General features: G+C 68.4%; 98 protein-coding genes, 1 other RNA gene and 2 pseudogenes (1 of these 101 only partly in view). 73 read left to right on the plus strand and 28 right to left on the minus strand.

Annotated features, from left to right (window positions below):
* Positions 1–278: hypothetical protein (locus AOP78_RS10175; RefSeq protein WP_152659500.1), on the minus strand; the 278-nt coding region annotated here is incomplete at its 3' end.
* A 336-nt stretch (positions 279–614) separates the two neighbouring features.
* On the opposite strand from AOP78_RS10175, the gene AOP78_RS10180 reads away from it, so the two are divergent.
* Positions 615–1025: a hypothetical protein gene (locus tag AOP78_RS10180; RefSeq protein WP_062203961.1), complete on the plus strand. Its 411-nt coding sequence runs from the start codon at positions 615–617 to the stop codon at positions 1023–1025.
* Between the two features lie 172 nt (positions 1026–1197).
* Positions 1198–1749, plus strand: coding sequence for a DUF2510 domain-containing protein (locus AOP78_RS14775; protein ID WP_201774781.1), 552 nt, complete (start codon positions 1198–1200; stop codon positions 1747–1749).
* A 17-nt stretch (positions 1750–1766) separates the two neighbouring features.
* Here AOP78_RS14775 and AOP78_RS10190 read toward each other — a convergent pair whose 3' ends face one another.
* The 3 genes from AOP78_RS10190 to AOP78_RS10200 are packed head-to-tail and all read right to left on the minus strand — an operon-like array spanning position 1767 to position 3258.
* Positions 1767–2675 carry a hypothetical protein gene (locus tag AOP78_RS10190; RefSeq protein ID WP_062203969.1) on the minus strand — a complete coding sequence of 303 codons (909 nt, stop codon included), beginning with the start codon at positions 2673–2675 and terminating at the stop codon, positions 1767–1769.
* Positions 2672–2899 (minus strand): hypothetical protein, encoded by a 228-nt coding sequence (locus tag AOP78_RS10195; RefSeq protein ID WP_062203973.1) that lies wholly within the window; start codon positions 2897–2899, stop codon positions 2672–2674. Before AOP78_RS10195 ends, AOP78_RS10190 begins: the two co-directional genes overlap by 4 nt.
* Positions 2896–3258 carry a hypothetical protein gene (locus tag AOP78_RS10200; RefSeq protein WP_062203976.1) on the minus strand — a complete coding sequence of 121 codons (363 nt, stop codon included), beginning with the start codon at positions 3256–3258 and terminating at the stop codon, positions 2896–2898. Before AOP78_RS10200 ends, AOP78_RS10195 begins: the two co-directional genes overlap by 4 nt.
* A 97-nt stretch (positions 3259–3355) precedes the next feature.
* On the opposite strand from AOP78_RS10200, the gene AOP78_RS15245 reads away from it, so the two are divergent.
* Positions 3356–3502: a hypothetical protein gene (locus tag AOP78_RS15245; protein ID WP_160297619.1), complete on the plus strand. Its 147-nt coding sequence runs from the start codon at positions 3356–3358 to the stop codon at positions 3500–3502.
* Between the two features lie 78 nt (positions 3503–3580).
* On the opposite strand, the gene AOP78_RS10205 is transcribed toward AOP78_RS15245, so the two are convergent.
* The 3 genes from AOP78_RS10205 to AOP78_RS10215 form a co-directional block, all read right to left on the minus strand.
* Complete coding sequence (locus tag AOP78_RS10205) at positions 3581–4753, minus strand: AAA family ATPase (protein ID WP_160297620.1); 1173 nt, start codon at positions 4751–4753, stop codon at positions 3581–3583.
* Between the two features lie 119 nt (positions 4754–4872).
* A complete protein-coding gene (locus AOP78_RS10210) occupies positions 4873–5145 on the minus strand; it encodes a hypothetical protein (RefSeq protein ID WP_062203982.1) in 273 nt (90 codons plus the stop codon).
* A 100-nt stretch (positions 5146–5245) separates the two neighbouring features.
* Entirely contained in the window at positions 5246–5488 is a 243-nt protein-coding gene (locus tag AOP78_RS10215) for a hypothetical protein (RefSeq protein WP_062203985.1), read from the minus strand.
* Between the two features lie 400 nt (positions 5489–5888).
* Here AOP78_RS10215 and AOP78_RS10220 point away from each other — a divergent pair, with 400 nt between their 5' ends.
* Positions 5889–6515 (plus strand): hypothetical protein, encoded by a 627-nt coding sequence (locus AOP78_RS10220; RefSeq protein WP_062203989.1) that lies wholly within the window; start codon positions 5889–5891, stop codon positions 6513–6515.
* Positions 6516–6646: 131 nt separating this feature from the next.
* Positions 6647–7756, plus strand: coding sequence for a hypothetical protein (locus AOP78_RS10225; protein WP_152659501.1), 1110 nt, complete (start codon positions 6647–6649; stop codon positions 7754–7756).
* An 11-nt stretch (positions 7757–7767) separates the two neighbouring features.
* Here AOP78_RS10225 and AOP78_RS10230 read toward each other — a convergent pair whose 3' ends face one another.
* Positions 7768–9228, minus strand: a complete 1461-nt coding sequence (locus AOP78_RS10230; RefSeq protein ID WP_062203995.1) for a recombinase family protein — start codon at positions 9226–9228, stop codon at positions 7768–7770.
* 19 nt (positions 9229–9247) lie between these two features.
* Here AOP78_RS10230 and AOP78_RS10235 point away from each other — a divergent pair.
* The 7 genes and pseudogenes from AOP78_RS10235 to AOP78_RS10265 all read left to right on the plus strand — a co-directional run.
* A pseudogene (locus tag AOP78_RS10235) lies at positions 9248–10090 on the plus strand (TadA family conjugal transfer-associated ATPase); the annotation flags it as partial.
* Positions 10090–10950 carry a type II secretion system F family protein gene (locus AOP78_RS10240; protein ID WP_062203998.1) on the plus strand — a complete coding sequence of 287 codons (861 nt, stop codon included), beginning with the start codon at positions 10090–10092 and terminating at the stop codon, positions 10948–10950. The pseudogene AOP78_RS10235 and the gene AOP78_RS10240, both read left to right, overlap by 1 nt.
* Positions 10947–11861, plus strand: a complete 915-nt coding sequence (locus AOP78_RS10245; protein ID WP_236685363.1) for a type II secretion system F family protein — start codon at positions 10947–10949, stop codon at positions 11859–11861. The genes AOP78_RS10240 and AOP78_RS10245 overlap by 4 nt, the downstream gene beginning before the upstream one ends.
* Positions 11862–11902: 41 nt before the next feature.
* Positions 11903–12085, plus strand: a complete 183-nt coding sequence (locus AOP78_RS10250; RefSeq protein ID WP_062204001.1) for a hypothetical protein — start codon at positions 11903–11905, stop codon at positions 12083–12085.
* Between the two features lie 22 nt (positions 12086–12107).
* On the plus strand, positions 12108–12461 hold the full coding sequence (locus AOP78_RS10255) for a TadE/TadG family type IV pilus assembly protein (protein ID WP_062204002.1): 354 nt from the start codon (positions 12108–12110) through the stop codon (positions 12459–12461).
* The gene (locus AOP78_RS10260; RefSeq protein ID WP_083980024.1) at positions 12454–12948 is read left to right on the plus strand and encodes a hypothetical protein; all 495 of its coding nucleotides are present in this window, start codon (positions 12454–12456) and stop codon (positions 12946–12948) included. Before AOP78_RS10255 ends, AOP78_RS10260 begins: the two co-directional genes overlap by 8 nt.
* On the plus strand, positions 12945–13430 hold the full coding sequence (locus tag AOP78_RS10265; protein WP_062204008.1) for a pilus assembly protein TadG-related protein: 486 nt from the start codon (positions 12945–12947) through the stop codon (positions 13428–13430). Before AOP78_RS10260 ends, AOP78_RS10265 begins: the two co-directional genes overlap by 4 nt.
* Positions 13431–13448: 18 nt before the next feature.
* Here AOP78_RS10265 and AOP78_RS10270 read toward each other — a convergent pair whose 3' ends face one another.
* Positions 13449–14744 (minus strand): ABC transporter substrate-binding protein, encoded by a 1296-nt coding sequence (locus AOP78_RS10270; RefSeq protein ID WP_160297621.1) that lies wholly within the window; start codon positions 14742–14744, stop codon positions 13449–13451.
* A gap of 391 nt (positions 14745–15135) precedes the next feature.
* Here AOP78_RS10270 and pflB point away from each other — a divergent pair, with 391 nt between their 5' ends.
* Positions 15136–17406 (plus strand): formate C-acetyltransferase, encoded by a 2271-nt coding sequence (gene pflB, locus AOP78_RS10275; protein ID WP_062204012.1) that lies wholly within the window; start codon positions 15136–15138, stop codon positions 17404–17406.
* Positions 17407–17506: 100 nt separating this feature from the next.
* On the plus strand, positions 17507–18328 hold the full coding sequence (gene pflA / locus AOP78_RS10280) for a pyruvate formate-lyase-activating protein (protein WP_062204015.1): 822 nt from the start codon (positions 17507–17509) through the stop codon (positions 18326–18328).
* A gap of 48 nt (positions 18329–18376) precedes the next feature.
* On the opposite strand, the gene AOP78_RS15050 is transcribed toward pflA, so the two are convergent.
* Positions 18377–18511 carry a DUF1684 domain-containing protein gene (locus tag AOP78_RS15050; protein WP_160297622.1) on the minus strand — a complete coding sequence of 45 codons (135 nt, stop codon included), beginning with the start codon at positions 18509–18511 and terminating at the stop codon, positions 18377–18379.
* Positions 18508–19128, minus strand: coding sequence for a hypothetical protein (locus tag AOP78_RS10285; protein WP_062204018.1), 621 nt, complete (start codon positions 19126–19128; stop codon positions 18508–18510). The genes AOP78_RS15050 and AOP78_RS10285 overlap by 4 nt, the downstream gene beginning before the upstream one ends.
* Before the next feature lie 121 nt (positions 19129–19249).
* On the opposite strand from AOP78_RS10285, the gene AOP78_RS10290 reads away from it, so the two are divergent.
* From AOP78_RS10290 to AOP78_RS10325, 8 genes are all read left to right on the plus strand, one after another.
* A complete protein-coding gene (locus AOP78_RS10290) occupies positions 19250–21958 on the plus strand; it encodes an ABC transporter substrate-binding protein (protein WP_062204021.1) in 2709 nt (902 codons plus the stop codon).
* 6 nt (positions 21959–21964) lie between these two features.
* The gene (locus AOP78_RS10295; RefSeq protein ID WP_236685364.1) at positions 21965–22960 is read left to right on the plus strand and encodes an ABC transporter permease; all 996 of its coding nucleotides are present in this window, start codon (positions 21965–21967) and stop codon (positions 22958–22960) included.
* Positions 22957–23805 (plus strand): ABC transporter permease, encoded by an 849-nt coding sequence (locus tag AOP78_RS10300; protein ID WP_062204024.1) that lies wholly within the window; start codon positions 22957–22959, stop codon positions 23803–23805. The genes AOP78_RS10295 and AOP78_RS10300 overlap by 4 nt, the downstream gene beginning before the upstream one ends.
* A complete protein-coding gene (locus AOP78_RS10305; RefSeq protein WP_062204026.1) occupies positions 23802–25373 on the plus strand; it encodes an ATP-binding cassette domain-containing protein in 1572 nt (523 codons plus the stop codon). Before AOP78_RS10300 ends, AOP78_RS10305 begins: the two co-directional genes overlap by 4 nt.
* A gap of 1 nt (position 25374) precedes the next feature.
* Positions 25375–26439 (plus strand): peptidase C39 family protein, encoded by a 1065-nt coding sequence (locus tag AOP78_RS10310; RefSeq protein ID WP_152659504.1) that lies wholly within the window; start codon positions 25375–25377, stop codon positions 26437–26439.
* Positions 26440–26731: 292 nt separating this feature from the next.
* Positions 26732–28114: an aspartate aminotransferase family protein gene (locus AOP78_RS10315; RefSeq protein WP_083980027.1), complete on the plus strand. Its 1383-nt coding sequence runs from the start codon at positions 26732–26734 to the stop codon at positions 28112–28114.
* On the plus strand, positions 28114–29511 hold the full coding sequence (locus AOP78_RS10320) for an NAD(P)/FAD-dependent oxidoreductase (protein ID WP_062204033.1): 1398 nt from the start codon (positions 28114–28116) through the stop codon (positions 29509–29511). The genes AOP78_RS10315 and AOP78_RS10320 overlap by 1 nt, the downstream gene beginning before the upstream one ends.
* Positions 29508–29897, plus strand: coding sequence for a cupin domain-containing protein (locus AOP78_RS10325; protein WP_236685365.1), 390 nt, complete (start codon positions 29508–29510; stop codon positions 29895–29897). The genes AOP78_RS10320 and AOP78_RS10325 overlap by 4 nt, the downstream gene beginning before the upstream one ends.
* A 199-nt stretch (positions 29898–30096) precedes the next feature.
* Here the strand turns inward: AOP78_RS10325 and AOP78_RS10330 are convergent, their stop codons facing one another.
* The gene (locus AOP78_RS10330) at positions 30097–31608 is read right to left on the minus strand and encodes a PucR family transcriptional regulator (RefSeq protein ID WP_062204036.1); all 1512 of its coding nucleotides are present in this window, start codon (positions 31606–31608) and stop codon (positions 30097–30099) included.
* Between the two features lie 91 nt (positions 31609–31699).
* On the opposite strand from AOP78_RS10330, the gene gabT reads away from it, so the two are divergent.
* The 7 genes from gabT (at position 31700) to AOP78_RS10365 (ending at position 44476) form a co-directional block, all read left to right on the plus strand.
* The gene (gene gabT, locus AOP78_RS10335) at positions 31700–33061 is read left to right on the plus strand and encodes a 4-aminobutyrate--2-oxoglutarate transaminase (protein WP_062204039.1); all 1362 of its coding nucleotides are present in this window, start codon (positions 31700–31702) and stop codon (positions 33059–33061) included.
* The gene (locus tag AOP78_RS10340) at positions 33058–34539 is read left to right on the plus strand and encodes an NAD-dependent succinate-semialdehyde dehydrogenase (RefSeq protein ID WP_062204042.1); all 1482 of its coding nucleotides are present in this window, start codon (positions 33058–33060) and stop codon (positions 34537–34539) included. The genes gabT and AOP78_RS10340 overlap by 4 nt, the downstream gene beginning before the upstream one ends.
* A gap of 29 nt (positions 34540–34568) precedes the next feature.
* Entirely contained in the window at positions 34569–35939 is a 1371-nt protein-coding gene (locus tag AOP78_RS10345; RefSeq protein ID WP_062204046.1) for an NAD-dependent succinate-semialdehyde dehydrogenase, read from the plus strand.
* A gap of 151 nt (positions 35940–36090) precedes the next feature.
* Positions 36091–36519: a rhodanese-like domain-containing protein gene (locus tag AOP78_RS10350; RefSeq protein ID WP_236685366.1), complete on the plus strand. Its 429-nt coding sequence runs from the start codon at positions 36091–36093 to the stop codon at positions 36517–36519.
* A 538-nt stretch (positions 36520–37057) separates the two neighbouring features.
* On the plus strand, positions 37058–39802 hold the full coding sequence (gene adhE, locus AOP78_RS10355) for a bifunctional acetaldehyde-CoA/alcohol dehydrogenase (protein ID WP_062204053.1): 2745 nt from the start codon (positions 37058–37060) through the stop codon (positions 39800–39802).
* Positions 39803–40121: 319 nt separating this feature from the next.
* Positions 40122–43646 (plus strand): 5-oxoprolinase/urea amidolyase family protein, encoded by a 3525-nt coding sequence (locus AOP78_RS10360; protein WP_062204057.1) that lies wholly within the window; start codon positions 40122–40124, stop codon positions 43644–43646.
* Between the two features lie 2 nt (positions 43647–43648).
* Positions 43649–44476, plus strand: a complete 828-nt coding sequence (locus AOP78_RS10365; protein ID WP_062204060.1) for an N-acyl homoserine lactonase family protein — start codon at positions 43649–43651, stop codon at positions 44474–44476.
* A 39-nt stretch (positions 44477–44515) separates the two neighbouring features.
* Here AOP78_RS10365 and AOP78_RS10370 read toward each other — a convergent pair whose 3' ends face one another.
* On the minus strand, positions 44516–45172 hold the full coding sequence (locus AOP78_RS10370) for a TetR/AcrR family transcriptional regulator (protein WP_062204063.1): 657 nt from the start codon (positions 45170–45172) through the stop codon (positions 44516–44518).
* Between the two features lie 124 nt (positions 45173–45296).
* On the opposite strand from AOP78_RS10370, the gene AOP78_RS10375 reads away from it, so the two are divergent.
* The 12 genes and pseudogenes from AOP78_RS10375 to AOP78_RS10425 all read left to right on the plus strand — a co-directional run bounded on the left by AOP78_RS10375 (position 45297) and on the right by AOP78_RS10425 (position 57780).
* The gene (locus tag AOP78_RS10375) at positions 45297–46157 is read left to right on the plus strand and encodes an urea amidolyase associated protein UAAP1 (RefSeq protein WP_152659505.1); all 861 of its coding nucleotides are present in this window, start codon (positions 45297–45299) and stop codon (positions 46155–46157) included.
* Complete coding sequence (locus AOP78_RS10380; RefSeq protein WP_062204070.1) at positions 46154–46828, plus strand: urea amidolyase associated protein UAAP2; 675 nt, start codon at positions 46154–46156, stop codon at positions 46826–46828. The genes AOP78_RS10375 and AOP78_RS10380 overlap by 4 nt, the downstream gene beginning before the upstream one ends.
* A gap of 68 nt (positions 46829–46896) precedes the next feature.
* Positions 46897–47649 (plus strand): annotated as a pseudogene (locus AOP78_RS15525) (amidase family protein); the annotation flags it as partial.
* Between the two features lie 211 nt (positions 47650–47860).
* Positions 47861–48556, plus strand: a complete 696-nt coding sequence (locus AOP78_RS15530) for an allophanate hydrolase-related protein (RefSeq protein WP_236685373.1) — start codon at positions 47861–47863, stop codon at positions 48554–48556.
* Between the two features lie 111 nt (positions 48557–48667).
* Entirely contained in the window at positions 48668–50242 is a 1575-nt protein-coding gene (locus AOP78_RS10390; RefSeq protein WP_062204073.1) for an ABC transporter substrate-binding protein, read from the plus strand.
* 91 nt (positions 50243–50333) lie between these two features.
* A complete protein-coding gene (locus AOP78_RS10395; RefSeq protein ID WP_062204076.1) occupies positions 50334–52052 on the plus strand; it encodes an ATP-binding cassette domain-containing protein in 1719 nt (572 codons plus the stop codon).
* The gene (locus AOP78_RS10400; RefSeq protein ID WP_062204079.1) at positions 52036–52917 is read left to right on the plus strand and encodes an ABC transporter permease; all 882 of its coding nucleotides are present in this window, start codon (positions 52036–52038) and stop codon (positions 52915–52917) included. The genes AOP78_RS10395 and AOP78_RS10400 overlap by 17 nt, the downstream gene beginning before the upstream one ends.
* A gap of 1 nt (position 52918) precedes the next feature.
* Positions 52919–53917, plus strand: a complete 999-nt coding sequence (locus tag AOP78_RS10405) for an ABC transporter permease (protein ID WP_062204081.1) — start codon at positions 52919–52921, stop codon at positions 53915–53917.
* 20 nt (positions 53918–53937) lie between these two features.
* The gene (locus tag AOP78_RS10410) at positions 53938–54606 is read left to right on the plus strand and encodes a cysteine hydrolase family protein (RefSeq protein WP_062204083.1); all 669 of its coding nucleotides are present in this window, start codon (positions 53938–53940) and stop codon (positions 54604–54606) included.
* 11 nt (positions 54607–54617) lie between these two features.
* Positions 54618–55208, plus strand: a complete 591-nt coding sequence (locus AOP78_RS10415) for a cysteine hydrolase family protein (protein WP_062204085.1) — start codon at positions 54618–54620, stop codon at positions 55206–55208.
* Positions 55205–56458, plus strand: a complete 1254-nt coding sequence (locus tag AOP78_RS10420; RefSeq protein ID WP_062204088.1) for an MFS transporter — start codon at positions 55205–55207, stop codon at positions 56456–56458. Before AOP78_RS10415 ends, AOP78_RS10420 begins: the two co-directional genes overlap by 4 nt.
* Positions 56459–56544: 86 nt before the next feature.
* A complete protein-coding gene (locus AOP78_RS10425) occupies positions 56545–57780 on the plus strand; it encodes an MFS transporter (RefSeq protein ID WP_062204091.1) in 1236 nt (411 codons plus the stop codon).
* 54 nt (positions 57781–57834) lie between these two features.
* Here the strand turns inward: AOP78_RS10425 and AOP78_RS10430 are convergent, their stop codons facing one another.
* Positions 57835–59106: a metal-dependent hydrolase family protein gene (locus AOP78_RS10430; protein WP_062204094.1), complete on the minus strand. Its 1272-nt coding sequence runs from the start codon at positions 59104–59106 to the stop codon at positions 57835–57837.
* A 151-nt stretch (positions 59107–59257) separates the two neighbouring features.
* On the opposite strand from AOP78_RS10430, the gene prfB reads away from it, so the two are divergent.
* The 6 genes from prfB (at position 59258) to AOP78_RS10460 (ending at position 66325) form a co-directional block, all read left to right on the plus strand.
* Positions 59258–60370: a peptide chain release factor 2 gene (prfB, locus tag AOP78_RS10435; RefSeq protein ID WP_062204097.1), complete on the plus strand. Its 1113-nt coding sequence runs from the start codon at positions 59258–59260 to the stop codon at positions 60368–60370.
* A 382-nt stretch (positions 60371–60752) separates the two neighbouring features.
* Positions 60753–61445, plus strand: a complete 693-nt coding sequence (gene ftsE, locus AOP78_RS10440) for a cell division ATP-binding protein FtsE (RefSeq protein WP_062204100.1) — start codon at positions 60753–60755, stop codon at positions 61443–61445.
* Positions 61442–62353 (plus strand): permease-like cell division protein FtsX, encoded by a 912-nt coding sequence (gene ftsX, locus AOP78_RS10445; protein WP_062204103.1) that lies wholly within the window; start codon positions 61442–61444, stop codon positions 62351–62353. The genes ftsE and ftsX overlap by 4 nt, the downstream gene beginning before the upstream one ends.
* Positions 62350–63756: a peptidoglycan DD-metalloendopeptidase family protein gene (locus AOP78_RS10450; protein WP_062204107.1), complete on the plus strand. Its 1407-nt coding sequence runs from the start codon at positions 62350–62352 to the stop codon at positions 63754–63756. The genes ftsX and AOP78_RS10450 overlap by 4 nt, the downstream gene beginning before the upstream one ends.
* Positions 63757–63912: 156 nt before the next feature.
* Entirely contained in the window at positions 63913–64380 is a 468-nt protein-coding gene (smpB, locus tag AOP78_RS10455; protein ID WP_062204111.1) for an SsrA-binding protein SmpB, read from the plus strand.
* Positions 64381–64459: 79 nt separating this feature from the next.
* Positions 64460–66325, plus strand: a complete 1866-nt coding sequence (locus AOP78_RS10460; RefSeq protein WP_062204114.1) for a DUF2207 domain-containing protein — start codon at positions 64460–64462, stop codon at positions 66323–66325.
* Positions 66326–66457: 132 nt separating this feature from the next.
* On the opposite strand, the gene AOP78_RS10465 is transcribed toward AOP78_RS10460, so the two are convergent.
* A complete protein-coding gene (locus AOP78_RS10465) occupies positions 66458–67126 on the minus strand; it encodes a TetR/AcrR family transcriptional regulator (RefSeq protein ID WP_062204117.1) in 669 nt (222 codons plus the stop codon).
* 122 nt (positions 67127–67248) lie between these two features.
* On the opposite strand from AOP78_RS10465, the gene AOP78_RS10470 reads away from it, so the two are divergent.
* The 4 genes from AOP78_RS10470 to AOP78_RS10485 all read left to right on the plus strand — a co-directional run bounded on the left by AOP78_RS10470 (position 67249) and on the right by AOP78_RS10485 (position 75529).
* Complete coding sequence (locus AOP78_RS10470; protein ID WP_062204120.1) at positions 67249–68838, plus strand: sulfatase family protein; 1590 nt, start codon at positions 67249–67251, stop codon at positions 68836–68838.
* A gap of 97 nt (positions 68839–68935) precedes the next feature.
* The gene (locus tag AOP78_RS10475) at positions 68936–70216 is read left to right on the plus strand and encodes an anaerobic sulfatase maturase (protein ID WP_083980031.1); all 1281 of its coding nucleotides are present in this window, start codon (positions 68936–68938) and stop codon (positions 70214–70216) included.
* A gap of 67 nt (positions 70217–70283) precedes the next feature.
* The gene (locus tag AOP78_RS10480; protein ID WP_083980032.1) at positions 70284–72719 is read left to right on the plus strand and encodes a beta-glucosidase; all 2436 of its coding nucleotides are present in this window, start codon (positions 70284–70286) and stop codon (positions 72717–72719) included.
* Between the two features lie 74 nt (positions 72720–72793).
* Positions 72794–75529: a beta-glucosidase gene (locus AOP78_RS10485; protein WP_062204123.1), complete on the plus strand. Its 2736-nt coding sequence runs from the start codon at positions 72794–72796 to the stop codon at positions 75527–75529.
* 327 nt (positions 75530–75856) lie between these two features.
* On the opposite strand, the gene AOP78_RS10490 is transcribed toward AOP78_RS10485, so the two are convergent.
* Positions 75857–78496, minus strand: a complete 2640-nt coding sequence (locus AOP78_RS10490; RefSeq protein WP_236685367.1) for an MMPL family transporter — start codon at positions 78494–78496, stop codon at positions 75857–75859.
* A 187-nt stretch (positions 78497–78683) separates the two neighbouring features.
* Here AOP78_RS10490 and AOP78_RS10495 point away from each other — a divergent pair, with 187 nt between their 5' ends.
* The 10 genes from AOP78_RS10495 (at position 78684) to AOP78_RS15055 (ending at position 88346) form a co-directional block, all read left to right on the plus strand.
* Entirely contained in the window at positions 78684–79268 is a 585-nt protein-coding gene (locus AOP78_RS10495) for a TetR/AcrR family transcriptional regulator (RefSeq protein ID WP_062204125.1), read from the plus strand.
* 74 nt (positions 79269–79342) lie between these two features.
* On the plus strand, positions 79343–80110 hold the full coding sequence (locus AOP78_RS10500) for a nucleoside phosphorylase (RefSeq protein WP_062204128.1): 768 nt from the start codon (positions 79343–79345) through the stop codon (positions 80108–80110).
* Between the two features lie 116 nt (positions 80111–80226).
* Positions 80227–80592, plus strand: a transfer-messenger RNA (tmRNA) gene (gene ssrA, locus AOP78_RS10505).
* 244 nt (positions 80593–80836) lie between these two features.
* Complete coding sequence (locus tag AOP78_RS10510) at positions 80837–81895, plus strand: tyrosine-type recombinase/integrase (protein WP_160297623.1); 1059 nt, start codon at positions 80837–80839, stop codon at positions 81893–81895.
* Positions 81896–82384: 489 nt separating this feature from the next.
* Positions 82385–82669: an excisionase family DNA-binding protein gene (locus AOP78_RS10520; RefSeq protein ID WP_083980070.1), complete on the plus strand. Its 285-nt coding sequence runs from the start codon at positions 82385–82387 to the stop codon at positions 82667–82669.
* A gap of 406 nt (positions 82670–83075) precedes the next feature.
* Complete coding sequence (locus tag AOP78_RS10525; RefSeq protein ID WP_152659509.1) at positions 83076–84524, plus strand: AICE element replication initiation protein; 1449 nt, start codon at positions 83076–83078, stop codon at positions 84522–84524.
* A gap of 136 nt (positions 84525–84660) precedes the next feature.
* Positions 84661–85374, plus strand: coding sequence for a hypothetical protein (locus AOP78_RS10530; protein ID WP_062204140.1), 714 nt, complete (start codon positions 84661–84663; stop codon positions 85372–85374).
* 112 nt (positions 85375–85486) lie between these two features.
* Complete coding sequence (locus tag AOP78_RS10535) at positions 85487–86650, plus strand: hypothetical protein (protein WP_152659510.1); 1164 nt, start codon at positions 85487–85489, stop codon at positions 86648–86650.
* A gap of 179 nt (positions 86651–86829) precedes the next feature.
* Entirely contained in the window at positions 86830–87384 is a 555-nt protein-coding gene (locus AOP78_RS14780; protein ID WP_236685369.1) for a nucleotidyl transferase AbiEii/AbiGii toxin family protein, read from the plus strand.
* Positions 87384–88346 carry a hypothetical protein gene (locus tag AOP78_RS15055; protein WP_152659512.1) on the plus strand — a complete coding sequence of 321 codons (963 nt, stop codon included), beginning with the start codon at positions 87384–87386 and terminating at the stop codon, positions 88344–88346. The genes AOP78_RS14780 and AOP78_RS15055 overlap by 1 nt, the downstream gene beginning before the upstream one ends.
* Before the next feature lie 16 nt (positions 88347–88362).
* On the opposite strand, the gene AOP78_RS14785 is transcribed toward AOP78_RS15055, so the two are convergent.
* The 3 genes from AOP78_RS14785 to AOP78_RS10545 form a co-directional block, all read right to left on the minus strand.
* Positions 88363–88950, minus strand: coding sequence for a histidine phosphatase family protein (locus AOP78_RS14785; RefSeq protein WP_083980035.1), 588 nt, complete (start codon positions 88948–88950; stop codon positions 88363–88365).
* 141 nt (positions 88951–89091) lie between these two features.
* Positions 89092–91128, minus strand: a complete 2037-nt coding sequence (locus AOP78_RS10540; protein WP_083980036.1) for a DNA/RNA helicase domain-containing protein — start codon at positions 91126–91128, stop codon at positions 89092–89094.
* Between the two features lie 25 nt (positions 91129–91153).
* Positions 91154–92245 carry a hypothetical protein gene (locus AOP78_RS10545; protein WP_160297625.1) on the minus strand — a complete coding sequence of 364 codons (1092 nt, stop codon included), beginning with the start codon at positions 92243–92245 and terminating at the stop codon, positions 91154–91156.
* A gap of 301 nt (positions 92246–92546) precedes the next feature.
* Between AOP78_RS10545 and AOP78_RS10550 the strand changes: the two genes are divergently transcribed.
* Positions 92547–92915 carry a nucleotide pyrophosphohydrolase gene (locus AOP78_RS10550; RefSeq protein WP_062204704.1) on the plus strand — a complete coding sequence of 123 codons (369 nt, stop codon included), beginning with the start codon at positions 92547–92549 and terminating at the stop codon, positions 92913–92915.
* Between the two features lie 19 nt (positions 92916–92934).
* The gene (locus tag AOP78_RS15060) at positions 92935–93939 is read left to right on the plus strand and encodes a hypothetical protein (protein ID WP_152659513.1); all 1005 of its coding nucleotides are present in this window, start codon (positions 92935–92937) and stop codon (positions 93937–93939) included.
* A 40-nt stretch (positions 93940–93979) separates the two neighbouring features.
* Here the strand turns inward: AOP78_RS15060 and AOP78_RS10555 are convergent, their stop codons facing one another.
* From AOP78_RS10555 to AOP78_RS10570, 4 genes are all read right to left on the minus strand, one after another.
* Entirely contained in the window at positions 93980–95812 is a 1833-nt protein-coding gene (locus AOP78_RS10555) for a DUF262 domain-containing protein (RefSeq protein ID WP_062204152.1), read from the minus strand.
* Between the two features lie 83 nt (positions 95813–95895).
* Positions 95896–96588 carry a hypothetical protein gene (locus AOP78_RS10560; protein WP_062204156.1) on the minus strand — a complete coding sequence of 231 codons (693 nt, stop codon included), beginning with the start codon at positions 96586–96588 and terminating at the stop codon, positions 95896–95898.
* 133 nt (positions 96589–96721) lie between these two features.
* A complete protein-coding gene (locus AOP78_RS10565; RefSeq protein ID WP_062204159.1) occupies positions 96722–98056 on the minus strand; it encodes a hypothetical protein in 1335 nt (444 codons plus the stop codon).
* A 457-nt stretch (positions 98057–98513) separates the two neighbouring features.
* Positions 98514–99455, minus strand: coding sequence for a hypothetical protein (locus tag AOP78_RS10570; RefSeq protein ID WP_062204162.1), 942 nt, complete (start codon positions 99453–99455; stop codon positions 98514–98516).
* Between the two features lie 488 nt (positions 99456–99943).
* On the opposite strand from AOP78_RS10570, the gene AOP78_RS10575 reads away from it, so the two are divergent.
* Positions 99944–100807, plus strand: coding sequence for a hypothetical protein (locus tag AOP78_RS10575; protein WP_062204165.1), 864 nt, complete (start codon positions 99944–99946; stop codon positions 100805–100807).
* Positions 100808–100845: 38 nt separating this feature from the next.
* On the opposite strand, the gene AOP78_RS10580 is transcribed toward AOP78_RS10575, so the two are convergent.
* Together AOP78_RS10580 and AOP78_RS10585 are read right to left on the minus strand one after the other, a co-directional pair.
* Positions 100846–101553: a hypothetical protein gene (locus AOP78_RS10580; protein WP_152659514.1), complete on the minus strand. Its 708-nt coding sequence runs from the start codon at positions 101551–101553 to the stop codon at positions 100846–100848.
* Between the two features lie 256 nt (positions 101554–101809).
* Positions 101810–102631 carry a Sir2 family NAD-dependent protein deacetylase gene (locus tag AOP78_RS10585; protein ID WP_062204172.1) on the minus strand — a complete coding sequence of 274 codons (822 nt, stop codon included), beginning with the start codon at positions 102629–102631 and terminating at the stop codon, positions 101810–101812.
* A gap of 105 nt (positions 102632–102736) precedes the next feature.
* Here AOP78_RS10585 and AOP78_RS10590 point away from each other — a divergent pair, with 105 nt between their 5' ends.
* On the plus strand, positions 102737–103585 hold the full coding sequence (locus AOP78_RS10590) for a formate/nitrite transporter family protein (protein ID WP_083980037.1): 849 nt from the start codon (positions 102737–102739) through the stop codon (positions 103583–103585).
* A 61-nt stretch (positions 103586–103646) separates the two neighbouring features.
* Here the strand turns inward: AOP78_RS10590 and AOP78_RS10595 are convergent, their stop codons facing one another.
* Positions 103647–104903, minus strand: coding sequence for an aminotransferase class III-fold pyridoxal phosphate-dependent enzyme (locus tag AOP78_RS10595; RefSeq protein WP_062204175.1), 1257 nt, complete (start codon positions 104901–104903; stop codon positions 103647–103649).
* 379 nt (positions 104904–105282) lie between these two features.
* Between AOP78_RS10595 and AOP78_RS10600 the strand changes: the two genes are divergently transcribed.
* The 3 genes from AOP78_RS10600 to AOP78_RS10610 all read left to right on the plus strand — a co-directional run bounded on the left by AOP78_RS10600 (position 105283) and on the right by AOP78_RS10610 (position 107952).
* Entirely contained in the window at positions 105283–106275 is a 993-nt protein-coding gene (locus AOP78_RS10600; RefSeq protein WP_062204179.1) for a methionine ABC transporter ATP-binding protein, read from the plus strand.
* Positions 106272–107024, plus strand: a complete 753-nt coding sequence (locus AOP78_RS10605; RefSeq protein WP_062204183.1) for a methionine ABC transporter permease — start codon at positions 106272–106274, stop codon at positions 107022–107024. The genes AOP78_RS10600 and AOP78_RS10605 overlap by 4 nt, the downstream gene beginning before the upstream one ends.
* An 88-nt stretch (positions 107025–107112) precedes the next feature.
* Positions 107113–107952 (plus strand): MetQ/NlpA family ABC transporter substrate-binding protein, encoded by an 840-nt coding sequence (locus AOP78_RS10610; protein WP_062204186.1) that lies wholly within the window; start codon positions 107113–107115, stop codon positions 107950–107952.
* A gap of 129 nt (positions 107953–108081) precedes the next feature.
* On the opposite strand, the gene AOP78_RS10615 is transcribed toward AOP78_RS10610, so the two are convergent.
* On the minus strand, positions 108082–109146 hold the full coding sequence (locus AOP78_RS10615) for a fatty acid desaturase family protein (protein ID WP_062204189.1): 1065 nt from the start codon (positions 109144–109146) through the stop codon (positions 108082–108084).
* Between the two features lie 180 nt (positions 109147–109326).
* Entirely contained in the window at positions 109327–111054 is a 1728-nt protein-coding gene (locus tag AOP78_RS10620) for an EAL domain-containing protein (protein ID WP_062204192.1), read from the minus strand.
* A gap of 126 nt (positions 111055–111180) precedes the next feature.
* Between AOP78_RS10620 and AOP78_RS10625 the strand changes: the two genes are divergently transcribed.
* The 5 genes from AOP78_RS10625 to clpS form a co-directional block, all read left to right on the plus strand.
* Complete coding sequence (locus AOP78_RS10625) at positions 111181–112134, plus strand: calcium/sodium antiporter (RefSeq protein ID WP_062204195.1); 954 nt, start codon at positions 111181–111183, stop codon at positions 112132–112134.
* A gap of 63 nt (positions 112135–112197) precedes the next feature.
* Positions 112198–112953, plus strand: coding sequence for an ABC transporter ATP-binding protein (locus tag AOP78_RS10630; RefSeq protein WP_062204198.1), 756 nt, complete (start codon positions 112198–112200; stop codon positions 112951–112953).
* Positions 112935–114590, plus strand: a complete 1656-nt coding sequence (locus AOP78_RS10635; RefSeq protein WP_062204202.1) for a hypothetical protein — start codon at positions 112935–112937, stop codon at positions 114588–114590. The genes AOP78_RS10630 and AOP78_RS10635 overlap by 19 nt, the downstream gene beginning before the upstream one ends.
* A gap of 62 nt (positions 114591–114652) precedes the next feature.
* Positions 114653–114946 carry a DUF3039 domain-containing protein gene (locus tag AOP78_RS10640; RefSeq protein WP_439645040.1) on the plus strand — a complete coding sequence of 98 codons (294 nt, stop codon included), beginning with the start codon at positions 114653–114655 and terminating at the stop codon, positions 114944–114946.
* A gap of 46 nt (positions 114947–114992) precedes the next feature.
* Positions 114993–115029, plus strand: the 5' portion of a protein-coding gene (gene clpS / locus AOP78_RS10645) for an ATP-dependent Clp protease adapter ClpS (RefSeq protein ID WP_062204205.1). Its footprint extends 251 nt past the window's final position; 37 of the gene's 288 nt are visible here — the first part of the coding sequence; its start codon is at positions 114993–114995; the stop codon falls past the right edge of the window.

Below are 115029 nucleotides of genomic sequence, written 5' to 3' on the forward strand. Positions count from 1 at the left end.
TCTGTGGCGACGAGCAGCCCCACCACGAAGGATGCGGTCACGATGGCCGCAATGATCGCCAACCACTTCGCCTGCGTACCGTCAGAGACGTCGCGCGTGGCAAGTACGAGCGCACCGGCAAAGGCTGCGAGACCGGCCAGCGCGAACAGTGCTGCGCCCGCCTCAAGCGCCGGGATCTGTGTGCACGCGACGAGCGCTGATCCCAGCAGCGCAGCCGCAGCGACGCCGTAGCTCCTGTGTGGTCGTGCGGCTGCGAGACCGCCATTTTCGAGCTTCATGTGTTCCCCCTGAATCGTCGTCGAAATGCGGTGGAATGTACCGCCGCGTACGCAAATTAGCAGGGGGAACGAAGGGACGCAACACTGAGTGTCATTGGTGATATGTCACGGAAAAGTGCGCGCCTGAAGCAGCCCACAATCGACCCGTGCTGCGCCCCGGCGGGCTCACGGCGGAGGGCGGTTTCGACCTCGAATCGGATTCTGACCTAATATCGGTCGCCTGCATTGACCTGACCTGCGCCGCTGGTGTCCACGGCGGCTGGAGGGGCGCGAGTTGTCCACAGATGCCCGGAACCCTCTGGCACACGGCGTCCTGTTTGCTTAGTTTGTCCCTTCATGGGGGCGGAGACGCTGGCGCTGCTCGAGGAGCAGGTGCGCGCGCAAATTCGCGAGCGGGGAGTCGACCCGCTGCGCGAGCGCGAGGCCGTGCGCGCCCTCGTGGACGATGCGCTGGCCGAGTGGGGCGAGCGGGCGCTCGCCGGTACGGTGGTTCCGGTCGAGGATCCGGCCGAGGCGTCGCGTGCGGTGCTGGCCAATGTCGCTGGTCTGGGCCCGCTCCAGCAGTATCTGGATGATCCAGACATAGAGGAAATTTGGGTCAACGAGCCTTCCTCCGTCTTCGTGGCGAGGAAGGGCGTGCCCGAGCTCACCACCACGATCCTCACCGACGCGCAAGTGCGCGACCTCGTGGAGCAGATGCTCAAGCTCTCAGGACGCAGGCTCGATCTGTCCAAACGCAAGTTTTGACATACAGGATTCTTTGCGGATTTCTACAAAGAATATTGCCGCATTTACCAGGTGCTTTGCTTCGATTCTTCACCGTTGGTCGCGCTGCTGGCGGGCTCTGCGCAAGTCGAGTTGATGTGAAGTTGCTGGCGAGCCCTCCTCAACAACGGGAATGAGCCCTAGTATCCGTGCCATGAGCGAAGCGCCGGTCCTTACAGTCACCTCTCATATCGCGGGCAAGAATGCGAAGGTTCGTGTCTATCCCGACCGTGTCGAGTGGGAGCGTCCCAAGTCGATTTCGGGTGGGAAAATGACCGCTGCGATTCTGACGGCAGGGATGTCTGCGGCAGTCACTGGCGGAGTCACAAACCGTAGGGGTGCCGGTACTGAGATGATCCCCATGCGGTCGATCACTTCTGTGACGACCAGGCGGGACACTATGATCAACGACTCTGTGATCATCGTCACGAGCGGCAACACCATCGACCTGCGTTGCTCGAAGGCTGAGGCAGAGCAACTCCGTGTCGCGATCATGCAGGGCATCAACGGCACTCTCTCCGCTGCTCCTGCGGTGCAGGCATACTCCGCGCCTGCCGTGCCGATGGCTGGCGCGGTCCCACCCCCGCCGCCGCCCGCCCCTGTGCCGACGAACCTTCCCCCGGCCGACTGGTATGCCGACCCCAAGGGTGAGGCTCGTCTGCGCTACTGGGACGGCGCAGTCTGGACGGACCACACCGCTCCCTAGGCTGACCTCGACGGCCTCTACGCGAGGCTCTCGCGCAACTGCTCCACGTCCTCGATGTGGTGCCACGGGTGCTCGTTGGGGCCGATTCCTGGCATGGCTGCCCATCCCTTGAGGCCCACCAACTCGGTCGCGGTGAGGCTCTTGCGTCGCACCCCGAGGTGGAGGATCAGGGATCGCTCCATCGCGGTGGGGCCGATGGAGCCGACCTCTTCGTGAGCGAGCTGACACGTCGGGCACAGGTGGCCCGACTGACGCTCTGGTGAGCGCCTTCCGCCTAGCGCGCTGGCTGTGAAGGTCACAGGGGTCCAGACGTGCTCCGCCTGGCTCGGCGGCGCGTACACCGAGCCCACGCCGCACATCGCGCACCCCGCAGTCTCTACGGGGCACGGCGTCGGCATGGGGCGCTCGGTGGCGCGTGCCAGGAGAGCCGCGAGGGCATCCCGCGCGGCCTGCCGCTGCCGCTCGGTCACGTGCTCCCAACGGGTCTCATTGCGGTCGTCCTCCTGGGCGTCAGCGAGGGTGAACGGCGCGTACCGCGCCGCCCACCTTGCGTCCATGCCTGCCTGGCTCATGAAGTCCACGAAGCGAAGAATCTCGCGCGCGGACTTCATGCGCGGCCGGCGAGCCCCGATCAACTCCAAGGCGTTGAGACCTGACTCCACGCGGTGCAGGGCGACGTCTCCCAGGACGCGCGACACGGCAGGGTGGGCACTCACGAGCGCGAGCGCCTCCTGCCGCCTCTCCCAGCACGAGGGGCACCACGTCATGTCGTAGCCCTCGCTGCGCTGGTCCGCCGCCAGGCGCGGGCGTCCTGGTGCCGGGCGGCGGCCCAGGCTGATGAACCGCTCGATGCGGCCCGGCGTCGCGTCCACGCCGCACCACAGGCAAGCCAGGGTGTCCGTGGCATCCATGATCCTTGCGCTCACGAGCGGCCCTCCTTGACCTCGGGGGAGCCCAGGAACTCCACGAGGTCGCGCGCCTCCTCGGCGTCGATGCCGAGCGACCGCAGGGTGCGGTCGGCGGCGCGCCTGGGGCGCGGCACGCGCTCTACGCGGGCGCGCAGGCCGCGCGCCTCGCGCTCGCGGTTCAACTCGGCCATGACGAACTCGGCATTGCTGAGTCGGTCGCGGGGCGGGATCCACTGGGTCATGACTTCTCCTCGGGGTTGGTGGTGTCGGTCGGGCTCGCCTTGGTGGCGGCGTCGTGCATGCGTGCCACGGCGTTGATGTGATCCTCGACGCGCTTGCGTGCCCGCTTACGCTTGCGGGCTGCGTAGGCCGCGCGCTCGGCGCGGGCATGAGCCAGGGCAGCCGCACGGTTCCTGGCGGGGCGGGTGCGGCGCTCCCGGTCCATGCGGGCCTCGCACACGTCGGGCGCGTGTGGGTCGCAGTACTCGCCCACGGCTGCGCCGTGGAGGCTGCAGGGAACCTCCAGGGTCTGCGTGAGGGCGCGGATCGCGGCGGCGCGAATCTCAAGGTTGCTCAGCAGGTGAGGGCGGCGCTCAGGCATGGCTGCCTCCCGCGATGCGTGCGGCAGGGTCCGATCGCCGAAACTGTACTACAGAGCCATACTTAGGTGACGTGTCAACTAACGAATGGAGAGTCTCATGAACGCCGCCCAGGCCACCCGCTCGTTCATCGCCCTGAGCCGGATCACCGACGCCGCTGAGAAGCGTGCCGCCCTGGCAACACACTTCGACCAGTACGTGCAGCCCGCTTCCGTCTGCCGACTGCACCCGTCGGCTTCCGCCTGAGGGGGCGTGACTAAGCGTGTAGGGGAAGTGTGTCCACGCTTCCAAAGGAAGCGTGTGTGCACACTTTCCCCGACACACTTAGATCACCTCCCCGTCAGGACGGTTGCCAGCGATGGGAACAGCCCAGTAGGCATGACCACCTCCGCGAGCAGGGCGGGTGCCGACCTCGATGCGTCCTGCGTCGATCAGGCGCTTCGTGGCGGCCGTGATGGCGGCAGGGGCGCCGCCGATCTGACGGACCTCGCGAGCAGTGGGGCGGTTGCCCTTGGCGTTCTCGGACTGGATGAACGCGAAGAGCCGCTCGTCCTCGCTCGTGGCCTTGGCGGAGCGGTCGGGCTCGATCACTGAGAGCTCGTCCGAGTTGCTGCTCTTCCGCGCATGCTGGGTGATCGTCATGCGCCCCTCCACGAGGTCAACTCGCTCGGGGCCGAAAGGCACGCCACCGAGCCGGGGCTCCACCCTGAACCTGCGCTGAGCACGGGCGTTGTCCTGAGCCTTGGTGTAGGTCCACAGGCCATCGGGCCCCGCCTGCGCTTCCACGCCTCCCATCAGGTGATCGCCCGCGAGGGTCGTGTGGCCGGTCACGAGAGCGTTCGGTACTCCGAGCGCACGGCACAACTGGCGGAAGCGCGCGTACCAGGGGCCGTAACGGTCGGTCGTGCCGCCAAGGATCGCCGTCAGTCCGTCCACGACGATCGCGATGGGAGTCGGCGCATCGTCGTCCCCATCGCAGTCCTCGCACGGAATCATGCGCTGAAGCCACATTTCGAAGATCGCGTCGTCCGTGAGGTCGAAGACCTGCGGCCCTCCGAGCTCCTCCAGGTGCTCGACGCGGACGAAGTTGCTCCACGGCTCGGTGTCCTCGTCGAAGTCGCCCAACCCGGTTGCCAGCAGTGCCGCCTCGAAGTCCTCCGGTGGAGTCTCAGCGTTGATGACCAGCACCCTGCGGTCCTTCTCGTCGTAGTCCAACGTCGCGGGCTCGAAGTGGTCGAGGAAGCGGTAGTCATCGATGAGCAGCGCCGCCACGTAGTCCGCGATCAGCAGGGTCTTGCCCACCTTCGGCGGGCCGCCGAGCATCGGGATCGTGCCGTACTTCTGGAGCCCAGGGATCAGCCACCTCGACTCAGCCCTAGCGCCGGGCCTCTCTCCGAGAGTCCGTGGCCTGGGCATGTGGTCGTAGCGCCCCTCCAGCCTCGCCAGCAGGCGCTCGCGGGCTGCGCCGAGAATCTCCTCGTCCGTGTCATCGCTCATGAAGTGCCCGCGCTCTGCGATATCGGCGAATGAACCGAACGAGGCGAGGCTTGTACGAAGGCCAGGCCAACCGTCCTCTTCGGTGAAGTCGAAGGGCTTGCCGTCAAGGGATACCCACATCATTCGCCCCTCTCGCGGTTCTCACGCGCGGCGGCTGCCATGCGCTCGCGAAGCGCGTCTGCCGCCTCGCGGAGGATCGCGTCCATGCGCTCGGTGTCGACTGACTCGCGGTGCTCGCGACCGCGCTCCCACGCTGCGTCACTCTTGGCCCTTCCGGCGCACTTGACGGAGCAGAACTTCCGCGCGGAGCCCTGCCAGGGGTGGAAAGTCGTGCCGCACTGGAGGCAGGTGTGCGGCGTGGCGAGGCGGTGAGGGTTGGTGCGCTCGCTCATGACCCCGCCTTCCTCGTGACGGTGGACAAGAGCGCGGCCACCCGCCTGCACTGCTCGTCCGTGAGACGAGGCAGCGAGGGCGGGGGAGTGACCGGGGCGCTCACTGCTCGGCCTCGACGGGCATCGGCACGATGCGGCCACGAGCGCCGCGCACGCGACCGTCCCGCATCTGCGTGCGCGGGCGGACCTTGAGCGCGTGCTCGATCTCGTCGAGGTCGTACAGCACCTCGCCGGTGCCGTCCCGGTATCCGTTGATGTAGCCCGAGCCGTGCCAGTTCGAGACGGTGCGCTCTGAGACGTTGAAATAGTGAGCCACGACGGGCTTCTTGAGGTAGCGAGCCATGAGGGCATGCCTTTCGGGACCTAGTGAGTCCCGGGTGCATCCCGTTGGCCGACTCGGATCGCGTCGCGACCCTCAGACCCCCGCCGAATTGGCCCCGGCAGGCGAACCGTCGTTGTGTTACTTGGCGTGGCACATTTGTGTCACACCTGGTAAATGCCTACTTCCATTCTAGCTTCCGGCGCGACTGTGCGCCAGCGCCTCATCTGCCCGTTTCGAGCTGCTGAAACGCTCTGTGCTGGGTTCTGACCTGCGAAACAGGCAGATGACGCCCTGGTGCACACTCGCTGATTTTCGGGCGGCAGGGCGTTCGTTCTGATTTTCGGGACGACCGCCTCGTGCGCGACGCGTTCCGGCGCGTGGTGCCGGTCCCCACGTCAGGCCTCTGCATTAGCGTGGCCGCATGGACCTCGACAGCAGGCCGACACTCACGAAAGCGCTGGAAGGCAACCTCCCGAGCGCTCTAGCGGACATGGCCTCGTATCTTGCTGACCTGAACGCTGCCCGCTGGGCGCTTTGGGAGATGGACAACCACCAAGACCAGGAGATGCTTCAGGCACTGTGGGAGTGCGCGGTGGTGCGTTACACCCGAGTCTTTCAGAAGGGAGTGAGGTCGCGCCGGACCCCGCTCAACTGGAAGCGCATCGAGAGCGTGCTGACGGACGCGCAGTTGGCCCAACATCGAGAGGTCCTCAACGTGCGCGACAAGCACGTGGCGCACTCGGTGAACCACGATGAGCAGCCAAAGGCCGTGATCTTTCTCGCTGACACAGAGGACGGCAGTGAGCGTGAGTTCCTCGCCGTCGGGTCGGCTGTCTACAACCGCCGCGTCTTCCATGCGGGCGCTGCCGACCCGTTCGTGGACCTCGTCGAGGAGGTTCGGTCGATCATCGTGGCGCAGTACCGGCTCCTGCGCGTCGAAATCGAAGAACACGTCCGCAAGATGGATCTGGACGACCTGTACGAGGGCAGAGACCTCTACTTCGACGGCCTGGAAGATCGCGATCCTGGGAAGAGCCGCAAGCACTAGTGGATTGCACACTGGGTGTCGAGCAGGGTGGTTGGTGACCCTGAATTCGGCGAGCGCCCGCGTGCTCCCAGTTCAAGCGGTGAACCGTAGTAGCCGAAGAAGTACGGGGGACGAGGGCCGAGGGGGCGAGATTGAATCTGCTGGCGACGGTAATGCCAGGCGTGCGCGATGCACGCACTCCGCTTGCGGTTGGCGGGATGTGGATTCTCGCCGGGGTTCTGCTCGCGCTCCCACACTGGGGAGAGGCGACAGCGGCCGTCGAGTATCTGGCTCTGCTCGAAGGCTCCTGGAGGCAGATCCTTCCCGCCTATCAAGCGGTGTTCGCAGCCTTCGTCGCCTACCTGCTCGGCGTCGCGCTCATCGGCCTGTCGGCCTTCTACGCGTGGCTCGTCGGGAAGGCACTCGATTACTGCGGCATACGCGTGTTTCATCTCTGGCGACGGGCTAGTCGTGGGTCGAGTCCGGAGCGCTACGGATGGATTGCCAGAGCGGCTTCGGCACTGCGGGGATACTCCACTGCCGGGCCCAATAGAGATGTGCTTTCGGAAGCGATGTTTCGGCGGTACAGCGACGAGGGCTTGCCTCGCGCGGCGGCAGACTCGCTTCCTGCTGGACTTGTGAGCAGGCGAACCGCTCAGACCTCGATGCAGTTGTGGGCCAAAGCGGCTCCCCAGTACGGCGAATACGATCGGCTGAGGGCCGAAGCCGAATTCAGGAAGGGTGCCTCGCTTCCGCTCGCTGCAATTGGCATTTCTCTCGGCATCGTCTACTCATGGCTGGTGTGCGCGGTGTTTGTCGTCGGATCCTGGGTGCTTGTCTTCTGGTGGCGCGCGTTGTCGAGAGAGCGCGATGCATTGCTTGAGGCCGCGCTCTACGACGGATTGACAGTGTTGCCTGTGGTGGAGTCGACGATCAGGTTCCTGAAGACGCTCAACCTTGACGCAAACACCGAACCGCCGATGTGGTCTGCTGCTACCGCCATAGCGCTCGACGGGCTGGGCGAAGACACAGCAGCGAGTGACTGCATCGAAGAGGTTGCGATCGACTACGTACTTGGCCCCGGGGGCAGTTCTCGATTGACGCGACTCCCCCTCAAGGACCCCGCAGTGCTAGAGAAAGAGATCCGCGCGCGTGCAGCCGAAGAGATTGAACTCCTGGATCAGTTTCGGGCGGAGCACCTCGTTAAGCTTCTGGTCTCCCAATTCCAACGGTCAGTGACCAGGCTTTCGAACAAGGGGTAGTCGCAAGCGGATTACGTCGAGCGGCGATCGAGATCCGTCGCGGGAGAGATGCGAATCCGGTCCTGCGTCCACGAGCGGCCCCCGGTCGGAGACCTCCCCACCTCGACCTGCACGACTGCCTGCACCACGGCGCGCTGAACGTCGAGAGGGGCGTCGAGGAACGCCTGTCCGGGGTCGATTTGAGACAGGATGGGAAGGGCTACGGCCTTCTGGCTCGCGATGCTGAGTCGTCGCTCAACCTCAGCGAGTTCGGCGTTCACTCGCGCGGACGACTTCTCCCAGAGCGCGGCGGGAATCTTCCCGTCCATGTAGTCGCGCTCGAACTGCTCCAGCCTGACGCGAAGAGCCCGACTCTTCTCCACGTCCTCGGCGGAGCGGATGTCCTTGGGTGCGAGGGCCTTAGCGATCCGCTCGTCCCGCACCAGGTCCGCGACGACGCCCCGCACGTAGTCGTCGGTGGGTGCCTGCGCAATAGTCAGGTGCGCGTAGTCCTGGCATCGGTAGTGGTACTTGCGCTCCTGGTTCTTGCGCGAGGGCGTCGCGCCCATCGCCGTCACTCGAAGCTTGGAGCCACAGAGCCCACATGTGTAGTGGCCGGAACCCAGCCACCTCGTGGCTGTGTTCTGCTGCTTCCTTCTCCCGGGGTCTGCGAGCAGGTCGTAGCAGGCACGCCACGTGTCCTCGTCCACGATGGCGGGCCACTGAGCCTTGCCAACGATGTTGAGCGTTCCCCGATCCGCGCGTCCATGCGCTGACAGGCCCGCGTTACGGGGCCTCGTCAGCACGTCCTTGATGCGGGCGTAGGTCCATGCTTTGCCCGTCGAGGTCGTGTGCCCCTGCTCGTTGAGTTCGGCGGCAACCGCGCGGAGACTGCGGCCCGCGAGAACAGCGGTCGTGGCGTCTCGCACCACCTGAGCCTCGGACTCGCGAACAGTCAGCCCGTCTTTCTCGTACCCGAACGGGCGGGGGCCACCGCCCGGCTTGCCCTCTGCGGCGCGCTGAGCCTTCGCGCGCTTCATGCGCTCGCGAGCGTGGTCCACTTCGTGCTGGGCTGCGGCACCGAGCATTCGGGCGACCATCCTCCCGCTGGCCGAACTCAGATCGAGCGTCCCAGCGGTGACGGTCTGAATCTGCAGATCGTGGGCCTCCGCGAGCGCCACGAACTCCTCGAGTTCGAGCGCGCGGCGGTGAAGCCGGTCGGTGTGCCAAGCGATCACGCCCTGCACCTGACCTGACCTCACTGCGTCGAGCATCTCGCGATACTGAGGCCGGGGCGCGCCGGAGTAAGCGCTGATGTCGTTGTCGACGTAGGTCGCTACGACCTGCCACCCAAGCCTTGAAGCCAGGGCGGTGCAGTCCTCCTCCTGCCTCTGCACTCCAAGCCCACCGCCCGCCTTGTCGCGACTGATCCGGCAGTAGATCGCCGCCGGTAGAGGGGCTGATTCGAGGTGCTCTGAGGTGTCGTCGTCCATATGTCAATTTTAGGGTTTCGACCTCAGTTCTCCCTTTGTGGACGCGACGCTGCCGGGAGGCGAGCGGCTCCATGCCGTGATCCCCGACGTCACCCGCGAGCACTGGTGCGTCAACATCAGGAAGTACATCGCGCGCGCGGCCCACCCAGACGACCTCGTGGCGCTGGGCTCGATCACTCCGGCGGCAGCGCGGTTCCTCACGGCCGCCGTAGCGGTGGGGCTCAACGTGCTCGTGTCCGGCGCGACGCAGGCTGGGAAGACCACTGCCCTGGGGGCTCTCGCAGGTGCCATCCCCGCGCGCGAACGCGTCATCACGTGCGAGGAGGTCTTCGAGCTCGCACTGCCGCTCAGAGACGTCGTCGGTCTCCAATGCCGACAACCCTCGCTTGAGGGCACGGGCGAGATTCCGCTGCGTCGCCTGGTGAAGGAAGCACTCCGCATGCGTCCCGATCGGCTCGTCATCGGAGAGGTGCGCGAGGCCGAGTCCCTCGACATGCTCATCGCGTTGAACGCCGGAATACCAGGTATGTGCACCCTCCACGCCAACTCGGCGCGGGACGCGATCACCAAGATGTGCACCCTCCCTCTGCTTGCGGGGGAGAACGTCTCAGCGGCCTTCGTCGTGCCGACGGTCGCGTCGGCGATCGACCTCGTCGTCCACCTCGATCGCGACGCGCGCGGTCGCCGTCAGGTGCGGGAGATCATCGGCGTGCCGGGCAGGGTCGAGGGAGGTGTCGTCGAGACCGCCGACCTGTACCGTCGCGTCGATGGCGAGCTTGTGCGCGCCGAGGGCTACCCGCCTCACCCCGAGCGGTTCGCTCGCGCCGGCCTCGACCTCGTCCGCCTGCTCGAGGCGCGCTGATGGCGACCGCGCTGGGGCTCGTGCTGGGGGCCGGAGTCTTTCTGGTCTGGTGGTCGATGTGGGTGCCTGACGCGAGAGCGCCTGAGGTGGCAGTCGCCTGGACCGACAGGCTTCGCGACGACCTGGTGCAGGCCGGTGCGCAGGGAGTGGGGCCTGGTGGTCTCGTGGGGACGACGGTGGGGGTCGGCCTCGTCGTCGCCGTCATCGGCGCGGGCGTCACCGGATCCTTGGCGATCGGCCTGTGCTTCGGAGTGATCGCCGCGCGCGGACCCTTCGCCCTGGTGAGGTCCCGCGCGAGGGCTCGACGATCGCGCATGAGAGAGGTGTGGCCCGAAGCCGTCGACAATCTCGCCTCGGGCATCCGAGCCGGTCTCTCGCTTCCCGAATCGCTCGGCCAACTCGGGGAACGCGGGCCCGAGGCGTTGCGCGAGCCGTTCACCGCCTTCGCCCGCGACTATCGATCCACCGGTCGGTTCTCCGACAGCCTCGACGCGCTCAAGGGCAGGCTCGCGGACCCGGTCGCCGATCGCATCGTCGAGGCGCTGCGACTCACGCGCGAGGTCGGCGGCACGGACATCGGCAACCTTCTGAGGACGCTCAGCCACTTCCTTCGCGAGGACGCGCGGACCCGAGGCGAGCTCGAGGCCCGGCAGAGCTGGACCGTGAACGCCGCCAGGCTCGCGATCGCCGCGCCGTGGGTGGTGCTGCTGATGCTCGCGAGCCAGCCTCAGAACGCCGAGGCGTACGACACCGCGCTCGGGACCTTCGTGCTGGCGGCTGGCGGAGCGGTGACGTTTCTGGCCTACCGGCTCATGGCGCGGTTCGGGCGTCTTCCCCAGGAGCAGCGGGTGATGCGGTGATCGCGGCGATCGTCGCCGGAGTGGCGCTCGGAGGCGGGATGATCCTCGTCCTCGCGTGGGCGGACGCTCGACGGCTCACGCTCGAACGACGGCTTGCGGCCGCGTTGGCGCCACTCCGGCACGAGCACTCTCCCGCTCGCGCGGCGACGCCGCTGCTCTCACTCGAGGGCCTGCTCGCGCCGGTGCTGCGCGATGGCGTGCGCGCGCTCGAACGATGGGGTGCCTCGACCATCGAGATCGAGAACCGGCTGCGCAGGGCGGGACGCGGCGGGACCGCCGAGCAGTTCCGCGCCTCACAGGTGGTCGCGGGCGCAGTCGGTCTCGCTGGAGGGCTGAGCGCGTCGGTCGTCCTCGGAGCGACGCGCGGGTCGTCGCCCATCGCGCTGCTGATCCTCACCCTCGCTTGCTGCGTGGCCGGAGTGCTCGCGCGCGATCACTCCCTGACGCGAGCCGCCGGTCAGAGGGAGGCCCGCCTGCTCGCGGAGCTGCCCGCAGTCGCAGAGATGCTCGCCCTGTCAGTGTCCGCAGGCGAAGGAGCGCTCGGCGCGCTCGACCGTGTGTCCCGCACCGCCGATGGCGCGCTGGCCGACGAGATCCGTCAGGTGCTGGGGCGGACCCGCGCAGGGATGCCGCTCTCCGAGTCGATACGACTGCTCGGCGACAGCACCGAGGTCGCGGCGCTCAGGCGCTTCGCCGACGCGGTGGCCACGTCGGTGGAACGCGGCACCCCGCTCGCCGACGTGCTGCGCGCACAGGCCGATGACGTGCGCTCAGCCGGCCGCACCGCGCTGATGGAGGAGGGCGGTCGGCGGGAGATCCTCATGATGATCCCCGTGATCTTCCTGATCCTGCCCGTGACCGTGCTCTTCGCGGCGTTCCCTGGGATCGTCGCGCTCAACCTCGACTTCTGATCGCCTCGACGCACGACCCCGGACACCATCAAGGAGGAACCATGACCCCGCTGAACACTCGTCTCCGCACCCGCCTCGCGCGCCTCGACGACCGGGGGGACGTCCCGGGATGGGTCCTGATCACCTTGATGACGGCAGGACTTGTGGCCGCCCTGTGGGCCGTCGCCAGCCCCACTCTCACGAATCTCTTCTCCGAGGCGATCGCCTCGGTCACCGGTGCGTAGCGCTCGCGACGATCGAGGCAGCGTGCTCGCAGAGCAGCTGATGACCATGGTGCTCGTGGTCTTCGTCGGGCTCGGGGTCATGCAGGCGGCGCTCGCGCTGCACGTGCGCAACACGCTGATCGAGGCTGCGGCAGAAGGCGCCCGCCTCGCGGCCCGGTCTGACAGGACGATGTCGGAAGGCGCCTCGCGTGCGGAGACCATCGCGTCTGAGGCCCTTGGCGGCATCGACGCGAGCGCCCAGGCCTCGAGCGGCTCGTGGAACGGTGCCGACACCGTCGTGATCACGCTCACCGCACCGATCCCCGTGATCGGTCTGTGGGGCCCAGCGAGCACGTCGGTGAGCGGCACCGCGCTCGAGGAGTCGGCACGTGGTTAGCGCGAGCCGTGCCCTGCGCGCGCGAGCGTTGGACGATGCCGGGGGAGCGATGGTCGAGTTCCTCGGCATGACGTTGCTGCTGCTCGTGCCACTGCTGTACCTGGTGGCGACGCTCGGCCGGGTGCAGGCTGCGGCCTATGCCGCCGAGGGCGCCGCCCAGTCCGCTGCCCGCGCCGCCGTCGTCGCAGGGATTCAGCGGCTCGAGGCCGGGGACCCTCAGGTGGAAGCGGTGGGGGCGGCCAACGGGCGCGCCCAGGCGGTGGCGGGCGTCGCGGTCGGGGACTTCGGCATCGACCCTGACCAGGTGGCGCTGTCGCTGACCTGCTCGGCCGACCCGTGCCTCGCGCCCGGTTCCGACGTGCGCGCCGACGTCGCCGTGACCGTCTCGCTCCCAGGGATTCCAGGGTTCCTGTCCGATGCGGGACTCGCCGTCACGCTCCACGCCCACGCATCGTCCCCGGTCGATGACCTGGCGGGCGTCGCGTGAGCGCACGGGAGAGCCGCATCGGAAAGGGAGCCGTAGGCGTCGCGAGACGCGACGACGGCAACGTCACCATCCTGAGCCTCGGCCTCACGGTCCTGGTGATCTCCCTCGTGCTCGTCGTCGCATCCGCGACGGCGGTGCAGCTCGACCGGGTCCGCCTCCTGCACCTGGCCGACGAGCTCGCGCTCGACGCGGCAGACGCGCTCGACCTCGACGCGTACTACGCGGGAGAGATCCCCGGTGATGATGCCACGGTGATGCTCGCCGAGGACCGGATGATGGAGGCGGCCGCAGGTCACCTCGCGGAGGCAAGCGGACGACAGGGGGTCGAGGGCGCGCGGATCGCCGCCGTCACATCTCCCGACGGCTCCACCGCGGTGGTCAGCGTGAGGCTGCGCGTCGACCCGCTGTTCGGAGTGTCGGCGCTGCTTCCGTTCTCGCACGGGATCACCCTCAGCGCGGAGTCGTCCGCGCGGGCCTCCTAGCTGTGCTCGGTCAGGAGCTCAGTCGCCGTTCGCCGCCTTGGCGGCCGACTTGGCCTCCGACCACGCATCGTCCTCGGTGATGGATCCGAGCTCGACCTTGCTGAGCACGTTCTCGACCGCGGTGCGGATCGTCGCGTTGTTCAGCGAGTAGTAGGTCGAGGTCGTGAGGTCCTCGGCGGTCTTGGTGAAGATCTGTCCGACCGGGGCGTTGTTGAAGAAGCTGTTCGTGTACGCCTGGATGCCCTCGTCGCTGTACAGCGACGGCGTCGCGGGCAGCGCGCCCACCGCCTGGAAGCGGGCGAGCTGCTGCTCGTCCTTCATGAGCCACTCGATGAACTCGTAGGCCGCCTGCGTCGTCTCGTCGTCCGACTGGGCCGGGATCGTGTAGAAGTTCGCGGACCAGTTGCCGCCGGCGCCGGGGATGTCGGCGACGTCCCACTGACCCGAGAAGTCCTCGGGGGCGTTCTCCTCGATGTAGGCGAGCATCCACGACGGGCACAGCACCGTGGCGAACGAGTCGTCGTACAGCCCGTTCGTCCAGTCCTCGCTCCACTGGGTGGTGCCGGAGGAGATCCCGGAGGTCGCCGCGGCGACCGCCGTCGCGTAGGGGGCCTCGACCCCATCCATGGCAAGCGCGTTGTCCGTGTCGAAGTAGCTGACCCCGGCCTGCATCATCAGCGGGTTCAGGAGCGATGCCGCGGTGTCGAGGAAGTAGCCGCCGGTCGCGGCCGTGTACTGCTCGCCGACGCTGATGAAGCCCTCCCAGGAGTCGCCCATCAGCGTGGACAGCTCGTCGCGGTCGCCGGTCAGCCCCGCGTCCTCGAGCAGGTCGCGGCGGTAGCACAGCGCGAGCCCGGACACGGAGGCGGGGATGCCGATGGTCGCCGAGCCGTTCGCGTTGGTCGCCTCGCCCCAGGCCCACGGCAGCACCGAGGACTCGAACTCGTCGGCGCCGAGGTCGAGCAGGTTCACGAAGCCGTCGGACTGGCCGACGAAGCTCGGCATGTACGCCTCGTCGAGCACGGCGATCGTCGGCGCGCCCTCGCCCGCGACAAGCTCGCTCTGGAGGTCGTCGTGAAGTGCGGCGTAGGCCTGCTCCTCGACCGTGATCGTCACGTTCGGGTGGTCCGTCATGTACTCGTCCGCCAGGGCCTCGAGGCCGATGTCGCCTACGGTCGCGACCGTGATGCTGATCGCATCCGCGCTCGCGGAGGCGGAGGCTGTGGTGTTCGTGTCGTCCCCGGTGCATGCGCTCAGCGTGAGCGCTCCGGCCAGGGCGACGGCCACCGTGCCTGCCGTGGTCCTCCGTGTCATCGACTGCTCTCCCTCTGTCCGTCGGCGCTCCTCAGCGGAGGGCGCCCCCATCACTCTAGTCGCGAGCAGGCACGACCTCGCCCTTGCGGGTGCCTCGGGGCCGGCCCGGCCGGGGCGCCGGCCTCGTGCGATCGGCCTCCCGCGGCACGTTCTCAACGCCCGGAAAGGACGATGCGTTCCTTGCCGTGTCCCCTTCGTCGCGCGGTGTCCTGCGGCCCTGGGTACCGTGGTGGGACGGACTGGGGCCAAAGGTCCCGACAATTCCTGAACACAGCGTCCTATTTTGGTTTCAGACGCGCGGCCGACAGGGTCGTACGCCATCGCCACGACGGGGTCCAGAACCGTCGCGGAAGCAGGCCCCACAGGGCCTCAAGCGTGAGGAGTTCCGCCAATGACCATCACTTCCCCCACCGGCGCCGACCTCGACGCCGTCCGTGAGCACGCCTGGCGTGGCTTCACCTCGGGCCCGTGGCAGGACGGCATCGCCGTCCGCGACTTCATCCAGTCGAACTACACGCCGTACGACGGTGACGACTCGTTCCTCGCCGGCCCGACGGCGCGCACCACCGGCGTGTGGGACAAGCTGTCGGCCATGTTCCCGGAGGAGCGCGAGAAGGGCGTCTACGACGTCGACTTCGAGACCCCCGCGACCATCACCGCGCACGCGCCCGGCTACATCGACAAGGACAACGAGGTCATCGTCGGCCTCCAGACCGACGCCCCGCTGAAGCGCGCGATCATGCCGTACGGCGGCTGGCGCATGGTCGTCAAGGAGCTCGAGACCTACGGCTACCCCGTCAAGCCCGAGCTCGAGCACATCTTCTCCACGTACCGCAAGACGCACAACGACGGCGTCTTCGACGCGTACCCCCCGAACGTTCGCGCGGCCCGCTCGTCGCACATCGTCACCGGCCTGCCCGACGCCTACGGCCGCGGCCGCATCATCGGTGACTACCGCCGCGTCGCCCTCTACGGCGTCGACGCCCTGATCGAGGGCAAGAAGGTCGAGCGCATGCAGCTCGACATGGAGCGCTCCGTCGAGGACGTCATCCGCGACCGCGAGGAGAACTCGGAGCAGATCAAGGCTCTGAAGGAGCTCAAGCAGATGGCGGCCTCCTACGGCTACGACATCTCGGGCCCCGCCGCGACGGCCAAGGAGGCCGTGCAGTGGCTGTACTTCGGCTACCTCGCCGCGGTCAAGGAGCAGAACGGCGCCGCCATGTCGCTGGGCCGCACCTCGACCTTCCTCGACATCTTCATCGAGCGCGACATCGCCGACGGCACCCTCACCGAGGAGTCCGCTCAGGAGATCATCGACGACTTCGTCATCAAGCTGCGCATCGTCCGCTTCCTCCGCACCCCGGAGTACGACGCCCTGTTCTCGGGCGACCCGACGTGGGTCACCGAGTCCATCGGCGGCGTGGGCTCCGACGGTCGCTCGCTCGTGACCCGCACCTCGTTCCGCTTCCTCCAGACGCTGTACAACGTCGGCCCGGCCCCCGAGCCGAACCTGACCGTGCTGTGGAGCGACAAGCTGCCCCAGGGCTTCAAGGAGTTCTGCGCCAAGGTCTCGATCGACACCTCGTCGATCCAGTACGAGGCCGACGACCTGCTGCGCGAGCAGTGCGGTGACGACGCGGCGATCGCCTGCTGCGTGTCCGGCATGGAGGTCGGCAAGCAGATGCAGTTCTTCGGGGCTCGCGTCAACCTCGCCAAGGGTCTGCTCTACGCGATCAACGGTGGTCGTGACGAGGTCTCCGGCAAGCAGGTCTCGCCGGTCGCCTCGCCCGTCGAGGGCGACGTGCTCGACTTCGACGACGTCATGGGCAAGTTCGACACGTTCATGGAGTGGCTCGCCGAGACCTACGTCGACGCGCTGAACTGCATCCACTACATGCACGACAAGTACGCCTACGAGCGCATCGAGATGGCGCTGCACGACCGCGAGATCCTGCGCACCATGGCCTGCGGCATCGCCGGCCTGTCGGTCGCGGCCGACTCGCTGTCCGCCATCAAGTACGCGAAGGTCACCCCCGTGCGTGACGAGACCGGCCTCGTCGTCGACTACACGACCGAGGGCGAGTTCCCCTGCTACGGCAACGACGACGACCGCGCCGACGACATCGCCGTCGACCTGGTCAAGCGCTTCATGGAGAAGGTCCGCAAGCAGCAGACCTACCGCAACGCGAAGCACACCCAGTCGGTGCTCACGATCACCTCGAACGTGGTCTACGGCAAGGCGACGGGGCACACGCCCGACGGTCGCCGCGCCGGCGAGCCCTTCGCCCCTGGCGCCAACCCCATGAACGGCCGCGACAACCACGGCATCATGGCGTCGGCCCTGTCGGTCGCGAAGCTGCCCTACGACGACGCGCAGGACGGCATCTCGCTGACCACGTCCGTCGTCCCGTCCGGCCTCGGTCGCGACAAGTCCGAGCAGGTCAAGAACCTGGTCGGCGTGCTCGACGCCTACACCGTCTCCGCCGGCTTCCACATGAACGTCAACGTGCTCAACCGTGAGACGCTCGAGGACGCCATGGAGCACCCGGAGAACTACCCGCAGCTCACGATCCGTGTCTCGGGCTACGCGGTGAACTTCGTCCGCCTGACCCGTGAGCAGCAGCTCGACGTCCTGTCGCGCACGTTCCACGCGGGCCTGTAAGACAGAATCGAACACGACGCCCCGTCCTCACGCAGGGCGGGGCGTCGTGCCATCTTCAGACACCTTCACACTCTCAATCCCCGGCAAGGAGATCCCCACCATGCCCGACGAGCCCGTACCCGTACAGCTCCTCATGTCTCCGCCCATGGAGATCGCCGACCAGGAGCTCGAGGAGAGCGAGAAGCTCGCCTCGCCAGTGACCGGCTCGGTGCACTCGTGGGACCTCGTGACGGGCGCCGACGGCCCGGGCACCCGCATGACGCTGTTCCTCGCGGGCTGCGGGATGCGCTGCCAGTACTGCCAGAACCCGGACACGTGGCGCATGAAGGACGGCGTCCGCCACTCGGTGGACGAGGTCATGGAGCGCGTCACCCGCTACGCGACGATCATGAAGGTCACCGGCGGAGGCCTCACGATCTCCGGCGGTGAGCCGCTCCTGCAGTCGAAGTTCGTGATGAACATCTTCCGCCGCTGCAAGGATCTCGACATCAGCACGGCGCTCGACACCGCCGGCCTGCTCGGCTCGCGCCTGAGCGACGACGACCTCAACTATGTGGACCTCGTGCTGCTCGACATCAAGTCCGGGATCCCGGAGACCTACCAGCGCGTCACGGGCCGCCCGCTGCAGCCCACTCTGGACTTCGCGCATCGTCTCGACGCGCTGCACAAGAAGGTGTGGATCCGCTTCGTGCTGGTCCCGGGTCTCACCGACGCGGTCGAGAACGTCGATGCGATCGCGGACTTCGTCGCGACGCTCGGCAATGTCGAGCGACTCGAGGTCCTCCCGTTCCACCAGCTCGGCCGCGACAAGTGGGAGCTGTCGGGGGAGCCGTACCTGCTCGAGGACACGCAGCCGCCGGACAAGGAGCTGATCGAGCGCGTGAAGCGGCAGTTCGCGAAGCGCGGCATCAACGTGATGTGACCGAAGGGCGCCCCGGGAGGGGCGCCCTTCGTCGTCATCCCAGGACCGTCATCCCAGGACGATGCGGCGCTCGCCGGCGCGGACCGGCACGTCCCAGCGGTTCGTCGCGGGCGGCCGCACGCACACGTAGTGCGGCGAGAACCTGCTCGGCGGCAGATAGGCGCGGTTGAGGTCGACGGTCACGCGGTCCTGGCGGGCGCGCACGGGATCCGCAGCATCCTGAACGCGTCGGGGTGCGCGGCATCGGAGAAGGCGGCGAAGAGCGACTCGCCCTCGTCGTGCGCGAGGAGCGTCACGTCAGCTCCGCGTACCGTGAGCGCGAGCGCGACGTCGTACACGGTCGTGGAGCGGTGCCCGTCGACGGCCTCTGTGGGCGTCGGCTCGGACGCGACCCTGGTCACCCGCGCGGCCACCCGCATCGCGGGATCGAACGGGTGCCGGTCGATCCCGATCATCCCGAGCCTCGCGGCCCTGCCGGTCTCGTAGGCGCGCAGCGCGAGCTCTCCGTCGCGCGCGAACGCCGCGACCCGCACGCCGGCGACGACGTCGGTGTCGCCGGGAGCCAGGACGATGCGGTGCGCGCCTTCGCTGCGCGCCGCGCCTTCGCTTCGCACCACGCCGTCGCGGGCGCTCCATCGCCCGGGCAGGTCGGCGATCGGGCGGGGTTCGGTGCTGAGCCAGGTGGTCGAGGCGAGCTCCGCGAGTCCGCCCGGCCCGAGCGTCGTCTGGTCGCGTGCGTGCTCCCACGCGAGGTGGGCTGCCTCGGTCGTGACCTCGTCCTGGGGTGCGTGCGTGCTCACCGGCTCATTGTGGGCCGCGGAGAGGCGTGTAGCCGGAGTTCGCTTCTGGATGCGAGAAGTTCTTACGTTCACGAAACATCGGCTTAACCTATGGATCGGTTTTCGCCTATAGCGTCCACCTATGGCCGAGACGCAGAGAACCGAGATAGATGCGCTCGCGCGCGCCATCGACGTGCGGTCGCTGCGGATCCTCGTGGCCATCGACCAGGCGGGCTCCATCAGTGCAGCCGCGCGCTCGCTGGGCTTCAGCCAGCCGACCATCACCCAGCACGTCCAGCGACTCGAGGAGCGTCTCGGCGCGAGCCTCGTGTCCCGCACCGGCCGCGCCGCGCGCCTGACGCCGGTCGGGGCGCTGCTCGCCCGCCACGCCCCGCGCATCGACGCGAGCCTCACCGCGGCCGCCACCGAGCTGTCGCGCGTGCTCGGCCGCCGGGCGGGGCTCGTGCGGCTCGTGGCGCTGCCCGAGTCCGTCGGGTCGGTGCTCGCCCCTGCCGCGAGCCGGCTCGCGGCTCTCCTGCCGCACCTCGATATCGAGGTGCTCGAGGCCGCGACGCCCGAGGACGCGATGGACATGGTCCAGGACGGCCGCGCCGACATCGCCGTGACCCCTACTCCGCTGATCGCCCGCGACCGCTCGACCTCCGCGCGCCGCGAGGGGCTGCGCACCACCTTCCTGTTCTCCGAGGAGGTCATCGCGCTGACCTCCGCCGACGTGCCCTCCGCCGCGGGCCGCGTGGACGCGTCCGCCCTCGTGGACCTCCCGTGGATCCTCGGCGCCGGCACGTGCGCCGCCGCCATCGCCGACCGCCTGGGCCGCGCTCAGGGCGCGGCTGACTCCTCGGTCTCCCGTGCCGACGCCGCCGTCGCGCTCGCCGCGCACGGCCGGGGCACCGCTCTCGTCACCGAGTCCGCGATCGCGGGTAGCAGACTCCCCGCCGGGCTGAACGCGTTCGGGCTCGCGCCCGCCGTTCGCCGGCGCATGGTCGCCACGACGCTCGTCGAGGCGGCCACCATCCCCGCGGTCTCCGCCGCGCTGCGCGTGCTCGCGTCGCGTCGGCCGGCCGTGGCCGAGGTCGAGGCTGTCCTCGACGCCAGACGTCGCAGCGCGGGGCATCGTGCCCGATTCGCGTCCCTTGCTGCGGTCGACCCCGCACCCACGCATCCAGAGGAGAACGACGACATGTCCTTGACCAACACCGGCGCGATGGCCCGCGTCGCAGCGGTCTCGGCAGCGGGAGCCATCGCGCTCGCCGCGTGCTCGGGGCCATCAGAATCGGACACCGAAGCGAGCGCGAGCTCGAGCGCCTCGTCCGCGACCGCCGCGATCGGCACCGACACGGGCGAGGAGATCGACAGCATCACCGTCACCCTCCCCGGCTCGCTGTCGAGCCTGTACGTCGGCTCGGAGTCCGGCATCCTCAACTACTACGTCGCCTCGATCGTGCAGGAGGGCCTCCTGACCGTCGACGCCGACGGAGCCCTGCAGCCCGGCCTGGCGGAGTCGTGGGAGCAGACGGACGACGTCACGTACGTCTTCGAGCTGCGCGACGACGCCTACTTCCAGGACGGCAACCCGGTCACCGCCGAGGACGTCGTGTTCAGCCTCGACATGGCGCGCGACGAGACGGCCTCGCCCGGACTCGCGTACTACATGACCAACATCGACACCGTCGAGCAGACCGGTGACAACGAGGTCACGATCACCCTCGCCGAGCCCGACGCGGCCTTCGCGGGCAACATGACCACGGCCGGAGCCGCGTTCATCACCGAGAAGTCCTTCTGGGAGGAGAACGACGGCGACGTCGGCACCTCCGACTCGCTGCTCATGGGGTCCGGTCCGTACGAGGTCACGGAGTTCGTGCCCGACGATCACGCGACCTTCGAGCGCGTCGACACGTGGTGGGGCGACCTGCCGAGCGTCAAGGAGATCCGCATCGACTTCGTCTCAGACGAGTCCACGCGCCTCCTCGCCGCGCAGTCCGGCGACGTCGACATCGCGTTCAACGTGCCCTTCTCGCAGGCGGAGCAGTGGGAGTCCATCGAGGACATGCGTGTGCTGTACGAGAACGACCTCTCGTATGTCGGCCTGTACTTCAACCTCGACGTCGCGCCGTTCGACGACCCGAAGGTCCGTGAGGCCATCGCCCACGCGGTCAACCGCGAGGCCTACGTCGACACCCTGCTCGACGGCCATGGCGAGGTCGCGACCGCGATCATGACCCCGGAGTCGCTCACGTCGGTGTACTCGGCCGATGAGGCTCGCGAGATCCTCGGGGGCATCCCGCAGTACGACTACGACCTCGACGCCGCCGCGGAGGCGCTCGCCGAGTCCGACTACCCCGACGGCTTCGACGCCGAGATCCTCACGCCGAACACCGGACCCCAGCTGGGCACGGCCGCGCAGGCGCTGTCGCAGGATCTCGCGACCATCGGCATCAACCTCACGGTCACCGAGGTGCCGATCGAGGAGTGGCTCGCGAGCCTCGACCCGTCGTCCGGCTACGGCCTCAACTACATGTGGTACTTCTCGACGCTCGGAGACCCGGCCGAGATCCCGTCATACCTCATCGGCGCCGACAACCCGGCGGCCTACGACAACGAGGAGATCCTCGACCTGCTCAGCCAGGTGGGCGCGGAGACCGACCCCGCGACCCGCATCGACCTGCTGGTCGAGGCCGAGACGCTCCAGGCCGAGGACGTCGTCAACATCCCGCTGTGGTGGGGACAGTCGGCGACGGCCTTCTCGAACGACCTGGGCCTGACCGACTACAGCGCCTTCACGTTCGTGTCGACCTGGCCCAGCCAGCTGTACGCGGCCAGCAGCGAGTAACAGCACGTGGCCGTATCCACCGATCGAGCGCGCGCGTCGCGGCTGCGTCCCCTGGGACGCATGCTCGCGGCGCGCGTGCTCGGCACGCTCGCGGTGCTGCTGGTGCTGTCCATCGTCATCTTCGCGATGATGTACATGGCGCCCGGCGACCTCGTGAAGAACCTCCTTGGCAACCGCGCATCGAACCCGGACACGATCGCCGCGATCCGCGCGCAGTACCACCTCGATGAGCCGGTCGTCACGCAGTACCTGCTCTGGCTCAAGGGGCTCCTCACGGGTGACCTCGGCGAGTCGATCCGCCTCCAGGTGCCCGTCACGGAGGCGATCGGCGCTCGCGTCGGGATCACCGCGGCCATGTGCGCGATCGCCTTCGCGATGTCCGTCGTGGTCGCGGTGCCGCTCGGCGTGATCAGCGCGGTGCGTGCGGGCGGCTGGACCGACCGCATCGGCAACGCGCTGTCCGTGCTCGGGCTGAGCGCCCCGACCTTCGCTGTCGGCCTGCTGCTCCTGTACGTCTTCGCGTACTACCTGCCGATCCTGCCCGTCTACGGCGGCGGCGACGGCGGCCTCGACACGCTGCGCCATCTGATCCTGCCCGGCATCACTCTCGCGCTCGGCCTCGGCGCGATCCTGGTGAAGCTCACGCGCACGGCGATGCTGCGCGAGCTCGAGGCCGACTACGTCACGTTCGCGCGAGCCCGCGGGCTCTCGGAGCGCACGGTGCGGAACCTCGCGCTGCGTGGCGCCGCGATCCCGGTCGTCACGGGTGCGAGCCTCGTGCTCACCTTCCTGGTGGGCGGCACGGTGCTCGCGGAGACGACCTTCTCCCTGCCCGGCCTCGGCACGCTCCTGGAGGATTCGGTGCTGTTCAAGGACATCGCGGTGGTGCAGGCGCTCACGCTGCTCGTCGCGGTCGTGATCGCGGTGATCGCGCTGCTCGCCGACCTCGCCTACCTGCTGCTCGACCCGCGCCTGCGGGACCGGATCGGGGTGGACTCATGACCGCCGTCGCGCCCACTCGCGCGCGCTCGCGCAGGCTCCCTCCCGCGAGCGTCCTCGTGTCGCTCGCCGTGCTCGCGCTCGCGCTTCTCGCGGTCGTGCTCGGCCGCTTCCTCTTCCCCGACGCGATGCATCAGGACATCCTGTCGTCGACGCTCGCGCCGGGGGAGGACGGCCACCTTCTCGGCACCGATGAGCTCGGCCGCGACGTCCTCGCGATGTCGGTCGCCGGCGCGGCCTCCGCCCTTGTCGGGCCGATCATCATCGCGGTCGGGTCGATGGTGCTGGGCGTCATCCTCGGCACCCTCGCGGGCTACGAGCGAGGCTGGCTCGACTCCGTGATCGGCCGATGGACGGATCTGCTGCTCGCCCTGCCCGTGCTGCTCGCCGCGATCGTCGTCGGCGGCGTGCTCGGCGGCGGCTACTGGGTGACCGTCGGCCTGCTCATCCTGCTGTTCTCGCCGTCCGACATCCGCATCGTCCGTGCGGGCGTGATGGAGCAGTCGGCGCGGCCCTACATCGAGGCGGCCCAGATGCTCTCGCTGTCCCGGTGGCGCGTGATGTTCCGCCACATCCTGCCGAACGTCGCGAGCCTCGTGATCACCAACATGATGCTCAACGTCGCGTTCGCGCTCGTCGCGTTCTCCTCCCTGTCGTTCCTCGGCGTGGGCGTCGCAGCTGGCACCGCCGACTGGGGCCGTCAGCTCACGGACAACCGCGCCATCATGTTCGACAACCCCGCCGCGGTCTTCGTCCCCGCGGCGCTCATCGTCGTGGTCGCCGTCGCCGTGAACCTCGTGGGCGACTGGATCGGACAGCGACTGTCCCAGGTGGGGGAGGAGGCATGATCGGGGTCGAGATCACGGGCCTCACCGTCACCGGCCCTGCGGGCACCATGGTGCAGCCCTTCGACGCCGAGATCCCGCTCGGCACGACGCTCGCGCTGATCGGCGAGTCAGGCTCGGGCAAGACGCTCAGCGCCAAGAGCCTCATCGGCCTGCTGCCGCGCGGCTTCAAGGCCGAGGGCGCCGCGACGGTCGCGGACACCCCGCTCCCGGTGGGCAGGGACGATGCGTCCTGGCGGGGGGTGCGCGGGCGTCAGGTCGCACTGCTGCTCCAGGACCCGTTCACGAGCCTGTCGCCGGTGCATCGCTGCGGCGATCAGATCGCGTGGACCATGGAGGCCGCTCGCGGGCATCGGATGCTCCGGCGCGAGCGTCGTGAGGCGGTCGCCGCCCGGCTCGCGGAGGTCAAGCTGCCGGAGCATGTGGCCGAGGCCCACCCTCACCAGCTCTCGGGCGGCATGCGGCAGCGCGTGGCCATCGCCGCGGCGCTCGCCGCCGACCCGCAGCTCCTCATCGCCGACGAGCCGACCACTGCCCTCGACGCGTCCAACCAGGCCGAGATCCTCGACCTGCTGCGCGCGATCCAGGCGGAGCGCCGGCTGTCCGTCATGCTGATCTCGCACGACCTCGGGCTCGTACGCGGGCGCACCGACACGGTGCTCGTCATGCAGTCCGGCGTGATCGTCGAACGGGGAGAGACCTCGCGCGTGCTCTCCGACCCCCAGCATCCGTACACGCGCGCACTCATCGACGCCGATCCCGTGGTCGCGGCTCGTCGGGGATCCGGCGAGGCTGCGGCAGTCGACCTCGACGGACGCCCCACGCTCACGTCCGCGCAGGGGATCGTCAAGACGTTCGGGCATCGCACCGTGCTGCACGAGGTCGATCTGTCGGTCCGCGAGGGCGAGATCGTCGGCGTGGTCGGAGAGTCGGGCTCGGGCAAGACCACGCTCGCGCGCTGCATCGCGGGCCTCGAGAAGGAGGACGGCGGGACGATCGACTTCGCGGGCGAGACGCTCGCGCCGGGGCGCGCCTCGCGCACGCCCGACCAGATGCAGATCGTCTTCCAGGATCCGTACTCGTCCCTCAACCCCATGATGTCCATCCGCGCGATCCTCGCGGAGGCGCTCGCGGTCGCCGGGCGTGGGGCGGACGAGGTCCCTGCGATGCTCGAGCTCGTCGGGCTGCCGGCGGAGATCGCCTCGCGGCGCCCCGCCGAGCTCTCGGGGGGACAGCGACAGCGCATCGCGATCGCGAGGGCGCTCGCCCCGCGCCCGCGCCTGCTCATCTGCGACGAGTCCGTGTCCGCTCTCGACGTGTCCGTCCAGGCGCAGATCCTCGAGCTCCTGTCCGGGCTGCGCGAGCAGCTCGGGATCGCCCTGCTGTTCATCTCCCACGACCTCGCGGTCGTGCGGATGATCGCCGACACCGTGGTCGTCATGCGCGACGGTCGCGTCGTCGAGCAGGGCGACTGCGCGCAGGTGCTCACGGAGCCCGCGCACGACTACACACGCCTGCTGGTGGCCGCGTCCACCCGAGAGAACGCCCCCGCCGGGGCAGGGAAGGACTGAGGTGTCCCCATCAACCACGATGGTCACCGGCCACCAGGCCGTCATGGAGGCGCTCGAGGCCGGCCTCGCCGGCGCGCTCGGCGAGCAGCGCGCCGCGCTCTGGCGTCTCGACCGGTCGGCCTACGAGCCGACCATCCGCACGCGCGGGGAGGCGACCAGGGCCGCCGTGCTCACGAGCGCGAGGCCCGCGACCGCGGCGACCAAGATCGTCGACCTCTGGTGGGACGACGCGGAGGAGGCCGCAGCGCTCCTCGAGGACGTGATCGCCGCGGCGATCGACCGCGGCGACGCCGTCGTGAAGTGGGAGACCGGACCCGGGGTGGAGGCGCCCGCGTTCGCGAATGCCCGAGGCTTCGTGCCTTTGAGGAGTCCGTGGTCGGCCAAGGGAACGGAGGTCCGCGGCGGTCTGGTGCTGTGGCTTCGCGACCTTCCGCACCACGAGCCCGGCTACTACGCCCAGACCACGATGTTCACGTGCGGCGCGGTCGCCGCGCTCATCGCATCGGAGGAGCTGGGCTCCACGGGCTTCCGTGGCGACTCGTCCGACCGCGACAGGGAGGTCGACTTCTGGCGGCGGGCGAGCAACTATCCCGCCTGCGAGCCCGTGGGGCTCGCGGTCGCGATCCGGGAGGACCTTCGCACCGTCCCCGTGGGCGTCAGCCTCGATGTCGAGGGACCCGTCCTCCTCGAGGACTTCGACGGCTTCGACCGCGACTTTCGCGCGGAGCTCCAGGAGCAGTCCTGGGGCAAGGCCGAGGCGCTCGGCGTGCCGGTGTCCCGCACGCGCGTCACCGTCGAGCAGATCGCGGCGCGGATCGTGGGAGGCGAGATCGCGCTGCTGCTGATCGACGAACACCCCATGCACGGCACCCACGGGCCGCATTGGATCGTCGCGCACGCCTCGGACGGAGACGTCGTCGTGGTCGAGGACCCGTGGACCGAGTCGGATCACGGCGAGACCTGGGTCGACACCCACGACCTGCCGATCGCTCTCGCCGACCTCGACCGCCTCGTCACCTGGGGTGACGACGGCTATCGCGGAGTCGTCTTCCTGGGCCGCGGCTGAGGCGCGGCGCGGCTCTCGAACCCCGCCGCCGCAGCGGGCCGCTGGAGCGGTCGAGCTTTGTGCTCCGGCGTGTTCTCACGGCGGATTCCATATCGAAAACTCGTATCGAGCGTGTTAAATCCTTGTGAAGTGGGCTATTCACCATGGAATCGCTTGCTAATCTCGGGTGCAGGCAAAGCGTGCCCCCGACGCGAGTCCCTTCGGGGGCTCAAGCCCGACGGATCGTGCCAGGCCGACGACCGTCCTCACGTCACGCATAAGCCCGTCGCCAGGCCGGTCGGGTGGAGCAATCATGGCCATCACGCTTGACCGCACGCGCATCGCGCAGCTCATCGAGGAGCAGTCGAAGCTTCTCAACGACCGCACCATCAAGTCCCGCGAGATGTACTCGCAGGCCTCGGAGCACCTCTCGGGCGGTGTCGCGTCGTCCTACCAGGGTCGCGACCCCTGGCCCATCTACATCGAGTCCGGTCACGGCGACCGCATCCTCGACGTCGACGGCAACGAGTACTACGACTTCCACAACGGCTTCGGCTCGATGGTCCAGGGCCACGCGCACCCCGTGATCGGCAAGGCCGTCGCGGACCGCTACCCGCTCGGCACCCACTTCGCCGCCGCGACCGAGGACTCGATCGTCGTCGCCGACGAGCTCGCCAGCCGCTGGGGCCTGCCCAAGTGGCGCTTCACGAACTCCGGCTCCGAGTCCACGATGGATGCGATCCGCATCGCCCGCGCGTACACCGGCCGCGACACCGTGATGAAGATCTTCGGCTCCTACCACGGCCACCACGACACCGTCATGGTCTCGATCGGTGTCGCGTACGACAAGATCGGCGACCGCGAGAATCTCGAGTCGCTCGCGTACGGCGGCGGCATCCCGCAGGCGACCGTCGACATGACGATCGCGGTGCCGTTCAACGACGCCCCCGCGATGGAGCGCCGCATCGAGCGCCTCACCGCCGAGGGCCGCAAGCCCGCGTGCGTGATCATGGAGGCTGCCATGATGAACCTGGGCGTCGTCCTGCCTGAGCCCGGCTACCTCGAGGCCGTCCGAGAGATCACCAAGAAGCACGGCATCGTCCTCATCTTCGACGAGGTCAAGACCGGCCTCACGATCGCCGCGGGCGGCGCGACCGAGAAGTTCGGCGTCACCCCCGACATGGTGACCCTTGCGAAGGCGCTCGGCGGCGGCCTGCCGTCCGGTGCTATCGGCGGCACCGAGGAGGTCATGGCTGTCGTCGAGGACGGCACCGTGTATCAGGTCGGCACCTACAACGGGAACCCGCTGTCAATGGCGGCCGCCCGCGCGTCGCTGCTCGAGGTCCTCACCCCCGAGTCCTACGAGCGCCTCGCCGAGCTCAACGACCGCATCGTGAACGGCTGCCAGGCCGTGATCGACAAGTACGACCTGCCGGGCTACGCCGTCGGCATCGGCTCCAAGGGCTGCGTGACGTTCGCGACCGAGAAGATCGTCGACTACGAGACCTTCAAGGAGGCCCAGGACGTCGACCTCTGCGAGCTCGCGTGGCTGTGGAACATGAACCACGGCATCTTCATGACGCCGGGTCGCGAGGAGGAATGGACCATGTCCGTCGTCCACTCCGACGAGTCCGTCGACGCGTACATCGCGGCCTTCGACTCGCTCGCCGCGGCCCTCACGGAGGCCGACGCCTGATGACCGTCGAGGCCTCCCGCACCACTGTCTTCGAACGCGAACCCGCCGACCCCGCGGTGGTGCGGGAGGCCCTCGCGGGCTCCCGCCTGACTCCCTTCTGGCTCGACGGCCTCGAGCGCCCCGAGCATCCGCCGCTGTCCGGCACCGAGACCGCCGACCTCGTCATCGTCGGCGGCGGCTACCTCGGCCTGTGGACCGCGGTCCTGGCCAAGGAGCGCAACCCCGACACCCGCATCGTCCTGCTGGAATCCGAGGTCATCGGCTGGGCGGCCTCGGGCCGCAACGGCGGCTTCTGCGAGGCGAGCCTCACGCACGGGCGCGAGAACGGCGAGAGCCGCTGGCCCGACGAGATCGAGCGGCTCGAGGAGCTCGGGATCGAGAACCTCGACCAGATCGAGGAGACCGTCGCGCGCTACTCGATGGACGTCGACTTCGAGCGCACCGGGCAGCTGTCCGTGGCCGTCGAGCCCCACCAGGTCGAATGGCTCGGGGACGACGCTCTCGACGCGTCAGGCGTCCGTGCCTTGGTCGACTCGCCCACCTACCTGGGCGGCGAGCTCGACATGGAGGGGTGCGCGATGGTGCACCCCGGGAAGCTCGCGCTCGAGCTCGCGCGCGTCGCTGTCGAGCTCGGCGTCGTGATCCACGAACGGTCGGCCGTGACCGAGCTGACGGACGGTGGCGTGCGCACTGGGCGCGGTGAGGTGCGCGCGGCCAAGACGGTGCTGGCCACCAACGTCTTCCCGTCGCTGCTCAAGCGCAACGCGCTCATGACGGTGCCCGTGTACGACTACTCGCTCATGACCGAGCCGCTCACCCCCGAGCAGCGCGCGTCGCTGGGCTGGGAGGGTCGCGCCGGCGTCGCCGACATGGCGAACCAGTTCCACTACTACCGGCTCACGGCCGACGATCGGCTCCTCTTCGGCGGCTACGACGCGATCTATCACCCGGGCCGCAAGGTCAAGGGCGCGTACGAGGACCGTCCCGAGTCCTACGAGAAGCTCATGAGCCATCTGCTCACCACGTTCCCGCAGCTCGAGGGCGTGCGCATCTCGCACCGCTGGGCCGGCGCGATCGACACGTGCACCCGGTACTGCGCGTACTTCGGCACGGCCCGCAAGGGGACGGTCGCCTATGCCGCGGGCTTCACGGGGCTCGGTGTCGGCGCGACGCGCTTCGCTGCCAACGTCCTGCTCGACCTGCTGTCGGGCTCTGAGACGGAACGTACCCGCCTCCAGATGGTGAAGGAGCGGCCGCTGCCGTTCCCGCCCGAGCCTGTCGCAGCGATCGGCATCGGCATGACCCAGTGGTCGCTCAACCAGGCCGATCACCGCGAAGGCAACCGCAACATCCTCCTGCGAGTGCTGGACAGGCTCGGCCTGGGGTTCGATTCGTGACGCTGTCACAGTCCGACGGGTCGACGGAAGGTTCCGAACCGTCGACGCTCGAGCCCGGCCGGTCGGTGGTGGCGGCCGGGCTGCCCGTCCCGTTGGAGGCGCTGCCCGACTCGCAGGTCGAGTCGGGCGCGCCCCTGGCGGGGGCGGTCGCGCTCGCGACCCTCGGTGAGGCCGAGATCGGCGTGTGGGAGCACACTCCCGGCGTCTCGACCGACGTCGAGGCCGACGAGGTCTTCGTGGTCCTGTCAGGTCGCGCGACGATCGACTTCACCGATGGTTCGGCCGCGCCGCTCGAGGTGGGGCCCGGGTCCGTCGTGCGGCTGGCCGAGGGACAGGCGACGCGGTGGACGGTAACCGAGACGCTGCGCAAGGTATACATCGCCTGAGCGAACCCGCGCGGCAACCCCCGAATCACCGAATCGGGGCGTTGGCGCCTCAACTGATCACCTTCTGACACAAGGCGGCGGAGCGGTACGGCGTGTCTCTCGCGACACGCCGTCGAGCCGGCCCGCGTTGTGTCAGGAAGCGCCCGCACTTGACGCCGACGGGGGCGCACTGGGGCACGTCACGACCCGGCAACCCGGCCTATGTCGTGACCGTAGCGTCCAAGGCGCCTGCCGCCGTCAGCGCGGCCCACGCCTGCGACCGGCCCGCGACAGATCCAAGATCCAGACCGAGCAGCCGCTGTGCCTGCTCGATGCGCGTGCGCACCGTGTGCCGATGCACCTCGAGCGTGCGGGCTGCCGCGTCGTGGGCGCATTCCGCCCCCATCCAGGCGACCAAGGTCGGCATCAGCGCGGTGCCGTGCTCGCGGTCGTGGGTGCGCAGCGGCTCAAGCGTTGCCTCAGCGAGATGCCTGGCTTCGTCCTGTCCGAGTGCGGCGAGCATCCCGAGCTGCGCCGAGTCCTCGAAGCGCACGAGTCCCGTGTGGCCGCGAGTGAGCGCGATCCGCGCCCGCGCGAGCGCGTCGTTGTACTCCTCCCAGGTTTGGGCGACCGACATCCCGACCGGCTCGGAGACGGCGGCCAGCGCGATCTCGGCGCCGCTCGCCGGGCCGAGCACGATCGCCTCGGTGGTCCAGAGCACCACGAACAACGTGGGCTGCTGCGTGAGCGCCGTCAGGAGGCGGGGTGTGGGATGGGGCGCGACCGCGACGGCGAACGGCGGGGACGGCAGGTAGATGCCGGCCGCGTCGGCGACGTAGCGGGCGAGCTCTCCATCGTCGCGCTCGATCGCGGCGAGGAGCCCTGCACGAAGGACCTCGCGTCCGTGCTCCAGATCGGCCCTGCGCTCGCCCGCAGCCCCGGCGATCGCGGCCGCGGTCGTGACGACGGAGCGTTCGTGCTCGTCCAGCAGCATCGCGACGGCCAGCACGCCCTGGCCGCCGCCATGCCCCAGGGTCTGCAGCGTCACGGGAGTGTCCCCGACGGTGAAGGAACCGCCCGCGGCGACCCTGCGCGCAGTCAGGCCGACGGCCTCGACCCTCACCCGCTCCGCGGCGTCGGCGTCCAGGCGCCCGGCGGGGTGCTCGTGGAGGAACCTTCCGCCGGCATCGATCACGCCCACCCAGGCGCCCAGGCGGCGCGACAGCTCGGCGATCACCGCGTCGGTGCCGCGGCGGCTCAGCGCGGCGAGCGCGATGGCGCGCTGCGCGTCGAGCGCCCAGGTGCGACGGGCGTAGGCGGACGCCGCGACGGCCTCCGCGTTCGCGCGCGCCACCGCGATGAACGGCGTGCGGTAGGGGACCTCCCACAGGGGCATCCGGTGCTCCCGGCAGGCGCGGGCGAGGAGTTCGGGGATCCCCTCGCGCACCACCTCGGTGCCGAAGCCCAGGCCCAGCACCCCGCGGCGTCGCAGCCGGTCCACATAGGCGTCGTACTCGTCGTCGGGGGCCGCGTCGGTGAACTGCGTGCCCGTGGTCAGCAGGACGAGACCCTCGGACAGGAACGGCGTCGGGTCCAGCAGGTCGGAGCTGTGCACCCAGCGGATCTCCCGGTCGAGCGCGTCGGCGGGCAGGTCGGCGGGGTCGCTCTCAAGCCGCAGGTCGAGTCCGCGGCGCGCGAGCAGCGCCCTGATCGTGGGGCCGGGGGTCTCCATGGAAGCAGTCTGCCATCGTGTACAGCACACGGCGAAACTTTGTACAGTGCGGCGAATGAGACTCGTGCGCCACGTGCCTAGGCTCGCCGACATGAGCACCCTTGAGGCATCCGCCGCCCCCGTTGGTGGGCCGGCCCTGGCGCAGGAGCGCCGACTCGTCACCGCGATCCCCGGACCTCGTTCGCAGGAGATCCTCGCGCGCAAGGCGTCCGCAGTGGCGCGCGGCGTCGCGCACACCGTGCCCGTGGCCGCGGTCGCGGCCGGCGGCGGCGTCGTCGTCGACGCCGACGGCAACTCGCTGATCGACCTGGGCTCCGGCATCGCCGTCACCTCCGTCGGTAACGCGCATCCCGCCGTCGTCAAGGCCGTGCAGGACCAGGCGGCCCAGTTCACGCACACGTGCTTCATGGTGTCGCCCTACGAGGGCTACATCGCGGTCGCCGAGCGCCTCAACGCGCTCACCCCCGGTGACTTCGAGAAGCGCTCGGCGCTGTTCAACACGGGCGCCGAGGCGGTCGAGAACGCGATCAAGATCGCGCGCCACTTCACGGGCCGCGCCGCCGTCGCCGCATTCGACCACGCGTACCACGGCCGCACCACGCTCACGATGTCGCTCACCGCGAAGGCCATGCCGTACAAGACGGGCTTCGGGCCGTTCGCGCCCGAGATCTACCGCGCCCCGACGTCCTACCCCTTCCGCGACGGACTCACCGGTCCCGAGGCCGCCAAGAAGGCGATCTCGGTGCTCGAGAAGCAGGTCGGCGGCGACCAGCTCGCGGCCGTCATCATCGAGCCTGTCCAGGGCGAGGGCGGCTTCATCGTCCCCGCCGACGGCTTCCTCCCCGCGATCCAGGAGTGGTGCAACGCGAAGGGCATCGTCCTGATCGCCGACGAGGTCCAGTCGGGCTTCGCCCGCACCGGGACGATGTTCGCCTCCGAGCAGTTCGGCTTCACTCCCGACCTGGTCACCACGGCCAAGGGCATCGCTGGTGGAATGCCGCTCGCGGCGGTCACCGGCCGCGCCGAGATCATGGACTCCTCGCACGCTGGCGGACTCGGCGGCACCTACGGCGGCAACCCCGTCGCGTGCGCCGCGGCGCTCGCGACCATGGACGTCTACGAGACCGAGGACCTCGCGGGCCGTGCCGCCGCGCTCGGCGCGCTCATGCGCGAGAAGCTCGAGACTGTCCAGGCCTCCGACCCGCGCATCGGAGAGGTGCGCGGCCTCGGCGCGATGATGGCGATCGAGCTCGTCGACCCCGCGACCAAGGAGCCCGACGCCGCGCTTGCGGGCGCCGTGGCGAAGGCCGCGATCGCTGAGGGCGTCGTCGTCCTCACGTGCGGCACGTACGGCAACGTCCTGCGCTTCCTCCCGCCGCTGTCGATCGGCGACGACCTGCTCGCCGAGGGCCTCGACGTCGTCGCGTCCGCGCTTGCCGGGGTGAAGGCATGACCGCCGCATCGTCCCTGGTTGCGGCTGAGAAGTCCGTCATCGACGCCGTCCCGTCCGGCCTGTACATCGGCGGCGAGTGGCAGCCTGCGTCGTCCGGGAAGTCGTTCGACGTGGTCGACCCCGCGACAGGCGAGGTGCTCACTCAGGTCGCCGACGCGACGCCCGAGGATGCCGTCCGCGCCCTCGACGCCGCCGCGGCCGTCCAGGACGAGTGGGCCGCGACCGCGCCCCGCGTCCGCGGCGAGATCCTGCGCAAGGCCTTCGACATCGTGCAGGAGCGCAAGGAGGAGCTCGCGCTGCTCATGACGCTCGAGATGGGCAAGCCGCTCGCCGAGGCCAGGGGAGAGGTCGCCTACGGCGGCGAGTTCCTGCGCTGGTTCTCCGAGGAGGCCGTGCGCATCACGGGCCGCTACGGGCTCAACCCCGAGGGAACCGGCCGCATGGTCGTGTCGCAGCGCCCCGTGGGCCCGAGCTACCTCATCACGCCGTGGAACTTCCCGCTCGCGATGGCGACGCGCAAGATCGCGCCCGCGCTCGCGGCCGGCTGCACCGTGGTCGTGAAGCCCGCGGCCCTCACACCGCTCACGACCCTCGCGATGGTCGGGATCCTCGAGGAGGCCGGCGTGCCCGCGGGCGTCGTCAACGTCATCACGACGTCGAGCTCGCGCGGCGTGACCGCCCCGCTCCTCGCCGACCCGCGCCTCAAGAAGCTGTCGTTCACCGGCTCGACCGAGGTGGGCCAGGCGCTCATGAAGCAGGCGGCGGACCGCATGCTGCGCGTCTCGATGGAGCTCGGCGGCAACGCGCCGTTCGTCGTCTTCGAGGATGCCGACCTGGACAAGGCCGTTGAGGGTGCTCTGGCTGCGAAGTTCCGCAACATCGGCCAGGCCTGCACGGCCGCCAACCGCTTCATCGTCCACGCGTCCGTCGCCGACGAGTTCGCGGCGCGGGTGACCGAGCGCGTCACCGCGATGCGCATCGGCCGCGGCACCGAGGACGGCGTGACGATCGGTCCGCTCATCGACGACAAGGCCGTCGCATCGTCTCTGTCCCTTGTGGACGATGCGGTCGCCAAGGGCGCGACGCTCGCCACCGGCGGCGTCGCTGTGGATGGGCCGGGCACGTTCCTGGCCCCGACGGTGCTGACCGACGTCCAGCCCGGCTCGGCGATTCTCGCGAACGAGATCTTCGGCCCCGTGCTGGCCATCGCGACCTTCGACACGGAGGACCAGGCGGTCGCGCTCGCGAACGCCACCGACTACGGCCTCGTGTCGTACGTCTACACCGAGTCGCTGTCGCGCGGGCACCGCATGATCGACCGCCTCGACACCGGGATGATGGGCCTCAACGCTGGGGTCGTCTCCAACGCAGCCGCGCCCTTCGGAGGCGTGAAGATGTCCGGGCTGGGCCGCGAGGGCGGCCTCGAGGGCATCCACGAGTACCTGTCCACGAAGTACACGATGATCCCCGTCGGCTGACGCCGAACCCCACCCACCGAAGGAGAAGCATGTCCGCCTACGCCGTCGTCAACCCCGCCACCGGGGAGACGCTCGCCACGTACCCGACCATGACCGACGCCGAGGTGGAGGTCGCGCTCGCCAAGGCCGACGGCGCCCACAGCGACTGGGCGCGGAAGACCACACCGGCCGAGCGCGCCGCACTGATCCGCAAGGTCGCCGAGCTGCACCGCGAGCGTCGCGACGAGCTCGCCGCGATCATCGTGCGCGAGATGGGCAAGCCGCTGTCGCACGCTCTCGGCGAGGTCGACTTCGCGGCCGACATCACCGAGTTCTACGCGGACAATGCGGAGAAGGTCACGGCCGACCAGCCGATCGAGATCCTGGGCGAGGGCACCGCGGTGATCCGACGCTCGTCGCTCGGCGCGCTGCTCGGCATCATGCCGTGGAACTTCCCCTACTACCAGGTGGCTCGCTTCGCTGCGCCGAACCTCGCGGTCGGCAACACGATCATCCTCAAGCACGCGCCGCAGTGCCCCGAGTCGGCCGCCGCGATCGAGCAGATGTACCTCGACGCGGGCTTCCCCGAGGGCGCCTACGTCAACGTCTACGCCACGAACGAGCAGGCGGCGACCTTCATCGCAGACCCGCGAGTCCAGGGCGTGTCCGTCACCGGTTCTGAGCGTGCAGGCTCGGCCGTCGCGTCGCTCGCGGGCCAGCACCTCAAGAAGGTCGCGCTCGAGCTCGGTGGCTCGGACCCGTTCATCGTGATGTCGACCGATGACATGGACACCGTGGTCGCGGGCGCGATCGAGGCCCGCATGGACAACTCGGGCCAGTCCTGCAACGCGCCCAAGCGCTTCATCATCCTCGACTCGCTCTACGACGAGTTCGCGGAGAAGTTCATCGCGGCGACCAAGGCGACCGTGATGGGCGATCCGTTCGCCGAGGGCTCGGAGATCGGCCCGCTGTCCTCGCTGCTCGCCGCCGAGCGACTCGAGGCGCAGATCGACAAGGCCGTGGAGCAGGGCGCGACGCTGGTGACCGGCGGCAAGCGCACCGGCGCCTTCTTCGAGCCGACCGTGCTGACCGACGTGGTCAAGGGCATGGACGTGTACAAGGAGGAGCTGTTCGGCCCCGCCTCGACCCTGTACAAGGTCTCCTCGGAGGAGGAGGCGCTCGCGCTCGCCAACGACACCGGCTACGGCCTCGGCTCGTATGTCTTCACCACGGACGCCGAGCAGGCCGAGCGCATGGCGAACGGCATCGACGCGGGCATGGTCTACGTCAACTGCGTCCTTGCCGACAGCCCCGAGCTGCCCTTCGGCGGCGTGAAGCGCTCCGGCACCTCGCGCGAGATGGGCCTGCTCGCGGCCGACGAGTTCGTCAACAAGAAGCTGGTCCGCGTCGCCGCCGAGTAGGCGCGTGGAAGGGGAGCGGCGCGGTTCGGGCGAGAGTCCGGGCCGCGCCGCTTCGCTGTGCACAGGGACGATGCTCAGGTCTCGGGTGAGCGCGGGTGAGAGGCTGTGCTCGGTTGACTTTGCGCATACCCCCTGGGGTATTGTTGGCGACATGAAGAAGCACATGCTCCGCGCCGCGCTCGCCGGCGCCCTGCTCACCCTGACCGCGCCCGCGCTCGCCGCCTGCTCGTCCGGCACCGAGGCTGTCGAGCCTGCCGACGTCGTCTTCGACGGCTCGCATGTGGACTACGCGACGTTCGCCGCGGCGACCGAGGTCTCGGGCGTCACGGTCGTCGACGTCCGCACGGCCGCCGAGTACGCCGCCGGTCACATCCCCGGCGCCGTGAACATCGACGTCAGCGCCGCGACCTTCACCGACGAGATCGCCGCGCTCGACCCCTCTGCCGACTACGCCGTGTACTGCCAGTCGGGGAACCGCTCCCGTGCGGCGGTCGAGACCATGCAGGCCGACGGCTTCACTGCGCTCATCGGCCTTGAGGGCGGCATCGGCGCCTGGGAAGGCGACGTCGTCACCGGCTGATCCTGAAGCTCTCACGAAGGCCGGGACCTCGCGGGGGTCCCGGCCTTCGTCGTCTCAGGCGACGGTCGCATCGTCCGCATCCCTGTGCTGGCGACCGTCGCATCGTCCGCCTCCCGGCGACGGTCGCATCGTCCGCCTTCCGGCGACCGTCGGTCCGCACGTGGTGCACACAGTTGGCTCTGCATCCCGCGTGTCGCCCCCTTTTCGGCCGGTCGACACGCCGAGTGCATGCCCAAGCGTGTGCAGGACGTGCGGTGGCGGGAGGGGGCGGGGTTCGGTCTGCAGGCCAGGGGGCTCGACCGTTGGCACCTCGCGGCGACGGTCGCATCGTCCACTTCGTCGCTTTCCTTGACGCCTGTAGAGCAGTGGGATTCCCGACTGAAATGGCTGGAAATCATACCCCCTAGGGGATATGAAGTACCTGGTAATTGGGCCCATGGTCCCCGGGACCTTGGCACCGAGCAATCCGGGGTGATCCGTCCTACATTTCTATGTGTCGGGACCCGATGGGGGAACCCGGTAGAGGAGAGAGTGAGAGATGACCACCACAGCCCCGGAGAAGAAGGCCGAAGCTCCCGCCCAGGCGGTTGATGTCGCGGCTTCGATCGACAAGCTTGTCGAGCAGGCGCAGGTCGCGCTGCAGCAGTACAGCACCTTCACCCAGGACGACGTCGACCTTCTCGTGAAGAAGGCCTCGGTCGCCGCCCTGAACCAGCACGGCGAGCTCGCCGTCCTCGCGGTCCAGGAGACCGGCCGAGGCGTGTTCGAGGACAAGGCCGTCAAGAACATCTTCGCGTGCGAGCACGTGACCCACTCGATGGCCCCCATGAAGACCGTGGGCATCATCAACGAGGACCCGATCAAGGGCATCATCGAGATCGCCGAGCCCGTGGGCGTCGTCGCCGGTGTCACCCCCGTGACCAACCCCACCTCGACCGCGATCTTCAAGTCGCTCATCGCGCTGAAGACCCGCAACCCGATCATCTTCGCGTTCCACCCGAACGCTCAGCAGTCGTCGGTCGCCGCCGCCAAGATCGTGCGCGACGCCGCGATCGCCGCGGGAGCCCCCGAGTTCTGCATCCAGTGGGTCGAGACCCCCTCGATCGAGGCCACCGGCGAGCTCATGAACCACGACGGCGTCGCCCTCATCCTCGCGACCGGTGGAAACGCCATGGTCAAGGCGGCCTACAGCTGCGGCAAGCCCGCGCTCGGTGTCGGCGCCGGAAACGTCCCGGCCTACGTCCACAAGTCGGCCAACCTCGACCGTTCGATCAACGACCTCGTCATCTCCAAGGCGTTCGACAACGGCATGGTCTGCGCCTCCGAGCAGGCCGTCATCCTCGACGAGGAGATCTACGACGAGGCGCTGAGCCTCTTCGGTCGCCTCCACGCGTACCGCGCCACCCCGGCCGAGAAGACGATGCTCGAGGAGTTCATCTTCGGCGTCGCCGCGAACGGCGTGAACTGCGCCGGCGCGAAGCTCAACCCGAACGTCGTCGGCAAGACCCCGCAGTGGATCGCCGAGCAGGCGGGCTTCGAGGTCCCCGAGGAGACGTCGATCATCCTCGCCGAGGTCTCGACCGTCGGCGAGAGCGAGCCGCTCACCCGCGAGAAGCTGGCCCCCGTGCTGGCCGTCCTCAAGGCGGAGTCCACCGAGCAGGGCCTCGACTACGCCAAGCGCATGGTCGAGTTCAACGGCCTCGGCCACTCGGCCGCGATCCACGCGACCGACGACGAGCTGATCAAGGACTTCGGCAAGATCTGCAAGGCGAGCCGCATCCTCGTCAACTCGCCCTCCTCGCACGGCGGCATCGGCGACATCTACAACTCGCTCATGCCCTCGCTGACGCTCGGATGCGGCTCCTACGGCCGCAACTCGGTCTCCGCGAACGTCACCGCGGTCAACCTGATCAACGTGAAGCGCATCGCCCGGAGGAACAACAACATGCAGTGGTTCAAGGTGCCCGCGAAGACCTACTTCGAGCCCAACGCCATCCAGTACCTCATGGACATGAACGGCGTGAACCGCGTGACGATCGTCACCGACGCGACCATGACGCAGATCGGCATCGTGGACAAGGTCCTCGACATGCTGCAGCGTCGTGAGAACCCGGTGTCGGTCCAGATCATCGACAACGTCGAGCCCGAGCCGTCCGTCGCGACCGTCCGCAAGGGCACCGAGACGATGCGTGCGTTCAAGCCCGACACGATCATCGCCGTCGGCGGTGGCTCGCCCATGGACGCCGCGAAGGTCATGTGGCTGCTGTACGAGCACCCGGACATCGACTTCGCCGACCTCAAGGAGAAGTTCTTCGACGTCCGCAAGCGCGCGTTCCAGTTCCCGAAGCTGGGCGAGCTCGCCAAGCTGGTCTGCATCCCGACCACGTCGGGCACCGGCTCCGAGGTGACGCCGTTCGCGGTGATCTCGGACCCGGAGAACGGCCGCAAGTACCCGCTCGCGGACTACGCGCTCACGCCGACCGTCGCGATCGTGGACCCGGTCCTCACCGCGAACCTCCCCTCGCGCGTCGCCGCGGACTCCGGTCTGGACGCCCTGACGCACGCCACCGAGGCCTTCGTGTCGGTCTACGCGAACGACTACACCGACGGCCTGTGCCTCCAGGCGATCAAGATGGTCTTCGAGAACCTCGAGACCTCGGTCCAGGAGGGTGGCGCGGCCATCAAGGCCCGCGAGAAGATGCACAACGCCGCGACGATCGCCGGTATGGCCTTCGCCAACGCGTTCCTGGGTCTGGTGCACGCGATGTCGCACGTGACCGGCTCGACGTTCCACGTCGCGCACGGCCGTACGAACTCGATCTACCTGCCCCACGTGATCCGCTACAACGGCAAGGTCCCGACCAAGCCGACCTCGTGGCCCAAGGCCGAGTCCTACGTGGCTCCCGAGCGCTACCAGATGATCGCCAAGCACCTCGGTCTTCCGGCCTCCACGCCGGAGGAGGGCATCGAGTCCTACGCCAACGCGTGCGCCGAGCTGCGCGCCAAGTGCGGCGTCGAGGGCTCGTTCCAGGAGGTCGGCGTCGACGAGGCCGAGTTCATGGCCTCGCTCGACACGCTCGCGATGAACGCCTACGCGGACCAGTGCGCGCCGGCCAACCCGCGTCTGCCGATCCTCGAGGACATGAAGATCATGATGGAGGCCGCGTACTACGGCACCTCCTTCGACGAGGTCGTCGCGTCCCGCAAGGCCAAGGCCGCCGAGGACAAGGCGCCTGCCAAGGCTCCCGCGAAGAAGGCGGCCGCCAAGAAGGCCTCCAAGTAACGCCAGGTCTGCGCGGCGGCTCGCACCACGGCTGACGCGCACCGGAAGGCCCCGGCTCCCGCACCACGGGAGTCGGGGCCTTCCGCTGTCTCCGGGCAGATCCGGAGCTCCCGGCGCCCGCGTGCACTCCGCACGGATTCTCGTGCGACACGCGAGAGTGTCGCGCTCCGTGAGGGTGTGTCGCCCGGGGTGTCGCGAACGGATCCGTGCGGAGTGCATGGGGCCTGGACGATGCGAGGGTCGGGCCTCGCACGAAACACCCAGTTTACCTATCGTTCGATAGACTGGCGTCGTTCCTGAGCGAAAGGCGGGTGTCGACGTGTCGGCTCCGAAGGTGCTGGTGGCCAACCGCGGCGAGATCGCGCGGCGCGTGTTCCGTGCCGTCGAGCAGTGGGGCGGACGCACCATCGGCCTCTACACGGACGATGACCTCGGAAGCCTCCACGTCGCCGACGCCCACGAGCTCGTGCGCCTCGAGCGCGAGGGTGACCGCGACCCCTATCTCGACGTCGACCTGATCGTGCGCAGCGCCGTCGAGCGCGGCGCGTGGGCGGTCCACCCCGGCTACGGCTACCTCTCCGAGAATCCCGCGCTCGTCGCCGCGGTCGAGGCCGCCGGGCTCGTGTTCCTCGGGCCCACCGAGGCGCAGATCTCGGTGTTCGGTGACAAGCAGGCGGCGCGCGCCCGCGCGCTCGCCGCGGGCGTGCCGACGGCTCCCGCGACTCCCGAGCTCACTTCCGCCGAGCAGGCGCGCGACGAGATCGGCGCGCTCGGCCTGCCCGTAATCCTCAAGGCCGCCGCGGGCGGCGGGGGCAAGGGCATGGTCGTGGTCGGCGACCTCGACGACGTCGCCGACGCGTACCGGGTCGTCTCGCGCGTCGCCGCGACGGTGGGCGGCGGCGTCTTCGCCGAGCGCTTCACCGAGCGCGCTCGCCACGTCGAGGTGCAGATCTTCGGCGACGGCGAGGGCGGCGTGGTCACCCTCGGCGACCGCGACTGCACCCTCCAGCGTCGCAACCAGAAGGTGATGGAGGAGGCTCCCGCGTTCGGCCTTCTCCCCGAGGTGAGGGAGAGCCTGCACCGCACCGCACGCGCGCTCGCCGCCGGGGTCTCCTACCGGAGCGCCGGCACCGTGGAGTTCGTCGTCGACGCCGAGACGGGCGCGGCGAGCTTCCTCGAGATCAACACGCGCCTCCAGGTCGAGCACCCCGTGACCGAGGAGGTCACCGGCGTCGACCTCGTCGAGTGGATGCTCCGCCTCGGCGCGGGGGACTCCTCCTTCATGGACCCGTACCGTGACTCCGGAACGGTTCCCGTCACCGGCGTCGCCGTCGAGAGCCGCGTCTACGCCGAGGACCCCGAGCAGAACTTCCGGCCGAGCCCCGGCACCGTCACGCGCGCCGACCTGCCGGACTTCGCGCGCGTCGACGGCTGGATCGCGCGCGGCACCGAGGTCGGCCTGCGCTTCGATCCGATGCTCGCCAAGATCATCACGTCGGGCGCGACCCGCGAGGAGGCATGGTCGCGCCACGCCGAGGCCCTCGCCGCGACCCGCATCGACGGCGTTCACACCAACCTCGGCCTTCTCCGCGTCGCCGCCGAACATCCCGTCGTCCTCGCGGGCGACCACACCACCGCGAGTCTCGGCGCCGAGGTCGAGGCCCCGGCCGCGGGGCTGCGCGTCGAGCGGCCGGGCTTCCTCACGACCGTCCAGGAGGCCCCCGGGCGCGTGGGGCTGTGGCACATCGGGGTTCCCCCGTCGGGCCCGATGGACGACCTGTCGTTCGTGCTCGGCAACCAGGCGGTGGGCAACCCAGGCGGCGCAGCCGGCCTCGAATGCACCGTCGCCGGCCCGCGGCTGCGCTTCGGAGACGATGCGACGGTCTGCATCGCGGGAGCCCCCGCCAAGGTCACGGTGGACGGGGAGCCGGCGCCGATGTGGGAGCCGCTCCACCTTCGCGCCGGCGCGGTCCTGGACGTCGGCAAGGTCGAGGGTGGGCTGCGCACGTACGTCCTCGTGCGAGGCGGGATCGACGTCCCGCAGCACCTGGGGTCGCGCGCGACGTTCACCTTGGGCCGGTTCGGCGGGCACGCGGGCCGCGCGCTGCTCGCCGGCGACGTGCTGCCGCTCGGCGGCTCGGCGACCCAGGGCCCCGGCCGCATCGTCCCTGTCGAGGCGAGGCCTGCGATCGGGTCCGCCTGGGAGATCGGCGTCCTGGACGGGCCGCACTCCGCGCCCGACTTCTTCGACCCCGCCGACATCGAGGCGATCTTCGAGGCCGAGTACCAGGTCCACTACAACTCGGATCGCACGGGGGTGCGGCTCGTGGGGCCGAAGCCCGCATGGGCCCGCCCCGACGGCGGAGAGGCGGGCCTGCACCCGTCCAACATCCACGACACCCCCTACGTGGTCGGCGGCATGGACTTCACGGGCGACACCCCCGTGCTGCTCGGGCCCGACGGGCCGAGCCTCGGCGGGTTCGTGAACCCCGTGACGATCGCACGCTCGGAGCTGTGGAAGCTCGGGCAGCTCGCGGCCGGCGACAAGGTGAGGTTCGTGCGCGTCTACCCGGTGCTGCCGGAGGCCCCAGACGCTCCGCTGGGCGTCCTCGCCCAGCGCGACGGCGTCGTGATCCGACGTCAGGGCGACGACAACCTCCTGATCGAGCTCGGCGAGCAGGAGCTGGACCTGATGCTCCGCGCCCGGATCCACGTGCTGCATCAGCGGGTCAAGGAGCGCGCCTTCACCGGCATGTGCGACCTGACGCCAGGCATCCGCTCGCTCCAGATCGGCTTCTCCGACCCTGCGCTGCTCACCGCGGAGGTGCTCGACGAGGTGCTCGCGCTCGCGCTCGGCGTGGCAGACGCGTCGGACCTCGTGGTGCCGAGCCGACGCGTGCGGCTGCCGATGTCGTGGGACGATCCGGCGACGCGCGAGGCGATCGCCCGCTACGAGGCCGGCGTGCGCGACGACGCCCCGTGGAACCCGTGGAACATCGAGTTCATCAGGCGCGTCAACGGGCTCGAGTCCGTGCAGGACGTGTTCGCGACCCTGTTCGAGGCGGAGTACCTCGTCATGGGCCTCGGCGACGTCTACCTGGGCGCGCCCGTCGCGACCCCGCTGGACCCCCGGCATCGTCTCGTGACCACCAAGTACAACCCCGCCAGGACGTGGACGGCCGAGAACTCGGTCGGCATCGGCGGCGCCTACCTGTGCATCTACGGCATGGAGGGCCCCGGCGGCTACCAGTTCGTGGGACGCACCACGCAGGTGTGGGACCGCTGGGCGTCGTTCGACGGCGACGACCGCGCGGCCGACGGATCGCGCACGTGGCTGCTCGACTTCTTCGACAGGATCTCCTGGTACGAGGTCGAGGCGGACCAGCTGCTGCGGCTGCGCGCCGAGTTCAGCGCCGGTCTATGGCGCCCCGAGTTCGAGCCGGGCGAGCTGTCGATGGCCGAGCATGCCGCGTTCCTCGAGCGCGAGGCGGAGTCGATCGGCGAGTTCCGCGAGCGCCAGCGCGCCGCATTCGCCGCCGAGCGCGAGGCGTGGGCGGCCGCGGGGGAGTTCGACCGCTTCGACGAGCCCGAGTCCCCGCTCGAGGCCGATGCCGTCCCGGAGGGCTGCGAGGCCGCCGAGGCTCCCTTCGCCGCGAGCGTGTGGAAGGTCCTGGTCGCCCCCGGCGACCAGGTCGAGGAGGGCGCGCCGGTCGCCGTCGTCGAGGCGATGAAGATGGAGACGACGCTCGTCGCGCCGTGCGCGGGCGTCGTCGAGTCGGTGCTGCGCGCCGCGGGCAGCGTGGTCGCTCCTGGCGATCCCGTCGTCGCGGTGAGAGGCTCGTGAGCATGCGCCGGTCCCTTGAGGTGCCCCTGCCGCTCACCGGGCGGCCGCTCGCGCTGCATGCCTTCGTGGTGGGCTTCGAGCCGATCACGGAGTCCGTCTCGCTCCTGGGGGGCGACCCCGGGCGCTTCCTGCTTGAGCCCGTGACCGCGTCGGCGGTGGAGTATGAGGACGGGTGGGTGCTGCTCGACGGCGGCTTCAACCTCGCGGTGGTGCGCAGCCAGCCAGCGCGGGCCGAGCACCTCAACTACGAGAGCTACGCGCCGCTGGTCCCGCCGGGCGACCCGCTCGCCGAAGGTGTCGCGCGCGCGGGGCTGGACTGGTCCCGCCTCGCGGGTGTCGCGATCAGCCACACTCACCTGGATCACACGGGAGTGCTCGCGACGCTCGCGCCCGAGGTGCCCGTGATCGTCCAGCGGCGCGAATGGGAGTGGGTCGCGTCCGGCGCAGGGAGACCCGACGTGGTGCTCGCGACGGACCTGCTGAACGTCGAGACGCAGGTGAGGCTCGTCGACGGCGACGCGACGATCGCGCCGGGCCTCGAGTCCGTGGCGACCTTCGGGCACACGCCCGGGCATCAGTCGTTCCGGGTGTCCCTGCCGTCGCGCGAGATCGTGCTCGCGTGCGACGCCGCCGACCTGCGCGCCAACATCGAGACCCGCACCCCGTGCGGGTGGACCCCTGGCGGTGACGCGGGGGCGGCCGAGGCGAGGGTCTCGATCGAGAGGCTCGCGGACCTGGACGATGCGGGGGTCGAGGTGTGGCCGGGGCACGACCCCCTGTGGGAGCCATGGATGCGCGCTGCGAAGGGCGAGGCCGTCAGGGTGTCCTGAGTGGGCTGGGCTCGACTCGGGCGGGTTCGACCGTCGCCGTCAGGCGGCTGGGCGCGTGGCACCGAGCATCAGCAGGGTCGCCTGCTCGATGTCGTCCGCGACGTCCTCGGCCGAGAGGTCGGGCTCGTCGTTGCGGCGCAGGATGACGCCCTCGACGAGCGAGAAGATGAGCGCCGCGGCGCGGTGCCCGTCGGTCGCGGCTGAGGCCTCGTCGGCATCGATGGCCTTCCGCACGAGCGCCGTGTACGTGTCCTTGAGCTCGTCGCGGAGCTCGCGGAACGCGGCGCACGCGGGTGCCGACGTCTCGGGCAGCAGGTACAGCGAGCCGATGTTCCAGGCGCCGGAGGCGAGCAGGTGCACGTCGAAGCGGATGAGCTCGAGCAGCCTGTCGATCGGGGTGCGGGAGTCGTCGGCGAGCATGTCGCGGGCCGCGAGCACCGAGGGCTCCGCCGTCGCGACGAGCAGCTCGACGAGCATCGCCTCCTTGTTGGGGAAGTGGTAGTAGAGCGACGGCTGCTTGATGCCGACGCTCGACGAGATCTGACGCGTGGTGGTCGCGGCGTACCCCTGCTCGACGAAGAGCTGCGCCGCGGCGTCCAGGATGCGCTCGCGGCCGACAGGTTCCTTGCCGTGCGGGCGCGCGCGGCGCGTGCCCGCGGGGGCGGGCTCGGCGGCGTCTGGGTGCGTGGTCGTCATGATGCTCGGCTCCACATTAGCCGCGGCTGAGCGCGATCCGCGCGACCTTGGTCGCGGTAACGATGCCGAAACATCGGAGTCGTACACTCGTCGCGTACCTATCGACCGAAAGGTAGTGGTGATCATGACCGAGGACATCGGTGCCGGGCGCAGGGCCGCGACCGGCACGACCTTCCAGGCCCGCGACGATGCGCGCGGACGCGGCGAGACCGTCGTCGAGACGATGCCGTGGCTGCCGCCGTCGCGCTCGCCCCACGCTCCCGCCGGGGTGGCGCCGGAGTCGCTCGTGTGGGCCGAGACCATCGGCGGACCTGGCTACGCGCACGCGACCGTCGCGCGCGGCACCCGCATCCGCCTCGAGGACATCGAGGGCGCGGCGTGCGCGCACGTGATCGTGCTCAACGCCCTCAACACCGCGGAGCGGCTGAACATGGCCGACACCGTGAAGATCCCGTGGCAGGCCTACCTGTCCACCGGGCATCCACTTCTGTCGGGCGACGGTCGCGTGCTCGCCACCGTCGTCGAGGACACCTCCGGCAGGCACGACACGTTCTCCGGCGTCACGTCGCTCGCCGCGAACGTCGCGCGCTACGGCGCTGGCGACATCGCCTCAGCCACCCCGGCCGGCCGCGAGCTGCTCAAGCAGGCCGCGGCCAAGGAGGGGCTCGAGGCGCGGGACGTCCCGCCGGCCGTGTCCCTCTTCAAGGGCGTGACCGTCGCCCCCGACGGGACGCTCGCATGGCAGGGCGGCGCCGGCGCCGGGGCCTACGTGGACCTGGTCGCCGAGGTGCCGCTCACGATCCTGATCGCCAACGCGCCGCACGCGCTCGACCCCGCCGACGACTACACCTCGTCGCCCCTGCGGATCCATGCCTGGACGGCGGGGGCCTCCACCGAGGTCGATCCGTGGTGGACCGCCACGCCCGAGCGCACCCGCGCCTACCTCAACACCCAGCAGTACCTGCTCGCAAGGGGGATCGCATGACCGTCGTCTGGGCCACCGACGAGGCCGACTACTTCGACTGGAGCGAGCCGCTCGCCGCCGGTCGCATCGTCCAGGATGACCGCATCGCGCCGCGCGTCGGCTGGTCGGCCGTGGTCCGCAAGGGCCAGGTGCTGACCATCGTGGACGTCGGCGGCAACCAGTCGGGCGACTTCCTCTGCTACAGCGCCGCCGACACGGTCGAGCGCTACTCGGTCCCCGACACGCTCGCGGCGCAGCGCAACGCGTACCTGGTCGAGGGCTCGGTGCTCATGTCCAACGAGGGCAACCCCCTCATGACGATCGTCGGCAACGAGATCGACCGCCAGGACACGATCGGCGGCGCGTGCTCCAAGGAGTCCAACACGCTGCGCTACGGCCACCACACGCTGTTCCACCACGCGTGCCGCGAGAACTTCCTGCGCGAGGGCGCCAAGCACGGCCTCGGCCCGCGCGACCTCGTGTCGAACATCAACTGGTTCATGAACGTGCCCGTGGAGGCGGACGGCACGCTCGGCATCGTCGACGGGATGTCGGCGCCCGGCAAGCGGGTCGCGCTGCGCGCCGAGATGGACGTGCTCGCCGTGATCTCGAACTGCCCGCAGGTCAACAACCCGTGCAACGACTTCAACCCCACGCCGCTGCGCGCGATCATCACCGAGGCCGACGCGTGAGCCCCCGCAGCGCCGCCGCGCGCGTCGATGCGGCGCTCGCGCTGATCGCCGCCGTCGACCGTCCGGAGGTGTGGATCCACCTGCGCGACGCCGCGGAGCTGAGGGCCGAGGCCGCGCGGGTCGACGCCGCGGTCGCCGCCGGGGAGCCGCTCCCGCTCGCGGGTCGCCTGGTCGCGGTCAAGGACAACATCGACGTGGCGGGCTGCCCGACCACGGCCGCCGACCCCGGCTACGCCTTCATGCCCGAGGACGATGCGCCGGCCGTCGCCCGGTTGCGTGCGCAGGGCGCGATAGTGCTGGGCAAGACCAACCTCGACCAGTTCGCGACCGGACTCGTCGGGACGCGCTCGCCGCACGGCGCGGTGCGCCACGCCGAGGACCCGGAGCGGATCTCGGGCGGGTCGAGCTCGGGCTCGGCCGTCGCGGTCGCCCTCGGGATCGCCGACCTCGCGCTCGGCACCGACACCGCCGGGTCCGGCCGGGTGCCCGCGGCGCTTCACGGACTCTGGGGCCTCAAGCCCACGCGCGGCCTCGTGCCCGCCACGGGCGTCGTCCCCGCGTGCGCGTCGCTCGACTGCGTGACCGTCTTCTCCGAGGATCTCGCGCTCGCCCAGCAGGCGGTCGCGGCGATGTCCGGCGCGGACGGCGTCGACCCTCTCGCGGCGCGTCCCCGCCCCGACCATGCCCCCGCGATCGGCTCGCGCCTCCTGGTTCCGGTGCCCGAGGAGCTCGAGGGGCTGGCGGACGGCTGGGCGGAGCAGTTCGACGCGGTGGTCGCCGCCGCGCGCGCAGCCGGCTACGAGGTGGTCGAGCGCAGCATCGCGACGCTGCTCGAGGCCGCGCTCATGCTCTACGAGTCGTCGTTCGTCGCCGAGCGCTACGCGGCTGTCGGCTGTCGGCGCGCACATCGAGAGGCGCACGGACGACGGGGGAGCGGGCCTGGACCCGACCGTCGCCTCGATCGTCCTCGCGGGCTCGGGCCACACCGCGGCTCGGCTGTTCGCCGACCAGCGCGCGCTCGAGGTGCACCGCATGCGCGCAGCGGAGCTGCTCGATGGCGTCGCCGCGGTCCTCACTCCCACCACGACGTGGCATCCGACGATCGCCCAGGTGCAGGCCGAGCCCGTGGTTGCGAACTCGCGCATGGGCCGCTTCACGAACTTCGCGAACCTCATGGACATGGCCGCTGTCGCGTTCCCCGCGGGACGGGTCGCCGGGCTGCCGTTCGGCGCGATGCTCACGGGTCCCGCCTTCGCGGACGATGCGCTCGCCGGCATCGCGGCGGCGATCGCCGCGGAGCTCGGCGAGGGGCCTCGGGTCGAGCCCGCGGTCGCCGCCGAGCGGTGCCTGATCGACGTCTTCGTCGTCGGCGCGCATCGCGCAGGACAGGTGCTCAACCATGAGCTCACGGACCGTGGCGGCGAGAAGGTCGAGACGGTCCGCACCGCATCGTCCTACCGCCTGTACGCGCTCGACACCGTGCCCCCGAAGCCCGGGCTCGTCCGCGTCGCGGACGGCGGGGAGTCGATCGTCGGCGAGGTGTGGCGCCTTCCCGTGGAAGGGTTCGGCGCCTTCGTGGCGGGTGTTCCCGCGCCCATGGCGATCGGCACCGTCGAGCTCGAGGACGGTCGTGAGCTCTCGGGCTTCGTGTGCGAGCCGATCGCTTTGCATGGTGCGCAGGACATCTCCGACACAGGAGACTGGATCGTCTGGCTCGCCGGCCGATGAGATGACGAGAGTTTGACGGCTGTCTTGAAACAGTCGCGAAACATACCTCGCGATTCAATGTAACTATTGACCGATAGGTTGGCACTGCCCCCTCAACAGAAGGAGAGAGACGTGAACTCACGCACCACTCTCGGCGCGGTCGGCGCGGCCGCCGCGCTCACCCTGGCCCTCACCGCCTGCTCGGACTCCGGATCGCTCCCAGGCGACTCGACCGCGTCGAGCAGCGGCAGCGAGACCGCCGCGGCGGCCGCCGACACCACCCTCAACCTCGGGCTCACGTCCGACATCTCCGCCCCGGACCCGAGCTCGGCGTACGACGGCTCGGAGATGAACCTCGTGCTCGCCGCCTACGAGGGTCTGGTCAAGTACCAGACCGGCGTCGACGACGCGGAGATCGTCCCGTCGCTCGCGAGCGACTGGGAGGTCTCGGACGACGGCCTCACCTACACGTTCACCCTCCGCGAGGGCGTGACGTTCCACGACGGCACCGAGCTGACCTCGGCCGCCATCCAGCCCTCGATCGACCGCATGCTCACGGAGGGTGACTCGGGCCCGGCCTACCTCATCTCCGACGTCGCCTCGGTCGACACCCCCGACGACTACACCGTGGTCTTCACCCTCGACGAGCCGAACGCGGCCTTCCTCGACTACCTCGCGTCGCCGTTCGGGCTCAAGATCATCTCGCCCACCGTGCTTGACGAGCACGGCGACGACGCCGACTGGTTCGCCACGAACGACGGCGGCACCGGCCCGTTCGAGTTCGCGAGCTTCGACCCGGGCGTCACCTACACGCTGTCGGCCTACGACGGCTACTGGGGCGACACCGGCGGCTACGACGAGATCGAGTTCGACGTCGTCGACTCGACCAACACCGTGCAGCTCGAGCTCGAGAGCGGCGAGCTCGACGGCTACATCGGCTCGGGCAACAAGGTGCTCTTCGACGCGCTCGCGGACACCGACGGAATCGAGACCTACACCTACTCCGCCATGATGGCGCCCGTGGTGTTCCTCAACCCGGCGGCCGACGCGTTCGGCGAGGACTCGGATCGCCTCGCGTTCCTGTCCGGCATCGACTGGGACTCGATCGTCTCGTCCGTCTACGGTGACAAGGCCACGACCAGCACCGGCGTCTTCCCGTCGTCGATGCTCGACTCGTCCGAGAACGAGAGCGGCATCTCGTATGACGCCGACGCGCTCGCGGCCCTCGAGGGTGACACGATCGAGATCGGCTACCCGACCTTCGTGCCGGGCGCGCAGGACATCTCCGACAACGTCGCGGCGCAGCTCAACGCGGCCGGCATCTCCGCCGAGTCCGTTGGCTACGAGTCGAGCTCCTACTGGTCGACGATCTTCGACCCGGACCTCGCCCCCGACGTCACCCTGTTCAGCGCCTTCCCTGACGCCGGACACCCCGACACCTGGGCGCAGCTGCTGTACGCGTCCTCGGGCGGCCTGAACCTCTTCTACCCGGAGGTCGACGGCCTGGACGACGCGATCGCCGCGGCCGCGAACTCGGGTGACTACTCCGAGGTGACCGACCTGGTCGCGTCCTCGGGCTACTGGTACACCGTCGCGGACCTGTCGGTCACGTCGGCCTTCCAGGAGGGCATCGAGGGAGCGGCCGACGCCAGCTACCCGATCCTCGGCATCACGCTGGACTTCACCCAGCTCAGCCCCGCGTCCTGACGCGACGGCTCTCTCCTTCCCGCGGCGGCGGCACGTCACTGGCCGCCGCCGCGGGACCCCCGCCCTTCATCCCCCATCGCAAGGACACGCAGTGAGCGACGCCCCCGTGCTGACAGTCGACGACCTCGAGGTCGTCTACCGCACCCGTGACAGAGTCGTCACCGCAGTCACCGACATCTCGATCGCCATCGAGGCGGGACGATGCCTGGGCCTGGTGGGCGAGTCGGGCTCCGGCAAGTCCACGATCGGCGCCGTGGTCCAGGGGATCATCCCCGACGACGGCACGGCCACCGCGACCGGCCGCGTCACGCTCGCGGGCCGCGACCTCACCCCTGTCACCGACCCCGTCTGGCCCCAGGTGCGCGGGCGTGACGTCACCACCGTCTTCCAGGACCCGATGCGCTCGCTGGACCCGACCATGTCGATCGGGAGCATGCTGAACCGCTACACGGGCTCCGCGGCCGCCTCGATCGCCGCGCTCGCCCGCGTGCAGATCCGCGACGCCGCGACCGTCCTCAAGAAGTACCCCCACCAGCTGTCCGGCGGCATGCGCCAGCGCGTGATGATCGCCCTCGCCCTCGCCCGCGGGCCCAAGCTGCTCGTCGCGGACGAGCCGACCACCGCCCTCGACGTGTCCGTCCAGGCGGAGGTCCTGAACGTGCTGCGCGAGGCGTCGCGCGACGCCGGCTGCGCGGTCCTGTTCGTCACCCACGACCTGGGCGTCGCGCGGCACATGTGCGACGAGATCGCGGTGATGCAGAACGGCCGCATCGTCGAGCGCGGCCCCGCCGACCAGATCATCTCCGACCCGCACGAGCCCTACACGAAGAGGCTCATGGCGTCCCGCATCACGCTCGACACCGACCGGTCGCGCCCCGTCGGGGCCCCCGAGGCCGCGGTCGTGTCCTCGATGGAGGACGTCCTCAAGGTCCAGGGCCGCGAAGGCGGGGACGTCGAGGACCGGTGGGCAGCATCGTCCCTGTGCTGGGACGACTTCCGCGGCGAGACCGCCGCGGTCGGCGCCGCGACAGGGGACGATGCGGTGAGGCTCGTCTCGCACGTCACCAGGGCGTCGCTCACCGTCAACGACGTGCACAAGACCTACACGTCCCGCGTGAAGGGGCGGAAGGTACACAACCACGTGCTCAAGGGCGTCGGCTTCGAGATCGGCTACCGCGAGGCGGTCGCGCTCGTCGGCGAGTCCGGCTCCGGCAAGTCCACGCTGCTGCGCATCGCGGGCGGCATCGAGGACGCCGACTCCGGCGCCGTCGACTCGCAGGGCGTCGCCGGCGAGGGCACCCAGGTGATCTTCCAGGACGCGGGCGCCTCGCTCACGCCGTGGATGACGGTCGAGCAGCTCCTCGTGGAGCGCGTGGCGCACACCCGCACCGGCAAGGACATGACGACCGGCCAGATGCGGGACCTCGCGGTGCGCACGCTCGAGCTCGTCGGGCTCGACGCCACGATCATGGGCGCGAGGCCCGCGCAGCTGTCAGGCGGGCAGCAGCAGCGCGTCGCCATCGCGCGTGCCGTCGTCGTCCCGCCCTCGGTCCTGCTGTGCGACGAGCCCACGAGCGCGCTTGACGTGTCCGTGGCCTGCTCGGTGCTGAACCTCATCAACCTGCTGCGCCACTCGCTCGGCATCGCCGTCATGTTCGTCACGCACGACCTCGCCGCGGCCCGGCTCATCGCCGACCGCGTCCTCGTGATGACGGGCGGCGAGATCGTCGAGACGGTCCCCGCCGAGCGGCTCGCGCAGGACATCACCACGGACTACGGACGGAGGCTCGTCGATGCTGTTCTCGCGTAAGCGCGCGCTCGCACGCGCCGAGGCCGGCGCCGTCGGGACCCTCCGCGACGGCTTCTGGGACGCGCTCGGCAAGGCCGAGAAGGCCTCGCTCATCGGGGTGGGCGTCGTGATCGTCGTGTCGCTGCTCGGTCCCGTCGTGTGGCCCTACAGCGCGATCATCCCGTCCGGCGAGCAGCTCCTGCCGCCGCTGTCGGGCGGGCACATCCTCGGCACCGACACGCTCGGCATGGACATGATGGCGCGCCTGCTGTCGGGCATGCAGCGCAGCCTCATGGCCGCGGTCGTCGTCACGACGATCGCCGCGATCTTCGGCTCCTTCATCGGGGTCATGGCGGGCTTCAGGGGCGGCGCGGTCGACACGGTCCTGATGCGCGTCACCGACCTGTTCCTCGCCTTCCCCGCGACCATCATCGCGATGGCGGTCGCCGCGGCGCTGGGCCAGTCGATCTGGTCCGCGATGGCCGGCATCACCGTGGTGTGGTGGCCCCTCTACGCGCGCCTCGTGCGCGGCGAGGTGCGGCGCGTCGTCGCCCTGCCTCACGTGCAGGCCGCGAAGGTGTCCGGCGTGACCGGGTGGAGGCTGCTCGTCAAGCACGTCACTCCCGCCGTGACGCCCACGATCGCCGTCACCGCGAGCCTGGACATCGGCGCCGTCATCATGACGCTCGCGGGGCTGTCCTTCATCGGGCTCGGCACGCCCGCCCCCGCACCCGAGCTGGGCCGCATGGCCTCCGACGGCATGAAGTACTTCCTCAACGCCTGGTGGATCTCGGTGCTCCCGTCGCTCGCGATCGGGCTGCTGTCGTTCCTGTTCAACTACGCCGGCGACGCGCTGCGCGTCGGCCTGCGACGCAAGGGGGTCTGACGTGCTCGTCTTCGCACTCAAGCGCACGGGCGCGCTGATCGTCGTCCTGTTCTTCCTCACCGCGACCGTGTTCGTGCTCGGCAAGGTCGGCAACGCCGATCCGGTCCGCACCTACGTGGGCGTCAACGCGAGCGCCGAGGCCGTGGCCGAGGCCCGCGAGGAGCTCGGCCTCAACAACCCCGTGTACGTCCAGTTCGCCGACTTCGTCGGCGGCCTGTTCCAGGGTGACCTCGGCATCTCGCTCGCCACCAAGCGTCACATCTCCGACGACCTGGCCTCCGCGCTGCCCGCGACACTCGAGCTCGCGTTCATGGCGATCGGGATGTCGATCGTGATCGGCGTCCTGCTGTCCTCGCTGTACACGCGGCCCGGCAGGATCGGCTCGGCGCTGCGGTTCGTGTTCTTCTCGCTCGCGTCCGCGCCGTCGTTCCTCATCGCGATGCTGAGCGTCCTGATCTTCTACAAGTGGCTCGACGGGGCGCTGCCCGCGGCCGGGCGATCGTCCTACGGCCCGTACGACGACGGGACCGGCTTCTACGTGCTCGACGGGCTGCTCCACGGGAGCCTCACCTACTCCGGCGACGCGCTCGCGCACCTCGTCCTGCCCGCGTTCGCGGCCTCGATCGGTCCCGGTGTCGCGCTCGCCCGCGTGCTCGCGGACGGCATCACGTCCTCGATGAAGTCGCCCTGGGCGCGCACCGCGCGCTCGCTCGGCGAGTCCGAGGGGACCGTGCTGCGCCGCCACGCCCTGCGCAACGCATCGTCCCCCGCGCTGTCCCTGCTCGCCGTCCAGGCCGGGATGATGGTCTCGGCCCTCGTCGTCGTGGAGCAGGTGTTCTCGTGGAACGGGCTCGGCTCCTACCTCAAGACCGCGATCGGGGTCGGCGACTTCCCCGCGATCGCCGCGATCTGTCTGATCCTCGGCGCCTTCTACGTCATCCTCAACGCCCTCGTCGACGTGGTGCTCGCCGCCGTCGACCCGCGCGTCCGCCTCAGCTGACCCTCCCGAAAGGACAACCGATGCCGCTCCAGGTCACCGACTGGACACCGAACGACGAGCTGAGGCCCGTCGGCAACGCGACCCTGCTCGTCGTCGACATCCAGGGCGGGGGAGAGGCACCCCACCCGACGACGCTCGGCGGGATGGACGGCCAGCTCGAGCGCCGTCAGCCCGCGATCGACCTCGTGAACGCCTTCCGCGCCAAGGGTCGGCCGGTCGTGTTCCTCCAGGAGGTGCACAAGCCGTCGCTGGTCGACATCGGCCGCGAGCTCGACGGCGCCGAGGGCGTCCACTGCGTCGAGGGCGACCCGACCACCGAGCTCTACCCGGGCCTCGAGCCGCTCCCTCACGAGTACCTGATCCAGAAGCGCCGCTACTCGGGCTTCTTCGGCACCGAGCTCGACATCGTCCTCAAGGCGTACGACACCGACACGATCGTGATGATCGGCGGGCTGACCGACGTCTGCATCCACTACACCGCGGTCGACGCGCACCAGATGGACTACCACTTCCGCACCGTCAGCGACCTCGTGGGCGGGTCCTCGGACAAGGCGCACGCCGCCGCGCTGCGCGCCATGAAGTACCTCCAGCGGGACTCGCTCGTGACCGCCGCCTCGGCCCACGCCTGGCTCGACACCCTGCCGGACGCCCCCATGCCGGGCGCCGACGCGATGGCCGCGAAGGCCTGAGAGGGAGACACATGAACATCGAAGGCAACCCCGTCCTCGTCGTCGTCGACTTCCAGGGAGGACCGCTCGGCGGCAGCCCCGGCCAGCAGGACGGCTTCGACGTCCCCGCGCAGCGCGACCGCGCCGTCTCCATGGTGGACCTCGCCCGCTCCAAGGGCGTTCCGGTCGTGTGGATCCAGGAGGTCCACAAGCCGCACCTGATCGACATGGGTCGCGAGCTCGACGGCTCCGAGGGCCCGCACTGCATCGAGGGCAACCCGTACACCGAGCTCGCCTCCGGGCTCGAGCCGACGCCCGACGAGTTCCACATCCGCAAGCGCCGCTACTCGGGCTTCTTCGGCACACAGCTCGACATCGTGCTGCGCTCCTACAAGGCCGACTCGGTGATCCTCATCGGCGGCTTCACGGACATCTGCATCCTCTACACGGCCGTCGACGCGCACCAGCGCGACCTGTTCCTCAACGTCGTCACCGACATCGTCCACGGTTCGTCGCAGCAGGCGCACGACGATGCTCTCGACATGATCGAGTACCTCCAGCGCAAGTCGCTCGTCACGTCCGCCGAGACCATGGAGTGGCTCGGCGCCCTCGAGTCCGTGTGAGCGGGATCGACCGTCGCGCGCACGCGACGCTGTGGATCCTCGCGTCGGCGGTCTTCGCGGCGACGCTGGGCAACATGCTCGTGCCCGGCGTCCTCCCGGTGTTCTCGCAGGAGACCGGGATCTCGATCGCGGACATCGGGCGCTCGAACGCGGTCTTCGGCCTCGCGTACGCGGTCGCCGCGCCAACCCTCGCGCTCCTCGTGCGCAAGGTCAGCCCCTACAAGGTGCTGACGATCGCGCTCGCGCTCGAGGCCGTGACGCTCGTGCTCGTGGCGCTCGCCTCGTCGGCTGAGCAGCTGGCCGCCGCCCGCATCGTCCATGCGATCACCGCGGCGGGCGTGGTGCCGATGTGCACCGTGCATGCCGGGTCGATCGTCGCGCCCTCGCTCCGGTCGCGCGCGCTGTCCATCTCGTTCGGCGGCATGGTCGTGTCCTCCCTGGTAGGTGCCCCGCTCGGCAACACGCTTGCCGACCTCATCGGCGCGCGCGTCTCCTTCGTGGCGGTCGCCGTGCTGCTCGTCGTGGTCGCGCTCGTCGCGCTGCTCGCCTCGCGCTGGCAGGCCCGGCTCGTGGACGATGCGGAGGCCAGCCACGCGGCGCGCGCAACGTCCGGGGCTCTCGGCACCTGGGCGTGGATCACGCTCGGCGCGGTGTTCATGACCGCCGCCATGGAGGGCGCCGCGACCAGCGGGCTCAACACGTTCGTGTCACCGTTCCTCACCGACACGGTCGGGTCCACCGGCACCGAGCTGTCGCTGCTGCTGCTGTGCTACGGCGTCGCAGGGCTCGCTGGCAACGCCCTGCTGGGCGCGATCGCGGACCGCGTCGGACCCGCGCGCGTGCTCGTGCTCGTGACCGTCGCCGCCGCCGTGGCGGTGCCGGGCCTCATGATCGCCGACACCCCGTGGGAGGCCGCGGCCTTCCTGCTGGCCTGGGGCTTCTGCTCATGGGCGATCAATCCGCCGCTCCAGGCGCTCATCATCGGGCACGCGGGGAAGCACCTCAAGCTGCTGGTCGCGGTGAACTCTTCGGTGATCTTCACGGGCTCGTCGCTCGGCGCGGCCGTCGCCTCGGGCCAGGTGGACGCGGGCGGGCTCGCGACGCTGCCGCTCGTCGCCTCCGCGATGTTCCTGCTGTCCGCCGTCGCCGCGACCGTGGCGTGGATCGCGTCGCGTCGCGTCGCCGCGACGCGCGACGTGGATGCGCACGAGGCCGACGCCGAATCGGCCGTCCCGCCGCCCGCGGCATGACTGCGCGGGTTCCGCGTCGGGGAGCCCAGCGGTCGGCCAGGGGCGGTGAAGGCCGGGACCTGCTCGGTCTCCCCCAGGCATTCTGGGTGATCTGGCTCGGGGTGCTCGTGCTGTGGACGGGGCGCTTCGTCGTGCCGTTCCTGTCGACGTACCTGGTTTCCGGGCCCGGCCTGTCGGTTCAACAGGCGACGATGGCCGTGTCGATGTACGGGGCGGGCGGTGTGGTGGCGACCCTCGTGGGCGGCATGCTCTCGGACCGGATCGGACGCCTCCCGGTGCTCATGGCCTCCTTCGTAGGCTCGGCCGCGCTCCTGCTCGCGATCCCGTCGGCGACCACGCTGTCGGCGCTCGTCCCCGTGCTGCTCGCCTACGGCTTCGCGGGGCAGCTCGGCGGTCCGGCGCTGAGCGCGATGGTCGCCGATCGCGTCGCTCCCGACGCTCGCCAGCGGGCCTTCGTGATGCAGGTGTGGGCGATGAACCTCGGGTTCGCGCTCGGGCCCGTGATCGCCGTTCGGCTCGAGCGCATCTCCTTCACCTTGATCTTCGTGGTCGAGGCGGCCGTGTGCGTGGTCGTCGCGGTCTTCCTCGGGGCGACGCTCCGTGAGCGCGGTCGGTTCGGGAACGCGCCCTGGGCCGTGCCCGCGACCACCGAGGCGACGCCGCGCCTGCGGGCGCTCGCCGGGTTCGCGGGCGCCGTGACCGATCGCGCGTTCGTGACCCTCGTGGCGCTGATGCTCGTGTTCACGGTCGCGTACCTCCAGTCCACCTCCACGCTGCCCCTCGTGATGACGTCGCAGGGGCTCTCCCTCGATTCGTACGCGGCACTGCTGACGCTCAACGGCGTGCTGCTGTGCGCCCTCCAGGTGCCGGCGATGCGCGTGATCGAGAGGGTGCCTCCCTCGGTCGCGCTCGCGGTGGGCGTCGGAGTCACGGCCCTGGGGTTCGTGGTCCAGGTGTTCGCGGACTCCCCGCGGACCTACGCGATCGCGGTGATCACCTGGACCATCGGCGAGCTCGCGACCTTCCCCGTCGCGTCGGCGATGGTCGCGGCCCTGGCGCCGGCGCGTCTGCGAGGCACCTACCAGGGTGTCTACGGCATCGTCTGGTCGGGGGCGCACGCCCTGGCCCCGATGCTGGGCGGATTCGTCCTGGCGCATGCCGGGGCCCGAGTCATGTGGTCGGGCTTCGCGACAGCGGTGGCCGCGGTGGCGGTCGGCCTGCTGCTGACCGCGCGCTCCCGCCAGGCCGTCGTCGAGCGACGCGCGGTCGATGAGGCCGCGCTCGGCGGGAAGGCACCTCCGGCTGCCATCGGAGCGCTGTGAGCCTCCCGGCCGAGCGGAGAGGATGATGGGTCGCGGGTCCGCGCGGCGCGGGCCTCAGGCGGTGAGCCGATCCGGATCCTTCCTCGCCGTGCCGGACTGCATCACGACGCGTGCATGCGCGGCGTCGGACAGCGAGTGCGGGGCCGACAGCGGGTCCACGTCCCACAGCACCAGGTCGGCGAGCTTGCCCGGCTCGACCGATCCCAGGTGATCGGCAAGCCCCAGCAGGCGCGCGCTCTGCATGGTGCAGGAGTGCAGGGCCTGCAGCGGCGTCATGCCCGCATCGACGAGGTGGCCGATCTCGGCCGCGTTGCGCCCGTGCGGGTGGATGCCGGCGTCGGTGCCCATCGCGACGGGCACGCCCGCCTCGATCGCGCGTCGGGCCGAGTCGCGGCCCCGGACCTGCCACTCGAGCTTCTTGGCGACCACCTGCGGCGGCTTCTTGGCCGGGTCAGGCGTCAGTGACAGCGTCGACAGCGTGGGGACCAGGATCGTGCCGCGCGCGAGCATCTCCGCGATCAGCTCGTCGGACATCTCGTAGCCGTGCTCGAGGCTCGCCACCCCGCCGCGGACCGCGGCGAGCGCGCCCTCGTGGCCCTGGGCGTGCGCGGCGATCGGGCGACCGCCCCGGCGGGCGAGCTCCTCGACCATGAGCCGCACGTGGTGCTCGGGGATGCCCAGGTCCTCGGGGCTGTCCTCGGGGGAGCCGATCCCGCCGGTCGTGCAGATCTTGATGACGTCGGCGCCCGTGCGCACGAGCGTCCTGATCGCCTTGACCACCTCGTCGTCCGTGTCGACGACGCCGACCGAGGCGATCGCCTCGAAGTCCTCGTACAGCGAGCGCGCGCCGTTGGCGTGCACCGGGTCCGCGTGACCCCCGGTGGGGGAGAGCATCGTGATCGCGACGTGCATGCGCGGGCCGGGGATCAGGCCCGCCGCGACGGCCTTGCGGTAGCCGGGGGTGAGCCCCGCAAGGTCGCGCGCGGCGGTGACCCCCGCCTCAAGGGTGAGGCGCATCGACTCCGCGGTCGCGAAGGCGTGCTCCTCCATGAACTTGAGGCGGTCCTGCTCGTCGGTGGAGTCGTTGGGCATCGTCAGGTGGACGTGCGTGTCGATGAGGCCGGGGGTGAGGAAGAGTCCGTCCGCCTCGATCGTCGTGTCGGCGCGGGTCGCCGCAGCGCTGACCCCGATCGCCGCGATCTCGCCGTCGACGATCTCGACGTCGGCGACGCGAGGCTCAGCTCCGGTGCCGTCGATCACGGTCGCCCCGACGATGCGGATGCTGCCCTTCGCAGCGGGTACGGCGGGCAGGCGGGGCGTCCTCATGCGGTCTCCTCGGGTCGTGAAGTCTGACGAGAGTCTATCGCGCGAAAGGTACTCGATGCCAGGACGATGCGGCCCGCGCCTGGGGGCCGCGGGCGGCGGGGCCAGGCGGTCGCAGACCTCGCCACGCCCGGGCGCACTAGACTGAACCACCGTGGCTATTGAATTCCCTGTCGAGATCGCGGCGCTGCGCAACACCTTCGAGCAGATCGAGGCGGTGCTCGACCCGGCCGGGCTGAAGGCGAAGATCGCCGACCTCGAGGAGAAGGCCGCCGCTCCCGACCTCTGGGATGACCAGGAGAACGCGCAGGCCGTGACGAGCGCGCTGAGCGCCGCGAACTCCGAGCTCAACAGGGTCACCGGTTTCGGCCAGCGCATCGACGACCTCGAGGTGCTCATCGAGATGGGCGAGGAGGCCGACGACGAGGAGACGCTCGCCGAGGCCGAGTCCGACCTTGAGAAGCTCAAGAAGGACCTGTCCGCCATGGAGGTCCGCACGCTCATGAACGGCGAGTGGGACGAGCGCAATGCGGTCGTCACGATCCGCTCGGGCGCGGGCGGCGACGACGCCACCGACTTCGCCGAGATGCTGCTGCGCATGTACCTGCGCTGGGCCGAGCGTCACGGCTACCAGACCAAGGTGCTCGACACCTCGTACGCGGAGGGCGCCGGCATCAAGTCCGCGACCTTCGAGCTCAACGCTCCCTACGCGTTCGGAACGCTGTCGGTCGAGGCCGGCACGCACCGCCTTGCCCGCATCAGCCCGTTCGGCTCGGCCGACAAGCGCCAGACCTCGTTCGCCGCGGTCGAGGTGATCCCGCAGATCGAGTCGACCGACCACATCGAGGTCCCCGAGTCCGAGATCAAGGTCGACGTGTTCCGCTCGTCCGGCCCCGGCGGCCAGTCGGTCAACACGACCGACTCCGCGGTGCGCTTGACCCACCTTCCCACCGGCATCGTCGTGTCGATGCAGGACGAGAAGTCGCAGATCCAGAACCGCGCCGCCGCGATGCGCGTCCTCCAGTCGCGCCTGCTGCTGCTCAAGAAGGAGCAGGAGGCGGCGCAGAAGAAGGAGCTCGCGGGCGACATCAAGGCGAGCTGGGGCGACCAGATGCGCTCGTACTTCCTCTACGGCCAGCAGCTCGTCAAGGACCTGCGCACCGGCCACGAGGTCGGCAACCCGCAGACGGTGTTCGACGGCGACCTCGACGGCTTCATCGACGCGGGCATCCGCTGGCGCCGCGCGCAGCAGTCCCAGGAGGACTGACCCGGCGCCCCACCCGCTCGGCGCGCCCAGGGCGCGCCGAGTCTCGGCGACCCCAGCATCGTCCCGGTCGCCGCATCGTCCTCGTGGGCGCCTGCCGCCTGACATTTTGAACCAATCTCAGCTCCGACACGCGAGCGTGTCGCGGGACGATGCGGCGTGTTGCCGGGTGTCGCGGCTCAGATTGGTTCGAACTGACAGGGCGCGGACGATGCGGCACACGGCCAGGGACGATGCCGTGGCCGGGGCGGGGACGAAAGGGGACGTATCCCCGCAGTGTGATTCTTCGGACACGACGGGGGCGGCGTGGCCTCCCAGGACGTACCGTGTGGTTGCTTACGATGCATGAAGGAGGCGTGGGTCCGTCCCCCCGCGCCACGTCACTGTGATTCGTCTAGAGAACGTCAGCAAGGTGTACTCGCGAGGTGCGAGGCCCGCGCTCGAAGGCATCGATGTCGAGATCGAGCGCGGGGACTTCGTGTTCCTCGTGGGCTCGTCCGGCTCCGGCAAGTCCACCTTCCTCAAGCTCATCCTGCGCGAGGAGCGCCCCACCGGAGGCGATGTCTACGTCGCAGGCCGCCACCTCAACCGCCTCACGTCATGGCGCGTGCCGCACCTGCGCCGCGAGATCGGCGCGGTCTTCCAGGACTTCCGCCTGCTGCCCAACAAGACCGTGTACCAGAACGTCGCCTTCGCGCTTCAGGTCATCGGCAAGGGACGGCGCGACATCGAGGCCACCGTGCCGGAGATGCTCGAGCTCGTCGGCCTGGCCGGCAAGGAGCGGCGCATGCCGCACGAGCTCTCGGGAGGCGAGCAGCAGCGCGTCGCGATCGCGCGCGCCTTCGTCAACCGACCGCCGATCCTCCTGTGCGACGAGCCGACGGGAAACCTCGACCCTGGCACGTCCGTCGGCATCATGCGACTGCTGGACCGCATCAACCGCACCGGCACCACCGTGATGATGGCCACGCACGACGACGAGATCGTCGACCAGATGCGCAAGCGCGTGATCGAGCTCAAGGGCGGCCACCTGGTCCGTGACCAGGACCGCGGCGTCTACGGATTGGAGCGCGCATGAGGCTCCAGTTCATCCTCGGTGAGGTCATCAACGGCCTGCGCCGCAACTCCACGATGGCGCTGTCGGTCGTCCTCGTCACCTTCGTGTCGCTCACGTTCGTCGGATCGGCCGCGCTCATCCAGACGCAGATCGGCCAGCTCCAGGACGACTGGTACGGCAAGGTCGAGGTGTCGATCTTCCTGTGCCCCACGGACTCGGTGAGCGAGCAGTGCGCGCAGGGCGAGGCGACCCCGGCGCAGGAGGACGCGATCCTCGCGGTGCTCGAGACCGGCGCCGTCGCCGACCTGGTCGAGAAGGTCACGTACGAGTCGAAGGAGGAGGCGTACGACAACTTCGTCGCCCGCGCCGACAGCTCCCTGACCCAGTACCTCACCGCGGATCAGATGCAGGCGAGCTTCCGCGTGAAGCTCGTGGACCCGTCGCAGTTCGAGACCGTCGCCGACGCGACCCAGGGTCTGTCCGGCGTCGAGTCGGTCAAGGACCAGCGCGAGATCTTCGACAACCTCTTCGCGTTCCTCAACGCCGCGACCATCGTGGCAGCGGGCCTGGCGGCGGTGATGCTGCTCACGGCGGTGCTGCTGATCACCACCACGGTGAGATTGTCGGCGCTCAGTCGCAAACGTGAGACTACGATCATGAAGATGGTCGGATCGTCGAGGACGCTGATCCAGCTGCCGTTCATGCTCGAGGGCGCGGTCGCTGCGACCACTGGCGCCATCCTCGCGACGCTCGCCCTGTGGTTCGGGGTCCAGTACCTGGTGCAGGACTGGCTGAGCTCGTCCGTCGGCTGGGTCGACTACGTCACCGGCGACGACGTCCTCGCGATCGCCCCGTGGCTCGTCGTCATCGCGTTCGGGCTCGCCGCCTCGGCCTCGCTGATGACGCTCGGAAGGTACACGCGAGCATGACGACGAGGACCCCACCGCGACGCCTCCTGTCCGTCCTCGCCGCGCTGCTCGCGACGGCGATCGGCGGCGGGCTCCTGGTCGGCAGCGCCGCGGCGTCCGCACCCACGACGGTCGGAGCGTCGTCGTACGACGACGAGATCGCCGACGCCAAGAAGGACCAGGCGACCAACGCGGAGAAGCTCGAGGAGCTCCAGTCCAACCTCGAGGACACCGACGCGGCGATCACCGAGGCCGCCGAGAAGCTCCAGGCGCTCGAGGACAAGCTGCCGAGCCTGCGCAAGGCGCTCACCGCCGCTCAGGAGAAGTACACGGCCGCGCAGGAGGCGTACGACGCCGCCCTCGTCGAGCAGCAGATCGTGGCCGACAAGCTCGCCGCCGCGAAGTCGCAGGAGCAGGCGCTCGGCGACGAGATCAGCGCGGACGAGGACCGCGTCGCGGAGATCAGCGAGGCCCTCGCCGTCATCGCGCGCGACAGCTACTCCGGGTCCGACATCTCGAGCCTCGCCGTGGTGCTGGGCGCATCCTCCTCGGAGGACTTCGTCGACGACTACGCCGCCCGCGACGCCGCCGCCCGCGTCCAGGCCAACGCGCTCGCCGAGATGGAGGAGATCGCGGCGGTCAACCGCAACCGCGAGGCCCGCCAGGAGGCCGTGCGCGAGGAGATCCAGAGGCTCAAGCTCGAGGCCGACGAGCTGGTCGTCACGACCGAGGCGGCCAAGCAGACCGCCCAGGAGGCCAAGCAGGCCGCCGCCGCGGCGAAGTCCGAGGTCGAGGGCGCGGTGGCCGAGCAGGAGTCGATCACCGCCTCGCTCGAGGCGCAGCGCGCGGCCTACCTCAAGCAGCAGAAGAAGGTCGAGGCCCAGCAGGAGTCGGTGCGCTCCGAGCTGCGGACGCTGCTGACCAAGGCCGCGGCCGAGGAGGCCGCCAAGGCCGCCGCGGCGAAGAAGAAGGCGAGCTCGAGCTCAAGCTCGAGCGCGACGGTCGGCAGCAGCGGCAGCCCGCTCGCCTTCCCGACCAAGGTTCCGTACATCACGTCGAGCTACGGCATGCGTTACCACCCGGTGCTTCACTACACGCGCCTGCACGCGGGCACGGACTTCCGCGCCTACTGCGGTACGCCGATCTATGCGGCGGCGGACGGCGTGGTGCTGTGGGCCAAGTGGCGCGCGGGCTTCGGCAATCAGGTGATGCTCAACAACGGTACGTACAAGGGACAGACGTTCGCGACCAGCTACAACCACCTCACGAGCTCGGTGGTGAGCGCCGGGGACGTGGTGCTGCAGGGAGACCTCCTCGGCTACTCGGGCAACACGGGGACGGGAACCGCGTGCCACCTTCACTTCGAGGTGTACCTCAACGGATCGACGGTGAACCCGATGTCGATCCTGCCGGCGATCCCCTGAGTCCTCGGGTCCGGCGCCCTCGGGTGACGACGACCGAGCGGTGACGCGCGGCGTCAGGGCAGCGGACGCATCGTCCCTTGACGCGGTGGCCTATGCTGGGAGGTCCGTGTCAGCGCGCAGGGGACGCCCGTCCCCGCAGGATCCAGGAGGTGAGCGATGGCCGACGACGTGAAGGTGATCGCCACCAACCGGGCGGCGCGCCACGACTACTTCATCGACGACACCTTCGAGGCCGGCGTGGCCCTCATGGGCACCGAGGTGAAGTCGCTGCGCATGGGGCGCGCGACCATCGCCGACGGCTACATCCACGTGGATCGCGGCGAGGTGTGGGCCGAGAACCTGCACATCCCCGAGTACGTCCAGGGCACCTGGACCAACCACTCGGTGCGCCGCAAGCGCAAGCTCCTGCTGCACGCGCACGAGATCGACACCCTCATGCACAAGACGCGTGAGAAGGGCTACACGATCATCCCGCTGCGCCTGTACTTCAAGGGCTCGCGCGTGAAGCTCGAGATCGGGCTGGCGCGAGGCAAGAAGCTGCACGACAAGCGCCAGTCGCTGCGCGAGAAGCAGGACAACCGCGAGGCCGAGCGGGCCATGAGCCTGCGCCGCGCGCGCGACTGAGGCGCGCGACGCCGAGCGAGGGCCACGCCGGGACCGACGGTCCTTGAACCTGTCCCCGAGTGCCGACATCATCGTTGGCATGAGGGGAAGCCTGCGCATCGTCCTGGCCGTTCTGGCCGCATCGTTCCTGGTGGCCATGCCGGTGGCGGCCACCGCCGCCCCCGACACGTCCGGCAACCACATCACGCGGTGGGATGCGACCTGGGTGCTTCGCGAGGACGGATCGGCTGACGTCACGGTCGAGTTCGACTTCGACTTCGGCGACGACCCAGGGCACGGTCCGTACCTCACATTCCCCATCCTGATGGACTACGGGGACGGCGAGCACGACCGCGAGTACGCCATGGACGCGATCTCCGTGTCGAGCCCGTCGGGCGCGCCCGCGAACCTGTACACGGAGGAGGAGGACGGGGTCCTCACCCTGCGCATCGGCGACGAGGACGTGGACGACGTGTCCGGCGTGCAGACCTACGTGCTCGAGTACACGGTCGAGGGCGTCATGGACGCGACCGTCGCGGAGCTGGACGGCGCCGACGTCGACACCGACGAGTTCTACTTCAACGTCATCGGCCTGTACTGGGAGATCCCCTTCGCCGACGTGAGCATCGAGATCGACGCGCCGACGGACGCGCTCGACGCGCTGTGCTGGGCGGGCTCCGCGGACAGCGAGGACGACTGCGACGACATCGAGGTCGATGGCACCGCGGTGACGGTCGGCCAGGACGTCCTCGACACCTATGAGGGCGTGACCGTGGCGATCGCGTACCCCTCGGGAACCTTCGACACGACGCCGGTCCTGGTGGAGCATCGCACGCTCGCGAAGGCCTTCGGGCTGAGCTGGGTGACCGGGGCGGCGTGCCTCGTCGTCCTTGTCGGCGGCCTGTGGCTGATCGTCCGCCGGCTGCGCAGGACCGCGTTCGACCTGGAGTATGACGAGACCATCCCCGGGCTCGCGCCCTCCCTCGGGGAGGACGCGCCGGTGAGGCGCCGCGATCGCGGGGCGCCGGTCGCGGTGCAGTTCGAGCCGCCGGCCGGGCTGAGGCCAGGCCAGCTGGGCACCCTGATCGACGAGAAGGCCGACCCCCGCGACGTCACCGCGACGATCGTCGACCTGGCCGTGCGCGGCTACCTCTCGATCGAGCAGAGCGGCACGCTCGAGGCCGACGGCTCGCTCGGGTCGGACGGGGACTTCGTGCTGCGCAAGGAGCGCAAGGCGGACGATGCGCTGCTGAAGTACGAGCGCAAGCTCTTCAAGGCGCTGTTCAAGGGCCGCAAGGAGGTCGCGCTCGAGGAGCTGAAGACCACGTTCTCCGAGGACATGACCGAGGTGCAGGAGGCCCTGTACGACGACGTGACCCGCATGGGCTGGTTCAGGGACAACCCGGACGATGTGCGAACCGCCTGGGGCGTGCTGGGCAGCGTGCTGCTCCTGGCCGGGGCTGGCCTGGCGATCGTGCTTGCGATCTGGGGCTCGTTCGCGGTCCTCCCGGTGCCCTTCGCGATCCTCGGGCTCGTGATGCTCGCGACCGTGCGCATGACGCCCGCGCGCACGCCAGAGGGGTCACGCGTGCTCGCCCAGGCGCGGGGCTTCGAGCTGTATCTGCGGACGGCCGAGGCGAATCAGATCCGCTTCGAGGAGGGGCGCGACATCTTCTCCCGCTACCTCCCGTTCGCGATCGCCTTCGGCCACGCCGAGCGGTGGGCGAGGGTGTTCGAGGAGCTCGCCGCGCGAGGGACGACGCTCGCGGAGCCCGACTGGTATCACGGCTACGCGTACGGGACCTTCTGGGCGCACTCGGCGGGGCTCGGCTCGCGCCTCGAGTCGTTCGAGTCGCTCGCGAGCGAGGCGCTGACCGCGGCGACGCCGGGCTCCTCCGGCGACTCCGGATTCGGTGGGGGCTCTGTCGGCGGCGGGGGCGGCGGGGGAGGGGGCGGCGGCTGGTGAGCCGCTGATCAGCCGGTTCAGCGTCCGCGACCTCCTCCATTCGCACGCTGGAGGGAACTGAGCGCAAGACCGCGGCCGCATCCTGCACTCAGTCCCCTCCAGGACGCAGCGGGGCAGGGACGATGCTCGGGTTCAGCCGTCGCCGAGCTGCTTGCGGTCCAGTTCGAGGGCCTGGGTGAGCAGGCGCGCGAAGATGCCGGGCATATCGATCTCGCCCGGGTGGAGGGCGTTGTAGGTCTCGAGTCCTTCCTGGGCGGCGATCAGCGCAATCGCCCGTTGCTCGGGGCTGAGGGTGTCGCTGGTGCCGCCGTTCGCCTCGCGCGCACGCGTGATCATCTGCGCGAACAAGTCGCGCAGCAGGATGTGCCGCTCGTGCAGCACCGCGCGCGCGGGGTGCGTCGGAGAGCCCGCCTCTGCGGTGAGGATCGAGAGCAGCTGCACGAGCCCGGGGGAGTCCATGTTGCGGCGGGCGTTCTCCACCAGCACCCCGGCGAGCTCGTCGACGGGCATGGTCTGCATCGCTCGCATCACCTCGTCCGCGCTCTCGATGCCCTCAGGGATTCCGCGCCGGTCGTGCCAGTCGATGACGGCGAGCAGCAGCGCTGTCTTGTTGCCGAAGTGATGGATGAGCGTGGAATGGTCGATGCCCGCCTCGCGCGCGATCGATCGCAGCGAGGCGCCGTAGAAGCCCTTCTCCGCGAAGGCGGCGGCGGCGCGCTCGACGATCGCCTGCTTGGTGAGGCGACCCTTCGCGTAGCCCTGGGTGCGTGAGGAGGTGTCCTGCATCGTCGTCTCGTCCACCCTCGCATCGTCCCATAGAAGCAATGTCCACCAGTTGGTTGAGATTACGATATCATTATCGACATTGCCAGTAGCAGACGTGGCGAACATCGTCGCGAGGCAGTGAGCTAAGGAGGACAACGTTGTCATCATCACTCCCCCCGGAGGGTCCGCAGGACTCCACCCCGCAGTCGACCGAGTCAACCGAGCCCGCCGCGCCGGCCCACGAGCAGGCGCACGTCGAGCACGCCGCAGTCGAGCCCAAGCGCACGCGCAAGGGCGGCCGCGGCAGGCGCATCCTCAAGGGCACCGGCCTGGTCATGGCGATCCCCGGCGTCGCCGCGCTCTCGGGCCTGGGCTACGTCCTCTATGAGGCCCTCACGAACCGGCAGGACAACTCTCCTGAGCACGAGGCGTCGAAGGCTGACTACCTCGACTCTCTCGCGGGAACCGCCACCGATGGATCTCCCAATGTGATGATCGTCTACTACGACGACATGGGCTACGGGGACCTCGGCTTCATGGGCGACACCCCTATCGAGACGCCGAATCTCGACAGGCTGGCCGAGGACGGCGTCGTGATGACGAACTACCACTCGCCCTCGTCGGTGTGCACGCCGTCAAGGGCCGCGATGCTCACGGGTCGCCTTGCTCCCCGTGCCGGAGTCCCGAGCATCCTTCAGGTGAGCGACAGCCCCATGGGAATGATCGACAAGGTCATGGGCAACTTCCCGCTGACGCAGGCGGAGATCACGATCGCCGACGTGCTCCAGGCCTCGGGCTACGACACCCAGATGATCGGCAAGTGGCACCTCGGTGACACCGAGGACTCGCAGCCCACCGACTTCGGCTTCGACCACTTCCTCGGGTCGCTGTACTCGAACGACATGGAGCCGTTCCAGATCTTCGAGGACGACGAGCTCCTGCTGGAGTCCGTCGACCAGACCGAGCTCGACGCGCTGTACACGGCCACCGCGGTCGACTTCATCGACTCGTCGGCTGAGTCCGACGACCCGTTCTTCCTGTACTTCGCTCACAACTTCCCACATGAGCCGCTGTTCACAGCGGAGGAGAACCTCGGCCGTTCCGACGCGGGCCTGTACGGCGACGTGGTCGAGACCCTCGACGACGGCATCGGGCGCATCGTCGACGAGCTCGAGGCGACCGATCAGCTCGACGACACCATCATCATCGTCACGAGCGACAACGGCCCCTGGTATCAGGGCGACCCCGGCGACCACCGCGGCCGCAAGGGCTCGGTGAGCGAGGGCGGGCAGCTCGTGCCGTTCCTCGTCCACTGGCCCGCGGGTCTCGAGGGCGGGCGCACCGACGACACGATGGTCATGGGCACCGACCTGTTCCCGACGCTGCTCGACTGGACCGGGATCGAGGAGCCGACGGACCGCGTGATCGACGGCACGAGCATGGCGCCGCTGCTCGCGGGAGAGGCTGACCAGGTCGGCGAGTATTACTACTACTACGCCGACAAGAAGCTCCTCGCGGTGAGCGATGGCCGCTTCAAGTACTACACGAAGCAGCCGTACCTCTATGCGATCAGTGGCCTGCCGTTCGCGGCCCCCTCGCAGAAGGGGCCGTGGCTCTTCGACCTTGAGGCGGACCCGAGCGAGTCCTACGACGTGCTCGCGAAGTACCCCGAGAAGGCCGAGGAGCTCGCCGCGGAGATGGAGCGCCGCAACGCCGAGATGGACGAGAATCTGCGCGGCTGGAACTGAGCGGACGCGCACTGATCCGACTTGCACTGGGGAGGTCGCCTCGCGAATGGGGCGACTGTCCCAGTGCAGTTCGGCGCAAACGATCTAAAATATGAGAATGACTTCCGCATCTGTCGATCCCGCGTCACGGCCCGCTGTTGTCGCGGTGCCGGGGCTCGACCCGGCTGGCCCCGGCGGTCGGCGCAATCTTCCCTTCACTGTGCTCGCCAAGCCCACCGGCGCGGCATGCAACCTCGACTGCACCTACTGCTTCTTCCTGTCCAAGGAGTTGCTGTACGACTCCGACGGTCAGCGCATGTCCGAGTCTGGGCTCGAGGCGTATCTGTCGAATCTGCTGCGCTCGCAGCCTGACGGCGAGGTGGAGATCGCGTGGCAGGGAGGGGAGCCGACGATGCGTGGGCTGCCGTTCTTCCGGCGTGCGGTCGAGCTCGCGGAGCAGTTGCGTCGTCCCCGGCAGTCGGTGCGGCACACGCTTCAGACCAACGGCACGCTTCTGGACGATGCGTGGGGCGAGTTCCTTGCGGAGCACGGCTTCTTGATCGGGCTGAGCGTCGACGGGCCCGCGCATCTGCACGACACGTATCGCGTCAACAAGGCCGGGCGCGCGACGCATGCGCAGGTGATGCGAGGCCTCTCGGTGCTGCAGCGTCACGGCGTGGACTTCAACATCCTGTGCACGGTGCACGCCGCCAACCAGGATCACGGGCTCGAGGTCTACCGGTACTTCCGCGACGAGCTCGGCGCGCGCCACATGCAGTTCATCCCGATCGTCGAGCGCGTCACGCGCGAGCAGCTGCCGATCGCGGAGCAGGGGTGGAAGGACGGCAGCGGCACCAGGATCCTGTATCGCCAGCAGGGCGACGCGGTGACGAGCCGCAGCGTCGACCCCGCGGCCTGGGGCGAGTTCCTGGTGAGCGTCTTCGACGAGTGGGCGGCCCACGATGTGGGCAGCGTCTTCGTCCAGCACTTCGACGTCATGCTGGGCAATGCGCTGGGGCAGTACTCGATGTGCGTCCACGCTCCCGAGTGCGGGGCGGCGCTCGCGGTGGAGCACACGGGGGACGTGTACTCGTGCGACCACTACGTGGAGCCGGGCTATCTGCTGGGGAATGTGGCGCAGAAGTCGATTCAGACGATGCTGCGCTCGCCCGAGCAGCAGCAGTTCGGCGCGGCGAAGCGCACGAGCCTTCCGACGCAGTGTGTCGAGTGTCCGGTGCGGTGGGCGTGCCATGGCGGGTGTCCCAAGGACCGCTTCGACCACACCGCGGACGGCGAGGCAGGGCTCAATCACCTCTGTGCGGGCTACTACCGTGCGTTCTCCCACGCCGAGCCGACCATCCGCCGCATGGCCGAGATCGTCGGACCGACGCTGCGGTAGCCGGGGCGCCGCGCGCGATCGCGACGAATGTCCACCGCATGGTGGAAGTTGCTGTATTATTCTCAACATGGACAACGTCGACCAGCGCTCTTCCGTGCGCGCCGAGCTCACCCTCGCGGAGAAGGCCTCCCTCATGTCGGGCGCCAACTTCTGGAACACGAAGCCCGTCGAGCGCCTCGGGGTCCCGGGCGTCATGCTCACCGACGGTCCTCACGGCCTCCGCAAGCAGGGGGGCGCCGCCGACCACCTCGGCCTCAACGCGAGCATTCCCGCCACGTGCTTCCCCCCGGCGGCCACGCTCGCCAACACCTGGGACATCGAGCTCCTCGAGCGCGTGGGCGACGCGCTCGGAGCCGAGTCTGCGGCCGAGGGCGTGAGCGTCCTGCTCGGACCCGGCCTCAACATCAAGCGCAACCCGCTCGGCGGCCGCAGCTTCGAGTACTTCTCCGAGGACCCGCTGCTGTCGGGGACCCTCGCAGGCGCGCTCGCGCGCGGCATCCAGTCGCGTGGGGTCAGCGCGTGCCTCAAGCACTTCGCGGTCAACAGCCAGGAGACCCACCGCATGAGCATCGACGAGATCGTCGACGACCGCGCGCTCCACGAGCTGTACCTCGAGGGCTTCCGCATCGCGCTCGACCAGAGCGGTGCGTGGGCGGTCATGAGCTCGTACAACAAGGTCAACGGCATCTACGCGAACGAGCACGCGGGACTTCTCGACGAGGTCCTGCGCGGACGGTTCGGCTTCGACGGCCTGCTCGTCACCGACTGGGGCGGCAGCAACGACCGCGTCGCGGGCCTGGTCGCCGGCAACGCGCTCGAGATGCCGTCGACCGATGGCGTGACCGACGCGGAGATCGTCGCGGCGGTCGAGTCGGGCGAGCTCGACGAGTCCGTCCTGGACTCGCGCGTCGACGAGGTCCTCACCCTGATCGGACGCACCGCGTCCGCCCGAGAGGAGTCCGGCCCGGCCGACCTCGAGGCGCACCACGCTCTCGCGGTCGAGGCCGCGCGCCGTTCGATCGTCCTGCTGCGCAACGAGGCTGGAGCCGCCGGAGCCCCTGCGCTTCCCCTCGATGCGGCCGTGGCCGGCAAGGTCGCCGTCATCGGCGACTTCGCCGCGAACCCTCGCTACCAGGGCGCGGGCAGCTCGCTCGTCAACCCCACGCGGATCGACAGCGCGCTCGACGCGCTGCGCGCCACCGACCTCGACGTCATCGGCTACGAGCCGGGCTTCAGCCGCATGGACGGCCCGTCGAAGCGTCGCCGCCGCCGCGCGGTCGCCCTCGCGCGACAGGCGGACATCACGTTGCTGTTCCTGGGGCTCGACGAGTCGGCCGAGGCCGAGGCCGTCGACCGGGGTCACATGCGCCTCGCGGAGAACCAGATCGCGCTCGTGCGCGAGCTCACCCGGTCGGGCGCCCGCATCGTCGTCGTGCTCGCGGGCGGCGCCCCCGTCGAGCTGCCCTTCGCCTCCTCCGTCGACGCGATCGTGCACGGCTACCTGGGTGGCCAGGGGGGCGGTCGGGCGATCGCCGAGGTGCTCACCGGCGTCGTCAACCCGTCGGGTCGCCTCGCCGAGACGTACCCGCTGACCTACGCCGACGTCGCATCGTCCGGAACCTTCGGTCGCACCCAGGCGACCTCCGAGCACCGCGAGAGCATCTACCTCGGCTACCGCCACGCCGACAAGGTCGGCGCGGAGGTCCGCTACGCCTTCGGTCATGGGCTGTCGTACACGACCTTCGCGTACGCGGACCTCGAGGCGGGGCGTTCGTCGGCCCGCGTCACCGTGACCAATACCGGCGAGCGAGCCGGCATCGAGACCGTGCAGATCTACACCGAGGCGCCCGACGCCGCCGTCGGCCAGTTCCGCGCCCCGCGCGAGCTCGCGGGCTTCGCCAAGGCGGCCCTCGAGCCCGGCGAGTCCACGACTGTCGAGATCGCCTACCGCGAGCACGCCTTCGACGTGTTCGACGCCGAGGCGGGGGACTGGGTCACGGTCGGCGGCGACTACCGCGTGCTCGCCGGCGCATCGTCCCGCGACCTCCGGGCCGAAGCGGCGCTCACCGTGGAAGGCGCCCCGATGCCCGACGCATCGTCCCTGCCTCACTACGCGAGCGGCGCCGTCCACGACGTCCCCGACGACGAGTACGTGGCCCTGCTGGGCCGCACGCTCCCGCTGAGCGCCTGGGACCCGTCCAAGGAGCTCACCAGGGACGACATCATCGCCCAGTGCCAGGGTCGCGGTGGGTTCGCGGGCTTCCTGCACTGGCTCATCGTCACCGCGGGCGACGCGCTCATGGCGCTGCGTAGGCCGCTCGCCGCGAACAACACCCGCTTCGCGCTCGACCTGCCGTTCAGGTCCGTGTCGCGACTCAGCGGAGGCGCCGCCGACGACGACATGGTCGACGGCCTCCTGCTCATGGTCAACGGACGGTTCTGGCGGGGCTTCCTCCAGACCGGCAGGGCCTGGCGTGCCCTGCGCCGGAGCCGGCGCGCCTGAGACCCCACCACCTTCACCCGCGCGCTGCGCCGATGCAGTCGCGCCCGACACCACCCGAGAAAGCCGAGAGGAACATGGCTACCCGTAGAGAGATCAAGAAGGACGCGGTCGCGCGCGTCCAGGCGGACCGCGCAGCGAAGCGCGAGCGCACCGCCGAGCTGAAGGCGATGACCCCCGAGGACCGCAAGGCCGCCAAGGCCGCCGACAAGCAGGCCGCCGCGACCGCGAAGGCCGAGCGCAAGGCCGCCCGCGATGCCATGACCAGGGCCGAGCGTCGCGAGGACAAGCGCCGCGCGAAGGTCCACCGCAAGGTCTCGCACCGTCCCCGCCGCCTCGCCGGCTGGGGCGTCGGCGCCGTCGCGGGCGTCGGCATCGTCGTGCTCGCCGCGCCGTACGCCGGCGCGTTCGGGCGCATCGCCGGGCTCGAGTTCGCGGACGACACCCCCGAGGCCGTCGCGGCCCGCGAGGACGCGCTCGCGCTCACGGAGGACATCGCCGACGAGGGCATGGTCCTCATGCAGAACGACGATGACGTGCTCCCGCTCGCCGACGACGCCAAGGTGAACGTCTTCTCCTTCGCGTCCTTCAACCTGCTGCTCGGCGGCGGAGGCTCGGGCGGCACCGCGGTCGCTGGGGCCCCGACGCTGTACGAGGCGCTCGAGGGCCAGGGCATCTCCTACAACGAGGACCTCTACGCCACGATGGAGGACGCAGGCGCCGAGCACACCGAGGGCTCGAGCAACTTCCTCGTGCAGATCGCCGAGATGGCGACAGGCAAGGCCGGCAACACCGAGCCCGCCCCCGACTACCTGACCGATGAGGTCATGGCCCAGGCCGCCGACTACTCGGACACCGCCATCGTCGTGATCGGCGCCGCGGGAGGCGAGGGCTCCGACCTGTCCCAGGACGACCTGCAGCTGAGCGACGACCAGGTCGCGCTGCTCGACACCGTGACCGCGAGCCAGGACGACGTCATCCTCGTGGTCAACGCGGGCAACCAGATGGAGCTCGGCTTCGTCGAGGACTACCCGCAGATCAAGTCCGTCGTGTGGATGGGCATCCCCGGACCGCAGGGCGCCGTCTCGCTCGCCAAGATCATGTCCGGTGAGGTCAACCCGTCGGGCCGCCTCACGGACACGTACGCGTACGACGTCGCCTCGGCGCCGGGCGCCGAGAACCTCGGCAGCCACACGTACACGAACGTCGACCGTGCGTTCCTCGAGTACGAGGAGGGCATCTACGTCGGCTACCGCTACTACGAGACCAGGTACCTGGACGACGAGGCCGGCTACGACGCCGCCGTGCAGTTCCCCTTCGGGTACGGCCTGTCGTACACCGACTTCGCGTGGGACGCCTCCGAGCTCGTCCTCACCGACGACACGGTCTCCGTCGACGTCGAGGTGACCAACACCGGCGACGTCGCGGGCAAGGACGTGGTCCAGGCCTACTTCTCCGCCCCCTACACGCCGGGCGGCATCGAGAAGTCCGCGATCGAGCTCGCGGGCTACGCCAAGACCGGCATGCTCGAGCCGGGCGCGTCCGAGACCGTCACCATCTCGTGGGACATCCGCGACATGGCGTCCTGGGACTCCGAGGCGGGCAGCTACGTGCTCGACGCGGGAGACTACGAGATCTCGGTCGGCACCGACGTCCACACCCCGGTCGCGACGTTCGGTCACACCGTCGACGAGGCCGTGGTCTACACCGCTGACGCCGACACCGGCTACGAGTACGCGAGCCGGTTCGACTTCGCCGAGGGCGACGTCACCTACCTGTCGCGCGACGACTGGGAGGGCACCTACCCGACCGCCCCCGACGGCACCGAGACCGCCTCCGACGAGGTCCTCGCGCTGATGGACCCGGAGATCGTGCCCGCCGAGGGCGAGACGCCGACCTACGGCGCCGACAACGGTCTGGCGCTGTCTGACCTGGTCGGTCTCGCCATGGACGACCCGCAGTGGGACGCGTTCCTCGACCAGCTCACGCTCGACGAGACGATCGAGCTGTTCTCCTACGGTGCCTACAAGACGGCCGAGGTCGACCGCCTCGGCATCCCGTCGATCACGATGCTCGACAGCCCCGCGGGCCTGAACTCGCTGTTCGCGGACCTGGCCGCAGCGGCCTACCCGTCCGAGATCGTCATCGCGTCCACCTGGAATGACGAGCTGGCCTACAAGGTCGGCGAGTCGGTCGGCACCGAGGCCAACCTCTACGGCGTCGAGGTCTGGTACGCGCCCGGCATGAACCTCCACCGCACGGCGATGGGCGGGCGTGACTTCGAGTACTTCTCGGAGGACCCGCTGATCTCGGGCAAGATGGCCGCCGGCATGGTGAACGGCGCTCAGGACCAGGGCGTGCTGACCACCATCAAGCACTTCGTGCTGAACGACCAGGAGGTCAACGCGCGCTCCGGCATCAACGTGTTCGCCTCCGAGCAGGCGCTGCGCGAGCTCTACCTCGCGCCGTTCGAGATCGCGGTGAAGGAGTCGGCGCCGACCGGCGCGATGAGCTCCTTCATCAACATCGGCGGCAAGTGGGCCGGCGGCTCCTCTGAGCTGCTGCAGGACGTGCTGCGCGGCGAGTGGGGCTTCGACGGCTTCGTCTCGACCGACGCGGTGCTCGGCTCCTGGATGGACCCCGCCCAGGCGGCGCTGAACGGCAACGACGTGATGCTCGCGGTGCTCGCACCCAGCACCGTGTCGGCCACGGAGAAGGCCGTCGAGGCCGACCCTGTCGGAATCGGCAACGGGCTGCGCGACCGCGTCCACCAGCTGCTCTACACGGTGACGCTCACCGGCGCCGTCGAGTAGCGGCTGATCGCTCCAGCATCCGGCCTGTGGGCCTTCCCGGGAGGGGAGGGCCACAGGCCGTTGCTGCATCTCACCCCCTGCGCTGCGCACGGATTCTGAGTCGACACGCCTGCGTGTCGCGGGTCGAGGTCGGCGGGTCGCCGGAGTGTCGCGGAGGGATCCGTGCGTGGTGCTGGGTGGTGCGCGGGCCGGACGATGCGCGTGCCGATGGGGCATGGGGACGATGCGGGTGCCGACGGGGGCGGGATGGTGCGGTGCTCGCTGGACCCGGAGACGACGAAGGCCGCGACCCCCAGGGGCCGCGGCCTTCGCGTTAGGTGAATCGGATCAGGACTTGGCGTCCGCCTCGCCCTCGGCGCCCGCGGCATCGTCTGCCGATTCGGCGACCGCGGCATCGTCCGAGGACTCCGCCTCGGCGACCGGCGTGGCCTCCTCGTCGTGCGCGTGGGGCACAGGGTGGCTGCGCTCGAGCGCAGCGCCCTCCACGTCGACATTCGGCAGGATCTTGTCGAGCCACTTCGGCATCCACCAGGCCTTCTCGCCGGCCAGGTGCATGAGCGCCGGGACGATGAGCATGCGGACGACGAATGCGTCGGCGAGCACGCCGACCGCGAGGCCGAAGCCCATCGGGCGGATCATGCTGATGTGGCTGAAGATGAAGCCGCCGAAGACGGACATCATGATGATCGCGGCCGCGGTCACGACGGCACGTCCATGGCGGCGGCCCGCCACGACCGCGCGGCGCGCGTCCAGGCCGTGCACGTACGACTCGCGCATGCCCGAGGCGAGGAACAGCTGGTAGTCCATCGCGAGGCCGAACAGGATGCCGGTGAGGATGATCGGCAGGAAGTTCAGCACGGGGCCCGGGTCGTGGACGCCGAAGATGCTGGACAGCCAGCCCCACTGGTAGACCGCGGTGACCGCGCCGAAGGACGCGAACAGCGACAGCACGAAGCCGAGCGTCGCCATGAGCGGGACCAGGATCGAGCGGAACACCACGATGAGGATGATCAGCGACAGGCCCACGACCACCACGAGGTAGATCGGCAGCGCGTCGGAGAGCAGCTCCGAGATGTCGATGTTGCCGCTCGCCTCGCCCGCGACACCGAGCACGGTGCCGTCCTCGAGCGGGGACAGGTCGCGAAGCTCGTGGACCAGGTCCTCGGTGGACTGGCTCGACGGGCCCTCGGACGGGATCACCTGGAAGGCGATGAACGAGTTGTCGTCGGAGACCCCGGCGGGCGCGACCGCCGTGACGTCCTCGTTCTCCATGAGGGTCTCGGCGATCGCGACCTCGGTCGCGAGCACGTCGTCGTCGGAGACCGCCTCGGGCAGCTGCGCGGTGACGAGCAGGGTGCCGTTGAGGCCCTCGCCGAACTTGGCGTCGGTGATCGTGTACGCCTGGTACTGCGTCGAGGTGACGGGCTCCTGGGTGCCGTCGGGAAGGCCCAGCCGCATCGACAGCGCCGGGATCGCGACGAGGAGCAGCAGCACGGATGCCGCGACCGCGCTGAGCACGGCCTTCCAGGTCTTCATCGGCTCGACGGGCTTCTCGTGGTGCTCCTCGGCGCCGATGGTCGCGCGCGCCTTCTTGCCGAGCGCGCGCATGCCGATGAGGCCGAGCAGCGCGGGGGTGAGGGTGATCGCGACCGCGACGGCGATCAGCACGGAGAACGCGCCGACCGAGCCCATGACGCCCAGGAACGGGATGCCCGTGACGTTGAGGGCGAGCAGCGCGATGAGCACGGTCGTGCCGGCGAAGACGACGGCGTTGCCGGAGGTGCCGTTCGCGAGGCCCACCGACTCGTGGACCTCCATCCCGCGCTTCAGCTGGATGCGATGCCTGTTGACGATGAAGAGCGAGTAGTCGATGCCGACCGCGAGGCCGAGCATCACGCCGAGGATCGGCGTGACCGAGGACATGTCGACCACGTCGGAGAAGGCGAGAGCGGTTGCCACGCCGACGCCGACGCCGACCACCGAGGTGATGATGGGCATGAGCGCGGGCAGCAGCGCGCGCATCATGACGATGAGCACGACGAGGGCGAGCAGGACACCGGCGATCTCGCCGAAGCCGATGATGCCTTCGATGCTCGTGGCGATGTCGGCCGAGAAGTAGACGTTGACGCCGTCGGGCGTCGCCGCGGTGATGGAGTCGATGACCGAGTCCTTGTCCTCCTGCTGGAGGGTGAACGCCGTCTCGCTGAACTGGACGATGCCGAGAGCGGTCGTGTTGTCCTCGGAGACGGTGCGGATCTCGGAGGCGGCGGCCGCGAGGCGCTGGCCGAGGTCGAGCTGCTCGGACTGCTCGTCGAGCTGCTCCTGGCTCGCGTAGAGCTGCGCCTGCTGCGACTCGAGCTCCTCGAGGCCCGCGTCGATCTGGGCCTGGCTGTCGTCGATCTGCGCCTGCTGGGCGTCGATCTGCGCCTGCTGCTCGGCGAACTGCGCCTCCGCGTAGGCGTAGGTGCCGTCGGCCTTCGACGCCTCGATCGCCGCGTCGAGCTGGTCCTGGCCCGCATCGAGCTGCGCCTGGCCCTCGTCGAGCTGCGACTGGCTGTCCTCGAGCTGAGCTCGGGCGTCGTCGATCTGGGCCTGGCCGTCGTCGATCTGCGCCTGGGCGTCTGCGATCTGGGACGTGCCGTCGTCGAGCTGCTGGAGCTGGTCCTCGAGGTCCGCCTGCGTCGCGAACGGATCCACGACCGCACGGACGGAGTCCGTGTCGAGCGCGGCGCTCAGCGCGTCGGCGATCTCGGTCTTCTGCGCGTCGGTGAACTCGCTGTCGTCGGCCGTCTGGAAGACGACGCGCGCGCTGAGGCCGTCGAGCCCGTCGATCTCCTCGGAGAGTTGGTCGGTGACCTTCTCGGTCTCCGTGCCCGGGATCGTGAACGAGTCGGTGAGGGTGCCGGCGAAGGCGAGGAAGGCCCCGCCCGCGACGAGCAGCGTGACGATCCATGCGGTGATCACCACGAATGGGTGCCTCGAGGACGAATGTCCGAGGCGGTAGAGCAGATTGGCCACGTCAGAGCCTTTCCAGGGTTCGGGGGTGGGGGGGACGGCGACGATGCCTACGCTCACTTTAACGCCGATCGCAATGTTTCCCAACAAATGTTGGATATCTCTCGCGCTTCGCGAAGAGAACTGGCACCATGCACGTATGGATGCCCGCGTCGAACGCACTCGAGCCCGCCTGCAGGCGGCGCTGCTCGAGCTCGCGCGCGAGCGGCCCGCGTCCGAGGTGAGCGTCAGCGACATCGCTGAGCGCGCGGGGATCAACCGCAGCACCTTCTACCAGCATTACGCGGACAAGGACACGCTGCTCGCCGACGCCCTCGACGCGGCGGCGGCGAAGGCGGGTGCGCAGCTCGTGCACGTCGATCTCGACCCGGACGTCCCTCCGGCGCTGCTCGTCGACTTCCTCGCGCACATCGCCGAGAACGCCGACATCTATCGCCAGGCGCTCGCAGGCAGCCCGAGCGGAGCGGTCATCGTCCGGCTGCGGTCGTGGGTGACGGAGATGGTGCGTGAGAGCGCGGCGGCCGGCGAGGACTCGGTCGAGGGCGTGCCGGTCGAGGTGCTGTCCGCGGGCTTCGCGGGCACGATCCTCGGCGTCATCACCGCATGGCTCGAGCGCGAGCCGCTCGCCGACCCCGACATCGCCGCCGCGTGGGCGTGGGCGGCGCTGTTCAGCCCGGGCCGCGCGCTCGCGACCCGTCACGTCGCGGAAACACCCGAGGGCTAGCATCGTGCCCACGCAGGCCCTCCGCTAGAGGCGGGCCCCGCCTCTCGGGTCCTGCGCCGGAAGGTCCCCCGACCATGTCAGACATCGTCGACAAGTCCGCCGTCGGACTCGATGCCCGCCAGTACCACATCGACATCGCGCCGGGGGAGGTGGGGACGGTCGCGCTGCTGCCGGGCGATCCCTTCCGCGTTCCCTTCGTCGCGGAGTTCCTCACCGACGTGAAGGACGTCGCGCACAAGCGCGAGCACCGCACCATGACCGGCTACTACAAGGGTCGGCTGATCACGGCGACCTCCACGGGCATGGGCTGTCCCTCGACCGCGATCGCGGTCGAGGAGCTCGCGCGCGTGGGCGTCACGTCATTCATCCGCGTCGGCTCCTCCGCGGCCCTGCAAGAGGGCATCGAGCCCGGCGACCTGCTCGTGTCCGAAGGCTCGCTGCGCAACGACGGCACGACGGCCGCCTACGTGCACCCCGGCTACCCCGCGATCCCCGACCTCGCGATCGCGCAGTCGCTCAAGCAGACCGCGGCCACCGTCATGGCGGGCAGCGCGCGCACGGTGTTCTCGGGGATCAACGCCACCGACGACGCGTTCTACGCCGAGGGCCCCGAGTGGATCGCCGAGCTGAGCCGCATGGGGATCCTCAACGTCGAGATGGAGAGCTCCGCAATGTACGTGGTCGCGCGGCTGCGCGGCCTGCGAGCGGGGATGATCTGCGCCTGCTCGTCCAACCTCGTGACCGGCGACAGCGTCTACGGCGACAAGAACGCGCGGCTCAAGGAGGGGTGGATGGCCTCGATCGAGGCAGCGCTCGAGACGGCCGTCGCTCTCGAGCTGTAGGCGACCCTGGGGACCAGGGGCGGTCCGCATCGTCCCTGGCCCTCGCCGTCTGCCCAGCGCGAAAGGCCCTACCGAGGTGTCGGCGCGACCCCGTACAATGGAGCCACAACTCCACAGGGGATGATCGGTTTCGACGTGTGTTTACTTCCTAGGGGAAGCGGGTCGAGAATGCAGAGTTATCTCGTTAACGCCCTCTGCAAACCATAGGTGCCGATTCCAAGCGCACCGACTTCGCCCTCGCTGCCTAAGCGAGCCTCGAAGTCCGTCAGACCAGGCTAGATCCCGACCTGGACCCTGGCGTCATCTAGGGAACTGGCTCCACCTCCTCGTCGTCGGGGGGTGGGGGACTTCTAGACGACTGGGCCTATCTCACTTGCTCGCCTGATGCGGGTGAGGGGCCGAGAAACAGTTCTCAGGCTGCACCCGGAGAAGACCTGGGTTTGGACATGCGGACGCGGGTTCGATTCCCGCCATCTCCACTTTGCACCCCCTGGTGGCCTCGGCTACCAGGGGGTTTTGCTGTCTACCAGCCCTTTTGGGTTCGATCCGATATTGCAGTAGAACGCACATGACAGCAGAACTTGGCAGAAAAACTGTCATGCCACTGTCATCGACCCTAGGGTGAGAACCATGGGTGACGACAGCAAGCGCAAACTACCACGCGGCATCGACCTGCTCCCGAACGGCTGGTACCGCGCGCGAGTCACCGTCCGAGGCAAGACCTCCATGGTCGGCTCCTTCGCCACCATCGGCGACGCCCAGGCCGCTCTGTCCATCGCCCGGTCCGAGATTGCCCGCGGGATCTACGTGCCGCCCACCGAGCTCAGGGCGCAGCGTGCCGAGAGAGACATGCTCGAGCGCATCGCCGAGACCACCGTCGCCCAATGGTCCGACGACTGGCTCGCACGCCTCGAGAGCATGGATCGCACCCCGGCCACTCTCGGCTCGTACCGCTCGACCCTCAAGGCCCACATCCTGCCCGCGCTCGGCAGCAAGCGCCTCATCGACGTCACGCCAGCGGACATCGACGCGATGCTCGACAAACTCGTGATGATGCCCGGCGCCTGGACCAACGCCGCGAGGGTCACCCGCTCGATGTTCCTCGCCGCCGTCGCAGCCGGTGCCGGAGGCCTCGCTGTCTCGCCGATGCGAACCGCCATCGCCTCCACCCGCAAGCGCGCCAAGCGGCCCCTCGCCCGCACCGAGGTCGCCACCGCCGAACAGGTCGCCGAACTCACTACGGCCATGCCCGAGCACCTCGCCATCGCCGTGCCGCTGGCCGCATGGTGCGCGCTGCGCCAAGGGGAGGTGCTCGGACTTCAGCGCGGAGACTTCGCCCACCTCGAAGAAGCTTCGATGGCAACCGTCCACGTCTCCCGCCAGTGGAACCAGAAGGCAGCGCCGCCGACCTACACCCCACCCAAAGCCGGATCCGACCGCATCATCGCCATTCCACCGGTACTCGTGCCGCTCCTCCTCGACCACCTCGACACGTACACCGGCGCCGACGATGACGCCCCGCTCATGCCCCGCCGCGGGCGCAGCAAGCTCCCGATCTCCCAAACCACCCTCGACAACGCATGGCGCGCAGCGCGAGCCGAGATCCTCCCCGGCTTCCGCTTCCACTCGCTACGGCACACCGGCCTCACCGCGTTCGCCCAAGCCGGTGCCACCATCGCCGAGATCCAAGCCCGAGGCGGTCACTCGAGCGTTGAGGTCGCCCTCCGATACCAGCACGCCACACTTGCGCGAGATCGGACACTTGCGGCAAAACTGGGCATATGACTGCACAGAATGCCGCGCGTGAGATTCCTGCCGATGCTCCGACGGTCTACGTCTGGTGTGAGCACCACTCTGCAGGAGATGCCGACGAGGTGTCACCTCGTCTAGTCGGAGTCCTGTACCGGACTCCCGATCTCGGAGCCGGTCTACCGCGGTGGTACTCGGCGTCCGGGCTCGAGGGGCTTGCCGAGGTTGCATCCTACGAGGACCGTCTGCTCGGGGCGATGGCGGAGACGGGCGAGTTCGACTTGGAGCGCGCGGCGACGGCAATGAATAGATCCGGACGTCAGCCGCCTGCGCAGTTCCGGGTGAGCTTCAGTTGTGGTGACTGCGGCTTCTCGGCCACGCGGAGACTTGACACGCTGATGCCCCAGCTCGACGCCTGCGTCGATGTGCATTTGTCCCGCTTGCCACTGCATGTCCTATGACATACCTTGAATAGCAACCCGGCCGGAACTGGGCACTACTCAAAAAGTGCCTGGAGGTATGCCCATGGGGCTCCCGACCGAATACGACCCTGATCAGACGTTCTCGCTGACCACGGCGGGTGAGTTGCTCGGTTGCTCGACTGACACCGTGCGCAGGATGATCGCCCGCGGCGATCTCAAGGCTGTCCGCGTCGGCAAGCGGCTGATCCGCATTCGCCGCCGTGACCTTGACCGTGCTCTGAGACCAGTAACGCGAGTCGATCTCGTCTCTGCCCGCAGCCTTGAACCGGACGCGGACTGTGGCGTCCGGCGCTACGGTTCGGCGCAGTCTGGGAGTCGGTCGGCTTGACGACGAACGGAAGCCGCCCCGGTGGTGACGGAGCGGCTTCGGTGAACCGGCTGAGGGACGGTTCGCGGATCACCCTACGCTCGGGCGACACGCCGAGGTGCGACACGCCGGGAGATTCCTCCGGCGCACGGATGTCTGCCGCGCTTGGTGCTCGCAAGGCCGCGTCGCGGCGCCGATCCTCCCGGCAGCTCACGGCACTCATCCGCGACCTGTATCCGCGTGATCGCCGTCCGTTGGCGTGTGGGATGTCTGAAAATGCGCGTGTTCAGTATCTGCGCCAGCTCGCCGATGCGGGTGATCCGGGGGTGGCGGCACAGTGTGGCTATGGCTTCGCGGTGCCAGCACCGTGGCAGCCGTGGGAGGTCGAACGGCGGTTTGGGGAGCGCCTTGAGGGTGGTGGCTCAGCGTGAGAGAACACCACGGTGACGGCCATTCCGGGATGTCGGTCTCGGCGCGTCTGGTACATCTGGCGCTCGAGCAGTACACCCTCGGACGCACCCCTTCCCAGGAGCCCTATGCGGTGGCCAAGGGCTCGCACATCGCCAAGACTCTGCGTGGTCAGCGTGACGGCCTATCTGCGCCGCTCGCCGCCGCCTATGCCGACCGCTACGGGACTCCGCCAACTACCCAAGGGGTCACAGACGCAATCAGGGCGCTTGAAGGGCAAGCCCAAAGGGCCACCGCAGTCGAGACTCACCTGCGCGTCGCCGAATACGACGGCGTTACCTACGTCGACCTCGGAGACGAGGCCTGCCACGTGCTTGTGATCGACTCGCGAAGCTGGTCGGTCGTGACGGAAGGCGTGCCGATACGGTTCCGACGTACCAATCTGACGCGACCTTTGCCCCTGCCTGGACGCGATGGACCGGGCATAGCCGCGCTGTGGCGCCGCGTCGCCGTCTCCCCAGCCGACCGACCGCTTGTGCTCGCGTGGCTGCTCGCAGCTCTCATCGCCGCCGACATTCCGCACCCGATCCTCGCATTGGTTGCTGAACAAGGTTCCGGCAAGTCCACGGCCACGACCACGCTGATCGACCTGATCGACCCCTCGGCTGCGCCATTGCGCAAGCCCCCGCCCAATCCCGACGACTGGGTAACTGCTGCCTCCGCCTCGTGGTGCGTGGCTCTTGATAACCTCTCTGCGATCTCCACGTGGTTTAGCGACGCTCTATGCCGTGCGGTGACTGGCGAAGGTGACGTGCGCCGCACTAAGTACACCGATGCCGACGTAACCGTGTTTTCCTTTCGACGTTGCATCATTGCCAACGGAATCGACCTCGGATCGATTCGAGGCGACCTCGCGGATAGGCTCCTTGCCGTCGAGATCGAGCCCCTGGCGGAACGCCGTACCGAGGTCCAGCTCAAGCGAATGTGGGACACCGACATCAAGGCATCCGTGCTCGCCGACCTGCTCGACCTCGCTGTGAGGATCCGGTGCCGGCTCGAGACCGCGCCGACGGTGATTGACGTTCCCCGCTTGGCCGACTTCGCCACGATCGTCGCCGCTGTTGACGCCGAACTCGGCACGACCTCGCTCGAGCGATACAGGAGTGCACTCGACGCCGCGGCCCATGACTCCCTCGACTCGGACCCGTTCATCGCCGCTCTGGCAAGCTCGCACAGAGGGTTCGTTGGTGCCACCGCTAGTCAGATCGCGGACGAGGTCGTTCGCCCGCTTCATGTTCCCGCGCGCTTGTGGCCGTCTACGCCGCAAGCAGTTGGGGCTCGCCTCCATCGCGCGGCGCCGGCGCTACGCCGTGCAGGGTGGACTGCATTGGACTACCGCGACCCCCACCTCAAGGCGCGGTTGTGGACCCTATCCCCGCCAAGAGGCGGAACCGGGTCTGGCTCCTGATTGGCTCTGCAGTCCCCCCGCGGTCGGAAACAAGCGTCTTGCCATTTACAAATCCCTGATACGCCATAAGATCTAGCAGCACGGACGATCGGGCGGCAGGGGTAGCTGGAGCCGCTCCCGGCACAAGGGGAGACGCGTGAGGGGAAACTCCGCAGACATACACCGCAGGCTGAACGCCCTCGGCGAGATCATCGTCGACGACAACGTGCTGCACACAGCTCCTAGCAGATTCCACGAGCTGCTGCCCAGAGCGCTGCTCGTAGATTTCGCGTCAAATATCGCCAATGATGAGATGTCGTTGTCCGCGATCGCTTCGTCGGCTCAAACACACCCCAACAGCTTCCGGAAGACGACTCTTGCAAAGAGCGAGAACGGAACCAAGCTAGTGCTGCACCGGTGGCTCGCGCCTACCGCAACGGGCGTAGCCGATCTTCACAGCCACCGGTGGAACTTCGTTTCCTTGGTTCTCCAAGGCGAACTGACGGCACAGACCTTCCGGGCGGACGACGATGTCGACGGGCCGTATGTCGAGTACTCCTATGGATCAGCCTCAGACAGCGACCACTACCCGATGGTGAAGGTGGGGCAGTCAGCCCTAAGCAGCGTCGCGTCGACCACGTACCGTGCAGGCAGCTGCTACACGCAGATGTACGCGGATGTGCACCAAGCGGCACCGGGCGTCGACGGTGCGCTCACCCTCATCGTTCAAAGCCCCCCGCGTCAGGAACTCTGCCGAGTCTTCATGCCTTCGAAAGCTCAGCTCGAGGGAGAGCGACCCGTCGCGGCGCCGCTACAGAGCCTTGTCCGACAGGACATCGGCGAACTGATTGGGTTGCTCGGTGCCCTCTAGCGTAGGTGCTGCAGAATTCGTTGCTGTATTCGACGTACAGGTCGACCGCGATGCCTTTCTCTTGACGAGGGGGCCCCTGCCACTGCCGTCAGAGCAAGGCACGGCGGAGCAAATGATTACGAAGAAGGTCGCTCGGGCGCCGTATGTACGGCATCCGCAGCTGAGGAGCCTCCTGTGGGGTACAGACTCACAACATGTTCGGTGGCACTACCGGCAGAACGCGAAAGTCCGGGCTACGACACAGCGCGGCACAGCATTGCGCGCTGAGTTGTTCGCGTTTGAGGTTCTCTTGTTGGGAGCTGACCGCCGCGCGCTGGTCGCGGTCCATGGGACCGTCCCTGAAGCAAGCGAGGTCTCATTGGCTGCGCTCATCGAGCTTGCAGACATCGATCCGCGCCATGGATCGGTTACGCGCCAGACTTATCAAGAATTCATCGGCTCCCGTTTCCCGATCAATCCAGACCGGCGCCGCGCGCGCATGGCGTACCTCGTGCCCAACCCGTACGACACGTTCCAGATGTTCGACTACCAGCCCGACAAGTCGTCTGATCTTTGGCTGTGGTACTTGGGTACATGCCAGCTGCCTCAGAGGATCGGGCTACCGGCATCGATTGCCAGCGAAGTTTCTGCGAGTGATGTTGCTATCAATGAATCGTGGAGGTGTGCCGTGATGCGGGACGGAGTCGTCCACCTTGGACGCGCGGCGCCTGACGGGACGATGCCATCACCGGATGAGGTAGAGCGGCGGTACGTCCGCTTCCGTTCCCTCGAACTCGACATGATTCTGCTTGCCGAGATGCAAAATCTCGTGGCCAGCCAGCTTGAAGAGAGGATCGCTGACCTCTACCTCGACGGTAAGGATGGGAGAGACTTCGTCGTCGGGGCGTCCGAAGTGGTGCGCCGTTTCCACGAGATGTACTGGGGTGAACGGGCTCTCGAGCGGGGACCTGGCCAAGAAATCCTCCGCCGCAGCCGACTCATGCTCGAGCTTCCCGAACGTGCCGAATCGCTTGGCGCAGAGGTCGCTTCTCTGGAGAACGGCATACAGCGTCGGCTTGCCTCCCAAACGAATGCAGCCCTAGGAGTCATCGCTGTTGTGAGCCTGCCGGCCTCCATCGCCTTCGCAGTCTGGCAAGCGACAAGTCCGACGGATCTCAAGACAATTGGGTGGCCCGTGCTCGGCGCGTTCGTGGCGTCTGGAATTGCGCTTCTGATCCTGCCCGGCTTGAGGTCCATGTTGGGCGAGCTCCTTCCGGCGGCTTGGCGTCGGCGATGACACTCGACTCGCCCGTCGACCCGCCCACCCGCAGGGACCAGATACGCTTCGAATCCGTTCACCGACTCGCGCAGCTTCTTTGTTCGTCGGAACGGCCTCTCGGGAAGGTCGTGGGCAGCACGGCCGTCGGCCTACACGGTGTTCGGCCCTGCCGTGTGCCGGAGGACTTTGACGTGGCAATGGCTGCTCCTGTTGAAAGGGCGCTGGATGCGATCGATTCCGCAGCCGATTTCGCTGTAGTCACTGACCCCACGCCGATATACCTCCGATCGGGAGCAACACCCTCGAAGAAGGTCACCGTTGTCCGGGGAACCAGCGAGCCCCTCGACCGGCTCGAGGTTCAGCTCGTCGTTGACTGGCCCCACTCTGAATCAGCCCTTCTAGAGCTCCCTGGTTCCGGATCGGGTGTGCAGGTGGAGCCGCTTGAATGGGTGATAGCGAACAAGCTTCACGCGCTATTCAAGTGTCGAGACGCGCGCCGGGTCAGCTCGCGCTGCAGAGATCTCTTCGACCTTGAGCTGATCGGGCTCCCTGAGCAAGAGGTGCCTCGTTCAAGCGTCCGTCGCCATTTGAGGGAACTCGATACCTGCTGGAGGATCGCATCTGACCCCCCTGGAGAGTGGGAGGTCGCTTGGTCAAAGCTCGCCACTGCAACGCCGATCCAGCGTTCGCTCGACGAGGCCTGGTCTCGTAGCGCCGAGTACTTCCGAGCGCTCGGACTTGGATCCCGCTAATGCCTCAGCTGCTTCTCGCGGATCTCGTGGCCGAGGAAGAACCGATTGGTTGGCGAGGCGCTGCGCTTGTCGGGCTCGACTTCTCGCGAATCTCGCAGTCGCTCGGTTCGCCGATGCTGGCAGCGCAGGCGATATCTGCACTGATCGACCGCCACGCTGATAGCGCCGATCTAGCTGTCGCCCACAACGCAATGCTCCTGGCGGGGCCTCAAGCAGACCTGTCTGGCAGCACTAGCTTCGCCATGGACTGTGGAATTCCCAACGGCGCCATCGCTGTCGTTGTTCCAGCCGACAAGCCCAAGGCCTGCTCCGAAGGTTTCTGGGCCTGGACGGTGTTGGTTGCGGCACGCCTGCTACTGAGTCAAGAGCCGGGACCTGCAAGCAGTGATCAAGTGTTGGGGTCCGCGAGTCTTTCGGAATTGTTGACCGCTGCTGCGAAGACGCCGCCTGTTTCGTATTCTCGGTCGCGGCCACCGTTTCGAAACCGGCCAGCTTGGCCGGCAGCGCAACTCGATACCGAGGTCGTCTCCGTTGATTTCGTCGGGTACACATCTGCTCGGCAAATCGGCGACACTGCAGTTGGGCGCGACTTGTTGGGCGAGTTGAAATCTTCGATTCGAAAGGATGTCCGCCCAAATCCGGTCGACGTGCTCGGAGAGGTGTTTGAGACGCGAGTCGCGCAGCAGTCCGAGCTCGATGCAGTCATGGATCGACTCGCGCGAATCGCCGAAGAGCACAGTGGCACGGCGCTTCGCTTGGCTGCGGACGGCGGGTTCGGAAACGATGGGCCTACTGTGGTGCTGCCATCGTCGAACGCAACAGGTTTCCTAGGCGCCGCGCGGGCGTATCTCGATGTTGTCGGAATGCCCTTCGTGTCTGCTTCGGGCCGCCCTGTTTGTGACGCCACGTTGGCGGATCTTGAGGCCCGTTTGAGGTCTGCGAAACTGCGTTTCGACGGGTGAACTGTCCGGTATCGCCTCAGGACTGCGTATCGCGGCAGTCTCTGGGGCGTATCGTCGATCGTTTGTCGCCCGGACGCTCGAGCGTGATCTCGTGCAGGCTCCCCGCAAGTACTCGTGGAACAGTTTTCCCCATGTGCTCGAGCAATGCTGCAATGGCTTCGCCGTGTGTAACAACGAGCACCGCGTCGCAGTCAAGCTCTGCGAGATCGTCCAGGGCCGAGTACACGCGGCCGCGAAACACCGATGGATCCTCACGGCCAGCGACTTCAGCTTGCTCAGGGAAGAGAAGCTTTGCTTGCGAGACCGAGTACCCTTCGGCAACTCCGTAAGACCGTTCCGCGAGGCGCTCGTCAATCTGGGGTGCCGGTAGCTCCAGAACGCTACTCATTAGCTCCGCCGAGACAACAGCGCGACGTAGCGGGCTAGAGATGATCCGTTCCCAATTTGAGCCGCGAAGCGATTTGCCGAGCTCAAGGATCTGCGTCTTGCCTCGTTCCGAGAGTGGCCTATCGGCAGAGCCCTGAACCCGGCCCTCGGCGTTCCAGTCAGTCTCACCGTGACGGACGAGTCCGACACGCATCGTGCGGTGGCGAGGCTCGTTCATGGAGTCAGTATTGCGTGGGTGCTGCGGGGCGTCACCACAGACTTCCGCTAGGGCGTGTGCAAATATGCGCGCGTCGGGGCCCGCTGAGCCTACGGCGAGAGCACAAACTCGTCATCGCAGACTTGCAGCATTGAGCCCACGCTATTTCAGCGCAGGAAGCCACTTGGCCAGCTCTGCCTGGAGTTCCTCGTCGCATGCGTAGATAACGACGGAGCTGCGAGCGCGGGTCAGTAGTACGCGGTACTGGTTGACGATCGTATGGCGGGGGTCGTCGGTGCTGAGCCGGGCGAGGTCTTCGACAGCGATGGGGGCAAAGGGATCGCCCTCGCACGGATACTTTCTTAGCGCGGTAGCGAGGTCACGATTCGCGTGCTTCGTGGGAAACACATGCAGCCGTCCTTCTCGCATACCAAGGTCTTCGCCGATGATCACTGCGCATTCGTCGAAGTCAAACCCCTGTGCGCTGAAATAGGAGCCGACCTGATCGCGTCCCGCTTTTTGGACGGCCCAATGGTTCGAGTCCGGGCGGCCCTCTACGCCGACTTTGAGGTTCCAGGGGTAGGCGAAGTCATCTCCGATTCTAACGGTCCGCCTAACGTCGCTGAAAAGCCCTGCCTTCTTCTCCGCCTTGCTCTTGCCTTTCTCTCCTGCATCCCAGGCCCAGCAGAAGCCCGCGAGGACACGGCGATCGACTTCGCCCTTGTCCTCGAAGTGCTTTTCGGGGTTGAAGTATTTCTTTGCGAGGGCATCGAAGTCAGCGGCGGTTCGCGCGTGCTCAAGCGTGAATCCGTCGATGCTACTGGGGTTCAGGATTCTGCCTGCGAGAAAGGTGTCGACCCACGAGCTGAAGTCCGGGTTGCCACGCAACTGCTTCGTCAACACCAGAGGCTCGCCTAGCGTCGCCCTGCCCTCGAGCTTCGCGACGGTGCGCTTGACTTCCTCAACCGTCAAGTGGCTCTCTGGATCGACTCGTTGGCCGTCATCGAGGAACAGCACCGCGACCCGCGTGCGTTGGCAAAGGATGTGGAAGGCGGTCAGACCTTCGTCTCCCGTAGCGTTGTCCCGTGCCCATCCCGGCAGGTCGAACTTGTTTCCGGGCAACTGTGTAAGCCGGTGGGCCTCGTCAACGATCACCACATCGTGCTGGAGCGCCCGGTCAGGCCTCGGATCGGACAATGACCGTGTGGAAACTGCCAGTCCCTTGAGGTCTGCCTGTGCTTTGCCAGCCTTCGTGCGGCGATCGACATTCCGTTTCAGAGCCTCGACCGCGGCGTTCATTAGTGCCGGGGAGTGCGACCCGTAGGTGACGTTCAGCGGCTCGTGGCGGCGAAGCCCTAGCCAGTTGTTCCGATTGCGGGAAAGGGCCGCGAGAAGATGGAGTCCTACCCACGTCTTGCCCGTGCCTGGTCCCCCCGTGACCAGCACAATATGGCAGCTTCCTTCGGCAGTGTTCTCCAATGCTTGCTTCGCCTCGGCAGCCGCACGCGAGACCACATCTCGCTGCTCGTCCGTGAGCGCGAACCCTTTCCCTTCGCGAACGATCTGGTACACGGCGTCGTGCACGGCGGGGGCCTGGCGGTACGCGGCAGAGAGGAAGCCGTGTGCTAGCTGCTTGCCGGATTGGGGGCCCTTGCGGTCCTTCGTGTCGAAGTTCGCTTTCAAGAAGCCGAGCAGGCCTTCCTGCGAAGCGATCGTGTATTCCATTCGTTCGGTCTTCTGCTGCCCATGCTTGCCGGCCCTCGGATCGATCGCTGCTGCCACGTATGTGGCGGTGCTGCCGTTTCTGCTTTGGAGACCCTGCGCGGGGGCCCGGTAGCTGCGCAGCCAGATGGCGTGGCCCTGCGCGATCTCAAGCGCTGGTTGTTGCCAGAAGCCGCGGTTTGTGGACTCAAGTGCGATCACTGCGAAGCGGGGCCGACCACGCCGTGTGCCGCAGACGACAAGATCGATAGTGCCGCGACCCGCGACTGGCCTGTGCAGAACGAGCGCTCCCAGGTGCCTGAACTGTGCGCAGGCCCCGGTGTTGCTGAACGCTTTGGCGATGAGCTCGATCGCCCTCGACTGGCCACGGGCGTGCGCGGAGTCGCGACGGTGTCCTGCAGCGACATTTCCCCATCCGGCCAGCCCGGCTTGTGCGGCGACTTGATCCATGGTGAATGCCTGTGGCGTCAAACTCATTCTGCAGTTCCTTGGTCGATGATGGTCATCTCTTGAGGTCTCGGAGCCAGATGTAGGCCCCGAAGATGGCTAGCAGCCCGAGGGAGAGGCCAATGCCCCAGCACAACGCTGTGGGGCCCGGTTCGGGCAGCGCGATCTGCACGAAGCCGACAACGACGGACGGTATGGCGAGGATCCCGATCGCTCCTTCGAACCATCGCGTCCGAGCTGCTGCGCGCTCGTCTTCGGCCTTCTGCGCAACTTGAGCTACCCATCGCGCCATGGCTTCGATCTCGCTCTGGACTTCGTCGGCCAGCGCAGGGAGGTTCAAGCCATCTTGCAGTGAACGGAGGAACAACGTGTCGACGCGGCTGCCCTCGACGGTACGGAACCACCGCGACCGCCGGAAGTTTGCTTGTCTGCTGCCGAGAAGGTTGGTCGAGGCCTCCTGCAATGGCGCGGCACCACTTGGTTCTAAGTCGACGATGCCTAGGTGAATGTCGTTGATGGTCTCCGCCTGCAGCAATGCAAGTACTGCGAGGCGAGATCGCCGCTCAAGTCCATTGATGTCGGGCACGCTGGTCTTCACGAACCTTCGGTGGTCATCGACCGCAGGGTCCTCGCCCCCACCGCCGCCGAGAACGCCGGCAACCGCGAATGTTGCCTTGGAAAAGCTGTTGGCGCCATGAAGGAACCCGTTCTCGTCGAATTGCTCGCCCCCAACATGCCCTACTGCATGCATGATCTGCCTGGCTACGGTGGGCTGGAGGGCCACCTGGATCGCACGGTGTACCTGGTTCGAGCTGCTGGCTTCTTCCGCAGGGCGCAGCAGTGCCACGATTCGTTTGACTCCATCTGGCTCCGACCAGGGCCCGCACACGAACGCCCGGTCGAGTACGAGGCCTGAGCCTTTGAGGGCCTTCACGTCTGCGCCACCACCGCGCAAGGTCTCGCCCTCGGCGAGCAAGTCCCCGAGGGTCTTGCCAAACTCTCGATTGTGCCTCGAGCGCCGTTCGATGCTCTCAGCCGAGTCCCGTGCTTCGTCTGGCCGCGCCGGCACGGCGCTTGGCCCCTGTGCCGTCGGAATCACCAAAGCAATGCCTAGCAATTTCTCCGCGCAGTCGGCCTCTTCAATCACGAACTCTGCCCCCTTGAGTTGGAATTGAGCGAGTGAAAGCCGCGCCATCACGCGCGCCGTCGCCGTTGGTTTGGCGCCATCCTAGCCAGCCAAAGGAGAGCCACTACCTCGTGACACGGCATTTGTAGTACGAGTGTCGGAGAATGGGGCGAATCGCGCCTTCAATCTGCCTGTACCAGGTGAAACACTGCTCGATCCATCGTGGGTCTTGGTGTTACGTCAACAAGTCGATTGCCTGTCTGTGAGTAGCGATACCGCGAGTCACGCAGACCTGCGGCTGGCGCAGCTGTACGTTCGTGGCATGGAGAGGTTCGATGCGACGCTCGACCATGTCGGCGCCTTCGCGAAAGCCCGCGATTGGGATCAGTTCCACACACCAAGGAACCTCATTCTTGCTGCGACAGGAGAGATGGGCGAGCTCGCGGAGCTTCTCCAGTGGGTGCCCGATAGCGAGGTCGTTGAGTGGTTTGAAGTCTCCGACAACAGGCTTCGATTCAGCCACGAGATGGCTGACGTCTTGATATACCTCATGCGTCTGGCTCAGGTCGTTGATATCGATCTCCTTGGGGCGGTGGACAGCAAACTCAGCCTGAACGAGAGTCGATATCCCGCCGATGTGGCGCGGGGGAGCGCCGCGAAGTACACCGCCTACCAAGAACCCGAGTCCTAGGGTTAGGCGGCAGGAAGAAATGCCAGTCAATGTTGCTCTTATCGCTGCCTCGGACGAAGATGCTGTCGGTCACTTCGAAGACACCGTCGCGCGTCCGGTCAATATCGCTCGGCCAGACTACGAGGGGCTCTTGAGTCCGGAGCTCAGCACGGCGCTCAGGGAATCTCACGGCGGTGACCTCGTGCCACTCTGGGGCACGAAGCGTGCCAAGAATGGAGCGGGAGAGCGCCATTGGAGGAAGCTCCAGTCTGGCGACGTTGCCGTGTTCACCGGCAGCGGGAAGGTGACAGCCGTCGCCACGGTTGCCGTTCCATTCGAAAATGCGGAACTCGCTTCGAGGCTTTGGCATGCCGATCCTGGCGAGCCCCAGTGGCAGTTCATGTACTCACTGCGAGACGTACGTGTCTTCGATGACGACTACGGGTTCATCAACGAAGCTGCTGGCTACAGCCCTCGCAACATCATCCAAGGGTTCACAGTGCTCGAGGACGGTGACCCCCATCGGGGAGATATCGCTTCCCGCGTGTTGCTTGCGCTCGAAGAGAACCTAGGAATTGTCCGCTCTTCCTCGCATGATCGTTCTGCGGAGGAAGTGGCAGGGCTGCGGCTGTCCGCTCTGGAAGTCGAGCGGATCGTTCAAGCGAGGGCTGAGCAAGGGCAACTACGGAAGTACTTGCTCAGTGGCGCCGACGCCGTGTGCGACCTGTGCGTACGGACGTTCCCATCGGAGCTACTGGTCGCCGCGCATATCAAGCCCCGTTCCGAATGCTCGGACGACGAGAAGCGGGACTTCGAGAACGTAGCGATGGTGGCCTGCCGTTTTGGGTGCGACGAATTGTTCGAGCGAGGTTTTGTCTCGGTTGACGCAGGCGGGACTGCGGTGCTCTCGGACGATTTGCCCAGCGGTCCCGCGAGAGGCTATGCCTTGGCGAAGATCGAAGGCAACTCCATTGCTCGTTGGCAAGAACGACCCGGTACTCGTCCACACTTCGCGTGGCACATCAAGAATCGATTTCGTGGATAACAGGCGTTGTTCCCGAAGCGCCGTTGTGCCTTCGAGCCAGTCAGTCCTCGTCCTCCTCGAACGGGTCTGAGTCCTCCTCGTCTTCGGCCCTCTCCTGCGCAGTGCGTGGCGTACTGGAGAATCGAGGCGCGGCGGCCGCTTGTTCGTCCTGCGTCATGGGCGCTTTGAAGACGCTGCAGGCGATCCGTGCAAGCTCCCCGGACCTCTCGTCGATTCTGGCGGGGGACCAGGTACTTGCGTCGCAGATGCGGGCGTTGAGACGAAGCCAGTCGTCCTCGAAGAGTTCCTTCTTGCGGCTGAATTGGGCGTTCGACAGTTCGCTGTTGATCGGTGTGAGAGTGAGATTCCCGAGCACGTGGACGAGCTCTTGATGCTTTTCGATAGGCTCCTGCACTCCCCATGTGCTCAAGTCATTCAGCCAAGCAGGCGAGAGCGTCTGTGGCATGACGTGCTCGATGGTGAGGGTCGAGCGGTCCAGCACCGGTGGCTGGTGCTTCTGCATGACGAACATCCCGCGATTGATGCGTTCCAAGAGACCCAGTACCCACCGGTGCCTCGACCGTGTGTAAATAGGTGTCGTGCGTGCAGCCTCCTGCAGGGCCGCGTCGCTCGGCCAAGTCGAGCGTGCCGATCCGGAGGACAACGCGTAATGCAGATGTTCGACGATCTCTTGGCCATTGTGGTTCGGCTTGCTGCGCAGTGTCCTCGTGGTCTGCACGAAGATCGACTTGTGGAGGTTCGGCTCGTAGCCGGCGAGTTGGCGGCGGGCCATGAATGACAACACGATTTCGAACGCTTCCGCGAGCTGATCGTCGGTCATACGGTCGCTCTCGCGCTGCCGAAGCAGCCAAAGTAGCAGGCCATCTGCGGGCAGCGTCGACCAGTTGCGCAGGTCAGTCGCAACAGACTTCGCGTTGGGGCTGAGGTCGCTCGATTCTGGCTCACGAATCCATCGGAAGATCCTTGACGTGCCGGTGAACTCACTTCCGTACGCGAGCACGTCGTTCAGCGACCGCTCGAAGGGAACAAGGTCGCGGTGGAAATACGTGAAGAGTGACTCTTTGCTTCCGTTGTGGCCTTGGCTGACGCTCCAAGCCACCATGTAGTCAACGAGCTCGTCGTCACTAAGCCGCTGCTCCATCGGCAGCCAGGACGATGTGAAGAACTCCTCGCCACTCTCGGCGAGCAACAGGAAGAAGTAGTTGCGGACAAGGTCGGCTTGGCGGAGCTTCTTGCCTCCAGCGTTCAGGGTTTGGAATACGCGGTGCGCGTTGTCATTGTTGTCGAGGCCAACCCACACAGCTGTGAGGTGCGTCTTGATGAGGCTCAGAAGCTCTTCAAGGGCCTCGTTGTCCATCGGTTCTAGCTTTCCCTTGAAGAATGCGTAGGCACGATCGACCAGGGTGTCTGAGCCAGGGTTCGGGACGCCCTGGATAAGGGGCAACAGTGCCTCCCTGTCGCGCTTCTGAAGCACTAAGCGCTCCCGGTGTCCTTCCTTGAGGTTCGCGTTGAGTAGCTCTTGTGAGTTGAAGTTCTGGATTAGGGCAGCGCGCTCTTCCACGGTTGACTCAAGCTGAGCGAGACGATCGCGAATGGCGCATACGAGGATGGTGAGTGTGGTGATGCGCTGTTGGCCATCGACCACGTAGTAGCGCTGTGCCTCTGTACGGCGCCCGTCATAGTCAATCTTCTTCACCACGATGCTGCCGATGAAGTGCGAAGGCGCCTCTTCGGTATCGCGGATGCGCTCGATGTCAGTCCACAGCTCGGTGAGCTGAGGCTTCTCCCAGGCGTAGTGGCGCTGCCAAATAGGGATGAGGAGCTGCTCTCCCGACTTGAAGAACTCCTTGGCCTGAACTTCGTCTGCCTTCACCTGAGAAACCTCCCGTGGTCCAACGCGAGCCTAGCCCGCGCTGGCGAAGGCCGCGGTGTCGACTCGAAGGTAATTTCGAATCGTCACTCCCTGTCCTTCCGTCGCTTGTCACATAGCTCGCGTCCGCTGTCATTGGTGCGGGTGATGAGGTTCATCACCTCGTCGAGTTCCTTCTCGAACCTCGTGAAGGGTGTCTGCTTTCGACCTCTCGTGGCCTCCCACGCATGGACGAACTGGCGCCAACGGCCCTGACCGCCATGCGATTCCCACTCCTGCTTGAAGTAGCGTCTACGGTCAATCGAAGCAGTCTGCTGGTCGATCGTCCACGAGGTGAGCGCGTCATTGAGTAATGCCGCGAATCTCGGGCGCGACTGGTACCACCACGCCGAGCTCTCATGCACTCTCCCGCAGTCGACGATTTGAGTTGTCATCTTCCGGTGCCGTCGCGTGAACGCTGCAGCGTGCAATTGAACAACTGCTACGAACTGCAGTTCATGCTTGTTGAGTGCTTCCGTTAGAAGGCTCTTGTCGGTGCCCGAGTACATCTCCTTGCATGTTGCTCCGTTCTTGAGCAACTCGTCTCGCGCGACTTCAATGGCCCGTTCCGGGACCAGCCAATCGGCGTTCGCCGCCACGAGCTTTGCAAGCGCGACGTCGAATGCCTCCCGTTGCTTCTGCCTCTTGTCGAGACGCCAGGCAACGAGCGTGACCGCTGAACCGAGTGCTGTACCAGCGAGTGCGCTGACGAATGTCGCGACGATGGTCTCGATATCCAAGGGCAGGTTCCTCCGGTGCTCTCTTGTGAGTCGTCTGAGCGGCATGGGAAGCCCACTCTTGATGCATGGGGCAGCTCTGATGCGTGGCGAGCATGTAGGCGCCGCGTGGACGATCGCTCGACACTGTTGGGGGCTAGTGATCGTGCCAAGTGATTCGCAGGGAAGCCTCTTGAATGAGGGAGTCGTGGTCGCGCACTTCCTCGAGCAACGGCCACTTCAGGAACTCTTGCTCCGCAAGCGCCCCTGCCTCCGCTAGGTTCCGCGCGAGCGCGTGTGCTTCGGCGATCTTGTCGGTCAGGATTAGCTTCGCAAGAGTGAACTTCGGATCGAGGTCGTCCGTGTCCCAGCTTTCTACGTCGTGTTGGACCGCGGCGAACTCTCCCATCCGCTTCCGCGCCAGCCATGCGTTGACGGTCGCAATCTGCCGGGAGAGCTGGTCGTGGCGCAGCGGTGCGGCCCACTCTTCGAAGTTGGCGACGACTTCGAATTGTCGGTTGCTCAGAAGCGTGTAGGTCGACTGGCTGACGATGAAGTCGAATACGCTGCCGATTTGCGGGGGCGACCCCTTGGTGAAGTGCTTCATGGAAGCCGCACTGATCTTCAATGCCACGGTCGTCAGCGCGTCCACCACGTCGACGAGATAGGCGGACGTGACCTCAGCGTCGTCCCCCACGGCTAGCGCGGTGTTTGGCACCTTGCGAAGGTAGGAGCTGTCGACTTCTCCCCCCTTGTGCACAATGAGATGGCGGCGCTGAAAGGCTTCAAGGATGACTGGGTTTGGATTGCGAGTAGCCCCGTCGACATCGACTCCGCGTTCAAGCAGCCACTGCGCCCAGGACTCGTACCCTCCGGTCATGAGGCGCTCCGCCCTGTCGGCGATGGCTTCAGCCTCGAGGTCGTCGAGGTCGTCGAATCTCCTAATCTCGTCGATGGTGTACGTCCGCTCGTACTTGCTCAGGATCTGTGGCCTGAGCGTCAGGATGGACCGTACATAGCGTGCTACGAGGACTTCGAAGTCTCCGATGGCGGTGGTCAGTAGGGCGGGCAGCAGAGCATCTGAGCCCCATCTGCTGCGGGCTACCCGCGGCCACACCTGCAAATAGAACCACGATGAGATGGAGTCGCTCGTCACTGCATCGATGGCGTCCTTCAGTCCCTGGAGCCACTCGACATCCAGAGCGTCGATGGCTAGCGGGGCGAGACCAGTGCTCATCGCCTCGATCTCGGCCCTGTGATCTCGCAGTTCGTGTTCGAGCAGTTGGCCGACTTCCCTGTGGTGCTCGGATGCTAGATGCGGAAAGAGGCGGTCTGCTTCTGACACGAACCGGTCGACGAAGGGCTCCGCCTTCAGCTCGCTTGTGTCAATCTCCCGAGCAAGTCGCTGGATCTCGTGTGCGGCGTCAAGGTAGCGATAGAGGTGCGGAGTCAGTTCCACGTACGTAGAGACGGCGTCTTCCTGGGACTTCATGGCCTGACCATAGCGGTACCCCCCCTGCCCTCGAGGGGTCCCTCGGTGCCGGACGAGTTTCGCGCTGCGTGCACCGGGGGTGCGTCTCCGCCGACGCGGGAACGTCTGCGACATGCCCGCGACTAGCCCCGTGGGCCCGCGCACATTGACGCCGAACTACGAGGCGTCACCTTGACTGCGCGGGCTGCGCGGGCTTCGCGTGCGCTCCCGCCTCCTTGACCAATGAAGCGGGGTAGGGGTTGCGCGCCAGTGGGAGCAAGCCCGCACAAGCCCGCGAGCCCGCAGGCGATGCGCATGGTAGCTCGCGAGTTGCCACGGGGCGCTGCGCGCGCTCGTCATGTCGGTGCCAGAGGGGGTGTACCCGTTTTCTTGGTGTACCAATCAAGACCCCGCGCTTATTTCCCTATATATATGATAGGGATCTCGGATGAGTGCAGGGGCCCTTTGTGGACCGGTCTCACTGCTCTTCGGATTCGCTGAAGTCGTAGTTGAATCGTTCCTGGTAAAGCTTCCCGTGGCGATTGGCGTAGGCCTTGACCTCAACTTGGAGGCGATAGCTTCTGGCGAGTTCGAGGATGTCGGTCTCGCGCCCGTCGTCTTTTTCGGCTGCTGTGATTGCGACCTCGACGGCACGCGGACCGGTGACCGTGACTGCATGTGGCTTCAGTAGTCCGCGCCGAGTGGTCTCGCTTTGGAAGAGCTCGGCGTCGGTTTGGCGGTACTTGCGCTGGAGTGCGCTGAGCGATGGGTTCGAGATGGTCTCGTTCGAATCTCCCGGCAGGTAGTTCGCCGACTTGTAGCGCACGGGCATGAGTGACTGGACTTGTTTGCTCATCGTCTCCACTCGCTCGGCTAGGAGATCGAGCTTCGCCGACTCTGGGGATTCATCGCTCCGTGGAGCGTCAGCGGTGATCGTCAAACCGAAGTGCTTCCACAAGGGGTTGGATCCTTCGCAACTCACGTCGCATTCGGAGAGATGCTGGGCTAGCTTGGTTCGCTCCGCTTCGAGATCCCACCCGTAAATCGTGGATGAATACTCTTTAGTGTGTATTCCGGAGGTGTCGAAAGGAATCTCCGACTTCTCGTCAATTACGAGCGATATTGCCCTATTGAGAGAGGTCCTGACTCCTAGCTCGAAGAAGACATTTGGATTGCTCCCGCTCAGGTCGCAAAGCACCATGTCCGCCTCGATTAGGTGCTGGACAATTCGAGCGTGAATGAGGTGCGAGCCTGCAGTGTTGGGGCGAATCGGTTCGAAGCCCGCCTCTTCGACTGCTGGGACGAGAAGCGCCTCCATTACATGCTCCCAGTGTTTGTCGTCTCCGTACTTATCGGCTTCGTCCGCGTGTGTCGTCATTGGCATCGCGATGAAGCATGTCTTCTTGGTTTCCCCGCTCATGCATTGAAGGCTACTACGAGGGGTTTCCTAGGGGGCGCTCTGGCGTTGGTCGGGTACGAAGTGGTTGCGCGATGCTCAAGGCGAGGACGGTGCGTGGCTTCGCCCCATTGGTTGCCGGAATCGTTCGTTGCGGGGGTGCCACTGCTATCAATAGTGTCCGGGAGGTAAATACTCGTATGGCGAAATCGGCTGAGGGGGAAGTGTTGCTGACGGGGATCTTGAGTAGTGCAATGCCGGGGCTCAGGAGCGTACGGGCGCCAGTCCTCGGTGGTGCCTTGTGGCTTGTGGTCGGCTGGGTCGCGCTGGGCACGAGTCTTCCGTCGCCGGACTCGGCTGTTGGGCTAGTGGGTCAGTTCTACGCGATGGTCGACTACCTGGGACCTGCCTATGTGGTCGCACTATTGGTCGTTGTTGGCTTTGTTCTTGGCGCGGCAACGGTGCCGGTTGCGAACGGCATATCTCGGTCAGTTCAAGTGGGAGCTCGAAATGTGATCGAGTACAACGCTTGGCGCAAATATCTGCGTTCCGCGGTCCGGCAGACCGACCGGCAGCTGAAAGGGTTGTACGCGCAACGTGAGGGCACGAGGGCAAAGTTGGACGAGGCCCTTCGGGCGCACGAGGACGCGACAGCGCTTGATGACATGGAATCGAGGCACCTCGAGCAGCAGCTCAAGGGAATCAGCAGGCAGGTCGCCAGCTATGAAGGCGCGCTTGCCAGGGTTGAGGACCAGATTCGCAACCGTGAGGCCGACAGTGAAGCCCTTCATGGCTTCTGGCCGCGCACTTGGCGAATCCGCCGCAACGAGGCCAATATCCGGCGGTGGGGGCGCGCTGACGCTCTGCTTACTGATGAGGCAGTGACTCGCGTGATCGCTAGTTCGTACAATGCCGGAGCAAACAGAGTGCTGAAGGATTCTGCGCCTCTCGAGATGTTCAACGTGTTCAATGGTCGTGAGGCTGAGCATGTAGCGCGCCTCAGGGCAGAGCTGGAAGTGGACCCGCTCGATCTCCTTCGCGTGAAGGACAAGCGCATCTACCTCGAGCTTGACCGGGAGAGAGCGGAAGTCGAGCTTCGCTTGGCGATTGCGGTTCCGCTTGCTGTGCTTGTTGCCCAAGTTGCGTACATCGCCCAAGCCCCATGGGTGCTCGCACTCGGATTGTTGCCAGGGGCTCTCCTGGTCAACCACGCGACCTCTCAGACGCGTGAGGCTGCGCGGGTGCTGAGGCACCTTGAGTTCGCCGATATCGAGACGCCTGCAATGGTTGCAGCCCGCGCATCTGGCGAGCAGGACGCCCGAGAGGCGCTTCGCAACGAAGAGCGTGAACAGCGCCTGCGAAAGAAACAGCCCTAGGTGCTCGATGGAATCGACCGTATCGCCGCTCACGGTGGCTAGCGGGCCTTCCTTGCCATGCGGACTGCGCTCAGTGCTGCTTGGAGCCCCGCTGACGGGTTCTCGCGTCGCTGACGTTCCGCCGTGGCGCGATCAACGTACTTCACAGGACGTGGTGCCCGCCTAGGCGGGGCCCCGTTCGAGCCCGCCAGGGACGATCCAACCCCCTTGTGGGGAGGGGGAGCGGTCTCCCTGGCCATAGGGCGCACCTGGGTCTTTCCGTGGAGGATGCGGTGCGCGGCTTCCCTCGTCGCCTGCTTGGCTTCCTCGACGCGGGCCTTCCAGGGCTCGACGGCCTCGCGATACAGCTCCAGGAGCGTATGGCGGTTGATCCGGTACCTCGACACCGTGACGCGGCCGCCCTTGAGGTTGCCGGTCACCAGTACGTCGAGGACTCCGAGGCCTTCGAGCAGCCGCAAGCCGCGACGGATGTGGCGGACGCTGCGCCCGCGCACCTCGGCGAGCCGCGCGTGCGACACCGTGACCTCCTCCGACCACCCTGAGCCCTGCATGACGGTCACGAGTGCGTCGAGCACATCGACCCCGGCGCCGGTGCGCGCTTCCCGCGGGGCGACGGCGCCCCACCCGACTCGTGAGAGCGCGTCGATCAGATAGCGGGAGTGCCAGGAGGCGTCCGGGGTGCGCTTGGCGCGCTTCTGAGGTGAGCCCTTGCTTGAGCGGCGAGCGCTGTGCGTACGATTACGCATGTCAGGAGGTCCATCCTGGCCATGCCCCAGGCCGTTGCAGCGGCGCTGGGGCACATCCTTTTCTGGAACCCAGTAGGAATTGACTGACTCAGATGTGTGTCATTCCTGGTAAACCTAGGTGTGGTGGATAATCCCGCCATCTCCACTCATCCCTGTTGTTGCAGGCCGAAGGCCGCCGCACCCGTCACGGGTGGGCGGCCTTCGTCATGCCTGGACGATGCGCGTCACCGGGTCCGCGCGTCACCGCGTCAGCGCGTCACCGCGTCAGCGCCCGCGCAAACGCGTCGAGCGTCTCGCTCGTCCCGGCATCGATCTTGACGTCCGCGCGCCTGTCGCCCTTGGTCGCGCCCCGGTTGATGATCACGATCGGCACGCCTCGCCTGGAGGCGCGCTCCACGAGGCGGACCCCGGAGTTGACGGCGAGGGACGAGCCCGCGACGAGCATCGCCTCAGCCTCGTCGATGATCTCCTCCGCGGCCCGGGTGCGTGCCGCGGGGACGAGCTCGCCGAAGAAGACCACATCGGGCTTGAGGACGCCCCCGCACGCGGTGCAGTCAGGCACCGTGATGCCCTCCCACGAGCTCGGCAGCACGTCGCCGTCGGGGCCGAGCTCGACCGCATCGGGCGTCGAGAGCACGGGATTGTCCCGCTCGAGCCGGTCCGCCACCTCGCTGCGCGAGAACCGCGCGCCGCAGGCCAGGCACGTGACGCCCCGCATGTCGCCGTGCAGCTCGACCACGCGCCGCGAGCCTGCGCGCAGATGCAGGCCGTCCACGTTCTGCGTCACGAGGCCGGTGAGCGTGCCCGCGCGCTCGAGGGCGGCGAGCGCCTCGTGGCCCGCGTTGGGGCGGGTGCCCGTGAACGTCTTCCAGCCGAGGTGCGAGCCGACCCAGTACCGGCGTCGCTTCGCCTCGTCGCCCACGAAGTCGTGCACGGTCATGGGCGTGCGGCGAGGGGAGCCCGCGCCGCGGTAGTCGGGGATCCCCGAGTCGGTCGACATGCCGGCACCCGTCAGCACGCCGATCCTGCGCCCCTCGAGAACCGTGAGCGCTCGCGAGACGTCTGTGCTGTGGTCCATGTCTTCTCAGACGCGCCGAGCACCGATTCGATTCCTGGACACGGCGTGCCGGATGCTGGGACCTTGGGCCTCGCAAGCCGATGACACGACCCCTACAGTCGAAGAGTGCTATCCCTTGAAGAGACCGTCGAGGTCCACGCCCACGCCGCCGAGCACAAGTCCGAGCTCGCGAAGACCCCCACCCGCCTCCTGGTGTCCGGCATGCTCGCCGGCATGTGGATCGGCGTGGGCGACGTCCTCATGTGGTCGGCCGCCGGCCCGTTCATCGTCGCCGACGACCCGGCGGGCAAGCTCGTCGCGGGCACCGTCTTCGCCGCCGCGCTGACCATCGTCGTCTTCGCGGGCTCCGAGCTCGCGACCTCCGCGATGATGATCCTGCCGCTCGGCGCGATCCGGAAGGCCATCACCTGGCTGCGCGCAGCGGGCGTGCTCCTGGGCGTCTTCTTCTCCAACATGGTCGGCGCGTTCGTGTTCGCCTGGATCATCATGCAGACGGGCATCCTCAACGAGGGAGCCGCAGGGGAGTTCTACGCCTCCTACCTGGAAGGCAAGATCGAGCACACGCCCGCCGAGCTGTTCTTCCGCGGCGTCATGTGCAACGTCCTCGTCTGCATGGCCATCTGGGCCGCCGCCCGCCTCAAGACCGAGATCGGCAAGGCCGTCATCATCTTCTGGGGCGTGCTCGCGTTCATCGCCTCGGGCTTCGAGCACGTCGTCGCCAACATGACCACCTTCGCGCTCGGCCTCATGGGCCAGGGCGGCCTGGACGTGACCCTCGGCGACTTCGCGACCAACATGGTGTTCGTCGGCCTGGGCAACCTGGTCGGCGGAGGGCTCGTCGTGGGCGTCGCGTACGCCTACGTCGCGGGCAAGGTCGGCCGCGGGCAGGAGCCCGCCTCCGACGCTGGCGACGACTGGCGCACCAACGCCAAGGAGGTCGGCGTCGAGGAGTAGGACTCCTCGGCCGCCTCGTCTCCCAGGGACGACGCAGGGGTCGCCCGCAGCGTCATCCGCGTCAGGCCGCCGGGCCGACCTTGGCCAGCGCCTCCCCATACGCCTCGACCACGCGGGCCATGTCCGCGTCGGTGAGCGCCGTCGACAGGTTGATCATGCCGCGCGGCGTCGTGTAGACGCCTGAGCCCATGAGCGCCAGATGGAGAGCGCCGCGCCATGCAGCATGCGCGCCTGCATCCGTCACGGTCGCGCCGTCGACCACGGGGTGCAGGTTGAGGATCGAGCCCGCGCGGGTCATCACGGCGTCCGCCCCTGCCGTCGTGGCCTCGGCCGCCACCGCGTCCGCCAGCGCCTCCGCCCGGCCGTTGAGCAGGGCGATCGCCTGCGCGTCGAGCATCCGCAGCGACGCGAGGCCCGCGGCCGCCGCGGCGACGTGCCCGTTGAACGTGCCCGCGTGGCTCAGGTGGCCCGGACGGGTGGCCGCCGTGAGCTCCATGAGCCCGGCGCGGCCGCCGACCGCGCCGATCGCGAGCCCGCCGCCGATGATCTTCGCCATCAGGGTGAGGTCGGGGGAGAGGCCGAGCGCGGCCTGGGTGCCGTGCGGGTGGTTGCGCAGCGCCTGCACCTCGTCGAGCACGAACAGCGCGCCGACCCGGTGCGCGGCGAGCTGAGCCGCAGCCAGGTAGCCGTCGGGCGCAGGGATCACGCCGCCCGCGCCCAGGAACGGCTCGAGGAACACCGCTGCGACGTCGGTCGTGAGCGCCTCGGCGAGCGCTGCATCGTCCCCGAACGGGACCCGGATGACGTCGGGCTCGTCGGCGTCTGAGAACGGCGGGACGCCTCCGTGATAGCCCTCGGACGCGACGATCAGGGCGCGACGACCGGTGGCCTGGCGTGCGATGCGCGCCGCGAGCGCAGACGCCTCCGAGCCGGAGTTCGTGAAGCGCACCAGCTCGATCGACTCGACGCGCTCCGCGATCTCCTCCGCGAGATCGAGCTGCGTGGGGTGCACGGCCGCGAAGGCGCTGCCTTCGGCGACGGCCGACTGGACCGCCTCGACGATCCGCGGGTGCGCGTTGCCGTGCACGAGCGACGTGTAGTTGTTCACGAGATCCAGGTACTCGATCCCGTCCGCGTCGGTCAGGGTCGCGGCGTGGCCGCGCAGGATCGCCGCGGGGAACGGGCCGTAGTGCGTGACCGACCTGGTCTCGCCGCCGGGCAGCCAGCGGCGGGCGCGCGCGTAGGCCGCGCGGGAGGCGGGCCGGCGTTCGGCGTAGGCGTCGCGGAGGGACGCGTAGGTCTCGTCGATGTCGGTCATGGGTCGCCTCCGCGGTGGTGCGTGTGGATGTCTCGAACCTAGTCCGCGCGGTGTTGCGCGCCGGTTTCGCGCCGGAGCCGGCCCTTCCGTGGTCTCATCGGCTGCGAGCCGTGCGCGGACGGACACCTTCTGACACGGCGCGCTTGGCGCAGACAGCGTGTCGCGGGTGACACGCCGCAGCGCACCGTCGGGATGTGTCAGAAAGTGTCCGCGGCAGGCTTGCAGGGGCCAGTCGGGGCCGGGTGGCGTGTTCCTGGTCACATCTGATGCCCCGGCAGGTATCGCATCGTGGACAAGTCATCTCGACACTCGGTAACCTGCTCGCAACATCCGAGCGCTCGATGCTGTGCGCAGCCGTCCCGCGCACCCCGAGGAACCCATGATCACGCTCGAGCAGGTCTCCAAGACCTTCGCCGCCCGCTCCGGGCCGGTGCGCGCGCTCGACGACGTGAGCCTCCACGTGGAGCCGGGTGAGATCTACGGAGTGATCGGACGCTCGGGCGCGGGCAAGTCGACCCTGATCCGCACCGTCAACATGCTCGAACGTCCCGACTCGGGCACGGTCACAGTCGGCGGGCGCGAGCTCACCGGGCTCGACGGCGCCGACCTGCGCCGCGCCCGCCAGCGCATCGGCATGATCTTCCAGCAGTTCAACCTGCTCGAGTCCCGCACCGTGCGCGGCAACGTCGAGCTCGCGCTCGAGATCGCGGGTCTCGACCGCGCGGCCCGCCGGGCGCGCAGCGGCGAGATCCTCGAGCTCGTCGGGCTCACCGACAGGGCCGGCGCGAGGGTCTTCGAGCTCTCGGGCGGTCAGAAGCAGCGCGTCGGCATCGCTCGCGCGCTCGCGGCAGACCCTCAGGTGCTGCTCTCGGACGAGGCCACGAGCGCGCTCGACCCAGAGACCACCGCCTCGATCCTCGAGCTGCTGCGCGACCTCAACAAGGAGCTCGGCCTCACGATCCTGCTCATCACGCACGAGATGGACGTCGTCAAGGCGCTGTGCGACTCCGCCGCGCTCATGCGCGAGGGCCGGATCATCGAGCAGGGACGCCTCGACGACATCGTCGTGCGCACCGACTCGCAGATGTCGCGCGACCTGTTCCCGCTCGGCGAGCTGCCCGAGCCCCGCGGGACGACGATCATCGAGATCACCTTCGTCGGTCTCGCGTCGGAGGAGCCCGTCATCTCGCGCCTCGCGCGCACGCACGAGCTCGACGTGAGCCTGCTCGGCGCGGCGATCGAGACGATCCACGGCAAGCAGACGGGCCGCACCCGTCTGGAGCTCTCCGGTGACGCGGTCCAGGTGGATGCCGCCGTCGCCGACCTCCAGGGTCAGGGCCTCACGGTGGACCGGGTGAGGGACGCGCGATGATCGACAACACCGATCCCGACTTCTGGCCCGACCTCTTCGCGACCGTCTGGCAGGCCACTGGAGAGACGCTCTACCAGGTGGGATGGACGTTGCTCCTCACGGCGATCCTCGGCACGATCATCGGCGTGCTGCTTGTCGTCACCGACAAGGGCGGGATGCTTGAGGCCCCCTTCGGCTCACGCGCGCTCGGCAGGACCCTGAACGTCGTGCTCCAGCTGATCGTGAACCTGGGCCGGTCCATCCCGTTCCTCATCCTGATGATCGCCCTCATCCCGTTCACCAGGCTGATCCTCGGCACCGCGTTCGGCGTGACCGCCGCGATCGTGCCGCTCACCGTCGCCGCCGTGCCGTTCTTCTCCCGCATCGTCGAGATGTCGCTGCGCGAGGTCCCCGACGGGCTCCTCGAGGCCGGCACGTCGCTCGGCGCGAGCCGCTGGCACCTGGTCATCAAGGTGCTGCTGCCTGAGGCGCTGCCCGGGCTGATCCTGGGCTTCACGACCACGGCCGTCTCGGTCGTCAACTACTCCGCGATCGTCGGCACCATCGGTGGCGGCGGTCTCGGTGACGTCGCCGTGCGCTACGGCTACCAGCGCTACTCGACCGAGTACATCGTCGTCGTCATCATCGTCCTCGTCGCCATCGTCGCCTGCATCCAGGGCCTCGGCGGCTGGATGTCCATGCGAATGCGCCGGGGCGGCACCCCTTCCGCGCGCTCTGCCGCCGCGGTGCCGCCCGCCCAGGGCGTCTGACCTCCTCGGGTCCGACGCTCCGGACCCGCAGCCTTCCCCATGCCGCACCCGCGGCACCATCACACCTTTCACGAAAGCAGACAGACCCATGCGCAAGCACATCCTCACCACCGCCCTCGCCGCGACCGCGGCCCTGACCCTCGCCGCGTGCTCGGGCTCGTCCGACACGGACACCGACGCGTCGGCCTCGGGCGACGCCGCGGTCGAGCTCCAGACCCTCACGGTCGGCGCGACCGCCGTCCCAGCCGGCGAGATCATCCAGTACGTCATCGACTCGGGTCAGGCCGAGGCCGCGGGCCTGGACATCCAGGTCACCGAGTTCTCGGACTACAACACCCCGAACCCGGCGCTGTCGGAGGGGTCGACCGACGTCAACCTCTTCCAGCACAAGCCGTTCCTCGACCTCTACAACGAGGAGGCGGGCGACGACCTGATCAGCGTCGGCGAGGTCTACCTGCCGCCGCTGGCCCTGTACTCGAAGACCGTCGACGCGCTCGAGGACCTGCCCGAGGGCGCCTCGATCGCGCTCCCGAACGACGCCTCGAACGAGTCGCGCGCGCTCCTGCTCCTGCAGGACGCCGGCCTGATCACGGTCGCGGACGATGCCTCGACGGTCGCTGACATCACCGACAACCCGAACGGCTACGAGTTCCTCGAGATCGACGCGGCGAGCCTGCCGGCTGCGCTCGACGACCAGGACGCCGCGATCGTGAACTTCTCGTTCGCGTCGGCGGCTGGCCTGTCGAGCGACCTTCAGCTCGTCGCCGAGGGTGAGGACTCGCCGTACTTCAACATCCTCGCGACGCGCGCCGAGCTCGCCGACGACGAGCGTGTCGCCGCGTTCTACGCCGCGCTCACGTCGGAGGAGACCCAGCAGTGGATCGAGGAGACCTACAACGGCCTCGTCGTCCCCGCCTCGGTGGCGTAACACCTGATACGCGCAGCGGCCCCCGTCCTCCTTGGGAGGGCGGGGGCCGCAGTGCGTCGGGGGCAGGGACGATGCGGGCGCCGGGACTGAGCGCACCGGGACGATGCGGTGGCAGGGACGATGCGGTGGTCAGCGCCCCATCGCGACGCGCTCGGGGCAGTCGAACGGGTCGCGGGCCGCGAGCCCCACGCGGTTGAGGTAAGCGATCACGATGCCGTATGACTCGATCAGGTTCGTCTCCGTGTAGGGCATCTCGAGCGACGCGCAGTGCTCGCGGACGATCTCGCGCGCCCGCGCGAGGTGCGGACGCGCCATGTTCGGGAACAGGTGGTGCTCGATCTGGTAGTTGAGCCCGCCCATGAGGATGTTCATGGCCCAGCCGCCGCGGATGTTGCGGCTCGTGAGCACCTGCTTGGAGAGGAAGTCGAGCCGGGCGTCGGCGGGCACGAGGGCCATGCCCTTGTGGTTCGGCGCGAAGGACGCGCCCATGTAGACGCCGAACACGGCCATCTGCACGCCGACGAACGCGAACGCCATCCCGAGCGGGAGGAACGCGAAGACCGGCACGAGGTAGAGCGCGAAGTGCAGGGCGATCGACGGCAGCTCGGTCCACCGCTGACGTCGGCTGCCCTGCGTGATCAGCGAGGTGACCGAGCGGTAGTGGAGGTTCAGCCCCTCGAGCGTGAGCAGCGGGAAGAACAGCCAGCCCTGGCGTGCCGTGATCCATCGGAGCGGGCCGCGGGCCTGGGCGGCGTCCTCGGCGACGAACGAGATCGTGTCCCGCTCGATGTCGGGGTCGGCGCCTCGCTTGTTCGGGTTCGCGTGGTGGCGGGTGTGCTTCGTCATCCACCACTGGTGGCTGATCCCGACGACGATGGTGCTGAGCGCGCGTCCGAGGCGATCGTTCGCGGGGCCGGTGCGGAGCACCGCGCGGTGCGAGGCCTCGTGGCCGAGGAAGGCGACCTGCGTCAGGACGATGCCGAGGCCCGCCGCGATGAGGAGCTGGAACCACGAGTCCCCGAGCAGGATGAAACCCGCGATGAGGCCTCCCAAGGCGAGCGCGAGGACGAGCCCGTAGACGGCGTAGAAGACGGGTGCCCGGCGCAGCAGGCCCATCTCCCTGACGGTGGCGGCGAGCTCCGTGAAGGAGCGCGTGACATGGTTGACAGGAGGCGTCGACTGCGGCGCGGCCATGGGTCTCCAGGGGTCGAGGGGAATCTCGACTTCTCAGCCGAAGACTGGGCGCGAGGATGCGTCCGTGGTGCGGATGCCGCAACCCTACGCCACCGTAGGTTACGTGTCACCGATCTTGCTGCGATCGTGTGTCTGCCAGGAGTGCAGGGCCGAGGAGAGGGCCTTCCGAGCGGGCTCGGATCAGTAGACGCGAGTGCGCAATGGGGGCGTGGTCGCCGCCGCGACCCGGGCGCGCAGCAGCGGCTCCGACATCGGCCGGTAGTGCAGGAAGCCCTGCTGGAGTCCGATGCCGGCCTCTCGGACGGCGGCGTACTCGTGCTCCGTCTCGATGCCCTCGGCGATCACCGCGACGTCGAGCTCCTCCGCGATACGGGAGATCACGGCGAGCACCTCGGCGTCCACGGAGCTGCCGCGTCCGGCGCCGTGCACGATCGTGCGGTCGACCTTGATCACGCTGAAGGGCAGCGGCTGCTGGAGGAAGCGGAGGGTCTCGAGGGACACGCCGACGTCGTCGAGCGCGAGGCGAACCCCCGCCGCATCCAGGGCTGCGAGCTCGGTCCGCGCGGCGGTGAGGTCGCCCAGGCGTGAGAGCTCCGACAGCTCGAGGACGATGCGTCGGGGCGCGACGCCCGCGCTCGTGATCGTGGACAGCAGCGCGTCGGCGAGTCCAGGGATGACGAGCGACTCAGCGGAGAGGTTGACGTGCATGCTGATGTCGGCGGCGGGCTTGAAGCCGTCCGCCTCCCAGTGACGCAGGGCCTTGCAGGCGCGTCCGAGCACCCAGCGGTCCAGCTCGAGCGTCGCGCCGAGCCGGGCGGCGCGGAGCTTGATGTCGGCGGGGAAGCGCTCGTCGTCCACCCCGCCGTGGACGCGCAGCAGCGCCTCCACCGCGGTGGGAACTCCCGTGACCGTGTCGATGATCGGCTGGTACATGAGGTGCAGCGCTTCGGTGAGGATCTGGTCGACGCCCTGCGGGGTGCGGCGGCCGTACTGCACCTTGTCGCCGCCCGAGAGCTTGGCGGAGTACATCGCGGCGTCGGCGAGCTGCAGCAGCTCCTCCGGGTCCGCGTCGGGGCTGTCGGCTACTGCGACGCCGATGCTGGCGTGGGCTTGGGCGGCGTCGGGAAGGTCAGGGTCGGGCTGGGCGAGGGCCACGCGGAGCCGCTCCCCGAAGGCGAGCGCCGCGTCCTCCGCGGTGACCGTGGAGGGAAGCCTGATGCGGCTGACCACGGCGAACTCGTCCCCTCCGAGACGCCCGACGACGTCCGCGCCCGCGGCGGCGATGAGCATGCGTCGCGAGGCGGACCGCAGCAGGGCATCCCCCAGGTTGTGGCCGAGGGTGTCGTTGACCACCTTGAGGCGATCGAGGTCGAGGTAGGCGACCAGGACGCGGGAGTCCTCGCCCTCGAGCATCGCGAGGGCGTCCTCGAGCACCGCCATCAGCCGCTCACGCGTGGCCAGGCCGGTCATGCCGTCGATCTCCGCGCGCCGCCCGGCATGATCGGCGAGGGCCCGCATCACCCGCACGGGGCGGATGACGCCGTACGGCTTGCCCAGCGCATCCACCACGGGAAGGTCGGGGAAGTCGTCGGCGCGGTCCGTGCCCATCATGTGGGAGGCCGCGGTCGCGAGCGGCGTCAGCCGGCTCAGGAGCGGCAGGCCCCACACGGCGAGCTCTCCGACGCCGGTGCCTCCGAGGAGCGAGCGGTTGTATCCGTACGAGCCGGCCATGCTGCGCAGGAACCGCTCGCGGCCGATGACGCCGATCTGGCCGTCCTCGCGCTCGACGAGCAGGTTGTGGCGGCTCCCGCGGCTGAAGATGTGGGCGGCGACCTCGTCGCACGGCGTGTCCGCGGGCACGATCAGGCAGAGCTCGACCAGCGGCTCGATCGTCGGTTCTGTCGTCATGTCTGCATGGACCTCCGATTCCCCTTTCGGCCGGCGCGCGTCGGAGGTGAGCATTCCGGACAGGCAGGGAGACGCCTCGCGTCGCCTCCCCCGGATGCATCGGACCCGCGGCGATAGGCTCGCCGCATGCTCATCGCCGTCGCCGCGACCTTGGTCGGCCTCGCGGCCCTCGCGTGGAGCGCCGACCACTTCGTGGCCGGCGCGTCGGCGGTCGCGCGCTACGCGGGCATGGCCCCGCTGCTCGTGGGCATGCTCGTGATCGGCTTCGGCACGTCGGCGCCGGAGCTCGTCGTCTCAGCGTTCGCCGCGGCGGGAGGCAATCCCGAGCTCGCGATCGGCAACGCCTTCGGCTCGAACGTCGCCAACATCGGGCTGATCCTCGGCATCACGGCGATGGTGATCCCGATCGCCGTGCATCGAGGCGTGCTCCGCCGCGAGCTTCCCGTGCTCATCGTCGTGACCGTGGTCGCGTGGCTCCTCATGGCGGACGGCGCGCTGTCGCGCGTGGACGCCGCGGTGCTCGGGGCGATCCTGCTCGCCCAGATCGCGTGGGCGATCGTGGTCGGCCGACGCAACCCCTCCGACGAGCTCGCACGGGAGGTCGAGGAGTCCGCCGCGATGACGCGGCCGCGCGCGTGGCTCTCGCTCATCACCGGGCTCGTGCTGCTCGTGCTCTCGTCGCGGGTGCTCGTGTGGGGAGCGGTGGACATCGCGGAGAGGCTCGGCTGGTCCGATCTGGTCATCGGCCTCACCGTCGTCGCGATCGGCACGTCGGCGCCCGAGCTCGCGTCCGCGCTCGCCGCGGTACGGCGCGGCGAGAACGACCTCGCGCTCGGCAACGTCATCGGCTCGAATCTGTTCAACACGCTGGGCGTGCTCGCCGTCGCCGGCCTCGTCGCGCCGGCCACGGTCGACCCGGAGATCCTGCGCCGCGACCTGCCGTTCGTGCTGTCCCTCACGATCCTCCTCGTCGTCTTCGCGCTGTGGCCCTGGCATCGCGGAAGCATCTCGCGCGTCGAGGGAGGGGTCCTGTTCGCCCTGTGGCTGTCCTACACGGGGTTCCTCGTCGCGACCGCGTGAGGCGCGAGTGGGGAACCCCACGAGCACCTGTTCCCGCGCACCTGCCAGGACTAATCTGACCGCGTGGAACCAGCCCTCGTCCTCACCGGCCTGCAGAAGTCCTTCGGTGCGACCGTCGCGGTCGCGGGCATCGACCTGGAGATCCCGCAGGGATCGTTCTACGGGATGGTCGGGCCCAACGGCGCGGGCAAGACCACGACCCTGTCCATGGCGACGGGCCTGCTCACGCCCGACCACGGCATCGTCCATGTGCATGGAATCGATCTATGGGAGCGGCCCGACGAGGCGAAGCCCCTGCTCGGGGTCCTCCCCGACGGCCTGCACACGTTCGACCGACTCACGGGCGCGGAGCTGATCTCCTATGCGGGCCTCCTGCGGGGGCTCACGCCGGACGAGGCGCGGCGCCGCCGCGACGACCTCCTCGCCGCGCTCGACCTCGAGTCTGCGGGGCGCACCCTCGTCACCGACTACTCGGCGGGAATGAAGAAGAAGGTCGCGCTCGCGTGCGCGCTCGTGCATGCGCCCCGCGTGCTCGTGCTCGACGAGCCCTTCGAGGCCGTCGACCCCGTGAGCGCTGGCGCGATCCGCCGCATCCTGCTCATGTTCGTCGAGGACGGAGGCACCGTCATCATGTCGTCGCACGTCATGGCGCTCGTCGAGCGGCTGTGCGATCGGGTAGCGATCGTGGGATCCGGCCGCGTGCTCGCCGAGGGCACGCTCGACGAGGTGCGCGCGGGACGCGACCTCGAGGACCGCTTCGTCGAGCTCGTCGGGGACGTCGAGGACCAGAGGGACCTGTCGTGGTTGCGGCGGTCCTGAGCCTCAGGTGGCGCACGACCGTCAACTCGCTGCGTCGTGACTGGTGGAGGATCCTCGTCGTCGTCGCGGGCGCGATCTGGTCGCTGTCCCTCGTGCCGAGCCTGATCTGGGCCGAGCAGGTGCTGTGGGCCCAGCTCGTGGACCTGCGCGCCGACGCGATGATCGTGGGTGGCTCGGTGCTCATGCTCGGCTGGACCGCCGTGCCGCTGCTCGTCACGGGTCTCGACGACACTCTCGACCCCTCTCGCTTCGCGTCCCTCGGCCTTCCGCTGCGTCGGATCATGCCGGGGCTGGGCATCGCCGCGTTCCTCACCGTGCCTGCGTTGTTCACCCTGCTCGCGATGCTCCTGCTCGCGCTGTCGTGGCGGGACGACGCCGCCGCGCTCGCGGTCGGACTCGTCGGAGCGGCCCTCACGGTCGCGGTGATGGTGCTGTCCGGGAGGGTCGCCGTCGCGTGGGCGAGCCGGATGCTGGCGGGACGGCGCTCGCGGGCGGCCGCCGCCGTGACGTCGATCGCCGGGATCGCTATCGTCGCGGTCGCGGGCCGCGCACTGCTCAGCAAGGGCCTCGAGGCCGTGCTCGAGGAGGACGTGCCGACGCTCATCACCGCGCTCGGAACGACTCCCATCGCCGCCGGCCTCGCCGCGCCCGAGTTCGCCAGCGGGGGCGACTGGCTCCCCGTGGTGTGGCGTCTGGGACTGACCGCCGCGTGGTGCCTGCTGCTCGCGCTCGTGTGGCGTGACAGCGTCGCCAGGGTGCTCGTCACGCCGCCCGCGAGGTCCGCGGGGGTCACGCGCCGTGACGACCGTGTCCTCGCGCACGCCGATGTCGCGGCGGCGATCCGACGCAGGCTCGAGGCGGCCGCCGAGGGGCCGTTCGGCGCCCTCGCCAGGGGGCTTGCCAGAGCGCTCCCGAGCCCGATCGTGCGCGCGGTGCGCAGCCGCGCGCTGCGCTACTGGTCCAGCGATCCGCGGTACCTCGCCGCGGCCGCCGGGGCGCTCGTCGGGCCCGTGCTGCTGTTCGGCATCCTGCTGCCCGCGCTCGGCACCCCGGGATGGGTGGCGTTCGTCATGCCCGCGACCGTGGCGACGTCGATCGGGTGGGGTCGCCACAACGATGTCGCCTACGACTCGACGGCGCTCTGGCTCGATGTGGTGTCGGGGCGGATCGGGCGCGAGGTCATGCGCGGCAGGGTCGAGGCCATGCTCGTGTGGGCGGCACCCGTGGTCGTCGCCACGTCGCTCGCGGCGGTCCAGGTCGCCGGGCGGTGGGACCTGGCGGTCGCGCTGAGCGCGGCCTCGCTCGGCGTCCTCGGGACGACGATCGGGGTGTCGGCGGTCCTGTCCGTGTTGATGCCGTATCGCGCCCCGCAGCCGGGCGCGAACCCCTTCGGAGCCGAGGTGGGCTCGGTGGGCGCCGGGCTCGCCGCGCAGGTCGTCTCTTCCCTCGCGTCGGTCGTGACGGCGCCGCTCGTGATGGTGCCGTTCGTCCTCGCGTTCGTCGTCCACCCCGCTTGGGCCTGGGTGGCGACCGTGACCGGTCTGTCCCTCGCGGTGCTCGGGGTCGCGCTGGGCGTGCGGCTCTCGGGCCGCCTCTACGACGCCCGCTCCGGTCGGCTTCTCGGCGCTGTCGTCTAGCGCGGCGGCTGCGAGGCGTGGAGGGAGGACACTCCGCGGCGGCCCCTCAGGTGGCGACTACCATGGACCCCATGAGCGAGCCGAACATCCCCGTCGAGCAGCCGCAGGGCGGCACGGCCACGATCGAGCGCACGGACGTCAAGGAGCTCATCGAGCCCGGCGATGCCGAGCGCTTCTCGCACTACGTGCGCAAGGAGAAGATCCTCGAGTCCGCGATGACCGGCGAGCCCGTCATCGCGCTGTGCGGCAAGGTGTGGGTGCCCGGCCGCGACCCGAACCGCTTCCCCGTGTGTCCCGCGTGCAAGGAGATCATCGAGGGCCGCTTCGGTCCCGAGGATGGCGGCGACGACTCCTGACGCGCGCCTCGTGTCCGTTTTCGGGTGATCCCCGTAGGCTGGGCGTGTGGAATTCCAGGAGGATCTCTCCCCCGAGGGAAACG

The organism is Demequina salsinemoris, from assembly GCF_000974805.1.
Classification (GTDB): Bacteria; Actinomycetota; Actinomycetes; order Actinomycetales; family Demequinaceae; genus Demequina; species Demequina salsinemoris.

Excerpts from the sequence above, each read along its gene's own strand:
- AOP78_RS10345 (WP_062204046.1), top strand. The coding sequence starts at position 34,569 with ATGTCCGCCTACGCCGTCGTCAACCCCGCCACCGGGGAGACGCTCGCC.
- smpB (WP_062204111.1), top strand. The coding sequence starts at position 63,913 with ATGGCCGACGACGTGAAGGTGATCGCCACCAACCGGGCGGCGCGCCAC.
- AOP78_RS10580 (WP_152659514.1), bottom strand. The coding sequence starts at position 101,553 with ATGCGTAATCGTACGCACAGCGCTCGCCGCTCAAGCAAGGGCTCACCT.
- AOP78_RS10365 (WP_062204060.1), top strand. The coding sequence starts at position 43,649 with ATGCGCCGGTCCCTTGAGGTGCCCCTGCCGCTCACCGGGCGGCCGCTC.
- pflA (WP_062204015.1), top strand. The coding sequence starts at position 17,507 with ATGCCCGACGAGCCCGTACCCGTACAGCTCCTCATGTCTCCGCCCATG.
- AOP78_RS10550 (WP_062204704.1), top strand. The coding sequence starts at position 92,547 with ATGGAGAGGTTCGATGCGACGCTCGACCATGTCGGCGCCTTCGCGAAA.
- AOP78_RS14785 (WP_083980035.1), bottom strand. The coding sequence starts at position 88,950 with ATGAACGAGCCTCGCCACCGCACGATGCGTGTCGGACTCGTCCGTCAC.
- AOP78_RS10380 (WP_062204070.1), top strand. The coding sequence starts at position 46,154 with ATGACCGTCGTCTGGGCCACCGACGAGGCCGACTACTTCGACTGGAGC.
- AOP78_RS15245 (WP_160297619.1), top strand. The coding sequence starts at position 3,356 with ATGAACGCCGCCCAGGCCACCCGCTCGTTCATCGCCCTGAGCCGGATC.
- AOP78_RS10230 (WP_062203995.1), bottom strand. The coding sequence starts at position 9,228 with ATGGACGACGACACCTCAGAGCACCTCGAATCAGCCCCTCTACCGGCG.
- AOP78_RS10375 (WP_152659505.1), top strand. The coding sequence starts at position 45,297 with ATGACCGAGGACATCGGTGCCGGGCGCAGGGCCGCGACCGGCACGACC.
- AOP78_RS10305 (WP_062204026.1), top strand. The coding sequence starts at position 23,802 with ATGATCGGGGTCGAGATCACGGGCCTCACCGTCACCGGCCCTGCGGGC.
- AOP78_RS10595 (WP_062204175.1), bottom strand. The coding sequence starts at position 104,903 with ATGACCGACATCGACGAGACCTACGCGTCCCTCCGCGACGCCTACGCC.
- AOP78_RS10600 (WP_062204179.1), top strand. The coding sequence starts at position 105,283 with ATGATCACGCTCGAGCAGGTCTCCAAGACCTTCGCCGCCCGCTCCGGG.
- AOP78_RS10520 (WP_083980070.1), top strand. The coding sequence starts at position 82,385 with ATGGGGCTCCCGACCGAATACGACCCTGATCAGACGTTCTCGCTGACC.
- AOP78_RS10485 (WP_062204123.1), top strand. The coding sequence starts at position 72,794 with ATGGCTACCCGTAGAGAGATCAAGAAGGACGCGGTCGCGCGCGTCCAG.
- AOP78_RS10180 (WP_062203961.1), top strand. The coding sequence starts at position 615 with ATGGGGGCGGAGACGCTGGCGCTGCTCGAGGAGCAGGTGCGCGCGCAA.
- adhE (WP_062204053.1), top strand. The coding sequence starts at position 37,058 with ATGACCACCACAGCCCCGGAGAAGAAGGCCGAAGCTCCCGCCCAGGCG.
- AOP78_RS10585 (WP_062204172.1), bottom strand. The coding sequence starts at position 102,631 with ATGGACCACAGCACAGACGTCTCGCGAGCGCTCACGGTTCTCGAGGGG.
- AOP78_RS10625 (WP_062204195.1), top strand. The coding sequence starts at position 111,181 with ATGCTCATCGCCGTCGCCGCGACCTTGGTCGGCCTCGCGGCCCTCGCG.
- AOP78_RS10540 (WP_083980036.1), bottom strand. The coding sequence starts at position 91,128 with ATGAGTTTGACGCCACAGGCATTCACCATGGATCAAGTCGCCGCACAA.
- AOP78_RS10610 (WP_062204186.1), top strand. The coding sequence starts at position 107,113 with ATGCGCAAGCACATCCTCACCACCGCCCTCGCCGCGACCGCGGCCCTG.
- AOP78_RS10200 (WP_062203976.1), bottom strand. The coding sequence starts at position 3,258 with ATGCCTGAGCGCCGCCCTCACCTGCTGAGCAACCTTGAGATTCGCGCC.
- AOP78_RS10250 (WP_062204001.1), top strand. The coding sequence starts at position 11,903 with ATGACCCCGCTGAACACTCGTCTCCGCACCCGCCTCGCGCGCCTCGAC.
- AOP78_RS10330 (WP_062204036.1), bottom strand. The coding sequence starts at position 31,608 with ATGGAGACCCCCGGCCCCACGATCAGGGCGCTGCTCGCGCGCCGCGGA.
- AOP78_RS10605 (WP_062204183.1), top strand. The coding sequence starts at position 106,272 with ATGATCGACAACACCGATCCCGACTTCTGGCCCGACCTCTTCGCGACC.
- AOP78_RS14775 (WP_201774781.1), top strand. The coding sequence starts at position 1,198 with ATGAGCGAAGCGCCGGTCCTTACAGTCACCTCTCATATCGCGGGCAAG.
- AOP78_RS10565 (WP_062204159.1), bottom strand. The coding sequence starts at position 98,056 with ATGAAGTCCCAGGAAGACGCCGTCTCTACGTACGTGGAACTGACTCCG.
- gabT (WP_062204039.1), top strand. The coding sequence starts at position 31,700 with ATGAGCACCCTTGAGGCATCCGCCGCCCCCGTTGGTGGGCCGGCCCTG.
- AOP78_RS10270 (WP_160297621.1), bottom strand. The coding sequence starts at position 14,744 with ATGACACGGAGGACCACGGCAGGCACGGTGGCCGTCGCCCTGGCCGGA.
- AOP78_RS10500 (WP_062204128.1), top strand. The coding sequence starts at position 79,343 with ATGTCAGACATCGTCGACAAGTCCGCCGTCGGACTCGATGCCCGCCAG.
- AOP78_RS15055 (WP_152659512.1), top strand. The coding sequence starts at position 87,384 with ATGCCTCAGCTGCTTCTCGCGGATCTCGTGGCCGAGGAAGAACCGATT.
- AOP78_RS10320 (WP_062204033.1), top strand. The coding sequence starts at position 28,114 with ATGACCGTCGAGGCCTCCCGCACCACTGTCTTCGAACGCGAACCCGCC.
- AOP78_RS10205 (WP_160297620.1), bottom strand. The coding sequence starts at position 4,753 with ATGAGCGATGACACGGACGAGGAGATTCTCGGCGCAGCCCGCGAGCGC.
- AOP78_RS10475 (WP_083980031.1), top strand. The coding sequence starts at position 68,936 with ATGACTTCCGCATCTGTCGATCCCGCGTCACGGCCCGCTGTTGTCGCG.
- AOP78_RS10340 (WP_062204042.1), top strand. The coding sequence starts at position 33,058 with ATGACCGCCGCATCGTCCCTGGTTGCGGCTGAGAAGTCCGTCATCGAC.
- AOP78_RS10195 (WP_062203973.1), bottom strand. The coding sequence starts at position 2,899 with ATGACCCAGTGGATCCCGCCCCGCGACCGACTCAGCAATGCCGAGTTC.
- ftsX (WP_062204103.1), top strand. The coding sequence starts at position 61,442 with ATGAGGCTCCAGTTCATCCTCGGTGAGGTCATCAACGGCCTGCGCCGC.
- AOP78_RS10300 (WP_062204024.1), top strand. The coding sequence starts at position 22,957 with ATGACCGCCGTCGCGCCCACTCGCGCGCGCTCGCGCAGGCTCCCTCCC.
- AOP78_RS14780 (WP_236685369.1), top strand. The coding sequence starts at position 86,830 with ATGGCTGCTCCTGTTGAAAGGGCGCTGGATGCGATCGATTCCGCAGCC.
- AOP78_RS10620 (WP_062204192.1), bottom strand. The coding sequence starts at position 111,054 with ATGACGACAGAACCGACGATCGAGCCGCTGGTCGAGCTCTGCCTGATC.
- AOP78_RS10535 (WP_152659510.1), top strand. The coding sequence starts at position 85,487 with ATGATTACGAAGAAGGTCGCTCGGGCGCCGTATGTACGGCATCCGCAG.
- AOP78_RS10460 (WP_062204114.1), top strand. The coding sequence starts at position 64,460 with ATGAGGGGAAGCCTGCGCATCGTCCTGGCCGTTCTGGCCGCATCGTTC.
- AOP78_RS10315 (WP_083980027.1), top strand. The coding sequence starts at position 26,732 with ATGGCCATCACGCTTGACCGCACGCGCATCGCGCAGCTCATCGAGGAG.
- AOP78_RS10410 (WP_062204083.1), top strand. The coding sequence starts at position 53,938 with ATGCCGCTCCAGGTCACCGACTGGACACCGAACGACGAGCTGAGGCCC.
- AOP78_RS10495 (WP_062204125.1), top strand. The coding sequence starts at position 78,684 with ATGGATGCCCGCGTCGAACGCACTCGAGCCCGCCTGCAGGCGGCGCTG.
- AOP78_RS15060 (WP_152659513.1), top strand. The coding sequence starts at position 92,935 with ATGCCAGTCAATGTTGCTCTTATCGCTGCCTCGGACGAAGATGCTGTC.
- AOP78_RS10480 (WP_083980032.1), top strand. The coding sequence starts at position 70,284 with ATGGACAACGTCGACCAGCGCTCTTCCGTGCGCGCCGAGCTCACCCTC.
- AOP78_RS10290 (WP_062204021.1), top strand. The coding sequence starts at position 19,250 with ATGGCCGAGACGCAGAGAACCGAGATAGATGCGCTCGCGCGCGCCATC.
- AOP78_RS10570 (WP_062204162.1), bottom strand. The coding sequence starts at position 99,455 with ATGAGCGGGGAAACCAAGAAGACATGCTTCATCGCGATGCCAATGACG.
- AOP78_RS10640 (WP_439645040.1), top strand. The coding sequence starts at position 114,653 with ATGGACCCCATGAGCGAGCCGAACATCCCCGTCGAGCAGCCGCAGGGC.
- AOP78_RS10220 (WP_062203989.1), top strand. The coding sequence starts at position 5,889 with ATGGACCTCGACAGCAGGCCGACACTCACGAAAGCGCTGGAAGGCAAC.
- AOP78_RS10370 (WP_062204063.1), bottom strand. The coding sequence starts at position 45,172 with ATGACGACCACGCACCCAGACGCCGCCGAGCCCGCCCCCGCGGGCACG.
- AOP78_RS10430 (WP_062204094.1), bottom strand. The coding sequence starts at position 59,106 with ATGAGGACGCCCCGCCTGCCCGCCGTACCCGCTGCGAAGGGCAGCATC.
- AOP78_RS15530 (WP_236685373.1), top strand. The coding sequence starts at position 47,861 with ATGCGCGCAGCGGAGCTGCTCGATGGCGTCGCCGCGGTCCTCACTCCC.
- AOP78_RS10415 (WP_062204085.1), top strand. The coding sequence starts at position 54,618 with ATGAACATCGAAGGCAACCCCGTCCTCGTCGTCGTCGACTTCCAGGGA.
- AOP78_RS10240 (WP_062203998.1), top strand. The coding sequence starts at position 10,090 with ATGGCGACCGCGCTGGGGCTCGTGCTGGGGGCCGGAGTCTTTCTGGTC.
- AOP78_RS10215 (WP_062203985.1), bottom strand. The coding sequence starts at position 5,488 with ATGGCTCGCTACCTCAAGAAGCCCGTCGTGGCTCACTATTTCAACGTC.
- AOP78_RS10615 (WP_062204189.1), bottom strand. The coding sequence starts at position 109,146 with ATGGCCGCGCCGCAGTCGACGCCTCCTGTCAACCATGTCACGCGCTCC.
- AOP78_RS10210 (WP_062203982.1), bottom strand. The coding sequence starts at position 5,145 with ATGAGCGAGCGCACCAACCCTCACCGCCTCGCCACGCCGCACACCTGC.
- AOP78_RS10510 (WP_160297623.1), top strand. The coding sequence starts at position 80,837 with ATGGTCGGCTCCTTCGCCACCATCGGCGACGCCCAGGCCGCTCTGTCC.
- AOP78_RS10350 (WP_236685366.1), top strand. The coding sequence starts at position 36,091 with ATGAAGAAGCACATGCTCCGCGCCGCGCTCGCCGGCGCCCTGCTCACC.
- pflB (WP_062204012.1), top strand. The coding sequence starts at position 15,136 with ATGACCATCACTTCCCCCACCGGCGCCGACCTCGACGCCGTCCGTGAG.
- AOP78_RS10400 (WP_062204079.1), top strand. The coding sequence starts at position 52,036 with ATGCTGTTCTCGCGTAAGCGCGCGCTCGCACGCGCCGAGGCCGGCGCC.
- AOP78_RS10450 (WP_062204107.1), top strand. The coding sequence starts at position 62,350 with ATGACGACGAGGACCCCACCGCGACGCCTCCTGTCCGTCCTCGCCGCG.